This window comes from Nocardioides secundeburneus (assembly GCF_039939255.1).
Taxonomy (GTDB): domain Bacteria; phylum Actinomycetota; class Actinomycetes; order Propionibacteriales; family Nocardioidaceae; genus Nocardioides.
In genome coordinates this window covers 1-114,888 of the sequence record NZ_JBDUUE010000009.1, presented here as the reverse complement: position 1 = coordinate 114,888, position 114,888 = coordinate 1, and the positions used below count along the sequence as shown (strand labels likewise).

General features: G+C 73.6%; 95 protein-coding genes and 4 tRNA genes. 45 read left to right on the top strand and 54 right to left on the bottom strand.

Annotation, left to right across the window (positions count from 1 at the left end):
* Nucleotides 1-358: 358 nt before the first annotated feature.
* The 5 genes from metG to ABFT23_RS21995 form a co-directional block, all read right to left on the bottom strand.
* A complete protein-coding gene (metG, locus tag ABFT23_RS22015; RefSeq protein WP_347899152.1) occupies nt 359-2,152 on the bottom strand; it encodes a methionine--tRNA ligase in 1,794 nt (597 codons plus the stop codon).
* Nucleotides 2,153-2,161: 9 nt separating this feature from the next.
* Nucleotides 2,162-3,046, bottom strand: a complete 885-nt coding sequence (locus ABFT23_RS22010; RefSeq protein ID WP_347899150.1) for an MOSC domain-containing protein — start codon at nt 3,044-3,046, stop codon at nt 2,162-2,164.
* Between the two features lie 26 nt (nt 3,047-3,072).
* Nucleotides 3,073-4,194, bottom strand: coding sequence for an N-acetylmuramoyl-L-alanine amidase (locus tag ABFT23_RS22005; protein WP_347899148.1), 1,122 nt, complete (start codon nt 4,192-4,194; stop codon nt 3,073-3,075).
* 68 nt (nt 4,195-4,262) lie between these two features.
* Entirely contained in the window at nt 4,263-4,901 is a 639-nt protein-coding gene (locus ABFT23_RS22000) for a mycothiol-dependent nitroreductase Rv2466c family protein (protein ID WP_347899146.1), read from the bottom strand.
* 59 nt (nt 4,902-4,960) lie between these two features.
* The gene (locus ABFT23_RS21995; protein WP_347899144.1) at nt 4,961-6,622 is read right to left on the bottom strand and encodes a CHAP domain-containing protein; all 1,662 of its coding nucleotides are present in this window, start codon (nt 6,620-6,622) and stop codon (nt 4,961-4,963) included.
* 227 nt (nt 6,623-6,849) lie between these two features.
* Here ABFT23_RS21995 and pepN point away from each other — a divergent pair, with 227 nt between their 5' ends.
* Complete coding sequence (gene pepN / locus ABFT23_RS21990; RefSeq protein WP_347899142.1) at nt 6,850-9,393, top strand: aminopeptidase N; 2,544 nt, start codon at nt 6,850-6,852, stop codon at nt 9,391-9,393.
* A 137-nt stretch (nt 9,394-9,530) separates the two neighbouring features.
* Here pepN and ABFT23_RS21985 read toward each other — a convergent pair whose 3' ends face one another.
* Nucleotides 9,531-9,899 carry a DUF5130 family protein gene (locus ABFT23_RS21985; RefSeq protein WP_347899140.1) on the bottom strand — a complete coding sequence of 123 codons (369 nt, stop codon included), beginning with the start codon at nt 9,897-9,899 and terminating at the stop codon, nt 9,531-9,533.
* Nucleotides 9,886-10,257, bottom strand: coding sequence for a hypothetical protein (locus ABFT23_RS21980; RefSeq protein WP_347899138.1), 372 nt, complete (start codon nt 10,255-10,257; stop codon nt 9,886-9,888). The genes ABFT23_RS21985 and ABFT23_RS21980 overlap by 14 nt, the downstream gene beginning before the upstream one ends.
* A 63-nt stretch (nt 10,258-10,320) precedes the next feature.
* On the opposite strand from ABFT23_RS21980, the gene ABFT23_RS21975 reads away from it, so the two are divergent.
* On the top strand, nt 10,321-11,325 hold the full coding sequence (locus ABFT23_RS21975; RefSeq protein WP_347899136.1) for a mechanosensitive ion channel family protein: 1,005 nt from the start codon (nt 10,321-10,323) through the stop codon (nt 11,323-11,325).
* Nucleotides 11,326-11,350: 25 nt separating this feature from the next.
* The gene (locus ABFT23_RS21970; RefSeq protein WP_457623893.1) at nt 11,351-11,731 is read left to right on the top strand and encodes a globin; all 381 of its coding nucleotides are present in this window, start codon (nt 11,351-11,353) and stop codon (nt 11,729-11,731) included.
* An 86-nt stretch (nt 11,732-11,817) separates the two neighbouring features.
* Here ABFT23_RS21970 and ABFT23_RS21965 read toward each other — a convergent pair whose 3' ends face one another.
* Entirely contained in the window at nt 11,818-12,681 is an 864-nt protein-coding gene (locus tag ABFT23_RS21965; RefSeq protein ID WP_347899133.1) for an acyl-CoA thioesterase, read from the bottom strand.
* A 103-nt stretch (nt 12,682-12,784) separates the two neighbouring features.
* Here ABFT23_RS21965 and ABFT23_RS21960 point away from each other — a divergent pair, with 103 nt between their 5' ends.
* The 3 genes from ABFT23_RS21960 (at nt 12,785) to ABFT23_RS21950 (ending at nt 15,311) form a co-directional block, all read left to right on the top strand.
* Nucleotides 12,785-13,999 (top strand): acetyl-CoA C-acetyltransferase, encoded by a 1,215-nt coding sequence (locus ABFT23_RS21960; RefSeq protein ID WP_347899131.1) that lies wholly within the window; start codon nt 12,785-12,787, stop codon nt 13,997-13,999.
* A gap of 91 nt (nt 14,000-14,090) precedes the next feature.
* Entirely contained in the window at nt 14,091-14,588 is a 498-nt protein-coding gene (locus ABFT23_RS21955; RefSeq protein ID WP_347899129.1) for a MarR family winged helix-turn-helix transcriptional regulator, read from the top strand.
* A gap of 66 nt (nt 14,589-14,654) precedes the next feature.
* Nucleotides 14,655-15,311, top strand: a complete 657-nt coding sequence (locus ABFT23_RS21950; protein WP_347899128.1) for a hypothetical protein — start codon at nt 14,655-14,657, stop codon at nt 15,309-15,311.
* A gap of 18 nt (nt 15,312-15,329) precedes the next feature.
* On the opposite strand, the gene ettA is transcribed toward ABFT23_RS21950, so the two are convergent.
* The 5 genes from ettA to ABFT23_RS21925 all read right to left on the bottom strand — a co-directional run bounded on the left by ettA (nt 15,330) and on the right by ABFT23_RS21925 (nt 22,284).
* Nucleotides 15,330-17,012, bottom strand: coding sequence for an energy-dependent translational throttle protein EttA (gene ettA, locus ABFT23_RS21945; RefSeq protein WP_347899126.1), 1,683 nt, complete (start codon nt 17,010-17,012; stop codon nt 15,330-15,332).
* 67 nt (nt 17,013-17,079) lie between these two features.
* Nucleotides 17,080-17,487, bottom strand: coding sequence for a single-stranded DNA-binding protein (locus ABFT23_RS21940; RefSeq protein ID WP_347899124.1), 408 nt, complete (start codon nt 17,485-17,487; stop codon nt 17,080-17,082).
* Nucleotides 17,488-17,669: 182 nt separating this feature from the next.
* Nucleotides 17,670-19,346, bottom strand: a complete 1,677-nt coding sequence (locus ABFT23_RS21935) for a GTPase (protein ID WP_347899122.1) — start codon at nt 19,344-19,346, stop codon at nt 17,670-17,672.
* On the bottom strand, nt 19,343-21,166 hold the full coding sequence (locus ABFT23_RS21930) for a dynamin family protein (protein WP_347899120.1): 1,824 nt from the start codon (nt 21,164-21,166) through the stop codon (nt 19,343-19,345). The genes ABFT23_RS21935 and ABFT23_RS21930 overlap by 4 nt, the downstream gene beginning before the upstream one ends.
* Nucleotides 21,163-22,284 carry a PrsW family intramembrane metalloprotease gene (locus ABFT23_RS21925; protein ID WP_347899118.1) on the bottom strand — a complete coding sequence of 374 codons (1,122 nt, stop codon included), beginning with the start codon at nt 22,282-22,284 and terminating at the stop codon, nt 21,163-21,165. Before ABFT23_RS21925 ends, ABFT23_RS21930 begins: the two co-directional genes overlap by 4 nt.
* 93 nt (nt 22,285-22,377) lie before the next feature.
* Between ABFT23_RS21925 and ABFT23_RS21920 the strand changes: the two genes are divergently transcribed.
* The 3 genes from ABFT23_RS21920 (at nt 22,378) to ABFT23_RS21910 (ending at nt 24,850) form a co-directional block, all read left to right on the top strand.
* Entirely contained in the window at nt 22,378-23,823 is a 1,446-nt protein-coding gene (locus ABFT23_RS21920) for an aminopeptidase P family protein (protein WP_347899116.1), read from the top strand.
* A 45-nt stretch (nt 23,824-23,868) separates the two neighbouring features.
* On the top strand, nt 23,869-24,687 hold the full coding sequence (locus ABFT23_RS21915) for a hypothetical protein (RefSeq protein ID WP_347899114.1): 819 nt from the start codon (nt 23,869-23,871) through the stop codon (nt 24,685-24,687).
* An 87-nt stretch (nt 24,688-24,774) separates the two neighbouring features.
* A tRNA-Arg gene (locus ABFT23_RS21910) sits at nt 24,775-24,850 on the top strand.
* A 10-nt stretch (nt 24,851-24,860) separates the two neighbouring features.
* On the opposite strand, the gene ABFT23_RS21905 is transcribed toward ABFT23_RS21910, so the two are convergent.
* The 5 genes from ABFT23_RS21905 to ABFT23_RS21885 all read right to left on the bottom strand — a co-directional run bounded on the left by ABFT23_RS21905 (nt 24,861) and on the right by ABFT23_RS21885 (nt 28,636).
* Complete coding sequence (locus tag ABFT23_RS21905) at nt 24,861-25,358, bottom strand: TspO/MBR family protein (protein ID WP_347899112.1); 498 nt, start codon at nt 25,356-25,358, stop codon at nt 24,861-24,863.
* Between the two features lie 138 nt (nt 25,359-25,496).
* Nucleotides 25,497-26,060, bottom strand: a complete 564-nt coding sequence (locus ABFT23_RS21900; protein ID WP_347899110.1) for a manganese efflux pump MntP — start codon at nt 26,058-26,060, stop codon at nt 25,497-25,499.
* A 236-nt stretch (nt 26,061-26,296) separates the two neighbouring features.
* Nucleotides 26,297-27,319, bottom strand: coding sequence for an adenosine deaminase (locus tag ABFT23_RS21895; protein WP_347899108.1), 1,023 nt, complete (start codon nt 27,317-27,319; stop codon nt 26,297-26,299).
* Nucleotides 27,320-27,360: 41 nt separating this feature from the next.
* On the bottom strand, nt 27,361-28,083 hold the full coding sequence (locus tag ABFT23_RS21890) for a DsbA family protein (RefSeq protein WP_347899106.1): 723 nt from the start codon (nt 28,081-28,083) through the stop codon (nt 27,361-27,363).
* Nucleotides 28,084-28,087: 4 nt separating this feature from the next.
* Nucleotides 28,088-28,636 (bottom strand): MauE/DoxX family redox-associated membrane protein, encoded by a 549-nt coding sequence (locus ABFT23_RS21885; RefSeq protein ID WP_347899104.1) that lies wholly within the window; start codon nt 28,634-28,636, stop codon nt 28,088-28,090.
* Nucleotides 28,637-28,726: 90 nt separating this feature from the next.
* Here ABFT23_RS21885 and orn point away from each other — a divergent pair, with 90 nt between their 5' ends.
* Both orn and ABFT23_RS21875 read left to right on the top strand, forming a co-directional pair.
* Nucleotides 28,727-29,353: an oligoribonuclease gene (gene orn / locus ABFT23_RS21880; RefSeq protein ID WP_347899103.1), complete on the top strand. Its 627-nt coding sequence runs from the start codon at nt 28,727-28,729 to the stop codon at nt 29,351-29,353.
* Between the two features lie 91 nt (nt 29,354-29,444).
* A tRNA-His gene (locus tag ABFT23_RS21875) sits at nt 29,445-29,520 on the top strand.
* Between the two features lie 51 nt (nt 29,521-29,571).
* Here ABFT23_RS21875 and ABFT23_RS21870 read toward each other — a convergent pair.
* Both ABFT23_RS21870 and ABFT23_RS21865 read right to left on the bottom strand, forming a co-directional pair.
* Nucleotides 29,572-30,213 carry a response regulator transcription factor gene (locus ABFT23_RS21870; RefSeq protein WP_347899101.1) on the bottom strand — a complete coding sequence of 214 codons (642 nt, stop codon included), beginning with the start codon at nt 30,211-30,213 and terminating at the stop codon, nt 29,572-29,574.
* Nucleotides 30,203-31,603 carry an ATP-binding SpoIIE family protein phosphatase gene (locus ABFT23_RS21865; RefSeq protein WP_347899099.1) on the bottom strand — a complete coding sequence of 467 codons (1,401 nt, stop codon included), beginning with the start codon at nt 31,601-31,603 and terminating at the stop codon, nt 30,203-30,205. The genes ABFT23_RS21870 and ABFT23_RS21865 overlap by 11 nt, the downstream gene beginning before the upstream one ends.
* 157 nt (nt 31,604-31,760) lie before the next feature.
* On the opposite strand from ABFT23_RS21865, the gene ABFT23_RS21860 reads away from it, so the two are divergent.
* The gene (locus ABFT23_RS21860) at nt 31,761-32,069 is read left to right on the top strand and encodes an STAS domain-containing protein (RefSeq protein ID WP_347899097.1); all 309 of its coding nucleotides are present in this window, start codon (nt 31,761-31,763) and stop codon (nt 32,067-32,069) included.
* On the opposite strand, the gene ABFT23_RS21855 is transcribed toward ABFT23_RS21860, so the two are convergent.
* Nucleotides 32,066-33,934, bottom strand: a complete 1,869-nt coding sequence (locus ABFT23_RS21855) for a GAF domain-containing sensor histidine kinase (RefSeq protein ID WP_347899096.1) — start codon at nt 33,932-33,934, stop codon at nt 32,066-32,068. The genes ABFT23_RS21860 and ABFT23_RS21855 overlap by 4 nt on opposite strands.
* Before the next feature lie 147 nt (nt 33,935-34,081).
* Here ABFT23_RS21855 and ABFT23_RS21850 point away from each other — a divergent pair, with 147 nt between their 5' ends.
* Nucleotides 34,082-34,519 (top strand): GNAT family N-acetyltransferase, encoded by a 438-nt coding sequence (locus ABFT23_RS21850; protein ID WP_347899094.1) that lies wholly within the window; start codon nt 34,082-34,084, stop codon nt 34,517-34,519.
* Here ABFT23_RS21850 and ABFT23_RS21845 read toward each other — a convergent pair.
* The 3 genes from ABFT23_RS21845 to ABFT23_RS21835 are packed head-to-tail and all read right to left on the bottom strand — an operon-like array spanning nt 34,483 to nt 37,893.
* On the bottom strand, nt 34,483-35,034 hold the full coding sequence (locus ABFT23_RS21845) for a GNAT family N-acetyltransferase (RefSeq protein ID WP_347899092.1): 552 nt from the start codon (nt 35,032-35,034) through the stop codon (nt 34,483-34,485). The two genes, ABFT23_RS21850 and ABFT23_RS21845, sit on opposite strands and share 37 nt — an antisense overlap.
* Entirely contained in the window at nt 35,031-36,911 is a 1,881-nt protein-coding gene (locus ABFT23_RS21840) for a penicillin acylase family protein (RefSeq protein WP_347899091.1), read from the bottom strand. The genes ABFT23_RS21845 and ABFT23_RS21840 overlap by 4 nt, the downstream gene beginning before the upstream one ends.
* A gap of 31 nt (nt 36,912-36,942) precedes the next feature.
* Complete coding sequence (locus ABFT23_RS21835; protein ID WP_347899090.1) at nt 36,943-37,893, bottom strand: pirin family protein; 951 nt, start codon at nt 37,891-37,893, stop codon at nt 36,943-36,945.
* A 143-nt stretch (nt 37,894-38,036) separates the two neighbouring features.
* On the opposite strand from ABFT23_RS21835, the gene ABFT23_RS21830 reads away from it, so the two are divergent.
* A complete protein-coding gene (locus tag ABFT23_RS21830; RefSeq protein ID WP_347899088.1) occupies nt 38,037-38,879 on the top strand; it encodes a DUF1295 domain-containing protein in 843 nt (280 codons plus the stop codon).
* Nucleotides 38,880-38,889: 10 nt separating this feature from the next.
* Here the strand turns inward: ABFT23_RS21830 and ABFT23_RS21825 are convergent, their stop codons facing one another.
* Both ABFT23_RS21825 and ABFT23_RS21820 read right to left on the bottom strand, forming a co-directional pair.
* Nucleotides 38,890-39,726, bottom strand: a complete 837-nt coding sequence (locus ABFT23_RS21825; RefSeq protein WP_347899086.1) for an ERCC4 domain-containing protein — start codon at nt 39,724-39,726, stop codon at nt 38,890-38,892.
* A gap of 74 nt (nt 39,727-39,800) precedes the next feature.
* Nucleotides 39,801-41,279 carry a sensor histidine kinase gene (locus ABFT23_RS21820; protein WP_347899084.1) on the bottom strand — a complete coding sequence of 493 codons (1,479 nt, stop codon included), beginning with the start codon at nt 41,277-41,279 and terminating at the stop codon, nt 39,801-39,803.
* Between the two features lie 498 nt (nt 41,280-41,777).
* Here ABFT23_RS21820 and ABFT23_RS21815 point away from each other — a divergent pair, with 498 nt between their 5' ends.
* Complete coding sequence (locus ABFT23_RS21815; protein WP_347899082.1) at nt 41,778-42,488, top strand: response regulator transcription factor; 711 nt, start codon at nt 41,778-41,780, stop codon at nt 42,486-42,488.
* 143 nt (nt 42,489-42,631) lie between these two features.
* A complete protein-coding gene (locus tag ABFT23_RS21810; RefSeq protein ID WP_347899080.1) occupies nt 42,632-43,387 on the top strand; it encodes an AfsR/SARP family transcriptional regulator in 756 nt (251 codons plus the stop codon).
* A gap of 25 nt (nt 43,388-43,412) precedes the next feature.
* Here ABFT23_RS21810 and ABFT23_RS21805 read toward each other — a convergent pair whose 3' ends face one another.
* Nucleotides 43,413-48,911: a PKD domain-containing protein gene (locus ABFT23_RS21805; RefSeq protein ID WP_347899078.1), complete on the bottom strand. Its 5,499-nt coding sequence runs from the start codon at nt 48,909-48,911 to the stop codon at nt 43,413-43,415.
* A gap of 261 nt (nt 48,912-49,172) precedes the next feature.
* On the opposite strand from ABFT23_RS21805, the gene ABFT23_RS21800 reads away from it, so the two are divergent.
* The 6 genes from ABFT23_RS21800 (at nt 49,173) to ABFT23_RS21775 (ending at nt 54,829) form a co-directional block, all read left to right on the top strand.
* A complete protein-coding gene (locus ABFT23_RS21800; protein WP_347899076.1) occupies nt 49,173-49,508 on the top strand; it encodes a hypothetical protein in 336 nt (111 codons plus the stop codon).
* Nucleotides 49,505-51,487, top strand: a complete 1,983-nt coding sequence (locus tag ABFT23_RS21795) for a hypothetical protein (protein ID WP_347899074.1) — start codon at nt 49,505-49,507, stop codon at nt 51,485-51,487. The genes ABFT23_RS21800 and ABFT23_RS21795 overlap by 4 nt, the downstream gene beginning before the upstream one ends.
* 106 nt (nt 51,488-51,593) lie before the next feature.
* Nucleotides 51,594-52,286: a response regulator transcription factor gene (locus tag ABFT23_RS21790; RefSeq protein WP_347899072.1), complete on the top strand. Its 693-nt coding sequence runs from the start codon at nt 51,594-51,596 to the stop codon at nt 52,284-52,286.
* A gap of 149 nt (nt 52,287-52,435) precedes the next feature.
* Nucleotides 52,436-52,837 (top strand): UDP-N-acetylglucosamine--LPS N-acetylglucosamine transferase, encoded by a 402-nt coding sequence (locus ABFT23_RS21785; RefSeq protein ID WP_347899071.1) that lies wholly within the window; start codon nt 52,436-52,438, stop codon nt 52,835-52,837.
* Nucleotides 52,834-53,334 carry a glycosyltransferase gene (locus ABFT23_RS21780; protein WP_347899069.1) on the top strand — a complete coding sequence of 167 codons (501 nt, stop codon included), beginning with the start codon at nt 52,834-52,836 and terminating at the stop codon, nt 53,332-53,334. Before ABFT23_RS21785 ends, ABFT23_RS21780 begins: the two co-directional genes overlap by 4 nt.
* Nucleotides 53,335-53,341: 7 nt before the next feature.
* Nucleotides 53,342-54,829 (top strand): exopolysaccharide biosynthesis polyprenyl glycosylphosphotransferase, encoded by a 1,488-nt coding sequence (locus tag ABFT23_RS21775; protein ID WP_347899067.1) that lies wholly within the window; start codon nt 53,342-53,344, stop codon nt 54,827-54,829.
* 268 nt (nt 54,830-55,097) lie between these two features.
* Here the strand turns inward: ABFT23_RS21775 and ABFT23_RS21770 are convergent, their stop codons facing one another.
* Both ABFT23_RS21770 and ABFT23_RS21765 read right to left on the bottom strand, forming a co-directional pair.
* A complete protein-coding gene (locus tag ABFT23_RS21770) occupies nt 55,098-55,793 on the bottom strand; it encodes a LuxR C-terminal-related transcriptional regulator (protein WP_347899065.1) in 696 nt (231 codons plus the stop codon).
* 91 nt (nt 55,794-55,884) lie between these two features.
* Nucleotides 55,885-59,265, bottom strand: coding sequence for a PKD domain-containing protein (locus ABFT23_RS21765; protein ID WP_347899064.1), 3,381 nt, complete (start codon nt 59,263-59,265; stop codon nt 55,885-55,887).
* A 147-nt stretch (nt 59,266-59,412) separates the two neighbouring features.
* Between ABFT23_RS21765 and ABFT23_RS21760 the strand changes: the two genes are divergently transcribed.
* From ABFT23_RS21760 to ABFT23_RS21750, 3 genes are all read left to right on the top strand, one after another.
* Nucleotides 59,413-61,527 carry a hypothetical protein gene (locus ABFT23_RS21760; protein ID WP_347899062.1) on the top strand — a complete coding sequence of 705 codons (2,115 nt, stop codon included), beginning with the start codon at nt 59,413-59,415 and terminating at the stop codon, nt 61,525-61,527.
* Entirely contained in the window at nt 61,524-62,453 is a 930-nt protein-coding gene (locus tag ABFT23_RS21755) for a glycosyltransferase family 2 protein (RefSeq protein WP_347899060.1), read from the top strand. The genes ABFT23_RS21760 and ABFT23_RS21755 overlap by 4 nt, the downstream gene beginning before the upstream one ends.
* Nucleotides 62,454-62,564: 111 nt before the next feature.
* On the top strand, nt 62,565-63,617 hold the full coding sequence (locus ABFT23_RS21750) for a hypothetical protein (RefSeq protein ID WP_347899058.1): 1,053 nt from the start codon (nt 62,565-62,567) through the stop codon (nt 63,615-63,617).
* On the opposite strand, the gene ABFT23_RS21745 is transcribed toward ABFT23_RS21750, so the two are convergent.
* The 5 genes from ABFT23_RS21745 to ABFT23_RS21725 are packed head-to-tail and all read right to left on the bottom strand — an operon-like array spanning nt 63,607 to nt 70,282.
* Entirely contained in the window at nt 63,607-64,815 is a 1,209-nt protein-coding gene (locus tag ABFT23_RS21745; protein WP_347899056.1) for a hypothetical protein, read from the bottom strand. The two genes, ABFT23_RS21750 and ABFT23_RS21745, sit on opposite strands and share 11 nt — an antisense overlap.
* A complete protein-coding gene (locus ABFT23_RS21740; protein WP_347899054.1) occupies nt 64,812-66,116 on the bottom strand; it encodes a class I SAM-dependent methyltransferase in 1,305 nt (434 codons plus the stop codon). Before ABFT23_RS21740 ends, ABFT23_RS21745 begins: the two co-directional genes overlap by 4 nt.
* Nucleotides 66,113-67,009, bottom strand: a complete 897-nt coding sequence (locus ABFT23_RS21735) for a sulfotransferase family protein (RefSeq protein WP_347899052.1) — start codon at nt 67,007-67,009, stop codon at nt 66,113-66,115. The genes ABFT23_RS21740 and ABFT23_RS21735 overlap by 4 nt, the downstream gene beginning before the upstream one ends.
* Complete coding sequence (locus ABFT23_RS21730) at nt 66,967-68,613, bottom strand: lipopolysaccharide biosynthesis protein (protein WP_347899050.1); 1,647 nt, start codon at nt 68,611-68,613, stop codon at nt 66,967-66,969. Before ABFT23_RS21730 ends, ABFT23_RS21735 begins: the two co-directional genes overlap by 43 nt.
* Nucleotides 68,606-70,282 carry a hypothetical protein gene (locus tag ABFT23_RS21725; RefSeq protein ID WP_347899048.1) on the bottom strand — a complete coding sequence of 559 codons (1,677 nt, stop codon included), beginning with the start codon at nt 70,280-70,282 and terminating at the stop codon, nt 68,606-68,608. The genes ABFT23_RS21730 and ABFT23_RS21725 overlap by 8 nt, the downstream gene beginning before the upstream one ends.
* Before the next feature lie 340 nt (nt 70,283-70,622).
* On the opposite strand from ABFT23_RS21725, the gene ABFT23_RS21720 reads away from it, so the two are divergent.
* The 4 genes from ABFT23_RS21720 (at nt 70,623) to ABFT23_RS21705 (ending at nt 74,045) form a co-directional block, all read left to right on the top strand.
* Nucleotides 70,623-72,221, top strand: coding sequence for a phytoene desaturase family protein (locus ABFT23_RS21720; protein WP_347899046.1), 1,599 nt, complete (start codon nt 70,623-70,625; stop codon nt 72,219-72,221).
* A 71-nt stretch (nt 72,222-72,292) separates the two neighbouring features.
* Nucleotides 72,293-72,364, top strand: a tRNA-Lys gene (locus ABFT23_RS21715).
* 158 nt (nt 72,365-72,522) lie between these two features.
* The gene (locus ABFT23_RS21710; RefSeq protein ID WP_347899044.1) at nt 72,523-73,485 is read left to right on the top strand and encodes an aldose epimerase family protein; all 963 of its coding nucleotides are present in this window, start codon (nt 72,523-72,525) and stop codon (nt 73,483-73,485) included.
* Nucleotides 73,486-73,568: 83 nt separating this feature from the next.
* On the top strand, nt 73,569-74,045 hold the full coding sequence (locus ABFT23_RS21705) for a hypothetical protein (RefSeq protein WP_347899042.1): 477 nt from the start codon (nt 73,569-73,571) through the stop codon (nt 74,043-74,045).
* Nucleotides 74,046-74,053: 8 nt separating this feature from the next.
* On the opposite strand, the gene ABFT23_RS21700 is transcribed toward ABFT23_RS21705, so the two are convergent.
* Both ABFT23_RS21700 and ABFT23_RS21695 read right to left on the bottom strand, forming a co-directional pair.
* Nucleotides 74,054-74,335 (bottom strand): hypothetical protein, encoded by a 282-nt coding sequence (locus ABFT23_RS21700; RefSeq protein WP_347899040.1) that lies wholly within the window; start codon nt 74,333-74,335, stop codon nt 74,054-74,056.
* A 110-nt stretch (nt 74,336-74,445) separates the two neighbouring features.
* A complete protein-coding gene (locus ABFT23_RS21695; protein ID WP_347899038.1) occupies nt 74,446-76,881 on the bottom strand; it encodes a penicillin acylase family protein in 2,436 nt (811 codons plus the stop codon).
* A 68-nt stretch (nt 76,882-76,949) separates the two neighbouring features.
* On the opposite strand from ABFT23_RS21695, the gene ABFT23_RS21690 reads away from it, so the two are divergent.
* Nucleotides 76,950-77,771: an SDR family oxidoreductase gene (locus ABFT23_RS21690; RefSeq protein ID WP_347899036.1), complete on the top strand. Its 822-nt coding sequence runs from the start codon at nt 76,950-76,952 to the stop codon at nt 77,769-77,771.
* Nucleotides 77,772-77,778: 7 nt separating this feature from the next.
* Here the strand turns inward: ABFT23_RS21690 and lexA are convergent, their stop codons facing one another.
* The gene (gene lexA, locus ABFT23_RS21685) at nt 77,779-78,528 is read right to left on the bottom strand and encodes a transcriptional repressor LexA (RefSeq protein WP_347899034.1); all 750 of its coding nucleotides are present in this window, start codon (nt 78,526-78,528) and stop codon (nt 77,779-77,781) included.
* Between the two features lie 143 nt (nt 78,529-78,671).
* On the opposite strand from lexA, the gene ABFT23_RS21680 reads away from it, so the two are divergent.
* The 4 genes from ABFT23_RS21680 (at nt 78,672) to ABFT23_RS21665 (ending at nt 85,190) form a co-directional block, all read left to right on the top strand.
* Nucleotides 78,672-80,444, top strand: coding sequence for an alkaline phosphatase D family protein (locus tag ABFT23_RS21680; protein WP_347899032.1), 1,773 nt, complete (start codon nt 78,672-78,674; stop codon nt 80,442-80,444).
* Nucleotides 80,444-81,763 carry an alkaline phosphatase family protein gene (locus tag ABFT23_RS21675; protein ID WP_347899030.1) on the top strand — a complete coding sequence of 440 codons (1,320 nt, stop codon included), beginning with the start codon at nt 80,444-80,446 and terminating at the stop codon, nt 81,761-81,763. The genes ABFT23_RS21680 and ABFT23_RS21675 overlap by 1 nt, the downstream gene beginning before the upstream one ends.
* An 82-nt stretch (nt 81,764-81,845) precedes the next feature.
* Nucleotides 81,846-83,441 (top strand): MXAN_6640 family putative metalloprotease, encoded by a 1,596-nt coding sequence (locus ABFT23_RS21670; protein WP_347899028.1) that lies wholly within the window; start codon nt 81,846-81,848, stop codon nt 83,439-83,441.
* Between the two features lie 165 nt (nt 83,442-83,606).
* Complete coding sequence (locus ABFT23_RS21665; protein WP_347899026.1) at nt 83,607-85,190, top strand: MXAN_6640 family putative metalloprotease; 1,584 nt, start codon at nt 83,607-83,609, stop codon at nt 85,188-85,190.
* Between the two features lie 3 nt (nt 85,191-85,193).
* Here ABFT23_RS21665 and ABFT23_RS21660 read toward each other — a convergent pair whose 3' ends face one another.
* Complete coding sequence (locus tag ABFT23_RS21660; protein WP_457623898.1) at nt 85,194-87,191, bottom strand: ATP-dependent DNA helicase; 1,998 nt, start codon at nt 87,189-87,191, stop codon at nt 85,194-85,196.
* A gap of 122 nt (nt 87,192-87,313) precedes the next feature.
* Between ABFT23_RS21660 and ABFT23_RS21655 the strand changes: the two genes are divergently transcribed.
* Together ABFT23_RS21655 and ABFT23_RS21650 are read left to right on the top strand one after the other, a co-directional pair.
* Nucleotides 87,314-89,275, top strand: a complete 1,962-nt coding sequence (locus ABFT23_RS21655) for a vWA domain-containing protein (protein WP_347899022.1) — start codon at nt 87,314-87,316, stop codon at nt 89,273-89,275.
* Between the two features lie 95 nt (nt 89,276-89,370).
* A complete protein-coding gene (locus ABFT23_RS21650) occupies nt 89,371-89,565 on the top strand; it encodes a DUF3040 domain-containing protein (protein WP_347899020.1) in 195 nt (64 codons plus the stop codon).
* A 119-nt stretch (nt 89,566-89,684) separates the two neighbouring features.
* Here ABFT23_RS21650 and ABFT23_RS21645 read toward each other — a convergent pair.
* Both ABFT23_RS21645 and ABFT23_RS21640 read right to left on the bottom strand, forming a co-directional pair.
* A tRNA-Gln gene (locus ABFT23_RS21645) sits at nt 89,685-89,763 on the bottom strand.
* Nucleotides 89,764-89,827: 64 nt separating this feature from the next.
* Nucleotides 89,828-90,601 carry a sulfite exporter TauE/SafE family protein gene (locus ABFT23_RS21640; RefSeq protein ID WP_347899019.1) on the bottom strand — a complete coding sequence of 258 codons (774 nt, stop codon included), beginning with the start codon at nt 90,599-90,601 and terminating at the stop codon, nt 89,828-89,830.
* 132 nt (nt 90,602-90,733) lie between these two features.
* On the opposite strand from ABFT23_RS21640, the gene ABFT23_RS21635 reads away from it, so the two are divergent.
* From ABFT23_RS21635 to ABFT23_RS21610, 6 genes are read left to right on the top strand one after another with little or no spacing between them, the layout of a single operon-like run.
* Nucleotides 90,734-91,825, top strand: coding sequence for an ATP-dependent DNA ligase (locus ABFT23_RS21635; protein WP_347899017.1), 1,092 nt, complete (start codon nt 90,734-90,736; stop codon nt 91,823-91,825).
* Nucleotides 91,825-92,364 carry a hypothetical protein gene (locus ABFT23_RS21630; protein ID WP_347899016.1) on the top strand — a complete coding sequence of 180 codons (540 nt, stop codon included), beginning with the start codon at nt 91,825-91,827 and terminating at the stop codon, nt 92,362-92,364. Before ABFT23_RS21635 ends, ABFT23_RS21630 begins: the two co-directional genes overlap by 1 nt.
* A gap of 15 nt (nt 92,365-92,379) precedes the next feature.
* Nucleotides 92,380-93,114, top strand: coding sequence for a hypothetical protein (locus ABFT23_RS21625; protein WP_347899014.1), 735 nt, complete (start codon nt 92,380-92,382; stop codon nt 93,112-93,114).
* Nucleotides 93,111-95,864 carry a stealth conserved region 3 domain-containing protein gene (locus ABFT23_RS21620; RefSeq protein WP_347899012.1) on the top strand — a complete coding sequence of 918 codons (2,754 nt, stop codon included), beginning with the start codon at nt 93,111-93,113 and terminating at the stop codon, nt 95,862-95,864. The genes ABFT23_RS21625 and ABFT23_RS21620 overlap by 4 nt, the downstream gene beginning before the upstream one ends.
* Nucleotides 95,865-96,608: a hypothetical protein gene (locus ABFT23_RS21615; protein WP_347899010.1), complete on the top strand. Its 744-nt coding sequence runs from the start codon at nt 95,865-95,867 to the stop codon at nt 96,606-96,608. It begins immediately after the preceding gene.
* Nucleotides 96,605-99,337: a stealth conserved region 3 domain-containing protein gene (locus tag ABFT23_RS21610; RefSeq protein ID WP_347899008.1), complete on the top strand. Its 2,733-nt coding sequence runs from the start codon at nt 96,605-96,607 to the stop codon at nt 99,335-99,337. The genes ABFT23_RS21615 and ABFT23_RS21610 overlap by 4 nt, the downstream gene beginning before the upstream one ends.
* A gap of 19 nt (nt 99,338-99,356) precedes the next feature.
* Here ABFT23_RS21610 and ABFT23_RS21605 read toward each other — a convergent pair whose 3' ends face one another.
* From ABFT23_RS21605 to ABFT23_RS21580, 6 genes are all read right to left on the bottom strand, one after another.
* A complete protein-coding gene (locus ABFT23_RS21605) occupies nt 99,357-100,409 on the bottom strand; it encodes a sulfotransferase family protein (RefSeq protein ID WP_347899006.1) in 1,053 nt (350 codons plus the stop codon).
* Nucleotides 100,406-101,404 carry a hypothetical protein gene (locus tag ABFT23_RS21600; RefSeq protein ID WP_347899004.1) on the bottom strand — a complete coding sequence of 333 codons (999 nt, stop codon included), beginning with the start codon at nt 101,402-101,404 and terminating at the stop codon, nt 100,406-100,408. The genes ABFT23_RS21605 and ABFT23_RS21600 overlap by 4 nt, the downstream gene beginning before the upstream one ends.
* Before the next feature lie 29 nt (nt 101,405-101,433).
* Nucleotides 101,434-101,754: a hypothetical protein gene (locus ABFT23_RS21595; RefSeq protein ID WP_347899003.1), complete on the bottom strand. Its 321-nt coding sequence runs from the start codon at nt 101,752-101,754 to the stop codon at nt 101,434-101,436.
* Complete coding sequence (locus tag ABFT23_RS21590) at nt 101,751-102,974, bottom strand: fatty acid desaturase family protein (RefSeq protein WP_347899001.1); 1,224 nt, start codon at nt 102,972-102,974, stop codon at nt 101,751-101,753. Before ABFT23_RS21590 ends, ABFT23_RS21595 begins: the two co-directional genes overlap by 4 nt.
* 13 nt (nt 102,975-102,987) lie before the next feature.
* Nucleotides 102,988-104,082: a ferredoxin reductase gene (locus tag ABFT23_RS21585; RefSeq protein ID WP_347898999.1), complete on the bottom strand. Its 1,095-nt coding sequence runs from the start codon at nt 104,080-104,082 to the stop codon at nt 102,988-102,990.
* A 165-nt stretch (nt 104,083-104,247) separates the two neighbouring features.
* Entirely contained in the window at nt 104,248-105,333 is a 1,086-nt protein-coding gene (locus tag ABFT23_RS21580) for a DNA polymerase domain-containing protein (RefSeq protein ID WP_347898997.1), read from the bottom strand.
* Between the two features lie 106 nt (nt 105,334-105,439).
* On the opposite strand from ABFT23_RS21580, the gene msrB reads away from it, so the two are divergent.
* Nucleotides 105,440-105,841: a peptide-methionine (R)-S-oxide reductase MsrB gene (msrB, locus tag ABFT23_RS21575; protein ID WP_347898996.1), complete on the top strand. Its 402-nt coding sequence runs from the start codon at nt 105,440-105,442 to the stop codon at nt 105,839-105,841.
* Nucleotide 105,842: 1 nt separating this feature from the next.
* On the opposite strand, the gene ABFT23_RS21570 is transcribed toward msrB, so the two are convergent.
* The 7 genes from ABFT23_RS21570 to sfnG all read right to left on the bottom strand — a co-directional run bounded on the left by ABFT23_RS21570 (nt 105,843) and on the right by sfnG (nt 112,071).
* A complete protein-coding gene (locus ABFT23_RS21570) occupies nt 105,843-106,499 on the bottom strand; it encodes a hypothetical protein (protein ID WP_347898994.1) in 657 nt (218 codons plus the stop codon).
* Nucleotides 106,500-106,557: 58 nt separating this feature from the next.
* Nucleotides 106,558-107,277, bottom strand: a complete 720-nt coding sequence (gene hemQ / locus ABFT23_RS21565) for a hydrogen peroxide-dependent heme synthase (protein WP_347898992.1) — start codon at nt 107,275-107,277, stop codon at nt 106,558-106,560.
* Between the two features lie 71 nt (nt 107,278-107,348).
* Nucleotides 107,349-108,689, bottom strand: coding sequence for a protoporphyrinogen/coproporphyrinogen oxidase (locus tag ABFT23_RS21560; RefSeq protein ID WP_347898990.1), 1,341 nt, complete (start codon nt 108,687-108,689; stop codon nt 107,349-107,351).
* Between the two features lie 58 nt (nt 108,690-108,747).
* On the bottom strand, nt 108,748-109,263 hold the full coding sequence (locus tag ABFT23_RS21555; RefSeq protein ID WP_347898989.1) for a flavin reductase family protein: 516 nt from the start codon (nt 109,261-109,263) through the stop codon (nt 108,748-108,750).
* Nucleotides 109,260-109,802, bottom strand: a complete 543-nt coding sequence (locus tag ABFT23_RS21550) for an NAD(P)H-dependent oxidoreductase (RefSeq protein ID WP_347898987.1) — start codon at nt 109,800-109,802, stop codon at nt 109,260-109,262. Before ABFT23_RS21550 ends, ABFT23_RS21555 begins: the two co-directional genes overlap by 4 nt.
* A complete protein-coding gene (locus ABFT23_RS21545; RefSeq protein ID WP_347898985.1) occupies nt 109,799-110,962 on the bottom strand; it encodes an LLM class flavin-dependent oxidoreductase in 1,164 nt (387 codons plus the stop codon). The genes ABFT23_RS21550 and ABFT23_RS21545 overlap by 4 nt, the downstream gene beginning before the upstream one ends.
* Complete coding sequence (gene sfnG / locus ABFT23_RS21540) at nt 110,959-112,071, bottom strand: dimethylsulfone monooxygenase SfnG (RefSeq protein ID WP_347898983.1); 1,113 nt, start codon at nt 112,069-112,071, stop codon at nt 110,959-110,961. Before sfnG ends, ABFT23_RS21545 begins: the two co-directional genes overlap by 4 nt.
* A gap of 55 nt (nt 112,072-112,126) precedes the next feature.
* Between sfnG and ABFT23_RS21535 the strand changes: the two genes are divergently transcribed.
* Nucleotides 112,127-113,155 carry a LysR family transcriptional regulator gene (locus ABFT23_RS21535; RefSeq protein ID WP_347898981.1) on the top strand — a complete coding sequence of 343 codons (1,029 nt, stop codon included), beginning with the start codon at nt 112,127-112,129 and terminating at the stop codon, nt 113,153-113,155.
* A 78-nt stretch (nt 113,156-113,233) separates the two neighbouring features.
* Nucleotides 113,234-114,040, top strand: coding sequence for a lysophospholipid acyltransferase family protein (locus ABFT23_RS21530; RefSeq protein ID WP_347898979.1), 807 nt, complete (start codon nt 113,234-113,236; stop codon nt 114,038-114,040).
* Nucleotides 114,041-114,047: 7 nt separating this feature from the next.
* On the opposite strand, the gene ABFT23_RS21525 is transcribed toward ABFT23_RS21530, so the two are convergent.
* Complete coding sequence (locus tag ABFT23_RS21525) at nt 114,048-114,692, bottom strand: TetR/AcrR family transcriptional regulator (protein ID WP_347898977.1); 645 nt, start codon at nt 114,690-114,692, stop codon at nt 114,048-114,050.
* Between the last annotated feature and the right edge of the window lie 196 nt (nt 114,693-114,888).

Sequence of the window (114,888 nt, the reverse complement as noted above, 5' to 3'; positions counted from 1 at the left end):
AGACCTGCCCGATACGCCCTCTCGATCACTCGCCGCTGCTCCAACGTCAACCTCGTACCAGGCATGAACCGCAACCTCTCACCCATCACCCACCACTTGGTGCAGCAACCGCCGGAATTCGGCACTCCCTCCCCTGGGCCGCGCTGTGGCGGGCGGTGCGCCGGAGCTTGCGGAGGCGCCACCGCACGCGCCGGACCAGCACGCCGCACGAGGCTCGGGGTCAAGGACCAATCCCCGAAACCGTGTGACGGCTCACCGTGGGGATTGGTCCTTGAGGCCGAGACGCGGCGTGCTACCGCGCGCGGCCAACCCGACCACGCACATGAAGCATCGAGACGGCAAGCAAGCAGGACTCGCCTCACGCCTCCAGCCGAGCCAGCTCCTCCTCGACGAGCGCGGTGTCGAGCTTGGTGAACACCGGGGTCGGCTTCTCGACCGGGGTGCCCGGCACGATCGGACGACGCTCCCACCGGGGCACGGCGGTGTAGTCGCCGGTGATGATCGGGTAGCCGGCGCCGCCGTCGAGGTCGTCGGCCTCCTCGATGCGCGGCATCGGGGCGACGTCGCCGGCGCCGCCGAACGCGGCGTCGACGGCGTTGGCCGAGAACGGCAGGAACGGCGAGAGCACGAGATTGAGGTCGGCGACGCACTGCGCGACGACGTGGAGCACGGTGCCGAGGCGCTCGCGCTGGTCGTCGCCCTTGAGCTTCCAGGGCTCGGTGTCGGAGACGTACTTGTTGACCTCCCCGACCGCGCGCATGGCCTCGCCGATCGCGGCCTTCTGGCGGTGACGCCCGACGAGGTCGCCGACGACGCCGAAGGCCTGCTCGGCGACGGCGAGCACGGCCTCGTCGTCGTCGGTGAGCACCCCGGCGGCGGGGATCTCGCCGAAGTTCTTGGCGATGAGGGTGGCCGTGCGGTTGACCAGGTTGCCCCACCCGGCGACGAGCTCGTCGTTGGTGCGGCGCACGAACTCGGCCCAGGTGAAGTCGCTGTCCTGGGCCTCGGGGCCCGCGGCGGCGACGAAGTAGCGGAACGCGTCGGGCTGGTAGCGCTCGAGCAGGTCGCGCACGTAGATGACGACGCGCTTGGACGACGAGAACTTCTTGCCCTCCATCGTCAGGAACTCCGACGAGACGACCTCGGTGGGCAGGTTGAGCACGCCGTAGCCGTGCTCGGTGCCGCCCTTGCTGCCCCGACCGTTGTAGGCGAGCAGCTCGGCCGGCCAGATCTGGCTGTGGAAGGTGATGTTGTCCTTGCCCATGAAGTAGTACGAGAGCGCGTCGGGCGAGTTCCACCACCGGCGCCAGGCGTCGGGGTCGCCGGTGCGGCGGGCCCACTCGATGGAGGCCGACAGGTAGCCGATGACGGCGTCGAACCAGACGTAGAGCTTCTTGGTCGGGTTGTCACGCCAGCCGTCGAGCGGGACGGCGATGCCCCAGTCGATGTCGCGCGTCATGGCCCGCGGACGGATCTCCTTGAGGATGTTCTGGCTGAACCGGATGACGTTGGGCCGCCACAGACCGGTCGCCTCGCGGCCGTCGAGCCACTCCCCCAGCGCCTCGGCGAGCGCGGGCAGGTCGAGGAAGAAGTGCTGGGTCTCGATGAACTCCGGCGTCTCGCCGTTGATGCGCGAGACGGGGTCGATGAGGTCGGCCGGGTCGAGCTGGTTGCCGCAGGTGTCGCACTGGTCGCCGCGCGCGCCGGGCGACTTGCAGATCGGGCACGTGCCCTCGATGTAGCGGTCGGGCAGCGTGCGGCCGGTGGACGGCGAGATCGCGCCCTTGGTGGTCTGCTCGACGAAGTAGCCGTTGTCGTAGACGCCCTGGAACAGCTCCTGCACGACCGCGTGGTGGTTGCGGGTGGTGGTGCGCGTGTAGAGGTCGTAGCTGAGGCCGAGCGAGACGAGGTCCTCGGCGATCAGGCGGTGGTTCTGATCGGCGAGGGCCTGGGGCGACAGGCCGGCCTCGTCGGCGGCGATGAGGATCGGGGTGCCGTGCTCGTCGGAGCCCGAGACCATGAGCACGTCGTGTCCGGCCATGCGCGAGTAGCGGCTGAAGACGTCGGAGGGCACGCCGAAACCAGCGACGTGGCCGATGTGGCGCGGGCCGTTGGCGTAGGGCCAGGCGACGGCGGACAGGACGTGGGTCATGCCCCCAGGCTAGTGAGCGCTCGCCACCGGATTGTTCGTGGGCACCCGCAGCGGGCCCGAGCCGGGCTCGACGGCGTCGAGCACCTCGACGTCGTCGCCGACGCGGATCGTGACGCCCGGGGTGTCGGGCACCAGGTTGACGCCGAACCAGGTCTTGCCGTCGTAGCGGTGCACCCGGGCGAGCGAGCGGATCGGCTCCCTCTCGCGCTCGCCGGTGTCGGGATCGATGGTGGTGAGCACGCAGCGCGCGCACCCCTTGACGGCGCGGAACACCGCGTCGCCGATGCGCACGACGCGCCAGTCGTCCTCGCTCCACGCCGGCACGCCGCGCACGACCACGTTGGGCCGGAACCGGCTCATCGGCAGCGGCTCGCGACCGGTCGGCGCGGCGGCGAGCACCTCGTCGTTCAGCGCGGCCAGCGAGTCCTCGGTGGTCACCAGCAGCGGGTAGCCGTCGGCCATCGAGACGACGTCGCCGGCGTCGCCGTAGTCGGGGCTGGTCGGACGGCGCACCGGGTCGTCGAGGTGCACGAGGTGCAGGTCGGCGACGTCGAGCGCGGCCCCGAACCAGGCGTCGGCCTCGGCGCCGGCCGGGGCGGCGGTGAACGACGACGACCACATCCCGACCGGCACCTGCCGGGTCGGGTCGGGGGTGACGACGTCGAGCGGCTCGACGCCGGGGGCGCTCAGGCGCAGCCCGGTCGCGGTGATCTCGGGGTGCACGAGCACGAGGCGGTTGACCTCGCGCGCGGTCACCGCCCGGCCCCCGCCGTCGACGAGCATCCAGCGGCGGTCGCCGGCGAGACCCTGCGGCTCGACGACGGCCTGCTCGAGCGACTCGCCCCGGCAGGACTTCACGGGGTAGCGGTGGATCGCGGTGAGCCTCGGGGACACCGCGCCGATCCTACGGCGTGCGGACCTCAGCGGTGGCGGGCGATCCACGAGGCCGCGCGACGCCGGACGTCGGGCAAGCGCTCGTAGAGCAGGGCGCCGGGGCAGGCGGTCTCGTTGGTGTCGCGGTGACCGTCGATGACGGGCAGCACGACCTTGCGTCCGCGACCGAAGCGGTCGGAGCCGGCGGAGGTCACCCTGATGCGGGCCTGCGGGTCGCGACGGTAGCCGTGCAGCTTCCAGCCCGACAGGCGGGCGAGCGCCCCGACCACGGCCTTCGACGGCCTCGTCGTCTCGAAGTTGCCGATGACCGCGACCCCGGTCGAGGTGCCGTTGAAGCCGAGGGTGTGGGCGCCCTGCACGGGCTTGCGGGCGCCGCCGCCGCGGCCGACCCAGGTGCGCCCGAAGCGGTCGACGAGGAAGTTGTAGCCGATGTCGGACCAGCCGAGGTTGTGGGTGTGGTAGCGGTAGATGCCCCGTAGCAGGCCCGGCACGTCGCCGCGGGAGTAGCTGTTGCTGTTGACCGTGTGGTGCACGTGCACCTGCTTGATCGTGTGGTTGTAGCGCGCCGGCATCTCGCGCCACCGCGGGTTCGCGCCCCACGACGCGCGGCTGCGCAGTCGCGGCTTCAGTCCACGCGCTGCCGTCCTCACCGCCGGTTCGACGGCGCGGGCGGCGACGTCGGCCGGCAGGCCGGTCGGGTCGAGCAGCGTGAGCGTGAGCCCGGACGGCGCGGGTCCGTCGAGGTCGACCCGGACGGCGTCGGCCTCACCCACCCAGGCCAGGTCGGTGCCGGTCACACCCCGGGGGCTCCGGTCGGGCCCGTCGCGGAGCAGCTCGAGGTCGCGCCACCCCGACCAGCGGCCGTCGTGCCGGGTACGGATGCGGACCTCGCGAGGCGTGCCGCGCCACGTGAGGCCGACCATCGCGAAGTCGTCGACGGCCTCGACCGTGCGGGCGGCGCCGCTCAGGGCCACGTCGGCGGCACGCAGGCCGCCGCCGGCATCGGCGAGACGGGCGGGGCCGGGCTCGCGCGCCGCAGCCGGCTGAGCCGCGACCGGGCCGGCGTCGGGGGCGAGCAGACCCGCACCGGTGACGACCACGACCAGCGCGGCCGCCCGGCGTCCCCATGGTCGACCCGAGAGCGGCATTCCACCCAGCATGTCACACCAGCCCCACCCGCCCCAGTGCTTGCAGGCTGGTCGAGGGGCACGAGCTCCTAGGAGAAGTCGAGGTCGCCCGTGCGCGAGCGCTTCAGCTCGTAGAAGTAGGGCACCTTGGCGACCGCGACGCAGCCGTCCCACAGCAGGCCGGCGTCGTCGCCGCGCGGGATCTTCGACAGGACGGGACCGAAGAAGGCGGCACCCTCGAAGGCGATGGTGGGCGTGCCGACGTCGTCGCCGACCTGGTCCATGCCCCGGTGGTGGCTCTCGGCGACGGCGTCGTCGTAGGAGGCGTCGTCCATCGCCTCCACCAGCTCGGGCTCGAGGCCGGCCTCGGCGAGCGCCTCGGAGATGAGCGCACGCCCGGCGTCGGGCTGCTCGTGCAGCGTGCGGCCCTCGAGGTGGATGCGGTTGCCCAGCGCGGTGTAGAGCGGCAGCAGCACCTCTTGGCCGTGCTTCCGCTCGGCGGCGATGCACACCCGCACCGGACCCCAGGCCGGCTTCAGGATGGCGCGGTAATCGTCGGGGATGTCCTTGTCCTGGTTGAGGTAGGCCAGGCTCATGACGTGCCACGTGACGCTGATGTCGCGGACCTGCTCGACCTCGAGGATCCATCGCGAGGTGATCCAGGCGAACGGGCACAAGGGGTCGAACCAGAAGTCGGCGTTGGTCTTCTCAGAGCTGATCGCGGTCATGTCAGCACCCAACCACGGCGCGCCGACATCCCTTCCCCGGACACCGGCACGCACCGGGCCTACCGCTTCTTGCGCGGCTTCGGCTTGACGATGACCTTGACGGTCTGGCGCGCCTCCTCGACGACGCCGTTGCCGGCGTAGAGCACGAACATCGACTTGGTGCCGGCCCTGAGGTTCGCGATCTTGAGCTTGGCGACGCCGTTGGTCACCGTGCCGCGCGCGACCTTGCCGTTGACGCGTGCCCAGATGGTGCCGGACGGCGCCGCGACGCCGGGTGCGGCGATCCGGACGTCGACCACGGCGTAGCCCTTGCGACCGCCGGGCCGGGCGGCCATGCGCGACGGCGTGGTGACGACGCCGAAGTCGGCGGAGGTGGCGGCGTCCCTGAACCGGGGACGGCGGACGACGGCGCCGACGGTGATGCGGCGCCCGGCGTCGGCGGGGGTGACGGCGTAGGTGGACCCCGTCGCCCCGGGAACGGCGACGTCGTCGCGGTACCACTGCGTGCTCGCGGTGGCGTCGGACGGCGCCCACGTGCCGGGGGTGAAGGCCAGGGTGGAGCCGACCCGGGCGGTGCCGCCGGGCTGGAAGGGCGTCGCGAGCTCGACCGCGCCGTCGACGACCGGCTCGGTGTCGGCCGACGCGTTGCCGATGCTCGGGTAGCCGGGGCGACGTGCGACCTCGACCACGGAGATGCGCTTGCCCCGCAGGTCGGCGGTGACGGTGAGCGTGGGGCCGTTGCGGCCCTCGAGCCACACGCCGTCGGCGCGCCAGCGGTAGACCACCGAGGCGGGAGCCGGGCGCCAGCTGCCGGCGACGGCGGTCAGCACCTGCCCGAGCTCGGGCGATCCCGAGACCGCCGGCTTGGCCACCCGCGCGAACGCGGCCGGCACGACGGCCGCCGTGGGAGCGGAGTAGGCGGCGCCGTCGGTGAAGCCGGCGCGGGTGCCGATGTCGCGCAGCACGACCGTCTTGCCCACGTCCTTGGCGGTAGGGGTGTAGGTCAGGCCGGTGGCACCGGGCACGTCGACGCCGTTGACCCGCCACTGGAGGCGGTGGGTCACACCGGCCTGGCGGAAGGTCGCGGCCGTGCCCTGCAACGGGACGCCGACCTGCGGCGTGCCCACGACGGTCGGCGGCGCCGTCGCCGCGATGGCGGGCAGGGTCGGCGGGGGCGGCGGCGTGGGCGCCGACGACGTGGTGAAGTGGATGAAGCCCGAGGGCCAGGTGTTGGTGCCCTTGCGCAGGGTGCGCCAGCTGAAGTCACCGCCCCAGGAGTCCTCGGAGATGACGATCTCGCTGGCCGAGACGACCCGCTCGACGTAGGCGACGTGCCCGCTCGAGCCGACGCCGCCCTGGCCGCGGTCGAACCAGGCGACCGCGCCGACCTTCGGCGTCTGGTTGGTCACCCGCGACATCGCGCGGCCCCAGTTGTAGGCCATGCCCGAGCCGGACCACGGCCGATTGGTCGACATGCCGTTCTTGATCATCCGGTAGGCCACGTAGTTGGTGCAGTTGTGACCCGAGTACATGCGCCAGTACATCGTGCGGTTGCGCGCGCCGTAGCCGGCGTCGCTGTAACCGGCCTTGGTGCACCCGGCATAGCCCTTGCACAGGTAGACCCAGGCGGCCTCGGACGGCGCGGGCGCCGACGTGGGCACCGCGACGAGCGTCGCTCCGGCCAGGAGCAGCGTCAGCGAGCGCGCCACGCGCTGGCGCACGCGGGGTCGGGAGGTCGGGCGTTCGGAGGGGGATGCGACAACCACGGGGACCACTGTCAAGCACATCCGTGGCGTTTCGCAACACAAACCCCATAATTCACAGCAGCAACATTTCTGCGCATTTCGAACTACAGGCGTGTCGTTCGCGGGCCGGACGACGGCGACACGCGTGGCCCCGTACCGACGCGGCTGGGGCTGCCCGGCGTCGGGGTGCCAGTATGACCGCCATGCCCGGAACCAACCTGACCCGCGACGAGGCCGCTACCCGCGCCTCCCTCGTCGAGGTCGCCACCTATGCCGTCGACCTCGACCTCACCACGGGCGAGGAGACCTTCGCGTCCACCACCACGCTCCGGTTCACCTGCCGCGAGCCCGGTGCCTCGACCTTCGTCGACCTCGTCGACGCGACCATCCACGAGATCACCCTCAACGGCACGGCCCTCGACGTCGCCTCCTACGCCGACAGCCGCATCCCGCTGCCCGACCTCCAGGCCGACAACACCCTCGTCGTCCGCGCCGACCTGCCCTACTCGCACACCGGCGAGGGCCTGCACCGCTTCGTCGACCCGGCCGACGACCGGGTCTACCTCTACTCGCAGTTCGAGGTGCCCGACGCCCGCCGCGTCTTCGCGACGTTCGAGCAGCCCGACCTCAAGGGCCGGTTCACGTTCCGCGTCACCGCGCCCGAGCACTGGGTCGTCGTGTCCAACGCCCCCACGCCCGAGCCGACGCCGGTCGCGGCCGGCACGGCCCGCTGGGACTTCCCCGAGACCAAGCCGATGTCGACCTACGTCACGGCCGTGGTCGCCGGCGAGTACCACGCGGTCTTCGACACCTACCGCGGCTCCTACGACGACATCCCGCTCGGCCTCTACTGCCGCCAGTCGATCGTCGAGCACCTCGACCGCGACGAGCTGGTGAAGATCACCTCGCAGAGCTTCGCGTTCTTCGAGGAGAAGTTCGCGATGGCCTACCCGTTCGAGAAGTACGACCAGCTCTTCGTGCCCGAGTACAACATGGGCGCGATGGAGAACGCCGGGTGCGTGACGCTCCGCGACGAGTACCTACCGCGCTCGCGTCAGCCCCGCTCGTTCTACGAGTTCCGCTGCTCGGTCATCACCCACGAGATGGCGCACATGTGGTTCGGCGACCTCGTGACCATGAAGTGGTGGGACGACCTGTGGCTCAACGAGTCGTTCGCCGAGTGGGCCTGCTACTGGTGCGAGGCCGAGGCCACCGACTTCACCGACGCCTGGACCGGCTTCGCCAACGCCCGCAAGCAGACCGGATACCGCGCCGACCAGCTGCCGAGCACGCACCCGATCGCAGCCGACAACGTCGACCTCGAGGCGGTCGAGGTCAACTTCGACATGATCACCTACGCCAAGGGCGCCTCGGTGCTCAAGCAGCTCGTCGCCTGGGTGGGCCTCGAGCCCTTCGTCGCCGGCCTGCGGCAGTACTTCACCGACCACGCCTACGGCAACACCGAGTTCACCGACCTGCTCGCCGCGCTCGAGCGCTCCTCGGGCCGCGAGCTCGCCAGCTGGGCCGAGGAGTGGTTGCAGACCGCCGGCGTCAACACGCTCGCCCCCGAGTTCGAGCTCGACGACGACGGCGCCTACCGCCGGCTCGTCGTCCGCCAGACCGCGCACCCCGACCACCCGACGCTGCGTCGCCACCGCCTCGGCATCGGGCTCTACGACGAGGTCGAGGGCCGCCTGGTGCGCCGCGACTACATCGAGGTCGACGTCGAGGGCACCACGACCGAGATCAAGGAGGCCGTCGGGCAGCGCCAGCCCGACCTGCTGCTGCTCAACGACGGCGACCTCGCCTACGCCAAGATCCGCCTCGACCAGCGCTCGCTCGACACCGTCATCGCCGGGCTGTCGCGCCTCGACGACTCGCTCGCCCGCGCGCTGGTCTGGGGCGCCGCCTGGGACATGTGCCGCGACGCCGAGCTGCCGGCGCGCGACTTCGTCGCGCTCGTGCTCGGCAACATCGGCGACGAGACCGACGCCTGGGGCGTCACCCGCATCCCGGCGTCGGCGGCCCTCGCCGTCAACCTCTACTCCGACCCCGCCCGCCGCGACGAGCTGCGCCACACCTGGGAGCGCGGCCTGCGCTCGCTGCTCGACGCCGCCGAGCCCGGCAGCGACCAGCAGCTCACCTTCGCCCGCAGCTACGCCGCCGCGGCCCGCAGCGACGAGGCCCTCGCCGACCTCGAGGCCCTGCTCGACGGCTCGCAGACGGTCGAGGGACTCGACGTCGACACCGACCTGCGGTGGTCGCTCGTCGGCGCGCTCGCGGCCCGCGGCCGGGCCGACGACGCCCGCATCGACGCCGAGCTGGCCGACGACAACACCATCTCCGGGCAGGAGCGGGCGGCCGCCGCGCGCGCGGCGATGCCGACCGCCGAGGCCAAGGAACGCGCCTGGCAGCAGGCCGTGCTCGACCCGAAGACGCCCAACGAGACCGCACGCAGCGTGGCCGTCGCCTTCAACGTGAGCGGCCAGGACGCCGTCCTCGAGCCCTTCCTCGAGCGCTACCTCGGCGAGGTCGAGCACGTGTGGGAGCGCCTCGGCGCGCACAAGGCCGCCGTCGTGCTGCAGTACGTCTTCCCGACCGTGCTGGCCACGCAGGCCACGCTCGACCGCGTCGACGCCTACCTCGCCTCGGCCGAAGCCAACCCGGGTGCGTTGCGCTACGTGCGTGAGGGGCGTGCCGAGGTGGCTCGGGCGCTGGCCGCGCAAGCGGCCGACACTGCTAGCTGATCGTCTGCACGAGACCGCCGTCGCCCGGGTTCGGCCCTGGCGGCGGTGGTCTCGAGGCGCTGACGCGGGTCCGTTCCTCACCCGCGTCGCTTGCTCGACCTGCGGACGCGACGTAGCCCCGCTCGTTCCTCGCGGTGCTACTGCGTCCTGGCGTGCTCGGCCAGCTGTTGGATGCCGTGGGTCAGCCCGCCGACGAGGTCGCCGCCCCGCAGGATCTCGACCATGGGCTCGAGGGCGTGCTGGGCCTGGGCGTCGCTGAGCCGGCTGCGCACCCGCTCGCCGGTGACCACCTCGGCGCGCTGCGCCGTGGGGTCGACCATGACCAGGATGGTGCGGTCGGGCAGCACGAGCATGCGGTGCAGCCCGAGGGCGAAGCGGCGGGCGTCGTCGCCCTGCACGCGGCCCACGAAGACGGAGAACTCGGCGCGGCACAGCTGCTCGGCCTTGCGGATCGTGACGTCGAGCGCGGCCAGGTCGGCCGGGCTCAGGTATTCACCAGCGGGCACTGGCTCCACCCTCCGCGGGCGCATCGCCGTCGGCCGTGCCGAGCTCGATCTCGCCCGCGCTGCGGCGTCCGCCCAGCCACTGGTCCTCGGGGGTGTTGGCCCCGGGGCCGACGCGCTCGCCGCGGATCATCCCCGGCAGGTAGACCAGGAGGGCGATCACGGCGAACAGCAGGACCGGCCCGCCGATCATCACGCCGAGGATGAAACCGGCGGAGACCTGGTCGGTGGCCGGCCACCCCTGCGGCACGGCGGCCGAGGCCGGCCGCGCGAGCAGCGTCGACCCCGCCAGCACGGCGGCGGTCGCGCCGACGACGGTCAGTACACGGCGGCCAGCGGCAAGGGTCCCAGTCCCAGTCACGGGGCACAGCCTATCGTCGCGCTCGGTTCGATCGACGACGGCGTACCTGTTATGCATGCAGGCATGCCTGTTGCTCTCCTCGCCTCGTCCGAGACCCCCGCCGACAGCGGGACGGCGAGCACGGTCGGCAACCCCTGCGAGGCCGGCGAGACGATCTGCAACTTCGTGTGGGACCGCACGGGCGACGAGACGCTCGCCGACTACTCCGACGTGCTCATCGGCAAGCCGATCGCCCTCATCGGGCTGTTCGCGCTCGCGTTCGTCATCCGCTGGGTGGCGCACAAGGCGATCACCCGCGTGGCCCACCGCGCGGCCCGGGGCGTGCTGCCCGACCGGGTCAACCTCGTCGCCACCGAGCGTCGCCGCCAGCGCGCCGAGGCGATGGCGAGCCTCTTCAAGAGCATCGTGACCGGCCTCATCACGGCCGTGTTCGGCACGATGATGCTGAGCGAGATCGGCGTCGACATCGCCCCGATCATCGCCAGCGCCGGCATCGTCGGCCTGGCTCTCGGCTTCGGCGCCCAGTCGCTGGTCAAGGACTTCCTGTCCGGGGTGTTCATGATCATCGAGGACCAGTACGGCGTCGGCGACCAGGTCGACCTCGGCGAGGCCATCGGCACCGTCGAGGCCGTCACCCTGCGCATCACCCGCGTGCGCGACGTCAACGGCACGGTCTGGTACGTCCCCAACGGCCAGATCATGCGGGTCGGCAACCAGAGCCAGAACTGGGCGCGCACCGTGCTCGACATCAGCGTCGCCTACAGCGAGGACCTCACCCGCGTGAAGCGCGTGCTCGGCGAGGTCGCCCACGACCTGTGGGAGGACGAGGACTTCAAGAGCCAGGTCATCGAGGAGCCCTCGGTCTGGGGCGTGCAGGACCTCGCCGTCGACGGTGTGACCGTGCGCGTCGTCCTCAAGACCACGCCCGGCGAGCAGTGGGCCGTCGCGCGCGAGATGCGCCAGCGCATCAAGGCGCGCTTCGACCACGAGGGCATCGAGATCCCGTACCCGCAGCGCGTCGTGTGGAACCGCCACGAGCCGGCCCCGGACGCCGACACCTCGGCCTGACATGCGCCTTGAGAGAATGGGCGACGTGGAGACGACGTTCTACGAGCAGATCGGCGGGTTCGAGACGATGCAGCGCATCGTCCACCGCTTCTACGAGGGCGTCGCCGCCGACGAGGTGCTCCGACCGATGTACCCCGAGGCCGACCTCGCACCGGCCGAGGAGCGGTTCCTGCTGTTCCTCGTGCAGTACTGGGGCGGCCCGACGACCTACTCCGAGCAGCGCGGCCACCCGCGCCTGCGCATGCGGCACGCGCCGTTCGCGGTCAACCCGGAGGCCAAGGAGCACTGGCTGCGGCACTTCCGCGACGCCCTCGACTCCGTCGAGCTCGCGCCCGAGCACGACGCGAAGTTCTGGGACTACGTCACCCACGCCGCCCAGTTCATGGTGAACACGTTCGACTCTTGATGGCGTCTTGCGATCGCGCGCGCCCTGTGGTCCGTTGTTGCTGTGGTCGGGGCGCCTCCGGGCGGTACCGGCCGGGGCGGTTGCAGCTACCCGAGCAGGACGTCGCGCAGGGCGGCCGGCGGCTCGGTGGAGCGCTGGGCGGCGCCGTCCCAGAAGACGACGGTGACCCGGGAGCGCGACAGGGCCTCGTCGCCGTCGGCGATCTCGGCCTCGATGGTCATCGAGCGCGTGCCGAGCCGCGCGACGCGGCTCCGCACGACGTAAGCCTCGGGGCGCAGGAGGATCGGGCGGCGGTAGTCGACGTCGGTCTGGGCGACGACGATCTGCGGCATGGTGACGCCGGTGTCGCGGGTGGCCTCGGCGATCATCCGGATCCGCGCCTCCTGGAAGTACTCGAAGTACTTGACGTTGTTCACGTGGCGGTAGAGGTCGACGTCGGAGAACCGCACGTGCAGGTCGAAGTGGTGTGCGCCGTCGCGGTCGACGGAGGCGATGCGCGGCGTCCGCTCCCCCGCCGCCGGCTCGAGGTAGGGCGCCAGCGCCTCCTGCTCGCGCGGCGTCAGCCGGCGCGGACGCTCGGCCGCGAACACGAACGGCGACAGCACCGTCGTGGCCCGCACGTAGACCTCGCGACCGCCGTCCTCGGTGTCGTGGAAGACCTCGTAGGCCATGGTGAACGACGCCGCACGCACCTCGGTGATCCAGCACTCGATGCTCACGGGGCGGAACCGCAGGGTCAGCGGCGCGAGGTAGGTGACCTCGTGGCGGACGACGACGACGCCGTCGGCCATGTCCTGGCCCGGGTCGCCGTGTGCCGTCCGGCTGAGGCCGACGGCGCGCATGAGGTCGACGCGTGCCTCCTGCAGGTAGTCGACGTAGACCACGTTGTTCACGTGGCCCTGGAGGTCGAGGTCGGCCCAGCGCAGCGGGCAGCGGTAGACGTGACGCACGCCATGATCCTGGCAGTCTCCGGCCGTAGTACCTGTTCTAGTCTGCGAGGAGTACGTCACACGCCCGCCCGACCCGTCCCCGTCCAGAACCGGAGCCACCCGCATGCCCGAAGCAGTCATCGTCTCCGCCGCCCGGTCCCCGATCGGTCGCGCCAACAAGGGCTCGCTCAAGGACCTGCGTCCCGACGACCTGACCGCCACGATCGTCAGGACCGCGCTCGAGAAGATCCCGGCGCTCGACCCGCACACCGTCGACGACCTCTACCTCGGCTGCGGCCTGCCGGGCGGTGAGTCGGGCAACAACATGGGCCGCGTCGTCAACGTGCTCAACGGCATGGACGACGTCCCCGGCGCGACGATCACCCGCTACTGCGCGTCGTCGGTGCAGACCACCCGCATGGGCTTCCACGCCATCAAGGCCGGCGAGGCCGACGTCATCATCTCGGCCGGCGTCGAGATGGTCTCCCGCTTCGCCAAGGGCACCTCCGACCACTGGCCCGACACGAAGAACCCGCTCTTCGCCGACGGCGAGGCGCGCACCGCCTCCTACGCCGAGGGCGGCCAGGACTGGCACGACCCGCGCGAGGACGGTCTGCTCCCCGACGTCTACATCGCCATGGGCCAGACCGCCGAGAACGTCGCGCGCCTGCGCGGGCTGTCGCGCCGAGAGCTCGACGAGTTCGGCGTCCGCTCCCAGAACCTCGCCGAGAAGGCGATCGCCGACGGCTTCTGGGCCCGCGAGATCACCCCGGTCACCACGCCCGACGGCACCGTCGTCACCGCCGACGACGGCCCGCGGGCCGGCGTCACCATCGAGGCCGCCTCGCAGCTGCAGCCCGTCTTCCGCCCTGACGGCGTCGTCACCGCCGGCAACTGCTGCCCGCTCAACGACGGCGCCGCGGCCGTCGTCCTGATGTCGGACACGAAGGCCGCCGAGCTCGGCCTGAAGCCGCTCGCGCGCATCGTCTCCACCGGCGTCTCCGGTCTGTCCCCCGAGATCATGGGCCTCGGCCCCGTCGAGGCCACGCGGCGCGCCCTCGCCCACGCCGGCATGAGCATCGGCGACATCGACCTCGTCGAGATCAACGAGGCGTTCGCCGCCCAGGTCGTGCCGTCCTACCAGGACCTCGGCATCGACCTCGACCGGCTCAACGTCAACGGCGGCGCCATCGCCGTCGGCCACCCGTTCGGCATGACCGGTGCGCGCCTGCAGAACACGATGCTCAACTCGCTCGACTGGCACGACAAGACCACCGGGCTCATCACCATGTGCGTCGGCGGCGGGCAGGGCATGGCCCTCATCATCGAGCGGCTGTGACAGGTCTCGAGGCTCGTCGCTAGCGCTCCTCGCACCTCGACCATCGTCGGTCGACGCTGTCGCCCGCGCTCCTCGCACCTAGGGTGGGCGGGTGGCAGCCCGATTCCCGACCCGTCCCGAGCCCCGGTGGCTCGACGAGGACCAGCAGGTCGCCTGGCGCGCGCTCGTGCTCGGCTCGACCCTCCTGTTCGACCGGCTCGACGACGACCTGCGACGTCGCCACGGCATCTCGCTCGTCGAGTACGAGATCCTGGTCCGGCTCTCCGAGCGCGAGGGCCGGATGCGCATGGCGCAGCTGGCCGACTCGCTCGCCCACAGCCGCAGCCGCGTCACGCACACGATCAAGCGCATGGAGGACGCCGGCCTCGTGGTGCGCGAGATCTCGCAGGACGACGGGCGCGGCATCGTCGCCGTCATGACCGACAAGGGCCAGCTCCTCCTCGAGAACGTCGCGCCCACCCACGTCGACGGCGTGCGCGACCACCTCGTCGACCTCGTCTCACCCGACGACTTCGCCGCGCTCGGCCGCGTGATGAACGCCGTCTCGGACCACCTGATCGCCGGCCACCCCGACCGCGAGATGCGGTAGGCCACGCTGCGCGATCTAGTCGTTCCGGGCCTGCCCGGGGTCGGTCGCGCGCCCTAGGTTGTCGCCGTGAGCGGCGACCAGCAGTGGCAGCGCTACCGGCCCGGCGCCACCACGCCCGAGCCCACGCCGCGGCCGACCAAGCGGGCGACGTCGCGCACCGGGACGGCCATCGGGTTGGCGATCGGCGCGGTCGCGGTGGTGGCCGCCGTCGGGACCGTCGGCGCGGTCGTCGTCGCCGAGGTCCGAGACGCCGTCGCCCCACCGGATGCGTTGTCGGCCGAGGGACTCGACGACCTGCGCGCCGACGTCGAGGCGGCCTCCGGCGGCACCGAGGTCTTCCGTGCGGTCGTCTACCCCGAGTACGCCTCGCTCGACGTGCCCGTCGACGGTGACTCGCAGCGCTACCGCTCGATGCACTGGGACGGCGACCTCGACGAGTTCGGCGGCAAGGGCACCTCGAGCTACACCCGGGTCGACCTCGCCGACGTCGACCCCGCCCTCGTGACGCGGGCCGTGGCCGAGGTGAGGCCCCTCGTCGAGGACGCGACGTCGTGGTACGTGATCATCGACGGGCCGATGACGGGCATCCCCGGCGAGGACGCCGCGACGCTGAGCGCCTACGCCAGCAACGAGTACAGCGAGACGGCCTACGTCGAGTACACCCTCGAGGGCATCGAGGTGCGCCGCTACGTCGACGGCGAGGTCGTCACGCCGTCGACGTAGCCGGGCAGGCCGGGCAGGTCAGTCGCGGGTGAGGCGACGGTGGGTGACCCGGTGCGGCCGGGCGGCCTCGATGCCGAGGCGAGCGATCTTGTTCTCCTCGTAGGCGGCGAAGTTGCCCTCGAACCAGTACCAGCTGGCGGGGTCCTCCTCGGTGCCCTCCCACGCGAGGATGTGGGTGGCCACGCGGTCGAGGAACCACCGGTCGTGCGAGGTGACGACCGCGCAGCCCGGGAAGTCGAGCAGGGCGTCCTCGAGCGAGCTCAGCGTCTCGACGTCGAGGTCGTTGGTGGGCTCGTCGAGCAGCAGCAGGTTGCCGCCCATCTTCAAGGTGAGCGCCAGGTTGAGCCGGTTGCGCTCACCGCCGGACAGGACGCCGGCCTTCTTCTGCTGGTCGGGGCCCTTGAAGCCGAACGAGGCGACGTAGGCGCGCGAGTTCATCTCGAAGTTGGCGACCTTGATGAAGTCGAGCCCGTCGGAGACGACCTCCCAGACGTTCTTCTGCGGGTCGATGCCGCCGCGGCTCTGGTCGACGTAGGACAGCTTGACCGTCTGCCCGACGGTGAGCGAGCCCTTGTCGGGGTCTTCGGAGCCGGTGATCATCCGGAACAACGTGGTCTTGCCGACGCCGTTGGGACCGATCACGCCGACGATGCCGGCCCGCGGCAGCGTGAAGCTGAGGTCGTCGATGAGGGTGCGACCCTCGAACCCCTTGCCGAGGTGCTCGGCCTCGAGCACGACGTCGCCGAGGCGCGGACCCGCCGGGATGTTGATCTCGGAGGTGTCGATCTTGCGCATGCGGTCGGCCTCGGCCGCCATCTCCTCGTAGCGCGCGAGACGGGACTTGCTCTTGGTCTGGCGGGCCTTGGCGTTGGAGCGCACCCACTCCAGCTCCTTCTCGAGCATCTTGGCGCGCTTGGCGTCCTTCTGCCCCTCGATCTTGAGCCGGTCCTTCTTGGTCTCGAGGTAGGTGGAGTAGTTGCCCTCGTAGGGGTGCGTCTTGCCGCGGTCGAGCTCGAGGATCCACTCGGCGACGTTGTCGAGGAAGTAGCGATCGTGGGTGATGGCCAGGACGGCGCCCGGGTAGGAGGCGAGGTGGCCCTCGAGCCACTGCACCGACTCGGCGTCGAGGTGGTTGGTGGGCTCGTCGAGCAGCAGCAGGCTCGGCTGCTGCAGGAGCAGCTTGCACAGCGCGACGCGACGACGCTCACCACCGGAGAGGTGGTCGACGATGGCGTCGGACGGCGGGCAGCGCAGCGCGTCCATCGCCTGCTCGAGCCGGCTGTCGATGTCCCAGGCGTTGGCGTTGTCGAGCTCGGTCTGCAGGTCGCCGGTCTCCTGCATGAGCGCGTCCTGGTCGGCGTCGGGGTCGCCCATCTCCATGTAGGCGTCCTCGAGGCGCTTCATCTTCGCCTTGATGTCGCCGACGGCCTCCTCGACGTTCTCCAGGACCGTCTTGCCCTCGGTGAGCGGCGGCTCCTGCTGGAGCATGCCCACCGTGGCGTCGGGGTCGAGGATCGCGTCGCCGTTGTTGGCGTGGTCGAGCCCGGCCATGATGCGCAGCAGGGACGACTTGCCGGTGCCGTTGGGACCGACGACGCCGATCTTGGCGCCGTGGAGGAAGGAGAGCGTGACGTTGTCGAGGACGACCTTGTCACCGTGGGCCTTGCGCACGTTGCGCAGCGTGAAGACATAGTCCGCCATGGTCAGCGAGCCTAGACGCCCCGCCCTGCCGGGCGTGAGGGCGGGGGCCGCGCCCGCCCTCTGCTGCTCACGCCGCGGACGCCTCGGCCTGCTGGGCCGGCGCGGCGGCCGGGGCCTGCGCGCGCTGGAAGGACGACGTGCCCCGGCTCAGGTCGTGCCCGACGACGGTCGCCTCGACGCACAGGTCGAGCACCTCGACGCCGCCCTTGTTGACGTAGGTGCGGTGGTCGAGGCGGCCGTGGACGAGGACGGCGTCGCCGCGGTGGAGCGACACGGCGCAGTGCTCGGCCAGCCACCGCCAGGCGGAGACGGAGTACCACTGGGTGGGGCCGTCGACCCAGCCGTCGCCGTCCTTCGCCCGCCGGCGCGGGGTGCAGGCCAGGCGGAAGTTGGCCACGGTCGCGCCGCCCGCCTGCCGCACCGTCAGGTCGCCGCCCACGTAGCCCTGCAGGGTCACCATCGTCTCGTTGTACATCGTGCGTCTCCTCGGTCGTGGCTCGCCCGGTGCGAGCTCTGGACCGAGCCAAGACGCCACCACCGACACCCGGTCAACAGACCGGCACGTGCTGTGGACAACTCCGCGGAATCGTCGCCTGTGGACGGTTCCGGGACGTTTTCACAGCCTGTGGGCCGCGCTCACGCGCACCACCGAAGGGGCTACTTCAGCACGGTCGCGAGGTTGCTGCGCACGGTCGTGTAGGCCGCCAGCTCGGCGGTGACCGGCGCGACCACCAGCTCCTGCGTGACCTGGTGGACGGCGTCGCGCAGCTTGTCGTCGGCGGCTGCGGCCCGCGACCGCGCGGTGCTCGCGACGAGGGCGCGGCACACCAGCGCCAGCAGCACCCCCAGCACGATGCCACCGACCAGCAGGAGCAGCGGCAGCGGCATCCCGGCGACCTGCGGCGCCTCCTCGGACAGGTTGCCCCCGACGACGAGCAGCGCCGTCCAGATGCCGCCGCCGAGCGCGGCCAGGATCAGCACCCACTGCAGCAGCCGGACGACGCCGGCCCACACGGGCAGCCGCTCGACCCCGAGGTCGGTGGCGGCCAGGGACCGGTCGATGCGGTCGGCGACCTCGATCAGGCGCGAGGTGGAGGCACGGCGCACCGACTCGACCCAGGCCGGTGCGAGGCCGGCGGAGGCGTCGTCGGCGAGCGCACGGACCTCGGTGTCGACGCGGGCGCGCTGCACCGGCGTCGTCTCGGGCAGCTTCGGACGCCGGTTGCCCGCCGTGCCGGCCAGCGCCTCGCCGGCGGCGCCGAGGTCGAGCCCGAGCCGCTCGAGCGGGTCGGGTCGCAGGCGGGAGACGAACGACACGACGGGCCAGGTGGTCGCCCGGCCGGCCCGGAGCCGCGTGGAGCGCTCGACGGCGTCGACGACGACGGGCACCCCGGCGGCGTCGGCCAGCGCGCTCTCGAGCTGCTCGACCCGCTGGGCCGAGAGCTCGCGCGTCTTGCCCGAGCCGGTGGCCTCGTCGAGCGCTCCGGCCGCCGCCCGCAGGTCGGCGTCGAGGCGCTCGCGGGTGAGTCGCTTGGCCGCGACCCGCTTCGCGATCTCGCCGCGCAGGTCGTCGACGCCGATGTCCTCGCGCGCGCTGATGGGAAACACCGGCACCGACTGCAGGCCGTCGAGGTCGAGCAGCCGGCGCACGTCGTCGACCATCGCCTGGCGACGCTCGGGCGCGACGGTGTCGATGTGGTTGAGCACCACCACCATCACCCCGGCGTGCGTGGCGAGGGGGGCCAGGTAGCGGTCGTGGATCGCGGCGTCGGCGTACTTCTGCGGGTCGAGCACCCACACGAGCAGGTCGGCCAGGACGACGAGCCGGTCGACCTCGAGGTGGTGGCTGACCTCGGTGGAGTCGTGGTCGGGAAGGTCCATGAGCACGACTCCGTCGAGCTCGCGGTCGGCACGGCCGGCGGTCGAGGAGTCGTTCGCGGAGTCGAGCAGCGAGTCGCGCATGGTCTGGTGCCGCGGCGGGATCCCGAGCCACTCCAGGACCTCCTCGGCGCCGGTCTTGCCCCACACGCACGCCGTGGCCCACGACGTGGTCGGACGGCGCACGCCGGTGGAGGACAGGTCGAGGCCGGTCAGGGCGTTGAAGGTCGACGACTTGCCCGAGCCGGTGGCGCCGGCGATCGCGACGACGGTGTGGTCGGCCGAGAGGCGCAGGCGCGCGGCGGCACGGCTCGAGATCGTCTCGGCCTCGTCGACGGCGGCGTCGTCGACGCGGCCGCGGGCGGCCGCCGCAGCGGCCTCGAGGGCCTCGATGCGGGCGCCGAGGTCGGTGCCGCGCGTGATGAGCTTGCGGGCGCCTTCGAGGAGGGCGGTCATGGGGTGTCGTCTCCGGCGTTGGGGGCGTCGTTGCCTGCGACCTCGGCGGTGCCGGGCTTGGCCTTGCCGGCCTGGTAGCGCAGGTCGTCGACGCGGCGCGCCGCCTCGCGCAGCCCCTCGGCGGCGGTCGGACGCAGCGCGAGCCCGTCGACCCGGGAAAGATAGCGGGCGCGCTCGACGACGAGGACGGCGGTGATGCGTTGCTCGAGCGAGCGGCGGGCCCGCTCGGTCATCGTGCGCACCGCCTGGTCGCCGAACACGGCCTCGAGGAGCTTCTGGCCGAGCACCGCGGAGCCACCGGCGATGCCGGCCTCGGCGCCCGTGACGCCCGCGGTGTGCGAGAACACCACGATCATCAGCGCCACCGAGAGCCCGTTGACGCCGAACGCCAGGAACCGGGCGGTGGTGCGCTTGTCGGCCCCCTCGCTGCGGATCATGTCGAGGACGTCGTCCTGCCACTCGCGGATCATCCGCTCGGTGCGGCGGCGCAGGTCGCGTGAGGCGCGGCCCAGGTCGCCCGGCGCCCCGGCCAGCAGCCCGACGCCGGCCGGCTGCTGGCGCCACGCGTCGTGGGCCCGCTCGGCGGCTGCCTCGGCGTGCTCGAGCACGAGCGTCTCGAGGCCGGACTCGACCGCGACGGTGACCCGCTCGGCCTGCTGCGGCTTGCCCTTGATCGCGTTGACGAGCCGGTCGCGCAGGCCGCCGACGCGGGTCTCGAGCGAGCGCAGCAGCTCGCCGGTGCCGACGAACTCCTGCCAACGGGCGAGCACCTCACCGCGCAGGAGCGTGCCGTCGGCGGTGGCCGTGACGACGTCGGCGATCGCACGGTCGTAGGCCCGGTCGACGTCGGCCTTGAGCCGCAGCGCGATCTCGGTCTGCTCGGCGCACGCGTCGGCGACCGGGTAGGCCTGCCGGGTGATCGTGCGGACGGCGCCGTCGAGGGTCTGGCGGACGACGGCGGTGCGCGCGTCGACGTCGTCGGCGAGGGTCTCGAGCCAGGCCCGCACCTCGGCGACGTGGTGGGCCGGCAGCAGCCCGTCGTCGCCGATGACGCCCTCGGTGACGACGAACAGCGGCGAGTCACGCAGGCCGCGGCTGGCCAGCATGCGCGCCAGGTGGGTGGAGACGGTCTGGATGGCCTCGTCGGCGGTGCGGTCGAGGATGATCGCGACGGCCGTGGACCGCTCGGCGGCCTGCTTGAGGAAGCCCCACGGCACCTGGTCGGCGTAGCGCGCCGCGGAGGTGACGAACAGCCACAGGTCGGCCGCGGCGAGCAGCTGGGCGGCGAGCACCCGGTTGCGCTCCTCGACCGAGTCGACGTCGGGGGCGTCGAGCACCGCCAGGCCCGGCGGGATCGCGGACGACGCCACGAGCTGCAGCGAGTCGGGGTCGTCGGTGGTGTGCGCGACCCGCACGAGGTCGGGCAGCAGCCGGTCCTGGCCGAACCAGTGGGCGTCGTCGGGGTGGTGGACGAGGACGGGCGAGCGCGTGGTCGGGCGCAGCACGCCGGACGTCGTGACCCGCTCGCCGACGAGCGAGTTGACCAAGGTCGACTTGCCGGCGCCGGTGGAGCCGCCGACGACGGCGAGCAGCGGCGCCTCGAGCGTCATCAGGCGCGGGATGACGTAGTCCTCGAGCTGGTCGACGACCGCCGAGCGCTGCTCGCGCAGCTCGGTGGTGCCGGGCAGGTCGAGCGGGAGCTCGGCGTCGACGAGGGCCTGGCGCAGCCGCACGAGGGCGGTGACCATCCGGCCGTCGGCAGCGGTGCCGGACGAGCTGCTCGACGTCGGCTGCGGCGAGGAGGGGGGTGCGTGGCTCATGCGGTGGGGACCACCTGTCCGGGGAAGGCGACGTGGGGCCGGGCCTGGCGGATGCGCTCGACGTGGGCGGCGCCGCGCGCCTGCCAGTCGTCGGGTGCGGTGCCGCGCAGGAGCCGGTGGTGGAGGAACCCGAGCTCGATGAGGGCCTGCTGGTAGTCGGCGACGGCGCGGGCGGCCGCCTTGCCGCCGGTGCGCTCGGCGTGCGCCCGGGCCGCGCGCCGCGAGCGCAGGTCGACGACCCAGCCGATGTCGGTGGCCGGGATCATGCCGCGGCGGGCGGCGTCCTGCAGCGAGGCGGTGAGCATGGTGGCCTCGGCGCGGCGCGCCCACAGGGCGAGGGCGGTGACCGCGCCGACGGCGGGCAGCATGAGCACGGCGTAGACGACGGCGAAGCCACCGGTGCCGAAGATGGTGGAGGCGTTCCAGATGCCGTGGGCGATCACGGCGAGGGCGTATCCGGCCACGGGGGCGAGCATGCGCACCCAGCGACTGCGGGAGGCGACCGCGATGCCGATGCCGATGCCGATGCCGGTGGTGAACAAGGGGTGGGCGAACGGGCTGAAGACGCAGCGCACGAGGAACGTGGTGGTGATGCCCTCGACGCCGCCGGGCCCCATGCCGTCGGTGCCGTTGTAGGCGGCCGAGAGGTAGAGGATGTTCTCGGTGAACGCGAACCCGATGCCGAGCAGGCCGGCGTAGACGATGCCGTCGAGCACGCCGTCGAGCTCGTGGCGGCGCCACCAGAGCAGGAGCAGGAGGAACAGGCCCTTGGCCGCCTCCTCGGTGACGGGAGCGACGATGGCGAGCGAGACGTGCCCGGTGACCGGCACGAAGATGCCGCCGAGCCCGCCGACGACGATCGCCATCGCCGTGGCCGCGAAGGCGCCCCACAGCAGGGCGTGGACGAGCAGCCCGGTCGGTTCGGGCTCGTAGCGGTCGAGCCAGAGGTAGGCGACCACGAGCGGCACCACGGGCACGGCCGCGAGCAGCGTGGCGACGAATGTCACGCGCGGTGCTCCCGCGAGCGCGAGGACGGCCAGCATGACGAGGGCGCCGACGACCACCGTCACGGTCACGACGACCGTGAACGTGAGGCTGTCGAGGCGCCGTCCGGACATGTCCAGAGCCTATCTGCAGCGGGCTGCCGCTCGTGGCGTCACCGTCCCGATCGCGATCGATCGCGGCGAGAGCGCGGGCGTAAGGTGGCAAACGTGACTGAGAAGGTGACCGACGAGACCGTGCCCGCCGAGGTCCAGACGCCCTCCACGGGGCTCAAGGTCGAGGGCCACGACCCCGCCGTCCCGGCGGCCTACTCGGCGTTCATGCGCGACGGGTGGGACGACGCCCCGACCGCCGTCCCGCGCGCCGACGTCGCCGACCTGACCGCGGCCCGCCGGGCCCGGCTGGCCGCGCTGTTCCCGGGCGAGCGGCTCGTGCTGCCGGGCGGCGAGCCGAAGGTGCGCTCCTACGACACCCACTACCGGTTCCGCGTCGACACCGCGCACGCCTACTTCTGCGGCAACCAGACCAGCGACGCCACGCTCGTCATCGACGACGGCGAGGCCGTGCTCTACGCCCGCCCCCGCTCGGGCCGCGACACCGACGAGTTCTTCCGCGACCGCGACTACGGCCAGCTGTGGGTGGGCAAGCGGCCCTCGCTCGACGAGCTGTCCGACCGCCTCGGCCTGCCGGTACGCCACGTCGACCGGCTGAGCGACGCGCTGTCGGGCTCGCGCAAGACCCGGGTGCACCGCGGCGTCTCGCTCGGCGTCGACCGCCAGGTGGCCGGCGACCGCACCACCGACGACGACTTCGCGCGCGTCATCTCCGAGATGCGCCTCGTCAAGGACGACTGGGAGGTCGACCAGCTGCAGGAGGCGTGCGACATCACCACCCTCGGGTTCTCCGACTCCGTCGCCGAGTGGGACCGCGTGCTGCAGTACGGCGAACGGTGGATCGAGGGCACCTTCTTCCGTCGCGCCCGCGCGATGGGCAACGACATCGGCTACGACTCCATCGTCGGCGGCGGCAGCCACGCCACCACGCTGCACTGGATCGACAACGACGGACCGATCACGCCGGGCACGCTCGTGCTGCTCGACATGGGCGTCGAGGGCCGCAACCTCTACACCGCCGACGTCACCCGCACCCTGCCGGTCGACGGCCGCTTCACCGCGCTGCAGCGCGACCTCTACCAGCTCGTGCTCGATGCCCAGGACGCCGGATTCGCCGTCGCCCGGCCCGGGCAGCCGTTCATCGGCATCCACGAGGCGGCGATGTCCGTGCTCGCCCACGGCCTCGACGACCTCGGTCTGCTGCCGGTGCCGGCCGAGCAGGCGCTCGACCCCGCGTCGAAGGTCTACAGCCGCTGGACGCTGCACGGCACCAGCCACATGCTCGGCCTCGACGTCCACGACTGCGGCCAGGCGGCCCCGGAGAACTACAAGGAGGCGACCCTCGAGCCGGGCATGGTGCTCACCATCGAGCCCGGCCTCTACTTCCAGGACGACGACCTGCTCGTGCCCGAGGGCCTGCGCGGCACCGGCATCCGCATCGAGGACGACGTCCTGATCACCGGCGACGGCCACCGCAACCTCTCCGCCGCGCTCCCCCGCGGGGTCGAGGAGATCGAGTCGTGGATGGACGGGCTCCGCTAGCCGCCCGCAAGGGCACTGCAAGCAGCGCCGACTAACCTCCGAGGCGTGAACTCCCGCCTCCGCACCCGTGCCCTGGGCCGCCGTACGACGGCCGCCTCCGCCGCCCTGCTCCTCGGGCTGAGCCTCGCCGCCTGCGGCAGCGACGACTCCGACTCGAGCGACGACGCCGACGACGACCGCTCCTCCCAGTCGGCCGATCCCTCCGACTCCCCCGACGAGACCGACGACGCCGACGAGACCGACGACGCCGACGCAGGTTCGTCCGACGGGCCGTCCGACGACGACCTGGCCGCCGCGCTGATCACCAGCAGCGAGGTCCCGCCCGGTTTCGAGCAGCAGCCCGCCGACGAGGAGGACGACGAGGAGAACAACACCTTCGCCGGCACCTGCTTCGAGTCGCTCGGCAAGTTCAGCGACGCGCTCGGCGTCGACGACGTCGCCGAGGCCGAGACGGAGTTCCTGCAGGAGAGCCAGACCGCGCAGGCCGGCGTCAGCGGTGAGCTGCACTTCTACGGCACCGACGCCGACGTCGCCGGCACGTTCGCCGACTTCACCGACCAGCTGCGCCAGTGCACCGAGGTCTCCACCGCCCTCGACGACGGCACCCAGGTCGACCTCGCCATCACCTACGACGACGGCGCGGGCGTCACCGGGGCCGACGACGAGCTCGGCTTCACGATGAGCGGCACCATCGCCGCCGGCGGGCAGAGCTTCCCGGTCGCCTACCGCTTCGAGGTGGCGCTGCTCGGCGACATCGTCTCGCTGATCAGCACCTACACGCTCGGCGCCGCCGACCCGGCCGTGCTCGACAGCGCGCCCCAGCTCGCGACGCTCCAGGGCGAGCGGGTCGCCCAGCTCGGCTGACACCGGTGTGGTCGTCGTCCGGCCCGGCGCGCGTCACCCACGTCGCGTCGGAGCCGGGCGACCGTCCGCCTAGACTGGCGTGCCGTTGCCCCCGTGGCGCAACGGATAGCGCAGCGGCCTTCTAATCCGCGGGTTGCAGGTTCGAGTCCTGCCGGGGGCGCCAGATCCGCTCGTCAGTTCATCGACCAGATCGCGGCATTGAGCGCGGTGGCGAAGCCGACCCACGCCAGGTAGGGCACCAGCAGGAGCGCCGCGACCCGTCGGCGCGTCCAGAAGAGCGCGATGGTCACGCCGACGGCTCCCAGCAGCACCACGATCTCGACGAGCGCGAGCCCGTAGCGGTCGGCGCCGAAGAACAGCGGCGTCCAGGCCGCGTTGAGCACGAGCTGGACCGCCCACGCGGTGAGCGAGCGATCCCAGCCGACGACCCGCCAGGTCAACCAGGCGGCGACGGCGATCAGCACGTAGAGCACCGTCCAGACCGGGCCGAACACGCCGCTGGGCGGCGCCCACGACGGCTGCTCCAGCGCGGCGTAGGTCGAGCCGGCGGACGACGCCGCGAGGCCGCCGAGACCGGCCGCGGCGAGGACGGCGAGCCCGAAGCCGAGCGGGGCCAGCCAGGTGCGGGGGCTGGGGCCCGAGGAGGAGACGTGCGGCGAGGCGGCGGACATGTCTCCAGGGTGCCCCGGCACACCCGGCGCGCCTCCACCGCGGGGGGGTGGGCGTCGCGTCACAGTGGGACCGGCCCCGTCGAGTATGAGTCGACGGGGCCTCGTACGTCCCGGCCCGGCCCCGCCCGGCGTCCCGGCTCAGAGCACGCCGGTGTGCTCGAGCAGGATCTTGACGCCGATGCCGATGAGCACGAGCCCGCCCACGACCTCGGCCGGGCCGCGGAAGCGCACCCCCGCCCGGTGACCGAGCACGACGCCGACGGCGGTGAGGCAGAACGTCGTCACGCCGATGAGCACGGCGGCGCCGGCCACGGAGACGTCGAGGAACGCGAACGAGATGCCGACCGCGAGGGCGTCGATGCTGGTCGCGACGCCGAGCACCATCAGCTCGCCGAACGGGACCGTGCCGTCGCCCTCCTCCTCGTCGTCGTCGGCGAACGCCTCCCAGATCATCTTGCCGCCGATCGCGGCGAGCAGGACGAAGGCGATCCAGTGGTCGACCGCGGTGACGTAGTCGGCGAACCCGGTCGCGAGGGCCCAGCCGAGCACGGGCATCAGGCCCTGGAAGAGGCCGAAGCACAGGGCGAGCGCCAGGATGCCGCGGCCGGCGAGCCGCTTCATCTGCAGGCCCTTGCCGAGGGCGACGGCGAAGGCGTCGGCCGAGAGGCCGACGGCGATCAGGAACAGGGTGAGGAACGACATCGGGTGCTTTCCGGTTCGGGTGCCGGAGGAACCTGGGGTCGCTTCGGCACGGTGACAGTGCCGAAGGTCTCGTTCACCCGACCAGCCGAGCCGGTCGGGCGGCACGCCGGGTGGCCGTGGCCACCAGTATGTCGACGTACCTCCGCGCCCCGCGAACGGAGCGATGGACGGGAACTACTCCCCTTCGATGGATCCACTGTCCCAGACGACCGGGGCGCGAGGCCAGTCGACGTGGGCTACGACACGCCACCGGCGTGCTCGGCGATCTCGTCGTACAGGCGCGTCTTGACCTCGTCGGGGGCGAACGAGGCCGCGACGCCCGAGCGGGCGAGGTCGGCGAGGCCGTGCTCGTCGAGGCCCAGCAGGTCGGCGGCGATCTCGTACTCGCGGTTGAGCGTGGTGCCGAACATCGGCGGGTCGTCGGAGTTGACGGTGACGACGACGCCGGCCTCGACGAACCGGGCGAGCGGGTGCTCCTCCAGGCTCGCGACGGCTCGCGTGGCGATGTTGGACGACGGGCACACCTCGAGCGGGATCGCCCGCTCGGCGAGGTGGGTCAGCAGGGCGGGGTCGGCGGCGGCCGACGTCCCGTGGCCGATGCGCTCGGCGCCGAGCAGGCGCAGGGAGTCCCAGATCGTGTCGGGCCCGGTCGTCTCGCCCGCGTGCGGCACCGAGTGCAGCCCGGCGGCGACGGCCTGCTCGAAGTGCGGCTGGAACTGCCCGCGTGGCACGCCGATCTCCGGCCCGCCGAGACCGAACGCGACCAGCGAACCGGGCCCGTGGTCGAGGGCGTAGGACAGCGTCGCGTCGGCCGCCGGGACGCCGCTCTCGCCCGGGATGTCGTAGATCCAGCGGAGCACCAGGCCGAAGTCGCGCTCGGCGGCGACCCGGGCGTCCTCGATGGCCTCGGTGTAGGCCTCGATCGCGATGCCGCTCTGCACCGAGGTGTACGGCGTGCAGGTCAGCTCGGCGTAGCGCACGTGCTGCTCGGTCGCCAGCTCCCGGGCGACCTCGTAGGTCAGGTAGCGCACGTCCTCGCCGGTGCGGATCAGCCCGACGACGGCGAGGTAGACCTCGATGAAGTGGGCGAAGTCGCGGAACTCGTAGAACGCTCGCAGGGCGTCGGGCTCCGACGGCACGGTGCCCGGGTGACGCTCGGCGAGCTCGGCGACGATGCGCATCGAGGCCGACCCGACGTGGTGCACGTGCAGCTCGGCCTTGGGCAGCCCGGCGATGAACTCGGCGTGGGTGTGGGTCACCCGCCGGATGCTGCCAGCGGGTGACCCACGGTGCCTAGTCGTCAGCTCTCGAGCTCGTCGAGCAGCGTGTTCCAGTTGGTCAGGGGCTTGCCGTCGACGATCACGGTCGGCGTGCCGGTGATGCCGTTGTCGACGGCCTCCGCGGTCGCCCCGCGGGCGAAGTCGTTCTCCCCCGCCTCGATCAGCGGGCGGATCGTCGCCTCGTCGGCACCGGCCTCGACGGCCTTCTGGACGAACCAGTCGGTGTCGGGGTACTGGGCGGTGTCACCCTCGGCGGGCTGGTCGGCGAAGAGCTCGTCGTGGAACTTCTTGGCGACCTCCGGTCCGGACTCCTGCAGGACGGCGCCGAACGCGCTCACCGACTCGATCGAGTACGGGTCGCCCTCGAACAGGTTGAAGGGGCGGTAGTCGACGTAGACGTCGCCGGCCTCGGCCATGTCGGCGAGCTGCTGGTTGGTGTCGGCCTCGAGCTGACCGCAGATCGGACAGAGGAAGTCCTCGTAGATGACGACCTGGCGCGGGGCGTCGGGATCGCCGATCGTCAGGCCGTAGTCGCTGTCGCCGGCCTGGATGCCGTCGGCGACGTCGCTGCCACGGGTGACGGCGAAGGCGATCGCGGCCGCGACGAGCACCAGGACGACGCCGACCACACCGCCGACCATGAGGTTGCGCTTACGCTCCTGCGCCTTCTTCTGCTTCTCGAGCTCGGCGAGACGGGCGGCGCGCTCGGCGGCCTTCGTCTCGGCCTTGGACTTGCTGGCCACGGGGCTAGACCTCTCCTGTACGGCGATCGGGGCGATGATCGGGGTGACGGTCGTGCGCGACGTCGTCGTCGACGTCGGCACTCACGGTAGAGCGGCGGAACAACAGCGAGTCGAGGGCGAGCCGCCCGGCTCCGACCCTCACGACGAACAGCGACGCCGCCAGCAGCGCGACGTCGCGGGCGATCTCCCACGGGTAGCTCGAGCTCGCGTCGGGGTCGTAGCCCCCGCCGCCGAAGCAGCCGCAGTCGATCTCGAGGCCGCGGGCCCAGGCCGTGGAGATGCCGATGACGAAGGCGAGGAACAGCAACGCCGCGAGCACCGCCGCCCCGCGCGTCATGATCCCGAGCACGAGGGCGGCGCCGGCGACGATCTCGACGGCCGGCAGCCCGTAGCCGATCGGCTCGACGAGCGAGCCGGGCAGCAGGTCGTAGGCGTTGACCGCCGCGACGCTGCCGAGCGGGTCGGCCACCTTGGCCAGGCCCGCCCAGACCAGGACGACGCCGACGACGACGCGCGCGAGCAGCGCGAGCCAGTGGCGCAGGGTCGTCGTCATATCCGCCGACGGTATCCGCCCGGTCTGAGCCCGGCCTGAGAGCCGGCTCGACGGGGCGGACGGCGCCGGGAGGCCGTAGGGTGACCGACCGTGAGTGCCGCCAACGAACGCCTGGTCTGGATCGACTGCGAGATGACCGGTCTCGACCTCGGGGCCGACGCGCTGGTCGAGGTCGCCGCCCTCGTGACCGACTTCGACCTCACCGTGCTCGGCGACGGCGTCGACATCATCGTCAAGCCGCCGGCCGAGGCGCTCGACCAGATGGTGCCGTTCGTGCGCTCGATGCACGAGACCTCCGGCCTGCTCGACCAGCTCGAGCACGGCGTCTCCCTCGCCGAGGCCGAGGAGCAGGTGATGACCTACCTGCGCGCCCACTGCCCCGCCGACAGCCGTCCGCCGCTGGCCGGCAACACCGTCGCGACCGATCGCTCGTTCCTGGCCCGCGACATGCACGACCTCGACGCGTTCCTGCACTACCGCATCGTCGACGTCTCCTCGATCAAGGAGCTCGCGCGACGGTGGTTCCCCCGGGCCTACTTCGCGGCCCCCACCAAGCGCGGCAACCACCGGGCCCTGGCCGACATCCAGGAGAGCATCGAGGAGCTGCGCTACTACCGCGACACCGTCTTCGTGCCCTCCCCCGGCCCCGAGTCGGCGGCCGCCAAGGAGTCGGCCCAGCGTCACGGCGGGTCGCTCACCGGCCTCGGTCCCGCCTGATCGCGGGCCGGGTCCGCAGATTCGGCACCGGAGGCGTCGAAGCACTACACTCCTCGGAGTCCGCCGGTGGCCTGCCGCCGAGCGGGTCCTGGTGGGTATAGCTCAGTTGGTAGAGCGCCGCCTTGTGGTGGCGGATGTCGCGGGTTCAAGTCCCGTTACTCACCCCAGGAAGAGCCCGGTCGAGACTCAGGTCCGACCGGGCTCTTGCCCTGTACGGCTCAGCCTCGCCCGTGCGGTGCCGCTGCCGGGTCGTGACCGGCGAGGCCCTGCTGCACCCCCCACAGCACGGCTTGGGGCCGACGCGTGACGCCGATCTTGCGGTAGGCGGTGCGGATGTAGGTCTTGACCGAGTTGATGCTCAGGTAGAGGTTGCGAGCGATCTCCTCGTTGCTGAGCCCGGAGGTGATCAGCTCGACGACCTGCAGCTCGCGCGCGGTCAGCCCTTCGGGCCGCACCTCGTCGGCGGCCTCGTGCTGGACGTGGTCGCTGACCACGAACCCGGTGAGCCGACCGAGGTGCACCCGCTCGATCGCCTCGACGATCCGCGGCGCCGGCAGGTCCTTGGAGAGCAGGGCCCGAGCGCCGTCGGTGCGGGCCTGCTCCTGGGTGCGTGGGTCGACCGTCCAGCTGAAGCCGATGAGCACCGGCCACCCGGGCCCGGTGCCGGGCCGCAGCCAGTCGGGCAGACCACGGGTCGGGTCGTAGAGCACGACGTCGACGCTCGGCAGCGCCGCGCGCTCGGAGGGCAGCTGCGCCGGGACGACGCGCGCGCCGACCGAGACGATCAGCGTGGCGAGCCCGGCCACCACCAGGGGGGCGTCGGGCGCCATCGCCACCCGCACGGGCCCCTCAGGAGGCATCGTGCGCGATCCCGGCTCGGGTGAGCTCGCGTTGCGCGACCGACCCCTGCCGGGCGCGCAGCTCGACCCTCGTCGGGCCGTGGTCGGTGGCGACGAGGTCGCCCAGGAGCCGTAGTGCCCCGGCCGAGACGGCCACCAGGTCGGACAGGTCGAGGACGACGGGACGCGTGCCGCCACGGGTGGCCAGGCCGAGCTCGTGCCCGACCCGTTCGACCTCGTCGTGCCCGAAGTCACCGGTCAGCCGCAGGCGGTCGGGAGCGTCTCGGTGGATGTCGACCACGGCCTCCGGGGGGTGGACGACGGGGTGCCGGCGCACCGCGACAGGTCGCCCCAGCGGCTGGGACACGCGGCCGCGGGTGCCGTCGGGACCGGTGACGACCTCGAGCCCGGAGACGAGGCCGGCCGCCATGGCCAGCCCTCGGCCGCGTCCGGCCTCGTCGGTCTCCCGGCGCCAGTGGCCGTGGTCGACGACCTCGACGACCACCTCGCCGCTCGGGCGGTGGCAGGCCCGGAGCTCGACCACGGCGTCGACGTCGCGCGCGGGATAGGCGTGCTCGAGGGCGTTGGCGATCAGCTCTCCGGTGGCCTGCACCACCGAGAGGGAGTCCATCGCCGTCGCACCGCAACGCTCGAGCCACTCGCCGAGCTCGTGCCGCGCACGGCGCGAGGCGAGCTCGTCGTGCGGGAGGCGCACCATCAGGTCGGCGGTGCGTCGTCCGGGGAGGCCGGCCGCGACCACCGCGACGACGCCCCTCTCGGCGACGGTCATCACCTGCTCGGACACGGCGTCGCAGGTCGCCTCGAGGCTCTCGGCGCGGTGGTGGTCGAGCTGCGCCGGCAGGTCGGTGACGCCGAGCTCGAGCGCCACGACGTCGCCGTCGGCGAGGGTCTCGAGCGCGACCGACGGCACGACGCCGTGACCGAGCGCGGGGCCGTGGACGCCGAGTCGGCGACCGGCACCCCCGCGCGGCGAGACGACAGGCCCGTCGTGCCCGGCCACCGCGTAGGTCACGACCCGGTCGTGCGGATCGACCGTCGCCACCGCGAGCACGGTGCCCCGGGCATCGGGAGTCATCGCGGCATGGGTCTCGAGGAGCGAGAGCGCCGTGGCGAGGTCGCCGCTGTGCCGCAGCGAGGCGCGGAGGACGGCGGCCGCCGCGGACGCCGCCGCGACGGCGACCATGCCGCTGCCGGGCACCTGCCCGAGCACGAGCGTGAGGCGGCCGTCGTCGGCGGGCAGGACGTCGAACCAGGCGCCGGACGACTCGCCGACGTCGGCTGCGATCGAGAACCGGGCCGCGGTCTCGAAGTCGGGGACCACCGGGACACCAGCCGGCAGGACGACGTCCTGCAGCACCGAGAGGATCTCCTCCATCGGATCGTCGATCACGTGACCTTCTCGCCGCAGTTCGGTAGGGATGTCGGTAGGGGTGGAGGCGGGTCAGGGCGTCCGCCACCGACGATGATCGCCGAGTCCACAGGCTCTCAGAACCCCCACTAGGGGGTCTCACCCCCACGGACGAACACCGTGGCCCTATTCTTCGTGCGTGCCCGACGTCGACTTCGCCACGCACCTCGATTCGGAGCGGTCCTGCCTGACCGTGAGCGGTGAGGTCGACGAGACGATGGCCGACGTCCTGCTCGAGAGCCTCCGGAGTGCGAGCGACGACTTCACGAAACCGCTGACGATCGACCTGAGCGCGGTGACCTACCTGCCGAGCGCGGCGGTCGGCGTGCTCGTGACGTCGGAGCAGAAGGCGCGCTCGCACGGCAACCAGCTCGACCTGGTCGCGGCCCGGGGCACGATCGCCCAGCGCGTGCTCGAGGTCTGCGCCCTGCCGCACCGCACCGACTAGTCCATCCGATCCGTTCGACCGACCGGCAGCCGCACCGTGAAGGTGCTGCCCTCGCCGGGCTCGGAGACGACCTGGATCGAGCCGCCGTGGCGTTGCACGATCGCGCGCACGATGCTCAGCCCGAGACCGGTGCCCGGCAGCGCCAGGGCCGCGGGGTTGGTGGAACGGAAGAACTCCGCGAACAGCCGCGACTGGTCGTCGCGGCTGATGCCGAGGCCGGTGTCGCTCACGACGACGTCGACGACGCGCTCGTCGCGCACCAGGCCGACCGCGACCCGGCCGCCGGCCGGGGTGTACTTGATCGCGTTGGCGACCAGGTTGAGCACGACGCGCTCGAGCTCGTCGGGACGGCCGCGCACGACGAGCGGCTGCTGCGGCGCCGGCTCGACGTCGAGCCGCACCTGAGCCGCCCCCGCGCGCTGGGCCAGCGAACCGACGACGCCGCGCACGACGTCGACGAGGTCGACGTCGAGGCCCGGCTCGTCGAGGTCGTCGGCCTCCCCCGGGCCGCCGGCACCGAGCCGCTTGAGGAGCAGCAGCTCGTCGGTCAGGGTCAGCATGCGCCGCAGGTTGCGCTGCACGACCTCGCGGTAGACGTGCTGCTGGTGCTCCTGCGGCGTGGCGTCCTCGATGAGCTCGAGGTAGCCCATGACGGAGGCGAGCGGCGTCCGGAGCTCGTGCGAGACGGTCGAGACGAGGTCGTGGCGGTACCGGTCGAGCGACTCGAGCCGGGCGATCAGGTCGCGCTCGCGGACGGCGAGACGGGCGCTGACCACCGACTGCCCGAGGTGCCGGGCGATGCGCAACGCCGCCTCGATCTCCTCGCCGGCCCACGTCTCGCCGTCGGTGCGGCCGGTGACGAAGTAGCCGAGGCACTCCTCCCCCGAGCCGATCGGGCACAGCAGCACCTGCTGCACGCCCTGCGGCTCGAGGAACGACATGGCCCCCCGCGCTCCGGCGAGCTGGTCGACGGCGGCCGGTGCGCCGCGCACCCAGCCGGCCCGTCCGTCGGCGACGGGGACGCGCGCGCCGCGACCGGTCCAGTCGGACGACGTGCGCTCCCAGGTGCCGTCGCGGTAGGTGGCGAGCACCGCGTGACCGCGTCGCCAGGCCTCCTGCGCGTCGTCCCGCGCCTGGCGGACGACGGCCTGCGGCGCCGGCGGGGTCTCGAGGGTGCCGACGACGGCGACCGCGCCCTGCTGCCCGACCTCCGCGGAGCCGAGGACGCGCATCCAGAGGAACTCCGCCCCGAGGGCGTCGGCCGTGCGGCGGGCGCTCGCGTCGAGGAGGTCCTGCAGGCCGAGGAACCCGACCCCGGTCGCGATGGCGTGCTGGGTGTCGGCGTCGAGCCGGACCCGGCGCTCGAGCGCCTGGGCCCGTCGGGCGGCACCGAGGGCCAGCCCGGCCAGGTCGGCGTACATCTCGAGCAGCTCGCACGTCGCGCGGTTCGGACGGAGACCGTCGCGGGGCAGGTCGACGGCCAGGATGCCGAGCAGCTCGCCCTCGGGCGAGCGCAGCGGTGCCCGGAGGGTGTCCTCGGGCTGCCACGACCCCGCGGACACCCCGGCCGGGCGGTCGGGCACCCATCCGTCGTCGGCACCCGCCAGGCGGCCGGCGGGGAGAAACAGCAGCGAGCCCCACGACTCGGAGGCCTCGAGCTCGACCTCGATCTCGCTCATCGGGACCCGGGTGCCGAGCAGGGAGTCGCGGGCGTCGTCGTTGCCGGCGACCGAGACCACCTCGAGGTCGTGGCCGCCCGTCAGCCAGCGGATCGCGGCCACCTCGAACCCGACGGCGTCGACCACACCCTGAGTGACCGCGTCGAGCGCCTCGACGAGGTCGGCGCCACTGTTGATCAGACGCATGATCCGATGGATCGGTCGTACGACGCCGATCCGGTGGCCGTCAGGAGCCACGACGCCTCCTGGGGTGCCGGTGGGTTCAGGCGTCAGCGTATGGGACTCCGGCGACCCGTGTGCGCTCGACGTCCGCGGCTCACTACCGTGGACGACGTGCACGACGAGTTCATCGAGGTCGACCCGGCCGGCGCCGTGGCGACCGAGGCCATGGGCCACTACGTCGCCGAGCTCGACGCCCTGTTCCCGTCGGGCTTCGACCCCGGCACCCCGGCGCCGCTCGAGGTGGTCACGGTCGCGCTCCGCGACGGGCGACCGGTGGCGTGCGGCGGCCTCCAGCGCATCGCGCCCGGCGTCGACGAGGTCAAGCGCATGTGGGTCGACGGCTCCTGCCGCGGCACCGGTCTCGGTGGCCGGCTGCTGCGCCACCTCGAGACGCTGGCGGCCGAGCGCGGCAGCACCGCCGTCCGGCTCGACACCAACGGCGGGCTGACCGCCGCCATCGCGATGTACGACAAGGCCGGCTACCGGCGGGTGGAGCGCTACAACAACAACCCCTACGCCGAGCTGTTCTTCGAGAAGACGCTCTCGTAGACGTCGCGGGTCAGGAACCCGAGGCTCGCCGGCTTGGTCGACAGCTCGACCACCTTCTCCATCGTGAAACCCAGCGCTTGCGCGCGCCCGACGGCCTTGGCGTTGCGCGCGTCGGGCTCGACGACCAGGCGGTGCACCCCGGGGTCGCCGAACACGGCGTCGCCGACCAGCGCCGCGACGTCCCAGGTGAAGCCGGGCCGCACCTCGACGGCGGGGGCGAGCATGAGGTGGATGCCGACGTCGCCGTCGCGCACCTCGTAGTGCTCGCCGATCTCCTCGGCCCGCGGGTCGTAGGTCTGGAACAGCCCTCGGCGCTCGTCGCCCTCGCGGACGAGGTAGGCGGCGTGGGTGGGCTGGTCGGTGATCCACCGGTAGATGTCGCGGACCTCGTCGAGCGTGTGGTCCCGCATCATCCAGAACTGCGCGCGGTCCTCGACGACCCACGCGTGCACGGCCTCGACGTCGCCCGAGCCCGGCGTGGGGTCGAGCGGGGTGAGTCGCAGTCGGTCGGTCATGATGTCTCCTCGACGAGCTCGGTCCAGTCGGTGACGATCGGGGCGAGTCGCGCCTCGGCCCACAGCGGCAGCTGGTCGATGTGGTGCTCGTGGCCGGGCAGGCCGGAGGCCCCCATGGGCACCACCCATCCCCCGGCGGTGCGGTCGGCGAGGTCCCAGACGTAGCGGGCCACCGAACCGCGGTAGGCGCCCTCGAAGACGCCGGGCAGCCCGCCCGTGCACCGCACGCAGTCCTGGTCGCCGCTCACGGGCGTGCGCGGCACGGTCGGTGCGTCGAGGTGGGCCACCCCGTCGAAGGCGTGGGTCGGGTCGAAGACGTGGACGTCGCCCCACGGCGCCGGCTCGAGGTCGGCGACGTCGTCGTCGGCCAGCCGGGCCAGCACGGCCAGGTCGATGCCGAGCGGCGTCGTCGCGGCGGCCAGGGCGGGAAGCGCGTGCCCGACCGCGACCGCGACGTCGAACCAGGGCGCGACGACCGGGTCGGGCGCCGGCGCCCGGAGGCCGTCGAAGGCGGGGTGCGCGGCGACGCGGCGCACGAAGGCGGCCCGCCAGGCCGCGAAGGCGCCGGCCGCGAGCGAGTCGGCCCGCATGACGCCGTCGAAGTCGCGCAGGCGCTCGGGCAGCAGGTGCCGCAGCTCGTCGAGCCCGCCGAGCAGCGCGTCGTCGTGGATGGCGGCGAAGTCGTCGGCCACCAGGCCGGTGCGGTCGGCGAGCAGGGCCACGATGCGCTCGCGACGGTGCGGTGGCGAGAACTCCGCACCGAGCTCGGCGCTCTCGGGGCCGCGACGGTCGTTGGCCGTGACGAGCCGGCCGTCGGGGCCGACGTCGACGCGGTGCGGGTCGTCGCGCCAGCCGGTCCAGGCGCCGCCGGCGTCGCGCACGGGCACCCGGCCCGCCCAGCGGTAGCGCACCGTGCCGTGCACGTCGGCCATGACGAGGTTGTTGACCGGCTCGACCCAGGCGTCGAAGGCCGCGTCGACGTCGTCGACGGTGCGCGCCCGCAGCAGCGGCAGCAGCGCCTCGGCGCCGAGGTCGGCGAGCTCGGTCGACGGGCCGCGGAACCCGACCCCCGGCATCACCGTCGGGCCGTCGTGGTCGGGGCCGACGTCGTCGAGGTCCTGGTAGTCGGCCATCGCGTTGGTGATCGCCCAGGCGACGTCGCCGGCGTGGGCGAAGTGCTGCACGCCCGGCAGACCGACGAAGGTGAACCCCACGACGTCGAACCGGTCGCGCTCGTCGTCGGGGTCGTCGCAGGCGAGCCGCACCTGCTGGTAGACGCCGGGCGACTCGAACGTGCGGTGCGGGTCGCCACCGATCATCGGCGCCCCGGACGCCGTGCGCGCGCCACCGACCGCCCAGGCGTTGCTGCCGGCCGGCAACGGACCCTCGTGGCGCAGCAGGTGGGCGTCGTCACCGAGCACCTCCTCGAGCCGGCGCTGCCACAGGACGGGGCCGATGTCGGCGAACATCACCTGCTGGGCGTGGAAGGTCGCGAGCGGCATCCAGGCCGGCCACTCCTGCGCGACGACGCCGGTCGTCGCGAGCTCGGGCACGAGCGTGGCCCGGTCGGCGGTGGTCGGCAGGGCGGCGTTGAGCCCGTCGACGTAGGCGGCGAGGAAGGCCTGCGTCTCGGCGCCGAGCCGGGCGAACGCGCGCTGCGCGGTGTCGACCAGCCGCATGCTGACCGCGAACCGGTCCCAGGCCTCGCCCGTGGTGCCGACGGTGCTCGCCGTCGTCCCGGTGGCCCGTTGGCGAAGCCGCTCGAGCTGCCACGCCCGGTCACGCGCCGTCACCAGCCCCTGCCCGTGCGCGACGTCGGCGACCGAGGCGCCCCGCACGTGCGGGACGCCGCACGCGTCGCGGTAGATCCGAGCCATGTGAGGTGACCCTAAGCCACCTCGGTCGGCCTCAGCCAGGCTGTCCGAAGTCGCCGCGCTGGAAGGACTGGTAGGCCTCGAGCACCTCGGCCTTGGTGTTCATCACGAACGGCCCGGCCCAGGCCAGCGGCTCCCGGAGGGGGCGGCCGCCGACGACGACCACGTCGAGGGACGGCGAGCGCGACTCCTGGGTGCCGTCGGCGGTGACGGTCAGGTAGTCGCCGGCGCCGAGGACGGCGGTCTGACCGGTCCTGACGGGGGCGGCGTCGGGGCCGACGCCGACGGTGCCGTGGCCGTTGAGCACGTAGACGAGGGCGTTGTGCTCGACGGCCCAGGGCAGGTCGAGGCGGGCGCCGGGCTCGACGGTGGCGTGCACGAGCGTCATCGGGGTGTGCGTGGCGCCCGGGCCCTCGTGCCCGTCGACCGAGCCGGCGACCACCCGCACGAGCGCACCGGCGTCGGGGGTGGTGAGCAGGGCGACCTCGCGCGAGCGGATGTCCTGGTACTTCGGGGCGGTCATCTTGGCGTCGCGGGGCAGGTTGACCCACAACTGGATGCCGTGGAACAGCCCGCCCTGCTGCACGAGCCACTCGGGCGGCGTCTCGATGTGCAGGAGTCCGGAGCCGGCCGTCATCCACTGGGTGTCGCCGTTGGTGATCGTGCCGCCGCCCCCGTGGGAGTCGCGGTGCTCGAAGACTCCGTCGATGATGTAGGTGACGGTCTCGAAGCCCCGGTGCGGGTGCCACGGGGTGCCCTTGGGCTCTCCGGGCGCGTACTCCACCTCGCCCATCTGGTCCATCATGATGAACGGGTCGAGGTCCTGGAGGTCGACACCGGCGAAGGCGCGACGCACCGGGAACCCCTCCCCCTCGTAGCCCTGCGGCGCGGTGGTCACCGAGCGCACGGGGCGCGGCTGGTCGCCGAGCCCGGGCGCCGTGACGCGCTCGAGCACGGTGAGGTCGTCGACGGTCTGGGCAGGCATCGTCGGTGCTCCTTCGGCTGGATCCCCGGGGTCCCGATCGGCTCGGGCGGGGTTGCCTCGTCCAACGGTAGTTGAATGTTGCACATTCCCGCCGCCTCCGCCGGGGTGGACCCCGCGGCCGTCGCGGGGACTAGACCGGTCCCATGGCCATCACCGAGTCCCTCGACCGCCGCAACCTGCGCCGGGTCACCGGCGCCTCGGCCGTCGTCGTCGGCCTGCTCCAGGCCGGCACGGCGGCGCTCGCCGTCCGCACCGGACGCCGCGACTACGCCGACGGCGTGTGGGGGCCCGGCCTGGCCGCCGTCGCCCTCACCGGCGCCGCGGTCGGCACCGGCGACCCCTGGCGCCGCTGGGTGCTTGCCGGCGTGACCACCGCGTGGGCGGCCCGGCTCGAGAAGCTCATGCTCGAGCGCTTCGCCGGCACCGACGAGGAGGACGAGCGCTACACCGAGTTCCTCGACGGCGACTCGACGCCGCTCGCCCTGGCCAAGGTCTTCGGCACCCAGGCGCTGGCCCAGCTGCTCGTCTCGGCGCCTCTGCAGGTCGCCGCGGCGAGCTCGCTGCCCCGGGGGCCGCGCCGATGGCTGTTCCCGGCCGGTGTGGCGGTCATGATCGCCGGCGCCGTGACCGAGGCCGTCGCCGACCGCCAGAAGGCGGCGTTCATGGCCGAGAAGTCGCAGGCCAAGGAGCGCGGCGCCGACGACGACGTCCCCGACGAGCTCGAGGTGCTCGACTCCGGGCTGTGGGGCCTGTCGCGCCACCCCAACTACTTCGGCGACTCGGTCGTCTGGGACGGCGCGTGGCTGGCCGCCGCGGCCTCCGCCCCGGCCGCGTGGACCTTCCCCGCGCCCGTCGCGATGTCGTACTTCCTCGTCTACGCGACCGGCGCCAAGCGCACCGAGGACAAGATGGGCGACCGGCCCGCCTACCAGGACTACCAACGTCGCGTCTCGTTCTTCGTCCCGTGGCCCGGCAAGCGCAGCTGAACCCACGACCTCATGCGTGCGTGGCGACGACCTCGCCGGTGAGGACGTCGACGAGCCGGGTGCCCGGCGGTGTCGAGCGCAGCGCCCGCAGCGCGATCGCCCGCCGGTCGAACGACGGCAGCTCGCCCAGGTCGTCGTCCCCGGTGAGCAGCCAGCGCCGTGGCGCCCGAGGCTCCCGGACGGCGCGCTCCGGCTCGGGCTCGCGGTCGGCCGGTGCCACGAAGGTGTGGTGCAGCGCCTCGGTGATGCGGGCCGCGCGCACGCGTCCGATGCCGGGACGGCGGCGCAGGTCGTCGGCGCCGGCGTCGGCGATCGCGCCGAGGCTGCCGTAGGCGGCGAGCAGGCTGCGCGCCATCGTCGTGCTGATGCCGGGCACGACCGACAGCATCGCCTCGGCCTGCGCCGAGGGATGGCGCGGCGACCGCCGCGGCCCCTCGGCCCGGGCGGTGGGTCCCGTCCGGCGGGCGCGCTTGGCCAGCCGGACGAGCCAGGCCGCGCTGTCCTCGGCGTCGAGGCTGTGCAGCACCGTGAACCCGTCCTCGACGAGCCGGCAGACAGCGCCGCGCCAGGCGTCCTCGGCGATGCCGCGCGGCTCGCCCTCGATCAGCAGCACCGCCTGGGCGTAGGTCGACTGCAGGCGCACGGCCTGGTCGAAGATGCGCCCGTCGCGCACGGAGGACCCGAGGTCGTGCGCACCCTTGCGCTCGACGGCGAGACCCGGCCCGAGCACGTAGTCGCCGACGGGCAGGTCGGTCAGCACGACGTCGACGCCGGCCGCGAGCAGGGCGTCGGGGATCGCGCTGTCGCGTTCGCGGTGATCGACCAGCACCGGTCCGACGTCGGGCACGTCGCGACGCTACCCGCGCTCGCGCCCCCGCCGTTCGCCCGATCGGGGGACGACGGGTCGGTCGTCGGCGTCCGTCAGCCGCCGCGGGCGACGGTGGCCGCGCCACCGGTGATCGTGAGGACGAACTCGGTGCCCCGAGGTCCGGTCGAGGCGACGCGGAGCGAGCCGCCGAGGTCGCCGGCGAGCCGGGAGGCGATCTCGAGCCCGATGCCCTCACCCTGCGAGTCCGGGCCCTTGACCCCGCGGCCGAAGAGGTCGCCCGCCACCTCGGGTGCGATGCCCGGGCCTCGGTCGGCGACGACGATCTCGAGCCCGTCGCCGCGTCGGCCAGGTGCCGCCTCGCGGACCGAGACGGTCACCCCGGCGCCGTGCCCGTGCCGCGCCGCGTTGTCGAGCAGGATCTCCACCACCTCGCCCACCTGGCCCCAGTCGCCCCGGGCGAGCGGGCACGTGGTGACCAGCCGGACGTCGCGTCCCTGCAGCGCCTGCGCGCCCACGAGGCGGCCGAGCACGTCGCGCAGGTCGGTGTCGACCGCGTCGGGGGCCCACGTGGTGTCGTCGGTCCGAGGGGCCGCGGCCCGCCCGGAGCCGACCACGCGTCGCAGGCGCTCGATCTCGCCGAGCATCACCAGGCACAGCTCGCGGTCGTCGTCGGCGTCGGCGCCGCTGCGGCCCCGGGCCTGCTCACGTTCGAGGAGCATCTGCGCACCCGCCGCGAGACCGGCGAGCCCGGAGCGGACCTGGTGCAGCTGGTCGCGCCCACGCTCGTGGTCGTCGGCCCGCTGGCCGAGGAACGCGAACGCGTGCTGGTCGGCCGCGATCGTCTCGCCCAGCAGCTTGAGTGCGGTGTCGACCGCGAGCAGCGTGCCCAGGACGAGCGCGGTCAGGGCGGCCAGCGAGAACCAGTCGCCGAGGCGGCCGCCCTCGCCGTAGCCGAGCTGCGTCGTGCCGAAGATCAGGACGGCGATCGCGAGGCGTCGTCCGGCCCACGGCGGGAGCGCACCGAGGCGCAGCACGGTCGCCGCGATCGCCAGGGCGACCACGACCACCGCCGCGACCAGGATCCCCTGCGTGAAACCGTTGGTCGGGAACGGCGGCAGCACGCCGAGCAGCACGACGTCGAGCGAGACCGTGACCAGGCCGGCGATCGCGATGAGCGCGAGCGGCTCCGGGGAGCGCCGGCGGGACTCCGCGAGCCGGGCGAGCACGAGCACCACGCCGCACACGAGGGCGTCCAGCAGCCGCTGCGCCGGCGAGTGCTGCCCGCGCAGGTCCTCGTCGAGGAGCTGGATGCCGCTCACCGTGAGGCCGTGGATGGCCGAGACGGCCAGAGCGACGCTGATCCATCCCGCCACGGCCGCCCGGGTCATCCACCAGTGCAGGTAGACCAGCAGCGCGGCGATGAGGATGAGCCGGTAGGCGGTCAGTCCCACCACCGGCCACAGCCGGGCAGGATCGAGACCCCCCGGCTCGAACTGGACCGCGGTCAGGACCGGGACGGCCACGCCCGCCATCGCACCGACGACCCGGATCCCGTCCAGGCCCGTAGGCATCCGCAACACTCAAAGCCCCCCTTCGAGTCCCGACGCCGCCGGTGGTACCGGAGGAGTCGGCCAGGCGGTGCCCGTCGGGGCGCCGTCCTGGCATCACACGTGATCAGGATGGCTCCGCGCAGGGGGTTCGGGGCAGTTACCCAGTTTTGGTGACGCGCGGCACTGGCGCCTCCGCTCCCCCCGCCGGCGCCTCCGAAGGCGGCACGCGACGCCGTCTGCCCGATGCTGACCGCGGTCCGCACGGGGCGGGCGCGCGGGAGCCGCGATCGATGACAACTCATGCGGTCAACCTGCGTCCGCCTGTGCCGCAGATTGTCCGACCATCTTTCACGCTCTGTTCACATCGGCGTGGAGCATGGGTTCGTTTCCGGGGGGAAAGAGGAACTGTCATGGGGGTCGCATCCGCGTCCACGCACCACCAGCACGTGCAGCACACAACACCACACACCACACCACACCCAGGACCACTCGCTGGCCCAGCACGCCGAGGAGGTCGTCGTGCCACGCGCCGGTGACCTGATGCGGCTGGTGGTCGTCGAGGACCACGTGCTCTTCGCCGAGTCGCTCGAGACCGCGCTGACCCTGGAGGGTCACCACGTCGACCGCGTCGAGGTCGCCGCCCACGCCACGACCACCGGGCTCGTCGCCGCGGCCCTGCGCAGCCGGCCGCAGGTGGCGTTGCTCGACCTCGACCTCGGCGCCCAGACGGGGCTCCGCCTCGTCGCGCCGCTGACCCAGGCCGGCGTGGCCGTCGTGGTGGTCACCGGCGAGGTCGACGAGGCGCGGTGGGGCGAGTGCCTGCGCAGCGGCGCGCGGGCGGTGCTGTCGAAGACCGGCTCGCTCAACTCGATCCTGGCCGCGATCCGGCGGATCGGCGAGGGTCGCGCCGTGATGACCCACGACGAGCGCCGCCGCCTGCTCGAGGCGTTCCACGTCGAGTCGTCGTCGTCCCGGCTGGTCCGGGGCAACCTCGACAAGCTGACCCGGCGCGAGCAGGTCGTGCTGGGCCACCTCATGGACGGCCGACCGGTGCGCGAGATCGCGCGCGCGGCCTTCGTCTCCGAGGCGACGGTGCGCACCCAGGTCAAGTCGATCCTGGCGAAGCTGCAGGTCACCTCGCAGCTGGCCGCCGTGGGCGCGGCCCACTCGGTGCGCTGGCACCCGACGACCGGGAGCGACCTCGAGCACGGCAGCAACGTCGCGCAGTAGCGCGATCCGGCGGACCGCAGCACACCGGCCCGCCGGTCGGCGACACGCAGTATGGCCAAAGCCGCCCCGGTCACCCGCGCGCGAACTAGCGTGGCCGGTGCGTCCCCAGGTCGAGGCCGCGTGCACCGAGGGGCAGGTCGTCGATGGGCGGACTTCGGATCCACGTCCTGGGCCCGCTGCGCGTCGTGCGGGCCGACGGGAGCGTGGTCGAGCCGCACGAGTGGCGCACGGCCAAGACGATGGACCTGGTCCGCATCCTCGCGCTCGCCGACGGCCAGCCCACGAGCGTGACCACGCTGGTCGAGCGGCTGTGGCCCGACGTGCCCTACGACCGCGCCCGCGTCAGCCTGCGCACCGCGGCGAGCCAGGCACGCCGCACGATCGGCGTCCCCTGCGTCCGCCGCCACCACGACGGCCTGGCGCTCGAGGACGCCTGGGTCGACGTCCGCGAGTTCCGCCGGGCCTGCCGCGCCGTGCGCTCGGCCTGGGAGACCGGCGACGCCGACCGCGCGCTGGCCGCGGCCGAGGTCGCCCAGGACCTGTGGCGCGGCTCGTTCGTGGCCTCCGACCAGGACAGCGGGTGGGCGACCAGCGAGCGCGAGGCCCTCGACACGGAGCGGCGCCGCATGCTCTGCGAGGCGGCCGAGTGCGCCGAGTCGGTCGCCCGCTACGACCTGGCCGTCGAGCTGGCCCGCCACGCGCTGGTCATGGACGCCTCGGCCGAGCGCGCCTACCGCACCATCATGCGCGCGCACGCGGCCCTCGGCGAGGTCGGGACGGCGCTGCTCGTCTTCGAGCGGTGCCGGCACTACCTCACCGAGAACCTCGGGGCGACGCCCTCGCCGCAGACCCGCATGCTTCACCTGCAGCTGCTGCGCCACGGGGCCGCCGAGTCGTGACGCCTGACGGGTGCGGGACGGCGCCTCACGGCGTCGTCACCGTGACCTGCCGCGTGGTGACGCCGACCCGGCCCCAGCCGTCGGTGACGGTCAGCGTGACGGTGTAGGTGCCGGCGGCCGGGAAGGTGTGCGACATCGCCGAGGCGGTGCTCGTCGGCGTCCCGTCGCCGAAGCCCCACAGGTAGGTGACGGTGTCGCCGACGTCGGGGTCGGCCGAGCCCACGCCGGAGATGTTGCAGACCAGCCCGGTGCACGACGGCGGGTTGACCACGGCGGTCGGCGCCCGGTTGGTCGTCGGCTCGGTGATGGTCACCGTGCCGGTCGAGGTGGCGGTCAGGCCCCACTCGTCGCGCACGGTGAGCGTCACGGTGAACGTGCCGGGCGCGGCGTAGGTGCGGCTCGGCAGCGGTCCGGTGCCGGTGCCGTTGCCGAACACCCAGGCGTAGGTCAGCGTCGGGGCGTTCTCGTCGGTCGAGCTCCGCGCGTCGAAGGTGCACACGTTCTGCACGCACGAGGTGGTGAACGCGGCCACGGGCGCGAGGTTGCCGGGCGGGTGCGTCACCGTGACGTGCCGCTCGGCCGGCACGGCGGTCACCTGGTCGTGCTGGTCGACCCCGCGCACGCGCACGGTGTAGGCGTCCGGCGGGACGACGGGCGTGGTGTAGGAGAAGTTCGACCCGGGGGTGCCGGGGCTGGTCAGGAACGCCGTGCGCCAGCTCGCAGTGGTGCTGGTGAACGTGCCCGTGGAGGACAGGTAGCGCCCGGCGGAGTCGATGATCGCCACCTCGACGCGCTGCATGGCCTGGTCGTCCTCGGCACGGCCGCTGACGAAGATCTTGCCGTCGGCGAACGTCGTGCCCTCGGTCGGGTTGAGCAGCGCGTCGGTCAGGGTCGGCGGCACGTCGCCGGGGTAGATCCGGTAGCGCGCGGTCGCCCCCACCGTCGAGGTGTCCTGCTGCCCGGCGGTGTCGGTGGCCAGGGCGCCGACCGCCCAGTCACCCTGCACCGGCAGCGTCCGCGAGAGCGACCACGTCGTGCTCGTCCCGCCGGGGTTGGCGAGAGTCGCCGGCAGCGTCGCGAAGGCTGCCGCGAGGCTGCCGTCGGGCTGCAGGTAGCGGCTGGAGTCCTGCTCGAGCAGGGCCACCCGGACGGCGGCGACCCCGCGGTCGTCGGTCGCGGTGCCGGTCAGGGCGAGGTCGAGCGACTGCCCGCCGGTGATGGTGCCGGTGACGTCGAGACGCCCGTCGGGCGGGGCGTCGCCGGCGACCTGGGCGTTGATCGTGAGCCGGCCCTGGTTCGTCGTCGACGTCGTCAGGCCGAGCCGGTCGGTGGCCCGCACCGAGAACGAGTAGCTGCCCGGGCTGAGCGTGAAGGGCGTCGTCCAGGACCAGTCGAGGGCGGCGGTGGAGAGGTTCAGCGGCGTCACGCGGTGCCAGCCGGCGATCTTGTCGGTGCCCCACGTGCCGTCGGCGGCGAGGTTCTCGCGCGTGGTGGTGTTGCGCAGGCTGATCTCGACCGTGTCGAGCGACTGGTCGTCGGTCGCGGAGCCGGCGAAGGTGAGCGGCGAGCCGGGCTCGACGACGAGCGTGGGCACCGACGTCGGCGGGGTCATGACCCGCGGCGAGGTGAGGGCCACGGACGGCGCGATGCCGGTCTCGCTGACGATCCAGGTCCGGTCGGCGGTGTCGAGGTCGGGCTGCCCGGCGGTGTCGCTGGCGCGCGCCTGCGCCTGCCACTCCCCCTCGTAGGGCAGCGTCACCTCGTAGGTCCAGGTCGTGCTGGTCGCGCCGACGACGTCCGGGGTGATCCGGAACGAGCTGTAGGTCGGGCTGGTGGTGCCGTCGGCCTGCAGGTAGCGGTTGGCGGCGTCGCGGACGGTGAGGCTGACCGAGTTCACGCCGCTGTCGTCGGTCGCGGTCCCGGTGATGACGAAGGTGAACGAGCGCACCGGGCTGGCCGGTCCGGTCACGGTGGTGTTCGGCGGCTGGTCGTCGAGACCGAAGGTCTCGAACTTGCGCGTCGCCTTGGAGTTGTCGGCCGCGCCGGTGGCGGTCACGGTGCGGGCGAGAAGCTGCATCTTGCGGTTGCCCGCGATGGTCAGCGGCAGCGACCAGTCGGCCGTGCGCGCCCCGGTCGGGGTCAGGACCGCGTCGATGGTGTTGTTCGCGGTCTGCCACGTCGTCAGGTCGTCGGCGAGCCAGCGGTCGCGGTCGAGGTCGTGCACCTCGAGCTCGACCCGACCGACCGAGCCGGTGGTCACCGACGCGGTGCCGCTGACCGTGAACGACTCGTCGGCGGTCTTCACGCGACCTTCGATCGGGTCGGCGATGGTCGTCTCGATGCCGTTCGAGGCCGGCACGGTGCCGAGGTCGTAGTAGGCGATCCGGCCGCCGTTGTAGCCGCCCTGCGTCGTGGCGTCGCCGCCGGTGAGCAGGCCGCGCGGGGTCAGCTCCATGGCCTTGTTGCCCTCGAACGAGTTCGAGCCCGGGTTCCAGTCGAGTGCGGTGCCGTCGACCGGGTTGAGCGCGCCGATGTGCTCGCGGTTGACCACGGCGTCGCCGAGACCGTAGCCGGACAGGCCCTGGCCGGTGCCGTAGCCGACGTCGTCCAGGCCCGGCCACGGCTGCGGCGAGGTCGGCGACTCGTTCCAGGCGAAGTGGCCGCCGACGTAGATGGCCTTCTCGGAGATCGCGACCGAGTAGACGCTGTCGAAGAGCCGCGAGATCCACAGCGGCTGGGTGCCGGCGCCGCCGTCCATCGGGAAGGCGATGACGGTGTCGTTGATCGGCGGGCGGTCGCCGCCGGAGCCGCTGGTGACGACGAAGTAGCTGCCGTCGGGCGAGATCGCGGCACCGTAGATGCGCTGGATGCCGCCGACGAACTGCAGGTTGTCCTGCCAGATCGGGCTGCTGAACGGCAGCACCTTCGCGGTGCGGGTGTTGACCAGGAAGGCGCCGTAGTGGTCGACCCCGTTGACCTGCCGGCCGGTGTGGACGACGAGCAGGCGGCTCTGGTCGCGCGAGAGCACCAGCCGCTGCACGGTGAGCTCGCCGTTGGTGCCGATGCCGCCGGTGATGTCGTTGACGAAGCCCGGCAGGACGTCGCCCGTCGCGCCGTCGACGGCGGCCAGCGCGCGGCGCGGCACGTTGCCCACCAGGTCGAAGCGGCCGCCGGCGTAGACGGTGGTGTTGGTGGCCGCGAGCTCGGCGACCTTGCCGTTGGTGTTGGCCGTGAACGACTCGACAGGGGCGCCGGTGGTCAGGTCGAGGCGGGCGATCCCCTTGCGGCTCACGCCGTTGACGGTGCCGAAGTTGCCGCCGACGTAGAGCCGCGTGCCGTCAGGCGAGGCCTCGACCGCCTCCACGCCGCCCAGGCCGAACGTCGGACGGAACGCCGCGTCGACCAGGCCGGTCTGGAGGTCGAAGGAGGCCAGTCCGGCCTGCTGGTACAGGGTGTTGTTGCCGGTGACGCGGTTGCGGATCGAGGTGAAGTTGCCGGCCACGAAGACCCGGTTGCCGACGACCTCGATGTCCCAGATCTCGCCGTCGCTGATGAGCGGGGTGTTGGTGCGGGGCACGTCGGGCACCAGTCGCGTGTGGCCCGGCGCCGGCTCCGGCGCCGACAGGGTCACCGACCGGGCCGCCGTGTCGGAGAGCGTGCCGTCGGAGACGGTCAACGTCACGGTGCGCGAGCCGGCCGCGGCGTAGGTGTGGCTCGCGGTCACGCCCGACGACGTCGCGCCGTCGCCCCACGTCCAGGAATAGGTGAGCGGGTCGTCGTCGGGGTCCGAGGACGACGACGCGTCGGCGTCGCAGCCGAGGGCGGCGCACGAGACGGTGAACGCCGCGTCCGGCGGCTCGTCGCCGACGTCGACGCCGCCGCGGACCACGACCGAGAACATCAGGCTGCGGTTGACGGCCACGCTCGTGGTCGCCGTCCGGCCGGCGGCGGTGCCGGCGGGCACGACACCTCCGGAGTCGCCGACGACCATGCTCACCTTGCCGCTGCCCGTCGTGAGGGCCGCGCCACGCTGGGTCACGCCGCCCGGCAGCGCCCACGTCGTCGCGGTCGAGGACTTCTCGCTCCAGTAGCTCACCAGCCAGGCGTTGGCGTCGGTGACCGGTACCGCCGGCGTGGTGTGGCTGCTCTGGGTCGTGGCGACCGTCGAGGACGCCGACGCGACCGCCGCAGCGCCGTCGCTGCGGTACGCGACGACGCTCATCACCGACTTCACGAACCCGCTCGAGGTGGTCGAGACGTCGCTGCCGGCGTCGGTGGGCCCGGCCTCCTTCGTCCAGACCCGGCCTCGGACGCCGTTGCCCTCACGGCTCTGCAGCAGCGTCCAGCCCGGCACCTGCTCGGGCAGGGTGCCGGTCGTGTCGTTGGTGGTCAGGAACAGCAGCAGGGTGTCGCGGGTGCGCACGGAGGCCGGCACGCGCACGGTGTGCGTGCTGCGGTTGCCGCCGGTGCTCGCGGCGTCGACGTAGGTCAACGCGCCCTCGGTCTGGGTGGGCGTGGTCGTCACCGCCCGGCTGGTGGTCGTGGTCGTCGAGCCGTCGCCCACGGTGAGCGTGACGGTACGGGTGCCGCCCGTGGCGAAGGTGCGCGACGGCGCCGGGCCGGTCGCCGTGCCGCCGTCGCCGAAGGCCCACGTGAACGTGAGCGCGTCGCCGTCGGGGTCGCTGGACGACGCGGCGTCGAAGGAGCAGACCAGGCCGGTGCAGGCGGTGGTGAAGGCCGCGACGGGCGGGCGGTTGAGGTCGGGCCCCGGGCTGACGACGAACGACATCGTGAGGCTGCGGCTGGTCGCGACATCGGTCGTGGCGGATCGGAACGGCGCGGTGCCCCCCAGCACCGCGCCGCCCGAGTCGGTGAGGAGGGCGCTGGTGCGGCCCGTCCCGGTGGTGGCGGCCGTGCCCCGGGCGACGGCGTTCGCCGGCGGCGTCCAGGTGGTCGTCACCGACGACTTCTCGCTGTACCAGTCCACGACCCACGAGCCCGGGTCGGCGACGTCCAGGGCCGCGCCGGCGTGCGTCGTGCCGGAGGTGTTGACGACCTGGCTGCCCACGGCGGTGACCGACGGCGTGCTCGACGAGCTGCGGTAGGCGCTCACGCCGACGACCGACTTCACCGCGGTCGCCGTCGTGGCCGTCACCGTGGCGCCGGCGTCCGCAGCCGTCGCGAGCCGGGTCCAGGCGCGACCGCGGATGCCCGAGCCGTCGACGGCGCGGACCTCGGTCCACCCGGTCGGGGCCGTGACGGCCACGGTGGTGTCGTTGCCGGTGAGGGTGAGCAGCAGCAGGTCGCCGGCGGCGACGCCCGCCGGCACCCGCACGGCGTGCGCGGTGCGGTTGCCCGCCGTGAGGGCGGACCCGACCTGGGTCAGCGTCGGCGCGGCCGCGCTCGCGGTCGGGGCCGACAGCATCGGGACGGCGAGGGTGGCGAGCACCAGCAGCAGGGCGGACAGCAGCGTCCGGCGCCGAGGGCGCGAGAGTCGATGCCGGGCCGAGGGGCACGTGTTCATGGGTTTCCGATCTCGCCATCCGCCCCGGTCTCGCCGGGCTGACGCGGTTGATGCTGGCATCGCCGTGCCGGCTGGGCATGCCGCAATTCGGGTAGTTCGTGCCGTCGTCCGACGCCGTGGCCACGGCCGCGGGTGGCCCGTCTCCCCAAATGTGGGGACCTGCTCCCAACACCGTCAGGGGCCCACGCTCGCGCACCTAGGGTGACGCCGTTCCCGTGCAGACGAGGTCGTCGGCACGGATCACCGGACGAGGGGGCTCTCATGGTGAACGACGTCGGCTTCTCCTGCACCGCCGAGCACCTCACGCTGCACCGGCCGGTGGGCTCGCTGTCGCCCGCGCACCGGTCCATGGTGTGCGGCTGGCTCGCCGCCCACGGGCTCGACCCCGACGTGCTCGCCGTCGACCACCCGGTGCGGCGCGACGTCCGCTACCGCGTGCTGCGCTGGAGCGAGGTGCAGGACGGCGGCAGCGTCGACCGGGTCCGCCACGTCGGCCGCACCGCGGTCCGGGGGCTCTGGCCCCGCCCGTTCCCCGTCGACCTGCGCGGGCCCTCGGCCTTCGTCGACGCCGACGGCTACACCCTCACGCCGCGATGAGCCGACCCGCCCGCGTCCGGCGTCGCCGTCCGGGACCCCTGGTCTCGGTCGTCGCCGGGCTGACCGTCGTCGTCGGGCTGCTCGTGGCCGCGGCCCCGGCGGCCCCCGCGGCCCCGACCGCCGGCGCGGCCGGGTCCGGTGACGCCCCCGGCGGCCGGCTCGTCGCCACCGTGGCGGCACCGCGCACGCCCCAGGTCCTCGACGGACGGGTCTACTCGGTGACGCAGGTCGGCCGCACCGTCGTCCTCGGCGGGTCGTTCACCCGCGTCCGCGAGGACCGTTCGAACCGTCGGTTCGTCCGCCGCGGCCTCGTGGCCTTCGACGCCGTCACCGGGCGGATCAAGCAGCGCTTCCACCCCGACCCCGTGGGCGATGTCCGCGTCGTCCGCCCCGCCCCCGACGGCCGCTCGGTCTACGTGGGCGGGGAGTTCACCTCCATCGCCGGGACGCCGCGGGCGAAGCTGGCCCGCATCCGCGTGCGGGACGGCGGCGTCGTCCGCTCGTTCCGGCCCGGGCGGGTGACCGGCACGGTCAAGGACCTGGTCGTGACGCGCGGGCGGCTGTGGATCGCCGGCGCGTTCACCCACGTCGGCGGCCGGCCCCACCGCGCGCTGGCGACCCTGCGCCCCGACACGGGCCGCGCGACGGGGTTCATGAGCCTGGTGCTCGCCGGCCACCACCGCCGCGGCGCGACCCAGGTCCTCAAGGTCGCCGCGACGCCGGACGGCGGGCGGCTCGTGGCGGTGGGCAACTTCGCCACGGTCGGCGGAGCGGTACGCCGCGAGCTCGTCGTCCTCGACGTCGGCGGGCGGCGCGCGCAGGTCGCCCGCTTCCGTACCGACTTCTACTCCTCGGCGTGCGCGCGCCGCTTCGACACCACCATGCGCGACGTCGACGTCTCCCCCGACGGCACCTACCTCGTCGTCGCGACCACGGGTGGCTACGGCGGTCCACGCGGCTCGTGCGACACCGTGGCCCGCTTCGAGCTCGCGGCCACCGGGGCCGACGCGGTGCCCTCATGGGTCGACTACACCGGCGGCGACACGACCTACAGCGTCGAGGTGACCGGGCCGGCCGTGTACGTCGGCGGCCACGCCCGCTGGTTCAACAACCCCTACGCCAGCAACGCGGCCGGCCCCGGAGCCGTCGCCCGGCGCGGCATCGCCGCGCTCGACCCCCTCAACGGGCTGCCGTTGTCGTGGAACCCCGGGCGCGACCGGGGAGTCGGCGTCTTCGACTTCCTGCTCACCCGGCAGGGGTTGTGGGTGGCCTCCGACACCACGCGCATCGGGCGTGACCAGCTGCGCTCGCGCATCGCGCTCCTGCCGGCGCGGGGCCTCCCGGTGGCACCGACCCGCGCCGTCCGACTGCCGGCCTCGGTCTACCTGGGCGGCCCCGACGGTCTCAGTCGTCGCCGGTTCGACGGCCGGCACGCCGGTGCGCCGCAGGCCGCTCCCGACGGCGGTCTCCGCTGGGGCCACGTGCACGGCGCGTTCGTGGTCGGGCCGAGGCTCTACGTCGCGCACGCCGACGGGCGCCTCACCGTCCGGTCCTTCGACGGCACCACCTACGGGCCGGCGTCGACGGTCTACACCGCCGACGCGCTCGTGCCCCTCCGGGGCTGGGTGGACGACGTCCGCCAGGCCACCGGGATGTTCTTCGACTCCGGCCGGGTCTACTTCACCCGCACCGGGTCCGACCGCCTCTACTATCGCTACTTCAGCCCTCAGAGCGGTGTCGTCGGCGCGGAGCGGCTCGTCGCGCCGGCAGTGCCGGCCGGCGTGGACCTCCGCCAGGTACGCGGGATGTTCGTGGCCTCGGGCCGCTTCTTCTGGGCGACACCGGACGGCGTGCTGCACGCGGCCGGCTGGCAGCGCGGCGCCGTCTCGGGGTCGGTCGTCGGCCCGTCGAGCCCCGCCTCGGCTCCGGACGGTGGCGGCACGTGGAACGGCCGGACGCTGTTCGTCGCACCGACATGACCCCGAACCACAGCCCACTCAGGGCTCCACGCCGCCGATCGGACGCGCGGCCCACCACAACCATCCAGTTCGAGTACGAACCATCTACCGAGAGGCGGTGGTCGAGTTGACCAGGCAGCTGGGACTCACCCGCATCGTGATCGTCGAGGACCACACCCTGTTCGCGGAGTCCCTCGACATCGCGCTCACGCTCGAGGGGCACGACGTCCGACGGGTCTCACCCGGCGAGGGTGGGCCGACGACGTCCATGACGATCCTCGCGGCCACCCTGCACCACCGCCCTCGCGTGGCGCTGATCGACCTCGCTCTCGGGGCGACCGCCAGCGGCGTGCGGCTCATCGAGCCGCTGCAGCGCGCCGGGGTCTCCGTCGTGGTCATCACCGGGTGCGCCGACCGGCTCGTCTGGGGCGAGTGCCTCCGGGCCGGAGCCAGTGCGGTGCTGTCGAAGTCGGAGCCGCTCAACGTGACCCTGGCCGCCATCCGCCACCTGCGGGAGGGCCGCTGCGTGATGTCCCGCGAGGAGCGGGAGCGACTCATGAGCGCCTCGGCCCAGGACCGCTCCGAGCTGCACGAGGTGCGCCACCGGCTCGCCTCGCTCACGCCCCGCGAACGACAGGTGCTCGTCCACCTGATGCACGGGCGGTCCGTGCGCGAGATCGCCGGTACCAGCGTGGTCTCCGAGGCGACGGTGCGCACCCAGGTGAAGTCCATCCTGGCCAAGCTGCACGTCTCGTCGCAGCTGGCCGCCGTGAGCCTGGCGCACCGCGGCGGGCTGCCCGTCATCGAGGTCGTCGCCTGACGCAGGCGGTTCACCAAATTGAGGCATGCCAGACAGGCGTGCGATTTCTAGGTTGAGTTCAGCGGACACCACGTCCGCGCAGACTTCCGGGGGGAATGTCAGTGAAGGTTCTCTTGGTGTGTTCCTCGGGTGGACACCTCGCTCAGCTCATGTGTCTCGAGCCCTGGTGGTCCGAGCACGACCGGGCCTGGGTCACCTTCGACACCGACGACGCCGTGGCACGGCTCGACGGCGAGTCGGTGACCTGGGCCCACCACCCCACGACACGCAACGCCAAGAACCTGCTGCGCAACACCCTGCTGGCCTGGCGCACCATGCGGTCGTTCCGGCCGGACCTCGTGGTGACCACCGGTGCCGCCGTGGCGGTCCCGTTCTTCTGGATGCACCGGTTCTTCGGCGCCCGCACCGTCTACCTCGAGGTCTACGACCGGATCGAGACCCGCACGCTCACCGGGCGCCTGTGCCGACCCGTGACCGACCTGTTCCTCGTCCAGTGGCCGGAGCAGCAGCCGCTCTACCGTCGCAGCGTCGTGCTCGGAGGGGTGTGGTGACCGGCGTGCCGCTCGTCGCGGTGCTGCTGGGCACCGACCACCACCCCTTCGACCGGCTCGTTCGCTGGGTCGACGAGCTCGACGCCTCGATGCCGGCCGACTGGTTCGTGCAGCACGGCGCGACCGTGCTGCCGAGTCGGCTGGCCGGCGAGCCGATGCTGACGCCGTCGGCGCTGCACGACCTCATGGTCCGCGCCGACGCGGTCGTCTGTCACGGCGGGCCCGGCCTCATCATCGAGGCCCGGGCCGCCGGGCACGACCCCGTCGTCGTGCCGCGCGACCCCGGCCGGGGCGAGCACGTCGACGACCACCAGCAGCGCTTCGTCGGGTTCCTCTCCCGACAGGGGCAGGTGACCACCGCGTCGTCCGCGGCCGGCCTCGCCACAGCGGTCGAGCACGCGGTCGGCGCCGCGGAGCGCCACCTCGGCACCGGTCCGGGGTCCACGACCTCGCTGCGCTTCGGCAGCCTCGTCGACTCGCTGCTCCAGCGGACCTGACCCGTCGATGGCCACCACCACCCCGACGACCGTCCCGCGCCGGTCGGTGCTGACCCGCACCCTGCCCGCCCCGCTCCCGCCGTCGGTCACGCTGCCGGCGGCCGCGCGCACCCCGCTCGCCCGGCCCCCCTCGGCGCGCCCGCTCACGCGGACCCTCGTCGACCTGACGGCGGCCGGCGTCCTGTCCGCCCTGCTCCTGGCGTCGTGGCCGACCGTGGCGCCCTCGCCGCTCGAGCACGCGCTCGTGGCGGTGGTGTGGGTGCTGCTGCTCTCCGGGGCGCGGTGCAACGCCCCGGGGCCGCTGCCGGGAGGCAGCGGCGGGACGCGCCGCGTGCTGCGGGCCTCGACGGCGCTCGTCGCCGTGCTCGCCCTCGCTCCCGCCGTGGTCCCCGGCCTGGTGCCCGACGCCCCGGCCCCCCTGCCGCTGCTGCTCCTCGCCGCCGCGGTCTCCGCGGTGGCGATCGCGCAGCGCAGCCACCTCGCATCGCGACGACCGGGCCGGTCGTCGCGCACCAGGTCGACGACCGCCGTCGTCGCCGGCCACGCCCGCGACGTCGCCCGCGTCGTCTCCGAGCTGGGCAGCGACCGACGGCGCTCGATCGACGTCGCCGCGGTGTGCGTGCCCGCCACGGCCAAGCACGCCTTCGACGTGCCGGCCGTGCGCGGCTTCGACCTGCTCGTCTCGGCCGTCGAGGCCCACGGCGCCGAGGTCGCGATCGTGCTGCCGTGCCACCACTTCGACCCGTTGACCCTGCGCCGCCTCGGCTGGCAGCTCGAGGCGGCCGGCGTCCACCTGGTGGTGGGGTCCGGGTTGATCGACGTCGACCGTTCCCGGGCCCGCACGATGCGGGCCGGGGGCCTCGACCTCGTCCACGTGCGTCACGCCGAGCTCACGGGCGGGCGTCGTCTCCTCAAGCAGCTGTGGGAGCGACCGGCGGCCGCCCTCGCCCTGCTCCTCGTGAGCCCGCTGCTCGCCGTCGTCGCACTCGCGATCCGGCTCGAGTCACCCGGCCCCGCGATCTTCCGTCAGGTGCGCATCGGCAAGGACGGCGAGCCGTTCACGATGCTCAAGCTTCGCACCATGGGCGTGGACGCCGAGGACCGACGGGCCGGCCTGACCGAGCACGACGGCTCCGGTCCGCTGTTCAAGGTCCGCGCCGACCCGCGCGTGACCCGCATCGGCCGCATCCTGCGGCGCTACTCGGTCGACGAGCTGCCCCAGCTGGTCAACGTCGCCCGCGGCGAGATGTCGCTCGTGGGCCCGCGTCCGCCCCTGCCCGACGAGGTGCTCGGCTACGACGGCGACACCCTGCGCCGCCTGGCCGTGCGGCCCGGCATGACCGGTCTGTGGCAGGTCTCCGGGCGCTCCGACCTGCCCTGGGACGAGACCGTCCGGCTCGACCTGCGCTACGTCGACAACTGGTCGCTCGTCCTCGACGCCGTCATCATCGTCCGCACCCTGCAGGCCGTCGTCGGCCACCGCGGCGCCTACTGACGCGGTCTCCACCGATCGTCGAGCTCTTGACAGGCCCGACCGCCGGCCACCGGCGGTCGGGCCGTTCGTCGTTGCGTCTTCCGGGACCGACGTGTCGCCGGTGCCCACGGTCGCGCCCCTCGTGCCTTCGTGATCCGCCGGACATGATGTCCCACGAACAACGAACGCCCACGGGCCTGGGGCCGGTGGGCGTTCGGTGCGTCTGTGTGGCCCCTGCGTCTTGCACGACCCCTGCATGGCTGTGCCCGGCGGACGAGAGGTCCGGCCGTCACCAGCCCCGCACGAGGGCGACGGCGGCCAGCTGGGACTGGACCTCGAGCTTGCGCAGCACGGCCTTGACCTGGGTGCGCACCGTGGCCTCCGAGACCCCGTTGCCGAACGCGATCTCCTTGACCGACAGCCCGCGGGCCAGCTGGTCGAGCACCTCCGCCTCGCGCGGCGTGAGCCGGGCGAGCCGGGCGGCCAGGTGGTCGGCCTGCTGCTGACGGGCGCGCCACTCCCGGACCATCTGCTCGCGCTGGCGCGGCGGCATCAGGTCCGCCCCGGCCATCAGGTGCGCCAGGCTGACCGACAGGTCGTCCAGCGAGATCGAGGTCGGCAGCAGCGTGGCGCCCTCGGCCACGAGGTCGCCCCAGGAGGCGTCGTCGTGGTGGCTCACCACGAGCACCCAGCGCAGCGGCACCGTCGCCACGAGCATCCGCGCGCTCGCGCGGTGCTGGGGGTCCTCGAGGTCGCCGAAGACGATGCCGGCGCGCGGGCGCAGCGCGGCCAGTGCGCGCCGCACGACCGGGCTCGGACGACGTCCGTCGGGCCAGTCGACGGCGATCACGTCGAGGTAGCGGCTGGTCAGTGCGGTGCGGACGGCATCGCCGACGAGCCGCTGCTCGGACAGCAGGACGACGCGGGCACGACGCCCGCCCTCCGCCCCGGTCCGGCGCGGCACGCCGGCCCCGGCGACACTCATCGTGGGCTCCCGGTGGCTCGGTCGGTCAGACTGCGCGTCCGGCCGACGAGGGGCGTGGCCACGATCCACGCCCCTCGTCGCCGTCGAGTGCTCATCCCGGGCTGAGCACCGTCGTGAACATGACGCTGCGGCCCGCGGCGGAGTCGGTGGTCGCCGTCTCGCCCGCGACGGTCCCCGCCGGCCGGGCGGCGCCCGAGTCGGCGACGAGGGCGACCAGCCGGCCGCCGCCCGACCCGCTGAAGGAGGTGCGCGGCACGACGGAGGCCGGGCCCGTCAGGGTGGTGTCGACCGAGGACTTCGAGGTCCAGGAGGTCACCACCCAGCTCGAGGCGCCCGCGACCGTCACCGACGGCGCGGTGTGGGTGGTCCCGGTCGTGAGGTCGAGGCTCGCCGCGTGGGCGCCGACGACCGTCGAGCCGGAGGCGGAGCGGTAGGCCGAGACCGCCAGGACGCCCTTGGCGATCGCCGACGTGGCGACCGACACGGTCGAGCCGGCGTCGGCCGCGGTGGCGACCTTGGTCCAGCTCCGGCCGAGCACGCCCGACGCGCCCGCCGAGTCGAGCAGCGTCCACCCGGCAGGGCCGGTCGGCGTCACCGTGTCGTCGTTCAGCGTCAGGTGGAGCAGCAGGCGGTCACCGGGGGCCACGCCGGCAGGCACGGTGACCCGTTGCGTCGAGGAGTTGGTCCCGGCCGACGCGCTGCCGACGTGGGTGAGCAGCTGGGCGGCCTCGGTGACCGTGACGGTGTGGGACGCCGTCGAGGTCGCACCGGTCGCGGTGCGTGCCTCGAGCACGACCGAGTAGGTGCCCGGTCCGGGGTAGGTGTGCTGGGGCTGGGCGCCCGTGCCGCTCGTGCCGTCGCCGAAGTCCCAGGCGTAGGAGGCGATGGCGCTGCCGGTCGAGGTGCTGGACGAGGCGTCGAAGGAGCACGCGGTGCCGGCGCACGAGCTGGTGAAGCCCGCCGTGACGCTGACCCCCTGACCGTCGGCGCCCTGGTAGGCGAAGAGGGAGTGGGCCGACCAGTCGGCACCGTCGATGCCTGGACCGGACACGGTGTCCGACGAACCGGGGACCGGTGCACCCGACGCTCCCGACTGCGACCAGCCGATGCGGTGCAGGCTGCCGTCGGCCTCGGCCCAGTAGAGCTGGGTCGGCGTCACGAACATGCCGCGCACCGAGCTGAAGGCGATCCCGGCGACGCTGCCCGAGGCCACGAGGCGCTTGGCGCCGACCGCGCCGCTCTGCGGGGAGAAGTAGCGGTAGTACAGGTCGTTGGAGCCCGCTCGCGTGAAGTAGACACGGCCGCGGTCGAAGAACATCCCTGTGCTGTTGCGGATGTCGTCTGCCCAGTCGGCCAGCGGCACGATGGCGTCCGAGGTGTTGACCGCGGACGGCGCCCCGTAGGTCGCGCCGTCGAAGGTGCGTCGCGTCAGCGTGCCGTCGGCCTGGGCGAGGTAGAGGTTGCCGTTGACCATGAAGGCACCGCGGGTCTGCGACCAGTCGATGCCACCCGCGGGAGCCTGCGTGGTCGGACCGGTCGTCGTCCCGTCGAAGCCACGACGGCGCAGCCCGTCAGCCGGCGCAGGCGCGGCGGCGTCGGTGCGAATGATCTCGATCCCGTTCAGGAGCGGGTTCTCGACCACGTGGCCGAGCGCGATGTCGACGGAGCCGTCGCTGGTGATCGGGAACGAGCGCATCGTGCCGACCCCGTGGCCGACCTGGGAGACCAGGTCGAGCTGCGGGAGGACCCGCGTGCCGTCGATGTCGACGTCGAAGACGCGCTGGCCGGGACCGGCGGTGCAGTCGCAGCGGTTGGCGAAGTAGAGGCGCACCTCGAGCGGCGTCCCGGCCGGGACCGGGAACGCCCAGGCCTGCTCGGGGTCGCCCCACGGGTCCCACAGCTCGCTGTCGAACAGGGCGGACGGCGTCCCGGCGGGCACGGTCGCGTCGACGGCGCCGACCGGCGACCAGCCGGCCCGGTTGCAGCAGGCGTTGTGCAGCGGGGACGGGGCGGCGTCGGTGTCGGCCGCCCAGTCCGGCCCGCTGGCGGCCGCCAGCTGCGGCCCACCGGCGTTGACGCGGTAGAGCACGCCCGGGGCGGTGGCGGCACCCACGGGCCCGCCCACGAAGACGTCGTCGGGCAGCGTGGGCGTGCGAACGGCCGGGAACGCGGCGCCCTGCGTGTTGAACCGGGCGATACGGCTCTTGAGCTGGAAGTTGCCGATGCGGTCGGTGTCGGAGGCGACCCACAGCCCCTGGTCGGTGAGCAGGAAGTCGAAGACGCCGACCCCCTTGGCCCGCCCCGGGTTCCAGGTCAGCGGCAGGCCGTTGACCGGGTCGAGCGCGGCGATGCCCTCGCGCGAGATCGCGCCGGGACCGGCCTGGTCGCCGGCGTAGGGGTTGTTCCACCAGCGCTGGTGCCCGCCGACGTAGACCACGCCCGGCGTGGCCTCGACGGCGTAGGTCGTGTCGCCGCCGGTGTAGTCGACCCACGACGGCTGGGCGTCGGTGCCGGCGTCGAGCTCGAACCGCGCGACGCTGTCGCAGGCGGCGTCCGGGCCGCCGTAGGCACCGGTGGTGCCGACGACGAACCACCGGCCGTCGGGCGAGATGTCGACGTCGCGCATGTAGGAGTCGAAGACCCCCGCGCAGGGCGAGGTGTAGAACGAGGAGCGGAAGCCGCTGGGCGCGGCGCTCGCGCCGGTCAGGTCGAGCACGAGCAGCTGGTGGTTGGTGACCCCGGCCAGGGTGTCGAAGTTGCCGATGGCCACCAGCCGCGACCCGTCGGGGGTCAGGTCCATCTTGAGCACCTGCGTGGCGCCCTCGTTGTGGTAGCCGGCGATCGGCAGCGACATGTAGGGCGTGACGGCGCCGGTGGTCGGGTTGACCGTCGCGAGGGCCGGGTGCGAGACACCGCCGACGTGGGTGAAGGCACCGCCGAGCCAGAGCCGGCCGTTGCGCAGCGAGAGGTCCTTGACCTCACCGGTCACCGCCCCGACGTTGAAGGTGCTGATCAGGGCGCCGTCCGAGACCCGGACCCGGGCGACCCGTTGGCGGCTCGCGCCCGCGATCGAGGTGAACGAGCCACCGACGTAGACCGAGGTGCCGTCGCCGCTGGGCAGCACGACGCGCACGCCCCCGTTGGGGTTCGGCGCGAACGCGGGGTTGATCCGCCCGGTCACGGCGTCGAAGGCGACGAGACCGTTGCGCGTCTGCTCGGTCGTCTCGTTGTCGTTGCGGACCCGGGTGAAGGTGCCACCGAGGATGATCGTGCCGCCGACCTGGACGACGGAGTAGACCCGCCCGTCGAGCACGTGCGGGGTGTTCGGGGCCGCGACGTCGGAGACGAGGCGGCCGGCGGGTTGGTCGGTGTCGGCGGCGCGGGCCGGCACGACGGTGGCCGAGGTGCCGATGAGTGCGGCGACGACAGCGAGGAGGACGGCCACGACCCGGGCCGGGGATGAAGGACGCATGCGGGGACCACCAGAACGGCTCGGAGAACAGCCTCACGGCTCGTGGTGGGAACCGTAGGATCCGCGGACGCCCCGGCCGGCCCGCACGGGGACGAGATACCCCGATTTGATGACGGCGTGGCCCGCGCCAGCGGGTTGGCTGGGACCATGCCCGTGCTGGCCCCCGATCCGGTGGCGACGACGACGGCGTCACCACCACCGGTCGGCGCCGCACGTCGTCCGTGGCCGGCCGACTGGCCACTGCTCGTGCTGCTGCTCGGCTACCCGGTGTGGTGGCTGCTCGGGGTCGACTCGCTGCTGCCGCTGGCGCTCGCCGTCCCGATGGTCGTGCAGCTGCGGCGGCAGCACCGGCTGGGTCGGCTCCACCTCCCGGCCGGCACCACGTGGTGGTTGCTCTTCCTGGTCTGGGTGGCCATCGGCGCGACGATGCTGTGGGTCGACGCCCCGGACGCCGTCCCCGGCGGCGGGCCCTCCCGGTTGCTGGTGTTCGGCTTCCGGTGGTGCTGGTACGCCGCCAGCGGGGTCGTGCTGCTGTGGGTGGCCAACCTCCCGCAAGCGATCTCCGACCGCAGGGTCCGCGCGCTGCTGGGCTCGCTGTTCGTGGTGTGCGTCGCCGGCGGCTACCTCGGCCTGTTCGCGCCCGCGTTCGAGCTCCGGTCGGCGACCGAGCTCCTCCTGCCCCGCAGCATCCGCGCCAACGAGTTCGTGCTCTCCCTCGTGCACCCGCAGGCGGCCGACGTCCAGACCCTGCTCGGGCGCCCGGAGACGCGGCCGAAGGCACCGTTCCCCTTCACCAACACCTGGGGCAGCTGCCTGTCCATCACCCTGGTGTTCTTCGTCGCGGCGCTGCGCGAGAGCCGACCCCGGGTGCGTGCGGCGGGGCTCGTGGTGCTGGTGCTCGCCGCGGTGCCCGTCGTCTACTCCCTCAACCGCGGCCTGTGGGCCTCGGTCGCCCTCGGCGTCGTCGGCCTCGTCGTGCTGGCCCTGCGCCGCGGCAGCCGCGCCACGTTCGCCGCCGTCGTCGTCTCGGTCGTGCTCGCGGTCCTGCTGCTGCTGGCCAGCCCGCTCGGCGCGCTCTACCAGGACCGGCTCGACCACCAGCACAGCAACGACCGCCGGGGCCAGCTCCTCGAGGCGACGGTCGACTCGGTCACCCACGGCTCACCGGTTCTCGGCTTCGGCACGACGCGCGACGTCCAGGGCAGCTTCGCCTCGATCACGGGCGCGGCCACGCCGCAGTGCCCCGCCTGCGGCGTGCCGCCGCTCGGCACCCAGGGCCAGCTGTGGCTGGTGGTGTTCTCGCAGGGCTGGGTCGGCCTGGCCCTGTTCCTCGGGTTCCTGGCCCGCGCCCTGGCCCGCTCCTGGCGCTGCCGGACGCCGGGCGAGGCCGTCGCGACGGCCGTGCTCGCCTTCTTCGTGCTGCAGCTGCCGATCTACGACACCCTCGGCATGCCGCTCTACCTGGTGATGATCGCCGTCGGGCTCGTCGCGCGGCAGCAGCGGCCCGCCCACGAGCCGGCGCGGCGTCCGGCACGACGTCGCGCGACCGTGGCGCTCGCGCTGCTGCTCCCCGCGGCGGTCGGCGTCGGCGGCGGCCTCGTCGTCGCCCGGGCGGAGCGGACCACCGACTTCGCCAGCCGGGTCTCGGTGCTCATCACCCCCGCGCCGGTCTACCTCGACACGGGCACCACCGCCGACGGACGACGCCTCGACGGCGCAGCACCGCCACGCGAGATCACCGTCGACACCGAGGCGGCCCTGCTGACCTCGCAGGCCGCGCTGACCCGGGCCTCCCGCGCCTCGGGGAGCACGACCGAGCAGCTGCGGGCCGGCGTCACCGTGACCGCTCCCCCGAGCTCGCAGGTGCTCGACGTCACCGTGCGCTCGGCCACCTCGTCGTCGTCACAGCGCGCGGCGACGGCCGTGGCCGACGCCTACCTCGACGTGCGCCGGGAGTACCTCGAGAACCGGCGCGACGAGACGCTGCGCGGCTTGCGCGAGCAGCTGCGCTCGATCGCCCCCGAGGCCGGCAACGACGACCTCGAGCGCGACCTCACCACCGCGATCGCCCACCTGCGCGTCGGACGACCGACGATCGGCCGCGTCATCCGCCAGGAGCCGGCCGTCGCGGTCGGCTCGCAGCCGGTCGTGCCGATCGCCTCCGGCGCCGCACTCGGCCTGCTCGCCGGCGTCCTGTGGCTGCGGCGCCGCCCCACCGACCCCGACCTACGACGCCCGACCATCCCGAGGAGCCGACCATGACCGAGCCGCACCCGCACCGCGCCGTCGACCCCGACGTCGACGTCGTCATCGCGACCCGGCACCGCCCCGAGATGGTGCGCGAGGCGATCGCCGCGGTGGCCGCCCAGGACCACCCGGGCACCGTGCGCTGCCTCGTCGTCCACGACGGCACCGAGCCGGACCGCTCGTTGGTCAGCCAGGACCCGCACCGGCCGGTGCAGGTGCTGTGCAACACCCGGACGCCGGGCCTGGCCGGCTCGCGCAACACCGGTGTCGGCGCGGGCTCGGCCCCCTACGTCGCCTTCTGCGACGACGACGACGTCTGGCGGACCGACAAGGTCACGCGCCAGGTGGCCCGGCTCGAGCAGGACGGGTCGCGCACGGTCGTGACCGGCGTGACCATCCACTACCGCGACCGGGTCGTCGAGCGGGTGCCGCACCCCGACGAGCTCACGGCCGAGACCCTGGCCCGCCACCGCGTCATGGCCGCCCACCCGTCGACGGTGCTCGTGCGCCGCTCCGCCCTGGTCGGCGACATCGGCCCGTTCGACGAGGACATCCCGGGCAGCTACGGCGAGGACTACGACTGGATGCTGCGGGCGGTGGCCGCCGGACCGGTCGGTGTCGTGCCCGCGGCCCTGGTCGACGTCCGGTGGGGCTCGTCGCAGTTCACCCGGCAGTGGCAGACGATCGTCGACGCGCTCGACTACCTGATCGACAAGCACCCCGTCTTCCGGGCCGACCGGCACGCCCTCGGCCGGCTGCGGGGCCAGCAGGCGTTCGCCACCGCCGCCCTCGGACCGCACGGCTCGGCGGCCGCGATCGGCCGTGCGCTGCGCGGCTCGCCCACCGAGCCGCGCGCCTACCTCGCCGCGGCCGTCGCGACCCGCATGGTGAGCGCCGACCGGGTCCTCGACCTGCTCAACCGGCGCGGGCGCGGGATCTGAGACATACCCGAAATGGGGTACGCGCGACGTCGACCCGATCGGCTACGTCGCTACGTTCCGTCGAGCCGCCACCCCCGGGCGTCACCCCCTCACGGCCCGACGGAGCCCCCCATGCCGCTCGCCCCTCGTCTGACCGCGCTCGTCGTCTCCCTGCTGCGAGGGCCGCGCCCACGACTCGCCCTGGTGCTCGTCGTGCTGCTGGCGCTGAGCGGCTCGGGCCTGGCGCTCGGCGTGGCACGGGTCGCGCCCGCGGCCTCGGGCGGGACGCCGGCAGACCCGGCCGTGGCCAAGGTCCCGACCGGCCCGGGGTCGACCTGCGTCGTGACCGGACGCGTCCCACAGGGCTGCCGTCCGCTGGTCGGCGCGGCCCACGGCGCCAACACCGAGCCGGTGCAGCTCGAGGGCCCGGCCGGACGCCGGCTCGGCGTCCGGCGCACCTACTGGACCGGCACCCAGGTCGACTCGGCCGTGCGCACGGCACGCTCCGACACCGCCCACGGACGGATCCCGTGGATCAGCTTCAAGCTGCCGATGTCGTGGGCCGACATGGCCGCCGGGCGGGGCGACGCCTGGGCCCTCGACCTGGCCCACCGGCTCTCGCGCGTCGACGGCCCGGTCTGGGTCGCGTTCCACCACGAGCCCGAGGGCGACGGCGACCTCGCCGACTGGCGCGCGATGCAGGAGCGGCTCGCGCCGCTCGTGCGCCGCGCCGCCCCCAACGTGGCCTACTCGGTGATCCTCACCGGCTGGAACCAGCTCTACGGCGACCGTGCCTACCGCTTCGACCGGATCTGGCCGCGGGGCGTGAAGATCGACATCGCCGGCTTCGACCTCTACAACGAGTACGGCGTGACCAAGAACGGCCGCTACGACACCCGGTGGCCCTGCATGGCCTGCCAGTTCTACCGGCCCCTGCAGCGCTGGGCGCGCTCGCAGGGCGTCGCCTGGGGCATCGCGGAGTTCGGGTGGACCGACGACGCCGCGCGCCGTCGTCCGCACTGGTTGCGCACCACCTACCGCGAGGTGCGCAAGGCCGGCGGCATCGCCTTCACCTACTTCGACACCCCCTACAACAGCATCGCCTCGTGGGACCTCAGCGAGCCCGGCAAGCAGCGGCTCTTCACGCACCTGGTGCGGCGCGGGCCGCGGCCCGTCACGCGCTGATCTTCCGCACGTCAAGCCGGGCGGCCAGCGCGGCCGCCATCACCCGCGCCGACGGCGCGACGTCGTCGCCGAGCTCGGCGCCCAGGAGCGAGGCGTAGCGGGCCCCGATCGTCAGCAGGTAGACGTCGGCGAGCAGCGCGGCGTACGGCGACGCGCCGGCGAGGCGGTCGACGACGCCGCCGACCACCGCCGGGTCGAGGCCGTGCGCCCGCACCGCGGCCTGCACCTCGAAGTGCGTGGCGTCGAGGCCCAGTGGCACGCCCTCCTCGAAGCGCTCCCAGTCCCACACGAGCGTGCGCGACCGCGCGTGCGCCATGTTCCACGGCGTCCAGTCGCCGTGCCAGGCCCCGACCCCGACCACGCGGTGGCCGTGGCGCTCGGTGGCGGCGTCCCACCCGTGACGCAGCGTGGTGCGCAGCGCCTCGTCGGGGACCCCCTCGATGGTCGCGTGCAGGTGGCGCCACCAGGTCAGCTCGGCCAGCCGGGACGGCGGCCGTTGCAGCACCCGGGCCAGCTCGCGCATCGCCGGCAGCGGCGGGCCCGTGCGGTGCCGCACCGGCGGTCGCGGCCGCAGGGCCGACATCGCGAGCACGAGCATCCCGTTCCACTCCGAGACGTCGAGCACGCGCGGCACGACGAGCCGCTCGAAGCGGTGCTCGTGCAGGCGCCGCAGCGCCGCGGCCTCGGCCCCGACGTCGGCCCGGGCCTGCGCGGAGTCGCCGAGCTTGACGAACGCCGCGACGTGACCGCGCTCGTCGAAGACCTGCAGCACCGGCTTGCGGTTGACCCGCGCCGGGCCGACGCCGAGAGCGAAGGTGACCGGGCCACCCAGGCGCCTCGCGAGGTGGTCGGCCAGGGCGTCGGCGTCCGGCACCGGGTGGACGACGACGCGGTCGCGCAGCACCCGGCCCCGGGTGAGCCGGGTGGCGGCGTCGGCGGCGAGCCGGGTGACCACCTCGCGGTGGCCGCTCGCCGCGCTGAGCCGGCACACCGCCGCGCCCGCGGCGGCCGGCGAGCCGAGCGGCACCAGCAGCCGGGCGTGGGCGAGGTCGGGCACCGCCGCGAACAGCTGCGCCCGGCCGGCGTCCGGCGCCCGGCCGCGACCGCCGGCGCTGACCGTGGCCCCGGGCCACAGCGAGCGCGCGGTGGCCAGCAGTGCGTCGGGTCCCTCGCCGGCGGGCCGGGGACGGCGGGTCACCGGGGGTCTCGCACGCAGGCGAACAGGTGTCGCCCGTAGTTGTCGGCGTAGGGCGGCACGGCGTCGCCGTCGGGACCGAGGTCGATGACCCGGTCGAACGTGGTGTGCTGCTCGAGGAAGTCGTGCACGTAGGCGGTGTCCCACTCGGGCAGCGAGTCGGCGAACCACGCCTCGTGCGCCTGGCCGGTGTCGAGGAACAGCACCCGGCCGGTGACCCGGTCGAGCAGCCGGGCCAGGGTGGGCGCGTCGACCGAGGCCCGACCGAGCGCGAAGTGGTGCAGCAGGCTGAAGCAGCTGACGACGTCGGCGGGCTCCTGCGGCGCGCGCAGGAGGTCGACGGCGTCGCCGGTCGCGACCCGGGCAGGGTCGAGGCCGTAGACCGCAGCGCCCAGGCCGGGCGCGAGCGGGTCGCGCTCGATGCCCCGCACGTCGTGGCCGGCGTCGGCCATCACGGCCAGGAACCAGCCGTAGCAGCTGGCCACGTCGAGGTAGGTCCCCGCGGTGATCCCGAGCTCGTCGAGGACGGCGGTCATCGCCTCGAACCGGTCGGTGCAGCGGCGCACGGTGGTCCACGACGTCGCCAACTCGGGGGCGTCGATCGGCTGATAGAGCTCGCGCTCGCCCCCGATCCACGACATCCGGTCCAGCACGTCCTGCAACGGCGTGGTGACCGGACGGCGGCGCACGCGCACCTCGACCTGCTCGACGCCGGCGACGGCGAGCCGGGCGACGCGGTGGTGCCCGTCGACGACCTGGAAGCAGTGCGAACCGGCCACCGGCGTCACGAGCACCGGCGCGCCGGGCGCGCTGCGCGCCATGGCGTGCAGGGCCTCCACCGAGCCCGGGCGCAGGAACGAGCGCGCCGCGCGCAGGATCCCGGCGTCGTCGCGCGCGCCGAAGTAGTGCCCGGCGACCTCGATGCTGCGGCGCGCCATCGCGGCGTAGTCGCTGGCCAGCAGGGTGGCGTCGTCGAGCGGGCCGCGGGCGGCGTCCTCGCGCAGCAGGGCGGCGTGAGGCCCGTCGGCCACGCGGGTCGAGGTCCACGTCAGGTCGCCGGTCGCGTGGGCGAACTCGGCCCCGGTGGAGCCGTTCTGGCCGCCGAGCAGCAGGGCGGAGACCGGCACGAGACGGGTGTCGCGCTCCCACACCAGCGGGTCGGCGATCCGGGTGCGCACGGGGTCGGGGATCGGGACCTGACGCGCGTAGCGGGTCCCGGTCACCATGCCCCGCCGGACGGCGCCGGCGCCTCGACGTCGCGCCCGACGGATCCGCAGCCGGGTCCCGGCCGGCACGCCGATCACGAGTGCGCTCCGACCCGGCGCCAGGACGGCGTCCAGCCGAGCAGGTCGGCCAGCTCGGCGTCGTGCGGCTCGAAGTGCTCGGCGAGCCGTCGGTGGCGGGCGTCGTCCAGCGGCGGGCCGGGGCGGGCGTTCCAGGCGTCGACGCGCGGTGGTGCCCACGCGGTCAGGCCGAGGTCGCGCTGGAGCTCGAGGAAGCGACGGCGGGGGTCGGCGAAGAAGTCGTCGGCGTCGAGCACGTGCACGCGGTCGGGCCCGAGCGCGTCGTGGAAGCGGCGGACCTGGTGGGCGTACCCGCCGCGCCCGAGGTAGGCGTGGTGGCGGTGCGCGAAGCTGCGGTAGCCGGGCTCGTGCTCGAGCCGGTCGGCCTCCCCCGCCGTCCGGGTGCTCTCGGCGGCGAGGGCGTCGTCGAGGTCGAGGTGCTCGAAGCCGCGGGCGACCTCGTGCCGGTGGGCCGAGACGGCGCGGGCGACGGGGTCGCGCACGAGGACGACGACGTGGGCGTCCGGCAGCTCGGCGGCGATGCGGCGCGCGGCGAGCGGGTGGAAGAGGTAGTAGCCGCTGCACTCGAACGTGGCGCGCGCGGTCTCGCTCCGTCCGGGGGCAGGACGGCGCAGCGGGAAGTGCCCGGCGTACCAGTCGGGTCCGCGACCGTGCTCGTCGTCGAAGTACCCGGTGCCCTTGCTCAGGGTCGGTCGGACGAGGTCGGGATGGGCCTCCAGGAGCCGGAACATCGTGGTCGTGCCGCAGCGCTGCGCGCCGATCACCACGATCGAGGGGCTCATCCGGGCGGCCCGGGTCGCCCGTCCCCACGTCAGCGCCATCGCGCGGGCGTGGCGGGTGGCGGTGGGGCTCAGGTGGTCGCCGACGGTGCGTACGACGTCGCGAGTCCGCATGCGGGGTCACTCTCCTCAGGTGGTTCCGGCTGGTCCGGAGTGGTGGGTGTCGAGCAGGTCGTGGCGGTGGTGGTAGGGGTCGGCGCCGGACGTCGTCGCGGCAGCACGAGGTCGAGGTGGAGGTCGTCGCGGCGCCCGACGAGGCCGACGAGGCAGGCGAGGTAGGCGAGGGTCGCGACGAGGCCGGAGAGCAGCCAGACGAGGAGCGTCGGGCCGGGCGACCGGGTGCCGAGAGCCAGCACCGGCACGAAGCAGGCCAGCGGCAGCAGGGCGACCCGGGCCAGGTACCGGCCGGGGGCGACGCCCAGCTCGGCACGCACCTGCCAGGTGGCCAGCAGGCACCGCGTCACCACGGCGACGGCCCAGGCGCACGCCGCGCCGGTGATGCCCCAGCGCGGCACGAGCAGCAGGCACAGCCCGAGGTCGAGGGCGAGGGCGGCGAGCGCGTTGGCCATGCTCAGCCCGCTGCGACCGGCCATCAGGAGCAGGGTGTCGACCGGCCCGGTGGCCACCGCGACCAGCATCGCCGCGCACATGACGACCACGACCGGGACGGCGTCGTCGTAGCCATCGCCGAAGAGGGCGAGGTACGACGCCGGCGCGGCCGCGACGACGAGGTAGAGCGGCCAGGCCAGGAGCACGCTCCAGGCCGTGGTGACGCGGAAGACCTCGGCCAGCGTGCGGTGGTCGTCGGTGAGCAGGATCGTGGTGAAGCGCGGCTGCAGCACCTGCTGCAGGGCCTGCACCGCCATCTGGCCCACCGGCACGAACCGGGTCGCGGCGGCGTAGAGCGCGGCGTCGACGGGGCGCAGCAGCACCGCCACGAGCACGATGTCGCTCTTCTGGATGCCCATCTGGGCCAGCGACCCCACGCCTCGCGGAGCCGTGAACGACCAGAACCGGGCGCCGACTCCCCGTCCGCCGGTGCCCGGCGTGGGGGTCCCGCGGCCCGGCGACCGTGTCGCCAGCGACCGCGCAACGACGAGCAGGGCGAGCGAGGCCGAGACGGCGTAGGCGGCGGCCCAGCCGACGACCACGCCGAGGAGCCCGCCGCCGAGCGCGAGCACCACGAGCGGGACGGCGACCTGCACCCCCGACCGCACGACGCGGTCGACCACGACCGTCGGTCCGATCCGGCCGAACCCGCGGGTCGAGGCGAGCAGCACGTCGGCGGCCACCGCCGCGGGCAGCGCGAGCGCGAGCCACCGCAGGGCCGGCACCCCGGCGTCGCCGAGGCCGAGCCACCCGGCGACCGTCCCGGCCTGCCACGCGAGAGCGGCGCCCAGGACCGTGGCCACGGTCAGCGTCGGCGCGACGGCCCAGGCCAGGGCCCGGTCGACGTCGCGGTGGTCGCCGGTGGCGGCGAGGCGCTGCAGGAACCGGGCGAGCCCGGCCTCGGTGCCGAAGGACGACGCCGCGACCAGCAGCGCCAGCGCCGAGGTGACGGCGAAGAAGCGGCCGGCGTCGTCGGCGTTCAGGCCGCGGGTGACCACGACGGCGAGCCCGAAGCCGCTGGCGGCCGCGAACGCCGACCCAGCGAGCCCGAGCGAGGCTCCCCGGGCGACGTGCCGCAGCTGGTCGGTGGCGGCGTGCTGCTCACTCACCGGCGCTCCACCGCCGCTCGGTGCGGCTCAGGACGGGCACGGCCGCCGGTCGCGGCGCGCGCCCGGCCAGGCGCCCGAACGGCCGGACGGCGCGCCGGTGCAGCTCCACGAGCCGGCGCCGGCCCTGGCGCGTGCGGGCGGGCGGCCCGACGAGGACGATGCCGACCCGCGCGGCGCCGGCCGCGGTCAGGTCGGTCAGCGACTGCTCGACGCCGCGCAGGGCGGCGGCGCCGCTGGCGACCTCGAGCAGGACGAGGTCGGCGTGGGCGGCCAGGGCCTGGGTCCGTGGCGACGTCGGCGAGCCGGCGAGGAGCACCACGGCCTCCGCGGGCGCCGCGTCGCCGGTCCGACGGGTGACCAGGCCGGTCAGCAGCGTCGCCATGGCCGACGATGCGGTGAGGTCGTCGAGGTCGTGCTGGCGGCGGCCCCGGTGCACGAGCCCGAGGTCGCCCGACCACCGCAGCCCGCGAGCCACCGGGACCTCGTCGCGGAGCACGTCGGCCAGCCCCGGGGCGACGGTGTCCCAGCCGAGGTCGCCACCCAGGTCGCCACCGAGGTCCCGGCCGAGGCCGCTGCCCCGGTCGCCGCCGAGCCCACCGTCGTGCTCACCGGGCTCGGCGACCTCGACCATGACCGTGCGGCACCGGGCGGCGGCCAGCGAGCGCGCCAGCGCCGGGGCAGCGACCAGCAGTGCGCCGCGCGCGCCGTCGTGACAGGCGAGCACCACGAGCGGCGAGGCGGGGTGGGCGGCGCGGACGGCGGCGCGCAGGCGGGCAGCGGCGAGCGGACGACGCGCGACGTCCCCGGGCACCGTGCCCCACACCGGGGCGGCCAGGCCGACCAGGTCGGCCGTGCCGCGCACCCGGCGTCCGCGACCGGCACGCATGGCCGCGAGCGCACCCAGCGCTGCTCCGAGCAGGGCCCCGACGGCACCCGGCACCAGCGGTCCCGCCGGCAGCAGGCCGCCGGCGTCCGGGTGGGCCGGCGTCACGACCTGGCCCGGGTCGAGCGAGACCGACCCGACCTCGCCCAGCTGCGAGCGCAGGTCGCTGATCCGGGTCACCGTGGCCAGGATCTGCTGGGTGAGCAGGGTGGTGCCCTGGGCACCCTGGGGCAGCGCGTCGAAGCGCTCGAGCAGGGCCGCCCGCTCGTCGGTCTGCTGCTGGATCTGGTCGTCGATGTTCTCGCGCTGCCCGTCGAGGGCGCCCTCGGTGCGCGAGCGCCGGAACGACAGGTAGCCGGTGGCGAGCTCCTGCGTGGCCCGCAGCGCCTCGTCCTCGGTCGGCCCGGTCACGGTGATGGACAGCAGCTGGGTGTTGGTGGGCACCGAGACCGACACCTGGGTCGAGGAGACGGCGGGCGCGCCGGGCAGCGCCTCGTCGAGCCGCTCGAGCACGGCGTCGGAGGTGACGAGCTGGGCCTCGGTCTCGAGGTTGACGAGGTCGTCGCCGCGGGCGTCGGGACTGAACGGGTTGCCCTGGAGCGGGTTGAGCAGGATCACCGCCGTCGCCGAGCTGACCTCGTCGCGGCGTCCGCCCCACCACGCGCCCAGCAGCCCGCAGACGACCCCGACGACGACCGCGGCCACCAGCGCGCGGAGCACGAGGTGGTCGGCTCGGAGCCCGCCGCGCTCGTCCCGCGTGGTCCTGCCTGCTGATCGTGCGCGCACCCTGCTCCCCTTCGTCCGGTCGTCCGGTCGTCCGATGAACCGCATCGTGGACCGGGGCGGGCGGCGCGGCGGGGTAACCCGAGGCGGCTTCCTCACAATTGGGGATGCCCGGCACCGGCGGCGATGACGATGCTGGGACGGTCGCGCGTCCCCCGCGTGACGTAGGAAGCCCCGCCAGCCGGTCCCACCGTCGAGTGGGCCGCCGGTCCCGCCGTCCCCATGTCCGGACCCGCGGCGAGCACCGGCTGGAGGGGCTTCCGTCCCCCGCCGGCGGGCCTCTGACCCACGCGTGCGGCGGGGCACGGCGAGCGGGACGAGGCCGGTGGATACGGTCGATGCCATGAACCCCGGCAGCAGCCAGAGCCGCTACGACGTCGTGGTCGTCGGCGGCGGGCACAACGGACTCGTCGCGGCTGCCTACCTCGCCCGCGAGGGCCTGTCGGTGCTCGTGCTCGAGCGGCTCGACCACACCGGCGGCGCGGCCGTGTCGGCGACGGCGTTCGCCGGCCTGCCGACCCGGTTGTCGCGCTACTCCTACCTGGTCTCCCTGATGCCCGAGCCGCTCATGGCCGACCTGCAGCTCGACATCACGCTCTCCTCTCGCCGCTACGCCTCGTTCACCCCGACGCTGCGCGACGGCCGGGCCGGTGGACTGCTCGTCGAGCGCCACGAGCGCGAGGCCACCCGGGCCTCGTTCGCCGAGCTGACCGGGTCCGACGACGAGTACGAGGCCTGGCGCGAGTTCTACGCCGACGTGGCCGAGCTGTCCCACGTCGTCGCACCGACGCTGCTGCAGCCGCTGCCCACCGACCGCGAGCTGCGCGCCCGCATCGACCCCGGCATCTGGCGCGACCTCGTCGAGCGCCCGCTCGGCGAGGCCGTCGAGCGACGCTTCCGCGACGACACGGTGCGCGGCGTCGTCGCCACCGACGGCCTCATCGGCACGTTCGCCTCGATGCACGACCCGTCGCTCGCCCAGAACCGGTGCTTCCTCTACCACCTCCTCGGCAACGGCACGGGCGAGTGGCGCGTGCCGGTCGGCGGCATGGGCTCGGTCACCGGGGTGCTCGAGAAGGCCGCCCTGACCGCCGGCGCCGAGATCCTCACCGAGGCCGGCGTGAGCGCCATCCGCTCCGACCCCTCCGGCGCTGCCGGTGGGGGCCCCGCCGAGGTCGACTGGACGTCGTCCGACGGGTCGCGGCACACGGTCGAGGCCGGCACCGTGCTGGCCAACGTGGCCCCGTGGGTGCTGCGCATCCTGCTCGGCGACGACGCCGACCCCGAGACCAAGCCCGTCGGCGCGCAGCTCAAGATCAACCTGCTCCTCGACCGGCTCCCCCGGCTGCGCTCCGGCGTCGATCCGGCCGTGGCGTTCGCCGGCACGCTCCACCTCGGCGAGGACTACTCACAGCTCGAGGCCGCGCACGCCGACGCCGCCGATGGGCGCGTGCCGGGCACGATGCCGGGCGAGGTCTACTGCCACTCGCTCACCGACCCGAGCATCCTCGGCGACGTGCCCGCGGGCACGCACACCCTCACCTACTTCGGGCTGCACACGCCGGCCACGCTGTTCGACGCCGATCCCGAGGGCGCCAAGGCCCTCGCCGTCGAGCGTGCCATCGCCTCGCTCGACCAGCACCTGGTCGAGCCGCTCGCTTCCTGCATCGCCCGCGACGCCGACGGCAACCCCTGCGTCGAGGCGAAGATCCCGCAGGACGTCGAGCGCGACCTCGCCATGCCCGGCGGCCACATCTTCCACGGCGACCTCGACTGGCCGTGGGCGTCGTCCCGCGCCCGGCTCGAGACGCCCGCCCAGCGCTGGGGCGTGCAGACCGACCGCGACGGCGTCCTGCTGTGCGGCTCGGGGGCGCGCCGTGGCGGCGCGGTGTCGGGGCTCGGCGGCCACAACGCCGCGCAGGCCGTGCTCGAGGCCCGCTGACGGCGCCGAGGCATTCTCGATTTCACGGCGGGGCCGGGCGCTGGTAGCGTCTCCTCTTGCGTTCGCGCGATGCGCCAGTAGCTCAATGGTAGAGCAGCTGACTCTTAATCAGCGGGTTCGGGGTTCGAGTCCCTGCTGGCGTACCGATACAGCCGCCGTCCTGGTCCTCCAGGCCGGCGGCTGTCGTCGTCCTACGCCCGTGCGCGGCGACCGCCGCGGGCGACTACGGTGTCGTCGTGCCGACGACCTCGACGACCCTGCGGGCCACCGATCGGCGGGCGACGGTCCGGGTCGTGCCGCGATGAGCGACGTCGTCACCCTCGGCTCGGCGCCCGGCCCGGTCGTGCGGCTCCTCCCGTTCGGCGCGACCGTGCAGAGCCTCGTCGTCACCGGGGGCGACGGCGTGCGGCGCGACGTCGTCCTCGGGCACCCCTCGCCGACCGACTACCGAGGCGCCCCGGGCTACGTCGGGGCCACCATCGGCCGCTACGCCAACCGGATCGCCGGCGGCCGGTTCGAGCTCGACGGCCGCGAGGTCGTCGTCGCGGCGCACGACCACGGCCACAGCCTGCACGCCGGCCCGGACGGCTTCGACCAGCAGGAGTGGGTCGTCGTCCACCACGACCCGCACTCGGCCTCGCTCCGCCTGGTCAGCCCGGACGGCGACCGCGGCTTCCCCGGCGAGGTCGTCGCGACCGCGCACGTCGCGGTGAGCGAGCACGCACTCGCCATCACCTACGAGGCGACGACCGACGCCCCCACCGTCGTCGCGATGACCCATCACGGCTACGCCAACCTCGGCGACGGGGAGACGATCGACGACCACCTGCTCACCGTGCCCGCCGCGAGCTACACCCCCGCCGACGCCGACGGCATCCCCACCGGACGCCTCGAGCCGGTCGCCGGCACGGCGTACGACCTCCGCACGCCTCGCGGGCTCGGCGAGCTGCGCGACCTCGACCACAACTTCGTCGTCGACGGCACGGGACTGCGCGACGTGGCCGTGCTCGACTGCCCGGCCACCCGCACGCGGCTGACGGTGGCCTCCGACCAGCCCGGGCTCCAGGTCTTCACCGCCGGCACGTTCGACGGGTCCGGTCCCCCGGGCCTCGGTCGTGGGGCCGGCGTCGCGCTCGAGCCCCAGCTCTTCCCCGACAGTCCCCACCACGTCGGCGACCCCGACTGGACCGACGCCACGCTCCGGCCCGGGCAGACCTTCCACGCACGCATCGTGTGGACGTTCTCCGAGCTCGCGGCACGCTGACGCCGCTCCGCGGCTCCGGGTTCCTCCGCCCGCGCCGAGAGTCGGTCGCGATCCTCGCGGCCCGACCCGCAAGGATGTGTCCCGTGAGTCGGCAGTGGTTCGGTCGGTGGCGGGCGGTCGCGCTCGCCGGCCTCGCCGTGCTGCTGGTCGCCACGACGGTCGCGCTGCTCGTCGGCGGCGGTGACGACGACGCAGATCGCGACGGCGGGCCCCCCTCGTCGACGGCGTCGTCCGCGTCGTCGGCGCCGACCACCGAGCCGATCGGGCCCGACGTCGTCGCGCGCGCGGTCATCCAAGCGGTGGCCGACGACGACTGCTCGCCGGTCCGCGACCTGGTCGCCACCGACGCCGTGGTGCCCTCGCCCCTCGCCGCGTGCCTGGCCGGCCGGCCCGCGGGAGCGGTCTTCACCGACATCCGGGTGCTCAGCGCGGCCGTGGTCGACGACACCGCCGACGTGACGGTGGCCGTGACCGGCAACGGCACACCGGCCGACATCACCGTCGAGCTGCACCGCGAGGGTGACGGCTGGGTCGTGCTCGTCGTCCGCCCGACCGCCTGAGCGGTCGCTCAGGGCGCGGTGCTGAGGGGGCCACCCGGCTGCTCGGGCTGGCTCGACACCTTCTCCTTGACCGCCTCGACGGCCTCGCCGGCCTTCTCCCGGGCGACGTCGGCGGCGACGGCGGCGACCTCACCGGCCTTCTCCTTGGCGGCGTCGGTGGCGGACTGGACCCGCGGGTTCTCCGCGACCTTGGCGGCGCTCTTGCGGATCTGCTCGTAGCGCTCGCGGCCGGCCTTGGCGCCGACGACGTAGCCCGCCGCGAAGGCGAGACCGAGGGTGAGCTTCGACATGGCAGGACCTCCTGGAGTGACTGTCCTCCCTGTCTAGCAACCGGTCCCGGCCCTCCGGTTCACGCCGGGGGGTGGGGCCGACGGGCGCGCACGCCGGTACCGCGCCGGCCTCAGCCGCGCACGCGCTGGGTCCGCACGAGCTGGCGCCGGACCTGCGTCGCCGTCCAGGGGAAGCTGACCCACTGCTCCCGGCCGAACATCCGGGTCTGGTCGGACGACCAGCGCGAGCGGGGGTTCTCGACCTGGCTGTAGGTGAGGATGGTGCGCGCCGAGACCTCGCGCCGGCCCACGAACGCGATCGACTGGATGTGCGACGAGCCGTAGGTGATCGGGCGGAACCGCCGACGGTTCTGCACCGGCGTCCGGGACGCGAGCGCGTTGGCGTTGCCGGCCGCGTCGCCGAGCCCGCCGCCCAGCGGGACGGCGGGGGCGCCACGGTCGCCCGCGACCTGCAGCGAGCCCCACGGTGCGTCGAAGGCGACCCCGCGCGAGCGCAAGGAGCTGATGGCCGCGCGCATCGCGGCGACGACGGAGGGGTTGGTCTCGTCGAGGTCACGCGGCGTGCCGAGCGGGTCGGCGGCGTCGAACGGCACCCGCCAGAGTGCGTCCTCGGGGGCGCGGCTCACGAACTCCTCGAAGATGTGGGTTCCAACGGACGTGGTGTCCGATCGACCGTCCCACCGCCTCAGCACGGCACAGGCCTCGGTCTCCCCCGTGGCGGCGCAGAGCCGGTCGAGGTCGCCACCGACGCGCATCACCTCGGCCGCGCGGACCCGGTTGGCGTACTGGTGCGAGGCGAGGGACGCCGGCGTCTCCCGGCGAGCACCCCTCAGCTGGTCGACGACGTACTGGCTGACCATGCGCGTGCGCATCGTGCGCTGGCACCGCTCGCAGCCGAGGATCGTCGAGAAACCCTCGAGCCTCTGGGCCGGGTTGGGCAGCCAGTACGAGTCGTTGGCGTTCATCACCCAGTCGCGGCGCACGGTCGAGGGCAGGTTGCGGGGCCCGAGGATGCCGGGACGCTGCGCGTCGGCGTCGCGGCCCCAGGCGCAGCTCGTGGACGCGGTGGTGCCGTCGAGACCGGGCAGTCCGGCGACCTGGTCGAGCACGAGCCCGACCGGCGTCAGGCACCGCCGCTTCATCGCGTTGGTCACGTGCGGGACGACGGAGTGGTCGGCGTAGAGGACGTCGCCCGCCCGGTCGGCGGCGGTGGTGTTGACCCAGGGCATGCCGCCGCCCCGGTCCTGACGGCGCAGGAGGTCACGGACGCTCAAGGCCTTGCCCATCTCCCAGAAAGTGTCGATGGTGCGCAGGTGCTCGGCGTTGGCGTCGCGGATGGCCCAGACGCTCAGCACGCCCCACGGCATCAGCGTGGCCGGGGAGTCGACGACGTAGCCCTGGTCGGTGCGCCAGAGGTCCTCCCGCACGGTGCCGACGGAGCCGTCGGGCCGCTTCACCTTGATCGTCACGAACCGGTGCTCGAGCTGCCGCGGGCCGCCGTCGGTGAGGTAGGTGGTCGGGCTGCCGAGCAGCCGGTACTCGTAGGGCGTGAAGCGGTAGGCCGTCGAGACCGTGTGGCTCCAGGCGACCGAGGAGTTCCAGCCGATGTTGACGGCGGGCGAGCCGATGAGCGAGGCGCCGGCGACGTCGTAGCGGCCCGGGATGGTCAGGTGCTGCTGGGTGAAGCGGTAGCGGCCCTGCCACGGGAAGTGCGGGTTGCCGAGCAGCATGCCGCGCCGGGTCGAGGTCTCGGCTCCGCCGACGGCCGTGGCGTTGGAGCCGAACGGGCTGGCGGGGTCCTTGCCGAGCGCCGTCAGCAGCGCGTCGCGGTCGACCTGCGAGGCCCGCAGCGGCAGCTCGGGCAGGCCGGGCTCGGTGAGCGACGGCGGGTCGGCGTCGGCGATCTCCTTGACGAACACGCCGGTCGAGGCGAGCAGGTTCGCGAGGTAGACGCCGTACCAGAGGTCGAGGGTGGTGACGTCGGGCCGCAGGTAGCCCGCCCCTCGGCACGCCGGGTCGGTGATCCTGCGGGTGCGCAGCCACCGGTTGATGCCGGCGACGTAGCCGCGCACCAGCGCACGCGGCTCACGACCGGGGCCGGCCCCGCTCGCCAGCAGCCGCTCGACGACGCGCCGGTTGCGCAGGTCGGTGACGAGCGTGTCGACCTGCAGGTTGGTGCCGTTCATCGACACGTGGTCGTCGTAGCGGCCACCCGGGCCGAACCACCGCGATCGGAGCCCGCGACCGGTGACGATCGTGTCGAACAACGTGCAGGCCGAGGCCTCGGTCGCGGCGTAGCCGCTGCCGAAGCCGAGTGAGGCGACGTTCGTCGCGGTGATGTGCGGGATGCCGTGCTTCGTCCACCGGATGCGGGCCTCGTAGCGCGGCCGGCGTGGCTTCGGCTTCGCGGCGGTGCCCGGCTCGGCCCGGTCGGCGGCGGGGGTGCCGGAGATGGCGGCGGGGGCCGCCGGTGCGGGCGAGGTGGGCACGGCGACCAGCAGCGGCAGCAGGAGGCTGGTCGCGATCGCGGCAACGGGACGGCGCATGCCTGGCTAACGCCGCACTGTGACGACGGTTACGCCCGCGGCCGGGCCCGGTGCGGCAGCATGCCCGCATGGGGTCCCGCAGCGCCACCGTGTCCGTGCCCACCAGCGCCGTCGTCACCGGCGCCGCGCGCGGCATCGGACGTGCCGTCGCCGAGCGCCTCGTGGCCACCGGACACCGGGTGGTGGTCACCGACGTCGACGCGGCCGCGGTGGCGGCCACGGCCTCGGAGATCGGCGCGACCGGCGTCGTCCAGGACGTGCGCGACCCGGCGGCGCACCGCGAGGTCGCCGCGGCGGCGTCCGGTCTCGCGCCGCTGGGCGTGTGGGTGAACAACGCCGGCGTCGGCTTCGACGGCGACCTGGTCGACCTCTCCGACGACCAGGTGCGCGGGCTGGTGGAGATCAACGTGCTCGGCGTGCTGTGGGGCATGCGGACCGCGCTCGATGCGTTCGAGGCGACCGGGCGCGGCGGCCAGGTGGTCAACGTGGCGTCGCTGTCGGGCCTCGGCCCGGTGCCCGGGCTGTCAGTCTACGCCGCGACCAAGGCCGCGGTCGTCTCGATCACCTCGTCGACGGCGCTGGAGGCGCCGTCGGGGGTGGGCGTGCACGCGGTGCTGCCCGACGGCGTCGCGACCGCGATGGTCGAGGCGATGGCCGACGGCCGCGGACGGCACCTCGTGCAGTCGGGCGGACGCCTGCTGGGCACCGAGGACATCGCGGACGCCGTCGTCGGCCTGCTCGGCTCGCGTCGCGTGCTGCGCACCGTGCCGGCCTGGCGGGGCGGGTTGATGCGTGGCTCGAGCCTGGCGCCCTCGCTCGCCGCACCGGCGATGGCCCTGTTCGAGAAGCAGGGTCGCCGCCGGACCGCGCCGGGCTCGACGCCGCGCTGATCGAGCCCTAGAGCTTGCGCAGCACCGCCGTGACGACGCCGACGATGGTGGCGTGGGTGCCGTCGATGGGCTCGAAGGCCGGGTTGTGCGGCAGGAGCCAGACCTTGCCGTCCTTGCGCTGCAGGGTCTTGACCGTGGCCTCGCCGTCGATCATCGCGGCCACGATGGTGCCATTGTCGGCCGTCTGCTCCTGCCGGACGACGACGTAGTCGCCGTCGCAGATGGCGGCATCGATCATCGACTCGCCGGAGACCTCGAGGAGGAACAGGGCGCCGTCGCCGACCAGCTGCTGCGGCAGCGGGAACACCGACTCGAGGTTCTCCTCGGCCAGGATGGGTCCGCCGGCGGCGATCCGGCCCAGGAGCGGGACGTTGACCGGGGGGACGGCGACGTCGCCGATGCCGGTCTCGTCGTAGCTGGTCTCGTCGGCCGAGCCGATCGAGCGCCGGGCGGCCATGACCTCGGGCAGGAAGACCTCGAGCGCCCGCGGCCGGTTGGGGTCGCGCTTGAGGAAGCCCTTCTGCTCGAGCACCCGCAGCTGGTGGGCGACGCTCGAGGTGCTGGTGAGGCCGACGGCCTCGCCGATCTCGCGCATGCTCGGCGGGTAGCCGCGCTGCTCGATGCTGTCCTTGATGGTGGACAGCACGCGCTGCTGGCGCGGGGTGAGCCCGGTGGCGTCGGCGGGAGCGTCGGGAAGCTCGTGCACCTTGGTCGCCGAGCGGTTCGCGGAGTCGTCGGACGTGCGGCTGCGAGGCATGACCGCACTGTCCCACCAAAGAGGGCCGAGATCAAACATGTGTTCGAACGGCGTGTCGGCGCCGTCCGCGACGAGGAGGTGAACGTCCGGCGACCAGAGCGTCGGGGCCGTACCCCCGGCCGGGGATCGTCGTTGGACCCGGCGTGACCTCCGAGCTCCCGGTGCGCCGTCGCACCGTGATCGCGACCGGCTCCGCCGGCGCCGCCCTGACCACTTTCGCCGGCGGGGCCGGCACGCTCGGCGCCGCCGCCGACGACTCCGAGTCCCCGCGCCGACGGGCCGGACGCCGCTACTTCGCGCACGGCGTCGCCTCGGGCGACCCGATGCCGCGCCAGGTGGTGATCTGGACGCGCGTGACCCCGACCGCGGCGGCCCGGCCGGGGTCGGGCCGGGGCCCGCAGGTGACGGTGACCTGGGAGGTCTCGACGCGCCGGGACTTCCGCCGCATCCAGCGCCGCGGCGCCGTCGTCACCAGCGCCGCCCGCGACCACACGGTGAAGGTCGACGTCGCCGGCCTGAAGCCGGCCCGGTGGTACTACTACCGCTTCGGCTTCCGGGGCACCCACAGCCGGACGGGCCGGTTCCGCACCGCACCGGCCGCCGGCGCCCGCCCGCGCAACCTGCGGTTCGGGGTGGTCTCGTGCACCAACTGGCAGGCCGGCTGGTTCGCCGCCTACCGCGGGCTCGCCCGGCGCGACGACCTGCACGCCGTCCTGCACCTCGGCGACTACCTCTACGAGTACGGCCCCGGCGAGTACGGCTACGGCAGCACCGACCGCGACATCCGCACGCACGACCCGCGGCACGAGATGGTCTCCCTCTCCGACTACCGGCGACGGCACGCGCAGTACAAGACCGACCCCGACCTGCAGGCCCTGCACGCCAAGTACCCGTGGATCGTCACGTGGGACGACCACGAGGTCACCAACGACCAGTGGCAGGGCGGAGCTGAGAACCACCAGGCCGACGAGGGCGACTACCACCGCCGTCGCGCCCGCGCCCACCGCGCCTACGACGAGTGGATGCCGGTGCGCATGAGCGGCAGCGCCCGTCTCGGAGACGGCACGCGCCTCTACCGGCGCCTGACCTTCGGACGGCTGGCCGAGATCAGCATGCTCGACCTGCGCAGCTACCGCTCGGCACCGGTCGAGACCGCGCTCCCCTCCCCCGTCCCGTCCGCCGACGCCGGGGTCAGCGACCCCCGCCGCACCATCACCAGTGCGGCCCAGCTGCGCTGGCTGAAGGAGTCGTTGACCCGCCCGCAGGCGTTCTGGAAGGTGATCGGCAACCCGGTGATGATCTCGCCGGTCACGTTCGCGCAGCTGCCCGCCGACCTGATCGGCCCGATCAACGACGTCACCGGCCTGCTGCCCGACGACGGCCTGCCCTACAACGTCGACCAGTGGGACGGCTACACCGCCGACCGGCAGCGGATCCTCGCTCACATCAGGGACCACCACGTGCAGAACGCTTTGTTCGTCACCGGCGACATCCACTCCGGCTGGGCGGCCGAGGTGCCCTACGACGTCGGCACCTACCCGCTCAGCGGCGCGGGCGCCGTCGAGTTCGTGTGCACGTCGGTGACCTCGAACAACCTCAAGGACATCACCGGCACGCCCGCCCACACGACCAGCACCGCCGTCGAGGCGACGATCCTGGCCAACAACCGCCACATCAAGTACCTCAACTTCGACGACCACGGCTTCTCGGTGCTCGACCTCGACGCCAAGCGCGCCCAGATGGACTGGTTCGTCATCGGCGACCGGGCCGACCGGCAGACCTCCATCACCTACAGCCGCTCGTTCCTGACGGTCGCGGCGTCGAACCGGGTCGAGGAGACCTTCGTGCCCCTGCACCGGCACAGGCCCGGCCGGAGCTCGGGCGACGCCCGTCCGGTCGACGGCGGTGCGTCCTGATGTGCGGGTGCGGACAGCGGCACGCCGCCGGCGAGCGTACGCCGTTCGACGTCGGACGGGCCGAGCTGACCACTGGGCGCCGCACGCTGCTCAAGGCCGGTGGCGGCGTCGCGATCTCGACGGCGGCACTCGCCGCGGCCGCCGGTCCGGCCGCGGCCGCCCGCGAGCGCCGGCGCGTCTACGTGCTCGTCGTCGACGGCTGCCTGCCGGAGGAGATCAGCGAGGCGCAGACACCGCACCTGTTCGACCTCATGGTCACGGGCAAGCGCTTCGCCAAGGCGCAGTCGATGCCGATCATGGAGACGATCCCCAACCACGTGATGATGATGACCGGCGTGCGCCCCGACCGTTCGGGCGTGCCGGCCAACGCGATCTACGACCGCAGGACCCGGCAGGTCCGCGACCTCGACCGGCCCGCCGACCTCAGGGCCGACACGATCATCCAGCGGCTCAACCGTCGCGGGCTGCGCACCGGCACGGTGCTCAGCAAGGAGTACCTCTACGGCATCTTCGGTGCGCGGGCGACCGCGCGCTGGGAGCCGGCGCCGATCATCCCGGTCTCGGGCCACGCCCCCGACGAGTTCACCATCAGCGCCGCGATGGCGATGGTCGAGGACGTCGACCCGCACCTGATGTTCGTCAACCTCGGCGACATCGACCGCTACGGGCACACCGACCTCACCGGGCCGAGCGGCGTCAAGCTGCTGCGCCGGCTGGCCCTGGCCAAGACCGACGCCTACGTCGGCCGGTTCGTCGAGCTGCTCAAGGCGCGCGGCACCTGGCAGCACTCGATGCTGATCGTGCTCGCCGACCACTCGATGGACTGGTCGCGACCCGAACGGGTCGTGAGCCTCGCCGGGCCGATCGACGACGACCCGTTCCTGCGCGGTCGCGTGCAGATCGCCGACAACGGCGGCGCCGACCTCCTCTACTGGACCGGGCCGACCTCACGCCGTCCGGAGGCCGTGCGGCGGATGGTGCGCATCGCCCAGGGCCAGCCGGGCGTGCTGTCGGCCCACGACCGGCGGGCCAGGTGGCTGCGACTCGGTCCCGAGGCCGGCGACGTCGTCGCGTTCTGCCGGGCCGGATGGCGCTTCAGCGACCCGGACCCGTTGACGAGCAACCCCCTCCCGGGCAACCACGGGCACCCGGCCACCCGGCCCATCCCGTTCTTCGTCTCCGGCGGCCACCCCCGTCTGCAGCGGCGTGCGGCCTCGCCCCTCGTCGCCCAGACCGTCGACGTCGCGCCCACCGTCGCGCGGTTCTTCGACGTCACCGGCCGCCCGCGCGGCGGGTGGGACGGCAGAGCGCGGATCTAGGGGCCTCGACCAGCGCGGGGGATGTCGGCGCCGCGGGTTACGGTGAGGCCCGTTCCCCACACCCCATCACTCCGGAGCAACGATGTCCCTCCGCCCCGTCCGGGCCCTCGTCGCCGCCGCGGCCGTCGCCGCGCTGGTCACGACGCCGCTGACGTCCCCGACAGCGACCGCGGCGACCGCAGCGACGCCCGTGGCTCCCGCCACCGACGGCGGCAAGGCGGACCGCGCGGCGTCACCTGCGGCGCGGCGGGCCGCCGACGCGGTCGCCACCGCGCGGGCCGTCGGCGCCGGGCGCAAGGCCGGCGACCTCACGATGGCGCTGCGCGACGTCGCCAACACCCGCGACGCCCTCACCGGCGCCGACCGCGCGGCCGCCGACCGGCTCCTCATGCGGCCCACCGCCCCGAACGGCGACGGCAACCTCGACTACGACGGCGCCCCGGTCACCCGTACCTGCTCGGCCGTCGCCTGCGTGCACTACGTGACCGGCGCCGGCGACGCCGACGCAGCCAGCCCGGCCTACGCCCAGAACGTGCTCGCCCTGGTCACCCAGACCAGCAACACCTACGTCACCGCCGGCTACCGCCGTCCCAAGGCCGACGGCAATCGCGGCGGCGACGCCCGCATCGACGTCTACCTCGGCGACATCGGCGGGATGGGCCTCTACGGCTACTGCGCCTCCGACGACCCCAGCCGCAGCACCGCCGACTACTCGCGCTGGGCCTACTGCGCGCTCGACAACGACTACAGCCGCGCCGAGTTCCCGACCAACACCCCTCTCGAGAACCTCCAGGTCACCGTCGCGCACGAGTACTTCCACGCCGTGCAGTTCGCCTACGACCGGTTCGAGGACAGCTGGCTCCTCGAGGCCACCGCCACCTGGGTCGAGGACGAGATGTACGACAGCGTCGACGACAACCGGCAGTACCTCCGCTCCAGCCAGCTCCGCCGGCCCGGCACGCCCCTCGACACCTTCGACGCCACCACCGGCTTCCACTACGGCACCTGGTCGTTCTTCCGGTTCCTGAGCGAGAGGTACCCGGCCAGGCGCGGAGTGCTGCCGGCGATCGTGCTGGAGGTCTGGCAGCGTGCCGACGGCAGCCGGGGCGGCCAGCGGGACCTCTACTCCTGGCAGGCCGTCAACGCCGTCCTGAAGCGCCGGGGCACCACCGGCGCGAAGATGCTGGCCTCCTACGCCGCGGCCAACCGACGTCCGGCGGCGAGCTACCGCGAGGGCCGCACCTACCCGCGGGCTCCGCTGGCCGGGCGGGCCTCGATGACGCCGGGCAAGACGGTGCGCGCCGAGAAGCGCATGCGACACCTGACCTCCGCCACCTACCGGTTCACGCCCAAGAACCTGGCGCGCCCGAGCTCGCGGCTGCGCCTCGCCCTCGACATGGCTCCGCGGTTCACCGGGTCCACCGCCCTGGTCACCACGGTGCTCACCAACGGCAAGGTCCGCACGGCCCGCATCTTCTTGACCAAGCGCGGCAACAAGACCAAGACCGTGCCCTTCAGCAGCCGCTCGGTCCGTAGCGTCGAGGTCACGCTCGTCAACGGCAGCGGTCGCTTCGAGTGCTGGCGTCGCCCCTATCCCGAGAACCCGACGTTCTCCTGCTCGGGCATCCCGAAGGACGACCGCGTCGTCAACCGTCTCACCGCGACCGCGGTGCGCTGACACACCCTCGGCCCGCCCCCGACGGCCACGGGCCGGCCCCGACCTCGGCGACACGCCCGGGTCCGTGCCGGCCCGTCGCACGTCTAGACCACTCGCTACGGTGGACGCTCCTTCCCCGACAGGTCCGGAGTCGTCGTGCCCTGCCCTCCCGCCCGGCGTGCTGCCGTGCTCACCACCCTCCCGCTCGCCCTGCTCCTCGCGGGCACCGTGCTGCCCGGCCCCGCGGCGTCGTCCGCCACGGCGAGCGGGCCCGACGACGTCCTGGCGCCCAGCGAGCGGCGCGCGATCGCCGCGACCGAGCGGGCCGAGGTCGTCGCCGAGGGCATCGGCGACCCGGACAGCGCCGCGGGCGGTGGCACGAGCACCGAACGGGCCGACGTCACGATGGCCCTGCGCGAGGTCGCCAACACCCGCGAGGTGCTCAGCGGCGACGAGCGCGAGGCCGCCGACGCCCTCCTGCGCCGTCCGACCGACGGCGCCGGCGACGGGCTGCTCGCCTACGACGTCGTCGAGGCGACGCCGGTGTGCACCGAGCACCTGTGCGTGCACTACGTGGCGACGACCGACGACGCCCCCGCCATGACCGACGGCAACGGCGACGGCGTGCCCGACTACGTGCAGACCACGCTCGACACGCTCACCCGGGTCGCCGACGACTACGTCGCGGCCGGCTACCGGCGTCCCAAGCCCGACGGCGCGCGCGGCGGCGACGCCCGCACCGACGTCTACCTCGGCGACCTCGGGCCCGGCATCTACGGCTACTGCAGCTCCGACGACCCGTCGACGTCGAACAGCCGGGGCGACCGCTGGGCCTACTGCGTGCTCGACAACGACTACGACCCCACCGACTTCCCCTCGAACACGCCCCTGGAGAACCTCCGGGTCACCATCGCCCACGAGTACTTCCACGCCGTGCAGTTCGCCTACGACCGCTACGAGGACGCCTGGCTGCTCGAGGCCACCGCCGCCTGGGTCGAGGACGAGATGTTCGACGACGTCGACGACAACCTGCAGTACCTGCGCAACAGCCCGATGACGCAGCCGAAGGTCTCGCTCGACAAGTTCGGCAACGGCGGCTTCCACTACGGCACCTGGTCGTTCTTCCGCTACCTGACCGAGAGGTTCCGGGCCCGGCAGGGCCGACTTCCCACGCTCGTGCGCGACGTGTGGCGCCTGGCGGACTCGGCCCCCGGCGGGCCCGACCTCTACTCCTGGCAGGCCGTCGAGAAGGCGCTCGCGGCGCGCGGCGTGACGGGCAAGCGGATGCTCGCCGGCTTCGCCGCCGCCAACCGGCGTCCGGCCCGCGCCTACCGCGACGGCGCGGTCAACCGCTACCCGACCGCGCCGGTCGCGGCGTGGCGGACGCTCTCCCCCGGCGCCCGCGGCCAGGCCTACGTCAAGATGAAGCACCTGACCACGGCGACGGTGGTGCTGCGCAAGGACGGGCTGCGCCCGTCGTCGCGGGTCAAGCTGACCTTCGACATGGGGGCCCGCGCGACCAGCCCGGTCGCGCTGACCACGACGTACTTCACCGACGGCACGACCTCGACGACCCGGGTCAGCCTCGGCCCGGCCGGCAAGGGCACGCGCTGGATCCCGGTCGGCCAGGCCCGCATCCAGCGCGTCGAGGTCACCTTGACCAACGGCAGCGCACGGTTCCGCTGCTTCCAGGGCACCACGTTCTCGTGCGGCGGCCGCCCGCTCGACAACGCGGTGCGCAACGGGTTCGGCCTGCAGGTGCTGGGCTGAGGATCACCCGGTGGCGGCGAGCCGGGCCAGGGCCTGTCGCACGACGCGGGGGTCGGTGGTCGACCACATCGGCGGCAGGCTCGCCTTGAGGAAGCTGCCGTAGCGGGCGGTCGCGACCCGGGGGTCGAGGACGGCGACCACGCCCCGGTCGGTCGTGGTGCGGATGAGCCGGCCGGCGCCCTGGGCCATGAGCAGCGCCGCGTGGGTGGCCGAGACCTGCATGAACCCGTTGCCGCCCGCCTTGTCGGCGGCCTGGGCGCGGGCGCTCATCAGGGGGTCGTCGGGGCGCGGGAACGGCACCCGGTCGATGAGCACCAGCTGGCAGGTGTCGCCGGGCACGTCGAGGCCCTGCCAGAGGCTGAGCGTGCCGAACAGGCAGGTGTGCGGGTCGCCGACGAACTGGGCGGCCAGCTCGGGCAGCTGGGCCTCGCCCTGGGCCAGGGTGGTCAGGTGCGGCAGGCGGGTGCGGACCTCCTCGGCGGCGGTCTCGGCCGCCCGGCGGCTCGAGAAGAGGCCGAGGGTGCGACCGTCGGCGGCGTCGACGAGCTCGACGATCTCGTCGAGCTGGGCCTTGCCCAGCCCGTCGCGCCCCGGTGCGGGCAGGTGCCGGGCGATGTAGAGGATGCCCTGGCGGGCGTAGTCGAAGGGCGAGCCGACGTCGAGGCCGGTCCAGGGCAGGACGTCCTCGGACTTCGCCGGCCCCACGCCGTCGAGGACCCGCTCGGTGGGCTTGAGCCCGACGCTGGTCGCGACCGAGGAGAAGTCGCCGCCGAGCATGAGCGTGGCCGACGTCATGACGACGGTCTTGTCGGTGAGCAGCTTGTCGCGCATCTGGCCCCACACCTGCAGGGGCGCGACGTGCAGGCGCGGGGGCAGCCGGTCGCGACCCTCGGAGAGCCACAGGACGTCGGCCTGCGCGCCCGACGCCATGCGGTCGGCGATGGCGAAGACCTCCTGCACCGAGCCCTTGGCCTGCTGGAGCCCGGCGTCGCCCTCGGCGTCCTTGCTCTCGGACGAGCCCCGCGGGTAGGCCGAGATGCAGGCCCGCGCCGCGTCGCGCACCAGCACCAGCGCGTCGGCGAGCGCGACGGGCAGCGACTCGAACCGCCCGGGCGGCGCGTCGGCCATCGCGTCGCGCAGCGTCTCGGCGGCGTCGGCGAGCTCGTCGGCCTGCTCGCCGTCGACGTGGCGCTGCGAGCGGCGCGCGGCCCGCTCGACGTCGGACGGCGACAGCTCGGCCGTGGCGGCCTGGGTGACCCGCTGCACCAGCTCGTGGGCCTCGTCGACGATGGCGACGTCGTAGTCGGGGATCATCGGCACGCCCTCGATGGCGTCGATGGCGAGCAGCGAGTGGTTGGTGACGACCAGGTGCGAGCGGTGGGCCTTCTCGCGGGCCAGCTCGACGAAGCACTCCTGGCCGAACGGGCACTTCGAGGCGCCGAGGCAGTCGCGGTGGCCGACGGAGACCTGGCGCCACTCGCGATCGGTGTGGCGCGGCGCGTTGTCGCGCTCGCCGGAGCCCTTCGTCTCGGCCTCCTTCTCCGCCCACGTGCGCAGCTCGAGCACCTTGCTGGCCATCGAGCCCTGGGGGACGTCGACGAGCACGCCCTGGTCGTCGGGCACGCCCTCGCGGATGCGGTGCAGGCAGGCGTAGTTGGAGCGGCCCTTGAGCACGGCGTAGGACGTGTCGAGGCCCTCGACGTCCTTGACCGCCTCGACCAGGCGCGGCAGGTCGCGCTCGACGAGCTGGTGCTGCAGGGCGAGGGTGGCCGTGGCGATGACGACCCGCTGGTCGTGCACGAGCGCCGGCACCAGGTAGGCCAACGACTTGCCCGTGCCGGTGCCGGCCTGCACGAGCAGGTGCTGCTCGTCGCGCATGGCCTGCGAGACGGCCTCGGCCATCGCCACCTGGCCGGAGCGCTCGCTGCCGCCGAGCGCCGTGACGGCGCGCGCCAGCACGTCGCCGACGGTGGTGGAGGCAGTGGTGGACTCGGGCACCAGCGAACCCTAACGACGTCCACCGACACGCGTGCGACGGCGTGGCCGACCTGTGGAGGAGCGGTCGTGGTCGCGGCGACGACCGCGTGATGATTGAGCCGGCGTCCGCGGGGAAGGGGACGGCGGTGCGCCTGCCCCTGTCGTCCTCCGCCGTGGTGAGCACGCTGCTGGCCCTGCTGCCGGTCGCGAGTCCCGCCGCCTCCTCCGCCACCCCGACACGCCCGCCGGCGAGCGACACCCCCGGCGCGCTCGTGCTCGTGCTGGACGCCTCGGGCTCGATGGCCGAGCCCGCCGGCGGCGGGACGAGCCGCATCGAGGCGGCGCGGACGGCGCTCGGCGAGGTGATCGACGCCCTCCCCGACGACCAGGAGGTCGCCCTGCGGGTCTTCGGCGCCGAGGTCGAGTTCGCCGACCAGCCCGGCGCCTGCCAGGACTCCCAGCGCGTCGTCGACCTCGGCACCGACAACCGCGACGACCTGAGGGCCGCGGTCGATTCCTACCGCCCCTTCGGCGAGACGCCGACCGGGTACGCGCTGCAGCAGGCCGGCGATGACCTCGGCGTCGACGGGCAGCGCAGCATCATCCTGGTCTCCGACGGCGAGCCGACCTGCGCCCCCGACCCCTGCGCCGTCGCCCGGCAGCTTGTGCGGGACGGCGTCGACGTGCGCATCGACGTGGTCGGCCTGTCGGTCTCCGGAGCGGCCCGCGAGCAGCTGCAGTGCGTCGCCGACGCCGGGCGGGGCACCTACTACGACGCCGACGACGCCGACGAGATCGTCAGCGGCCTCACGACGTCGGCGGCCCGGGCGGCGCGTCCCTTCGACCTCACCGGCACCCCGGTGCAGGGCACCGCCGCCGAGGCCGGCGCGCCGACCATCGGGCCCGGACAGTGGCTGGACACCATGCCCGCCGACGGCGGCCGGTTCTACCGGCTGACGCGGAGCGTGCCGGGCTCGACCCTGCACGTGGGCATGGTGACCCGCAGCCGGCCCGACGCGACCACGGCCTCGGCGCGCCTGACCCTCTTGCCCGCGGACGGCGGCACGTCCTGTGCGAGCGAGCCCACCATCGGCGTCGTGCTGGGGATGCGCAACCCGCTCCTGCTCGGCGGCGTCTCCAGTGCCGTCCGCGATCCGGGCGCGGCGTGCAACACCGACCCGACGCTGCTCCTGGAGATCGAGCACGCCACCGGCGCCCCCGAGCCGTTGGCCGGGCAACCGCTCGAGATCGCGGTCTACGAGGAGCCGCCGCTGGCCGACCCGGGCAACCCGCCCGCCGCCGTCGCCCCGCTCGACGACGGGGCCTGGGTGCCCATGACGCCCGAGCCCCGGCCCACCGAGGTCGTGCCCGGAACCAGCCTGGCGAGCGCCCCGGTGATCGGCGAGGGCTCGTGGTCGGCCGACATCCAGCCCGGTGAGGCGCAGGTCTTCGCCGTCCCGGTCGACTGGGGCCAGGACGTGCAGTTCCAGCTCGACACCCGGGTGACGCCGGAGGCGGCTGCGGCCGCGGCGGTCGGCAGCGACCTGGGCCTGACGGTCGTCGGTCCGGTGCGCTCCCGCGACGAGGTGGACTACTACGCCCAGGAGCCCCCGAGCTGGACGACGACCGCCTTCGGCAACATCGCGCCCGGGACGCCCTTCCGCATCGGGGCCCGCTCCCAGCCGGTGGGCTACGACCACCGCTTCGCGCTCGGCGCCGAGGCCGGCAGCTCGGTGGCCGGGCTGCGCTACGTCCAGGTCGCCTACAACGTGCGCGGCGACGACGCCAACCTGCCCTACACGCTCACGGTCCGGGTCAACGGCGAGCCCGGTGCGGGTGCACCCGAGTACGACGAGAGCGCCGGCCTCCCCGTGCCCGCCGCCGACTCGCCGCTGGTCGGCGACGCAGTGGCGGACGACGACTCCGGGGCCGTCGAACCTCGGGAAGACGACGCCGGGGCCGACGACGCCGGAAGCGACGCCTCGGGGACCGTGCGGGACGAGGGGTCCGGTACCTGGACCCTCGTCGCCGGCGGTGCCGGAGCGCTGTTCGTGCTCGCCCTCGTGGCCGTCGTGGTCCGCCGCCGCCGCACCGCACCGCCCGGGTAGGAGTCGGACCCGCGTCGCCGGTCCTGGTCGAGGGGCGAGCGCAGTCAACTGTGCCGGATGCCCTTACGTGGCACAGTGCCGACATGGTCGACGAGGTGCGAGACGAACCGGACGCTGCCGACGGCGTCGCCCGCCGACGGTTCCGCCCGAAGGTGGTGGTGCCGCTGGCCATGCTCGTCGTCAGCCTGGGGCTGATGACGGTGGGCCTCAGCACCGACCGGATCGGCCTGGCGATCGCCGGCTTCGTGCTCCTCTTCGCACTGGCCTCGTTCTACGGCCTCACGTTCTAGGTCGTCCGGATCCTGGTGGTCGCCGTTGAGGTCCGGCGCCGAGAGCGACGCCAGGAGGCCGAGCAGGATGGGGCATCCCATGCGTGGGCCCCTCGTCGCCGGCGGTGCCGCACTGCGCGCTCCCCGGGTAGGAGTCGAACCTACGTCGCTAGTCCTGATTCAAAGTCAGGCGGGCCCTGCCGGCAGACCAACCGGGGATAGGTGCCCCAGGGTAGGCGGTGGCGGCGTCCGGGGCACCACGGGATGCCCCGAGCGCCGTCGCTCAGCGCGTCGCCTGCACGACGTACAGCCCGGCGAGCGAGAGGGCGAGGACGCCGAGCAGCACCCGCAGGGCCCGCTCGGGCAGGTGCGGCTGCAGCGTCGCCCCGAGGTAGCCGCCGACGAGGCCACCGAGGCCCGCGCACACGCCGATCGAGACGTCGGGCGACACCGAGCCCGGCGCGTCGAGCGCGAGGACGGCGTAGGCCGCCACCCCGGCGACCGACGTCGTCCAGGTGGCGAGCAGCGCCGCCGGGGCGACGGTCGCGACCGCCATCCCGCAGCCGACCAGCAGCGGCCCGAGCAGCGAGCCGCCACCGACGCCGTACAACCCGCCGGCGATGCCGACCCCGAACGCCAGGAGCCTCACCTGCGACGGCGCCAGCCGGCGCTCGTCACCGGCACCAGCGGGCCGCGGTGGGCGCAGCACGAGCACGCCCACGGGCACGAGCACGGCGGCGGCGACGAGCCGGAACACGTCGGGGTCGGCCGCCACGTGCACGCGCAGGACCGCTCCGACGACGACGCCCGGCACCGACCCGGTGGTCATCTGCGCGGCCAGGGCCCGGTCGATGCGGCCACGGCCGAGGAACCGCAGCACCCCACCGGGTCCGGCGACGACGTTGTAGAGCAGGTTCGTCGGCGTCAGGCGCGGGTTGGGCACGTGCAGCACCGAGAGCTGCACCGGCAGCAGGAAGACGGCGCCCGAGACCCCGACCGGGGTCGTGACCGTGGCGATCACGAACCCGGCGAGGAGGGCCACCACGTCGTCCGGCATCACCGGACACCCTGTCAGGCGAAGCGCTTGTCCCGACGTCCGACGTCCACCGGCGCGCTGGGAGGCGACCCGCCCGGGCACGTCGTCCTCGGTCAGCCGCCGAGGTGGGGGCACCCGTGGTTAGGTGGACTCGTGGACCTGCCCGTCATGCCGCCCGTGCAGCCGATGCTCGCCAAGGCGGTCAAGGGCGTGCCCGACCCGGCCAAGCACGGCGGGCTGAGCTTCGAGCCCAAGTGGGACGGCTTCCGCTGCCTCGTCTTCAAGGACGGCGACGAGGTCGAGCTGACCAGCCGCAACACCAAGCCGCTGACCCGCTACTTCCCCGAGCTCGTCGCCGCCGCCCGCGAGCAGCTGCCCGCGCGGTGCGTGCTCGACGGCGAGGTGTTCGTCGCCGTCGGGGCGCGCCTCGAGTTCGAGGTGCTGCAGGAGCGCATCCACCCGGCCGACTCGCGCGTGCAGATGCTGAGCGAGAAGACGCCCGCCTCGTTCGTCGCCTTCGACCTGCTCGCGCTCGGCGACGAGTCGTTCGTCGACCGGCCGTTCGCCGAGCGCCGGGCGGCCCTGGTCGCCGCGCTCGCCGGGCTCGCCGGCCCCTGCTACCTCACCCGCACCACCGACGACCCCGCCGTCGCCGAGCAGTGGTTCCACCAGTTCGAGGGCGCCGGCCTCGACGGCGTCATCGCCAAACCGCTGGGCGCGCCGTACTCCCCCAACGGCCGGACGATGATGAAGATCAAGCACGAGCGCACCGCCGACGTCGTCGTCGCCGGCTACCGCGAGCACAAGACCTCCACGCCCGAGCGCCCGCTGCTCGGCAGCCTGCTGCTCGGGCTCTACGCCGACGGCGAGCTGCAGCACGTCGGCGTCTCGGCCTCGTTCACCGACAAGCGGCGCGCCGAGCTGATCGAGGAGCTGCAGCCGCTGGTGTGCGAGATCCAGGACCACCCGTGGGGCCGCTGGCAGGAGTTCCTGGTCGGCAACCCCGATCGCGTGCCCGGCACCCAGAGCCGGTGGAGCCAGGGCAAGGACCTCTCGTTCACGCCCCTGCGGCCCGAGCGCGTGCTCGAGGTCAAGTACGACGCCATGGAGGGCCGGCGCTTCCGGCACACCGCGCACTTCAAGCGCTGGCGCGACGACCGCGACCCCGGGTCGTGCGGCTACGACCAGCTGGAGCAACCTGTGAGCTACGACCTCGCCGAGGTCTTGAGTGGAGGACGGAACTGATGGCCGACTACGACGTCGTCCTGCTCGTCGAGCAGGCGCTGACCCCCCAGGACGCCCGGCAGGTGCGCTCGTTGCACGAGGGCATCGACGACCCGGTCACCTACCACGTCCTCCTGCCCCTCGACGACGCCGCGGCACGCGTCGAGGCCTCGCTCGGCTCGCTGTCGGGCAGCGAGCTGCTGGCCGCACCGCACGTGCCGATGGAGACCGTCGACCTCGACGCCGTCCGCGAGGACGCCCGCACGCAGGCCGAGGCCGACCTCGTCGCGACCGTCGCCGCCCTCGAGGCCGCCGGTGCCGCCGTCGCCTCCAGCACGCTCGTCACCGGCAGCCCGATCGACGAGCTGGTCGCCAAGGTGAAGGAGATCGACGGCCGCGAGACGATCGTGCTCACCCAGCCCCACGTCGTCGCCGAGCTGTTCCGCCTCGACTGGGCCTCCAAGGCCCGGCGCGAGCTCGACATCCCGGTGCTGCACCTGCTCGAGCACGAGACCTTCGACGAGCAGGCGGCCGGGCCCGACGGCATCAGCGGTGCCTGACACTACGATCGGCGGGTGAGGTTCCGCCGGCGCGCCGACGACGTCGGGGCCGCCGACCCCGCACGTGGTGCCCTCGCCGTCGACTTCGCCGGCGTGCTCGACGGCCGACGGCTCTGGGTCGCCGTTCCCGCCGCGCGGGGGCGCATCGCGCTCCGCTCGAGCGGCGGCGCGCTGGTCGACCTGCCCGACGAGGGGGCGACCGGCCCGGCGCAGCCGGGCTTCGTCGCGGCCCGGCTCGACCTCGCCCCGCTGCCCCCGACCGAGGCGGCCTACGACGTCGTGCTCGTCGACGGCGACGCCGTGCGGCCGCTGACCGGTGAGGTCGTGCCGACGTGGCGCCGTCCGGACGACGGCCCGGGCCGGCGTCTCGAGACCGACGACGGGGTGCTCCGGCTACGCACCAGCCCGGTCGTCGAGGCCGCCACCCTCGTCTCGGCGAGCCTGCAGCCCGACGGCATCCGGCTCGGGCTCGACCGCCCGGGCCCGGTCGTGCTGGTCGGCGACGACGGCGTGCTCGCCGGCTGGGACGACGGCTGGCTCGACGAGTCGGCCCTCGACGGCGTCGCCCCGCAGGACGCCCGGGTGCTCGTCGGGACGACGCGCCTGCCCGTGTGGCGGCGCGACAACGACCTGCGGGCCGCGCGGCGGGGCGCTCCCCTCCCCTCGACGCCGCGGCTGCGCCTGCACTGGACCGACGCCGGCGTCCTCGCCGCCCGCGTCGGCGCGCCCGCCGGGGAGGTCACCTCGTGAAGGTCGGCTTCCTCGTGTTCAACCTCGACGGCATGGGCGGCACCAGCCGTTCGGTCGTCACCCAGGCGACCGCGCTGCTCGACCGACCCGAGGTCGAGCAGGTCCGCCTCGTCAGCGTCGTCCGGACCTCCGGGCGGCCCCACTACACGCTCGACCGGCGCCTCGGCGTCGACTACCTGGTCGACGTCCGCGCGGCCGACGCACCGGCGCTCGACGGCGTCGCCCCCGAGGTCGCGGCCCGGCTCCACGCCCGCGAGTCGGCCCTCGTGCCGGCCCGGTGGGACGCCCAGTTCACCGCGCTCACCGACGTGGCCGTCGAGGCCGCGCTGCCGGGGCTCGACGTCGACGTGCTGGTGACCGTGACTCCCGGCCTGCTGGCGGCGGCCGTCGCGCTGGTGCCCGACCGGGTCGTGGTCGTGCACCAGGAGCACCGCGCCTCGCACACCCGCGACGGGGGCCTCGAGCCGTTGCTCGCGCTCGCTCCGCGCGCCGACGTCGTCGCCCTGCTCACGCCGACCGTCGAGGAGTGGCTGCGGGACCGTCTCGGCGACCTCGCGCCGGTCACCGTCGTCGTCCCGAACCCGTTGCCGCTCGGCTACCACCCCCGCTCGACGCTGCAGCAGTCGCTCGTCGTCACCGCCGGCCGTCTCGTCGGCGAGAAGCAGTTCCCGCGGCTCGTCGACGCGTTCGCCGAGGTGGCCGCCGACCTGCCCGGCTGGCGGCTGCGCATCTGCGGCGAGGGTCCACAGCGCGGCGAGCTGGTGCGCCAGGTGCGCCGCTACGACCTGTGGGACCGCGTCGAGCTGCCGGGCGCCGTGCCCGACATGCGGGCCGAGTGGGCGCGGGCGTCGGTCGCTGCGCTCAGCTCGCGCACCGAGGGGTACCCGCTCGTGCTGCAGGAGGCCATGGCCGCCGGGGTCCCCGTAGTCTCCTTCGACTGCCCGTCGGGGCCGCGCGAGATCGTCGACCACGACGTCAACGGGCTGCTCGTCGCCCCGCAGGCCACCAGTGGGCTCGCCGCGGCCCTGCGCCGTGTCGCCCTCGACGACGACCTGCGCCACCGCCTGGGCGCGGGCGCCCTCGCCGCCGCCGCGCAGTGGTCGGCCCACGACCTGGCCGAGCGCTGGGTCGGTGTCTTCGGCGACGCCGTGGCGCGACGCGACGGTCGCGGGCCACTCGCGGCGCGGGCGCTCGCCGTGGCGACCGCCGGGCCGACCGCGGCCGCGACAGTTTCGTCGGACACCACGCCTCACGAGATCGTGACTCCGGCGGAGGCACGCCGTACCGCGCTCGCCTGCGCGGTCGAGGCCGCGCGCTCGGCCACCGACACGTGGTGGGTCATGCCGGCCCACGGCGCCGAGTCGCCGACCCCCACGGTGGTCGTGCCGATGGAGGCACGCGACGCCGTGCTGCAGGCCCTCGCCCGCAGCGGCAGCGCCCCCTACCTCTGCCTGCGCGACCCGGCCGAGGCCGGCTGGCCCGAGCGGCGGGGCCACGTCGCCGCACTCGCCACCGACCTCCGCCGCGGACGCACCTCGGTCGTCGGTCTCGAGCCCTGGCCGGGCGGCTCGCCGTCCGGCGGAGGAGCGTCGCTGCTGAGCGGCGTCGGCGGCGTCGAGATCGAGTTCTGGGAGACCGATCCGGCCGGCGACCTCGTCGCGCCGCGCCGCAACCCCTACGCCGACCGGGTGCCGCCCGCCCTGGTCCGCGCCGGGGCGATCGAGGCCGACGTCGACGGCGTCGCCGTCCGGTCGCTGCCCCTGATGCTCGCGCCGACCGTGACCGAGGTCCGGTTCCCGATCGACGTCGTCTACACCTGGGTCGACGGCCACGACCCCGCCTGGGAGGCCTCACGGACCGCGCGGCTCGACGGCCTCGGGGCGACGTCCGGAGACGCACGGACCAGGTCGTCGAGCGGCCGCGCCCGCTACGTCGACCACGGCGAGCTGCGCTACTCGATGCGCTCCCTGCACCTGTTCGCGCCCTGGGTGCGCACGATCCACCTCGTCACCGCCGGGCAGGTGCCGCCGTGGCTCGACGTCGACCACCCGCGCGTCAACGTCGTCGACCACCGCGACATCCTGCCCGCCGATGCCCTGCCCACCTTCAGCTCGCACGCCATCGAGACCGCACTGCACCGCGTGCCCGGCCTCGCCGAGCACTTCGTCTACCTCAACGACGACTTCCTGCTCGGTCGCCCCGTCGCCCCGGAGGCCCTGTTCAGCCCCGCCGGCCTGACGTCGGTCTACTTCTCCCGCCAGAACGTCGGGCTGAGCGACGGCGACGGGTCCTCCCCCGCCTACGTCAAGGCCGCCTGGAACAACCGGCGCCTGCTGCACGAGGCGTTCGGCGCCGTGTCGCTGCGTCACCTCGCCCACGCCCCCTACGCCCACCGAGTCTCGGTGCTCGAGGCCGTCGCCGACCGGTTCCCCGAGGCCCTCGCGGCGACGGCGCGCTCGCCGTTCCGCTCCGACACCGACGTCTCGACGCTGAGCTCGCTCGCCCAGCACTACGGGCTGCTCACCGGCACCGCCTACGTCGCCTCGCTCGAGGAGCACCCGCTCACGTTCGTCAATCTGACCAACGCCGGTGTCGAGGGCCGGTTGCGCCACGCCCTGCGGCGCGAGCAGGACTTCCTGTGCCTCGGCGACCACCACGACCACGCCCTCGACGCCGATCACCTCGACCGCGTGCTCGCCGACTTCTTCGCCGACTACTACCCGGTGCCGGCCCCCTGGGAGAGTGTCTAGATGGTCTTGTTCTCCCGGAGGCGCGGACGTGTCTCCGCGGTGCACGCGCGCATCGCCGACGGCGAGCACCTCTGGCTCGCCGTGCGCGGGGCCGAGAGCCTGTGCCTGGTCCGCGACGGCGGGCCGACGCCCGGGCCCGTCGTCGACGTCGACACCGAGGTCGAGACCCACGACGGCGTCCGGCTCCTCACGGCGGTCGTCACGCTCGCGGCCATCGACGCCGACGACGATGCCGACGACCTCGTCGTCCGCCTGCGCCACGGCGCGCGCCGTCGTCCGGTGGCCCTCGCCCTGGCCGACCGCCCGTCGTCCCCGACCCTCGAGACGCCGCCGACCGCCGACCGCCGCTGGCAGTGGAGCATCCACGACGACCGCGGCCTGGTCCTCCGTCGCACCGCCCGCGAGCCCGGCGTCGGGGTCCTCGGTGTCGCGCGCCTCGACGACACCGTCGTCGTCCGGCTCGAGGGGTCGCCCTCGACGGTCACCGTGCACGGCTCGACGCTCGCCGTCGACGACGGCGTCGTCGTGCTCCCGCCCGTCTCCCGCCTGGGGCTCGACGACCTGCCCGTCGGCACCCCGGCCCTGCTCGAGGCCGACGGCCGGGCCGTCGTCCGCACCCGCAGCGTCACCGACCGCCCCAACTACGCCACACTGCTGCCCTCGACGTCGTCGTCCGACGTCGAGCTGCGCTGGCTGCGCGACGGACGTCTGGCGCTCTACCGGCACGGGGGCACCGACGCATGAGGGTCGCCTTCCTGATCTCGTCGGTGCACGACGCCGGCGGCACGGCCGGCGCCGTCGTCACGCAGGCCAACGCGCTCGCCGCCCACGGTGTCGCCGTGCAGATCCTCAGCGTCCTGCCGCCCGACGGTGGCCACCACTTCCCCCTCGACCCGTCGGTCGTGGTCACCGACCTGGTCGACCACCGCTTCCGCGCGCTCGCCGACCGCTTGCCGCTGCTCATCCCGGACAACGCCGACCCCGGCCTCGACGCCCGCGCCGACGCCGCGCTCGAGCACGCGCTGCCGGCCCTGCAGGCCGACGTGCTCGTCACGGTCACGCCGGCGATGCTCGCCTACGCCGTCCAGCTCGCGCCGCCGGCCACGGTCGTCGTCCACCAGGAGCACCGGTCGTCGCACTCACGCCCCAACAGCCGCCACCTGCTGCTCGACATGGCCCGCCGGGCCGACGTCGTCGCCATGCTCACCGAGCCCATGGCGCACTGGCTGAGGGTCGAGCTCGGCGCCGACGCACCCGAGACCGTCGTGATGCCCAACGCCCTCGCCCCTGGCTACCGGCCACGCTCGCCGCTCACCGAGCCGGTCATCGTGTGCGCCGGGCGCCTGGCCACCGAGAAGCAGTGGCCCGTGCTCGTGCGGGCCTTCGCCGCCGTCGCCGACCAGGTCCCCGAGTGGCGGCTGCGCATCTTCGGCGAGGGGCACGGGCGCTTCGAGATCATGGGCGCCGCCCGCAAGCACGGTCTCTTCGACCGCGTCGAGCTGCCCGGCCCGTCGTCCGACATGCGCTTCGAGTGGGCGCGCGCCGGCATGTCGGCCCTTGCCTCGCAGGCCGGCGAGGGGTTCCCGCTCGTCATCCAGGAGGCGATGGCCGCCGGCGTGCCCGTGGTCGCCTACGACATGCCCACCGGCCCGCGCGACCAGATCGTCCACGACGTCGACGGACTGCTCGTCACCCAGGGCGCCGAGGCCGCCCTGTCCGCGGCCATCCTGCGGCTGGCCACCGACCCGGCCGAGCGGCTCCGGCTCGGCACCGCCGCGCGCGCCAAGGCCGCCACGTGGCACGCCGACGTGATCACCCCCCGCTGGCTCGAGGTCTTCGAGGCCGCGATCGCCCGCCGGACGGCGACGACGGCGTCCACCTCGGTCGGCGGCCGCGCCGCGGCCCTCGCCCGGTCCCGCGGCACCCGGCCGCTGCGCGTCGTCCACCCCGAGCGGGCGCCGGCCGGCCGCGAGGGCGACGACGTGAGCCCGGCGGAGGCGCGCCGCGACATCCTCGCCGCCGCCGTCCGGGTCGCCGACGGCCTCGGCGAGGTCGGCAGCGGCTGGTTCGTCGTCCCGCGCCGCAGCGGCCGGCCCACGACGCTGGTCCTGCCGATGCGGGCGCGTGCGGCGTTCCTCGGCGCGCTCGACGACACGACCCTGCCGCCCTACGTCTCGCTCCACGACCCCGAGCACCGCGGCTGGCCGAGCCGGCGCGGCACGGCGGAGGAGATGCGCGGGCCGCTGCTGCGCGGCCGCTCCGGTCGGGTGCTGCTCGAGCCGTGGCCCGTCGTCGAGACCGGCGACGAGGCCGGCGGCGGGGTGCGCGGCGCGCTGCTCGGGCGCGGGTGCGCCGTCGCGGTCGAGTTCTGGGAGCTCGGCGCCGACGGCGAGCTGCACGGCGTCCCGGGACACGTCACGTGGGCCCCGTCGGTGCCGGTGGGCGCCGCGACGGTGTCGCACACGGTCGACGACGTCGAGGTGCGCACCCTGCCGGTGATGGCGCGGCCGACGGTCTACGACGTCCGGTTCCCGGTCGACGTCGTCTACACGTGGGTCGACGGGTCCGACCCGGCCTGGGAGGAGCGGCGGCAGCGGCGGCTCGAGGAGGTGGCCACGGCGAGCGGCGACGAGACCGTCCTGACCCGTGCCTCCAGCGGCTCGGCCCGCTACGTCGACCGTGGCGAGCTGCGCTACTCGATGCGCTCGCTCCACCTGTTCGCCCCGTGGGTCCGCACCATCCACGTCGTCACCGACGGCCAGGTGCCCGACTGGCTCGACGTCGACCACCCGCAGATCCACCTGGTCGAGCACCGCGACCTGCTCCCGGCCGAGGCGCTGCCGACGTTCAGCTCGCACGCGATCGAGTCCGTCGTGCACCGCATCGACGGCCTGGCCGAGCACTTCGTCTACCTCAACGACGACTTCTTCGTCGGCGCCCCCACGTGGCCCGAGACGTTCTTCTCCAGCGCCGGGCTCCCGGTGGCCTACCGGTCGTCGACGGTCGCCGGCCTGCCCGGTGAGGCGACGCTGCCGTGGGCCGTCGCGGCCGACAACAACCGCGCGCTGCTCGAGTCGGCCTTCGGAGCCACCACGGTCAACACCCTCGTGCACGCCCCCTACGCCCACCGGGTCTCGACGCTGGAGGAGATCGCCGAGCGGTTCGCCGACGTCGTCGACGCCACCACGCGCGCGCCGTTCCGCTCGAGCACCGACGTCTCGATGCTCTCCTCGCTCGCCCAGCACTACGGCCTGCTCACCGGACGCGCGCTGATGGGCACCACCGACTACGCCTACGTCGACATCACCGAGGCCACGGTCCGACGTCGGTTCGTCGACCTGCTCCGTCGTCAACGCGGCGGCTTCTGCCTCGCCGACCACCACGACTTCGGCCGCGACCCGGCCCAGGTCGACGAGCTCGTCGACGAGTTCCTCCGGGCCTACTTCCCCATCGCCGCACCGTGGGAGCGCTGACCCGCGGCAGGGAGGGCACTCAGCGACGGAAGCGGCTGAGGAACCCGCGCCCGCCGGTGTCGAAGTCGTCGGAGGCGTCGTGGTGCGACTCCTCCAGCTGCTTCTCCAGCTCGGCGACCTGCGCCTCGTACTCGGAGCGCACGTTGGCCCGGGTGCGCCGGCGCACGTGCACCTCGCGCGCCTGCGTGTGGTCCAGGGCGACCCCGACCGCGTGGTCGACGAGACGCTCGTAGTCGGCGCGCAGCGCGGCGAGCGCCCCCGGCACGGACTTCTCGGAAGGGTCGTCGACGAGCCGGTTCATCTGCTCCCACGTGCCCTCGGCCACCGCTCGGAGGGTGTCGGGGACGTCGACGAAGTCCCACGTGGTCTCCGAGCGCCGCAGCCCGGGCTCGACGAAGGCGTCGACGGCGGCCGCTCCGGCGTCGAGGTCGAGCGTGAGGCCGAGCCGCTCGGCGATCGACGCGACGACCGGGCGCCACTCGGCGAGCAGGTCGGCGTAGCGCACGAAGGTCCGCGCGTCGGCGCGCGTGACCTCCTCGGTGACCAGGCACGCGTTCACCCATCCGGCGACGTTCGCCGTGGCCCGCTGCCGGCGGAACCCCTCGCCGCGGTCGGTCGGGGTGTAGTGGGTGTCGCGCGACTTGGCGACCTCGGCGGGGTGGCGCAACATCGTGACGACGCCGAGGTCGGCCCCCCGGCGCTCGGCGGCGAAACGCCACAGGTCGTGGAACCAGAGGACCCGCGGGTCCTTGACCAGCACCTGGCCGTGCGGCGCGTCGTCGAGGGCGGCGGCCAACCACCGGTCGAGGTGGGCGGCGTCGTCCGGGGTCGGCAGCTGCAGCGCGAGCCCGGCCGCCTCGGGACGCGAGTCGAGGGTGCGGACCACCGGGTCACGGCGGAGCATCGCCATGTGGAAGTCGACGACCCACTGCGACTCGTAGAAGCCGCGCGGGTTGGTGTCGTCTGCGGGCACCTGCGGCTCGGGCAGGTGCAGCCCCAGATTCGACAACGCCCCGGCGACGGTGCTGGTGCCGCTACGGCCGGCTCCTGCGACGACGACGACGTGGCTCATGGCCGGCTCCCTTCCAGTTCGCGCACGCGCGCCCGCAGACGCTCGAGACGCTCGTTCTTGACGTCGAGGCGCTCCTGGAACCGCAGCCGTTGGGCCCGCAGTGCATTGGTCGTCTCGTCGGAGACGATCGCCTTGGACGCCCGGTAGAGCTCGACGTACTCGGCCTGCAGCCCGTCGAGCAGGGCCATGGCCCCGGCGTCGACGGGGTCGATCACGAGGCGGCGGGCGGCGTCCCAGGTGCGCTCGGCGAGCTCGACCAGGGCCGGCGGCGTCGACAGCCCCGCCCATCCGTCGTCCGAGCGGTTGAGCGACGGGGTCACGAAGTCGTCGACCGGGTGGGGGCGGTCGAGGGAGCCGGGATCGATGCCGAGCTGCGAGCACGCCCGACCGACCGCGGCGCGCCAGTCGGCCAGCAGGTCGAGGTAGGGCACGAAGGCCCGCGGGTTGCCGCGGGTGGCACGCTCGGTGACGAAGACCGAGTTCATCCAGGCCGCGACGTTGCCGGTCTCGCGCTGACGCCGCATCTCGTCGGGCCGCTCGCTGAGATAGGCGGTGTCGCGCGAGCGCACCACCTGCGCCGGATGACGCAGCATCGTCAGGCTGATCAGGTCGCCCCCGGACGCCGGCACGACCCGCTGCCACAGCGGGTACACCAGGTAGGCCCGGGTCTCCTTGACCACGACGACGTCGTCGGCGGGGCGCGACGCGAGCTCGGCGGCGAGCCACGCGGCGAGGGCCTCCTCGCGCTCGGGCGTCAGCGACGCGAGCGCGATCTCGGCCACCGTGGGGCGGGTGTCGATCGTCCGGACAGGGACGGCGTCGAGCCAGCTCTTGTGGAACTCGGCGACCCACTGCGGCTCGTAGTAGCCGAGCGGGTTGCGCTCGTCGGCCTCCACCTCGGGCTGCGGGACGTGGAGACCGAGTCGCTTGAGGGTCCCGGCGATGCTGCTGGTGCCGCTGCGGCCGGAGCCGGTGACGACGAGGACCTTGACCACCCGGCGAGGCTATAGGACGCGCAGGGCCCTCACCCGATCAGGGAGTTGGGCCTGAATCGCGGCTCCTTGTCGAGGTCGTCGGCCGCGGGACGCACGTACTCGAAGCCCGACGTCAGGACGACGTCCCAGCCCGGGTCGAGCCGCCGGCGGACGTCGTCGGCGCAGGTCGCGTGCAGCGGCGGGGCGTGGAACTCGTTGCGGGCGACCTCGGCCGCCGCGCCCACGAACGCGATGGGGCGGCCGAGCGAGGCACCGCACCCACCGCACACGCGCGAGAGTGCGCACTGGGTCACCTTGCGCCGGACCAGGACGCCGTCGTCCCAGGCGAACAGGTCGGCCGTCGTGCTCACCCGCGCAACGCCGCCTTGGTGCGCGACCAGGCGCCGAGCTCGGTGCGGCGCTGCTGGCGCTGCTCGTGGTTCTGTCGCCCGTGCCGCACGGTGACGTCGGTGCCGGTCGGCGGCTTGTCGTCCTGGGTGAAGCGGTTGGGCAGCGTGAGCTTGTGGATCACCCGCAGCACCTGGCCATACTGCCGGTGGAGCGGCCCGGTGGTGTAGGGGATCTCGTACTTGTCGCACAGCGCCCGGATCTCCGGGGCGATCTCGCCGTAGCGGTTGCTCAGCAGGTCGGGGAACAGGTGGTGCTCAATCTGGTAGCCGAGGTTGCCGCTCATGATGTGCAGCAGCTTGCTGCCCTCGAAGTTGGCGGTGCCGAGGATCTGGCGCAGGTACCACTCGGCGCGGGTCTCGTCCTCGAGCTCGTCCTCGGTGAAGTGCAGGGCGCCGTCGGGGAAGTGGCCGCAGAAGATGATCATGTACGCCCACACGTTGCGCATGAAGTTGGCGGCGACGTTGGCCTGGAGCGTCGACTTCCACTCCTTGCCGCTCAGCGCGGGGTAGAGCAGGTAGTCCTTGAAGAACTGGTTGCGGCCCTTCTTGGCGATCTGCAGCAGCTGCTGCCGCATCACCTTCGGGTCCTTCTCGAGCTTGCGGATCGCCTCCAGGTCGAGGTCGTGCAGCGCCACGCCCCACTGGAACAGCATGGCCAGCAGCGCGTTGTAGACCGGCTGGCCGAGGTTGACCGGCGTCCACCGCTGCTCGCGCGCCATCCGCAGGATGCCGTAGCCGATGTCGTTGTCGAAGCCGAGCACGTTGGTGAACTGGTGGTGGATGTAGTTGTGGCTGTGCTTCCACTGCTCGGCCGGCTGGGCGGTGTCCCACTCCCAGGTGCTCGAGTGGATCTCGGGGTCGTTCATCCAGTCCCACTGGCCGTGCATGACGTTGTGGCCGATCTCCATGTTCTCCAGGATCTTGGCCAGGCCGAGCGAGATCGCGCTGGCCGCGAGCACCGGACGCCGATACCTCGGCTCGAGTGGCGAGCTCACGATCATGCCGATACGGGCGCCGGCCGCCAGCCAGCGTTGGGTCTTGATCACGCGGCGGATGTAGGCGGCGTCGGCGGCTCCGCGTGAGGCCTCGACGCGTTCGCGGATCGCGTCGAGCTCGCGCCCGATGGCCTCGACGTCGGCCTCGGTGAGGTGGCAGTACTCCTGGACGTCGGCGATGGCCACGTCGTGTCCTTCCCTAGATGTTGAGGGTGCAGGGGCCGACCGGGACGGTCACGCAGGTCTGCACCTGCTCGTTGGGCTGGTCGTACTCGTCGCCGTTGCGCAGGTCGCGCACGGTGCCGGAGATCTTGGTGACGGTGCAGGTGTGGCAGATGCCCATGCGGCAGCCGTAGGGCATGCCGACGCCGGCGCTCTCACCCGCCTCGAGGACGGTGGTGGCGCCGTCGGACTCCACCTCCTTGCCGGTGTTCTGGAAGGTGATCAGCCCGCCCTCCCCGCCGTCGCCCCCGAGGTCGAGCGAGAAGCGCTCGACGTGCAGGCGGTCGTCGGCGTCGTGACGCTCCCAGTGCTCCTCGACGGCGTCGAGCATCGGCGCGGGGCCGCACGCCCAGGTCTCCCGCTCACGCCAGTCGCCGACGAGGTCGTCGAGGTCGGCCAGGTCGAAGATCCCGCGCTCCTCGGAGAACCACTCGTGCACCGACAGCCCGGGGTGCTTGTCGTGCAGCGACCGCAGCTCGTCGCGGAAGATCATGCGCTCCGGCGTGGTCGAGGCGTAGTGCAGGACGACGTCGCCCATGGTGCCGCGGCGGTCGAGCGTGCGCAGCATCGCCATCACCGGGGTGATACCGCTGCCGCCGACCAGGAACAGCGACCGCTCGGGCGGCGGGTCGGGCAGCACGAAGTCGCCGCTGGGCGTGGCCAGCCGGACGATGGTGCCGGGTTCCAGACCGTTGACGAGGTGCTCGGAGAGGAAACCCTCGGGCATGGCCCGCACGGTGATGGCGAGTGTGCGACCCGACCGCTTCGGCGGTGAGCTGACCGAGTAGCTGCGCCAGTGGAACTTGCCCCCCACCTGCACACCGATGCCGACGTACTGGCCCGGGCGGTGGTCGTAGCGCCAGCCCCAGCCCGGCCGGATGACGAGCGTGGCGGCGTCGTCGGTCTCGCGGACGACCTTCTCGACCCGTCCGCGGAGCTCGCGCGAACTCCACAGCGGGTTGAGCAGCGTCAGGTAGTCGTCGGGCAGGAGCGGTGTGGTGAGCTGGTCGACGCTCTTGCGCACGCGCTCCCACGGGATCTTGCGGACGGCGGGCCGCGTGTCGCTACTCACGAGTTCAGTGAACAACTGTCTACTGGTTTTGGCAACCGTCATCCCGGGTGGTCCAGCCTGTGCAAACGTCCCGCAACCGTCGTGCACACCCATGTCTCCTACGCACCGCCCCCGTTGGTGGGCGGCGACGACGACGCGGCCTGAGCCGCGACGTCCGGGTGCCGATCAGCGCGGGCCGATGTAGGTGCCGTCGTCGTCCCAGTGCTCGGCCACCTTCTTGCTCGGCTGCACCCTGGGTGGCTCACCCGGCATCTTCGGGTAGTCGGGCGGGAAGTTCAGCTCGACGGCGCCCTGCTCCTCCCAGAGGTCCAGCAGCGGCTGGAGGGAGTAGGCGGTGTCGTCGATGGTCTCCCACGGGTCGCCGTCGCGTACGCGGTCGGGGACGGTGAAGAGGTTGAAGACCTTGGGGTCGGTGACCTCGGCCAGCTCGGCCCACGTCACCGGTGTCGACACCGGCGCGCCCGGCTGGGGCCGCAGGGAGTAGGCCGAGGCGATGGTGCGGTCGCGATTGTTCTGGTTGAAGTCGACGAAGATCCGCTGCCCGCGCTCCTCCTTCCACCACTCGACGGTCACGCCCTCGTCGCGCCTGGCGAGCTCGCGTCCGAAACCGATGGCGGCGTGGCGGACGTCGGTGAACTCCCACTCCGGCTTGATGCGCACGTAGACGTGCACGCCCCGGTTGCCACTCGTCTTGGGGAACCCGACCAGGCCGAGCTCACGCAGCAGATCGTCGGCCACGCCCGCCACCCGGACGGCGTCGCCGAACGTGGTGCCGGGTTGCGGGTCGAGGTCGATGCGCAGCTCGTCGGGACGGTCGACGTCGTCGCGGCGCACGGGCCACGGGTGGAAGACCAACGTGCCCATGTGCGCGCACCAGACCGGCACGGCGATCTCAGTGGGGCAGATCTCCTCGGCCGTACGCCCGCTCGGGAACGTGATCTGGACCGACTCGAGGTAGTCGGGAGCGCCCTTCGGCACCCGCTTCTGGTAGAACGCGTCGGCGTCGCGGTCCTGCGGCCCGGTGGCCAGCTTCATGCCCTCGCGGACGCCGGAGGTCCACCGTTCGAGCGCCGTCGGACGGTCGCGCAGGGCGCGCATCAGGCCGTCGTCGACGCTTGCGAAGTACTGCGCCACCATCAGCTTGGTGACCTCAGGCGTGGTGTCGGTGGCCTCGTAGATGACGCGGTCAGGACTCGAGACCCGGACCGAGCGGCCGCCGGCCTCGACCTCGACGGCGGGGGTCTTCGGCATGGTCCGACCCTAACGGCCTGCCTAGGCTGGTGACGTGAACCTCACGTGGCCGTTCGGACGACGGCGCCGACCACAGCAGTGGGCGGAGCGTCGTAGGCTCGAGGGCATGGCATACGACGTGGAGAAGTCCGACGAGCAGTGGCGCGAGGAGCTCTCCCCCGCCGAGTACCAGGTGCTGCGCCAGGCCGGCACCGAACGAGCGTTCACCGGCGAGTACACCGACACCGAGACCACCGGCGTCTACCGCTGCAAGGCCTGCCAGGCCAAGCTGTTCGAGTCCGACACCAAGTTCCACTCGGGGTGTGGGTGGCCGAGCTTCTACCAGCCGATCTCCGACACCATCGAGTACATCGAGGACAACACGCTGGGCATGAAGCGGGTCGAGGTCCGGTGCGCGAGCTGCGGCTCGCACCTGGGTCACGTCTTCCCCGACGGCTACGGCACGCCGACCGGCGATCGCTACTGCATCAACTCGATCAGCCTCACCCTCGAGCCGGCCGAGTCGTAGCTCATCCGTCGACGTCGACCAGTGCGCCGCTGACGACGACCACTCCGTCGCCGTAGGTCTCGTCGACGAGGTCCTGGAGCGAGCCGTCGTCGTACTCGACGTCGACGACCACGTGGCCCGACTGGTCCACGAACGCGCTGAGCAGGCCCGGGAGCGTGGAGTCCAGGCCGTCGACGATCGCATCCAGGTCTGCGTCGTCGTAGTCGCGAGACGGGGCCGGTAGGGCGGGCGCCTCGAACGCAGGGTCGTAGAGCGCCCCGGGCACGGCGTCGGAGACGGTGAACGTCTTGCCGTCCCAGGTGCCGGTGACGGCGTAGGTGCCCCAGCGGACGTCGCCCTGCCGCTCGACGTGCGGCGCGAGGCCGTCCCAGTCCCACCCCATGACGGCGGGGCCGGTGCACTGGGGCGGATAGGACTCGGCGATCGGACCGAGACAGAGCATCGGGGCGCCGTCGCCGACGTCCATCACGGTCGCCGTGGACCGGGAGCGCACCGCAGCGGGCTCTGCCGGGATCTGCGGCGGCGTCACGACCGGGCTCGGCGCCGCTGCGGACGCCGTCCGGCCGGCCGAGCGGTCGGTGGCCTCGTCGTCACCAGCGTCGGTGCCGCAGGCCGAGATCACGAGCACGAGTCCGGCGAGCGCGACGAGCGTCTTCATGGCGTTCCGACGTGCCGGCGAATCCCCCGGTTCCGTCGGGTCCGCGGTCAGGCGCCGGTCACGGCAGGCGGTCGGCCAGCTCGGCGATCGAGGCGACCGACCCGGTGTAGAACGGGATCTCCTCGCGGACGTGGCGGCGGGCGCCGCTGGCCCGCAGGTCGCGCATGAGGTCGACGATGCGGTGCAGGTCGTCGGCCTCGAAGGCCAGGATCCACTCGTAGTCGCCCAGCCCGAACGAGGAGACGGTGTTGGCCCGCACGTCGGGGTAGGGCCGCGCCTGCATGCCGTGCTCGCGCAGCATGTCGCGGCGCTCCTCGTCGGGCAGGAGGTACCACTCGTAGGAGCGCACGAACGGGTAGACGCACACGTGGCGACGGGCCGATTCGCCGTCCATGAACGCCGGCACGTGGCTCTTGTTGAACTCAGCGGGACGGTGCAGGGCGAGCTGCGACCAGACCGGCGCGAAGCGGCTGCCGAAGGCCGTGCGGCGGAAGCGGTGGTAGGCGGCCTGCAGCTGCTCGGAGTCGGCGGCGTGCCACCAGATCATCAGGTCGGCGTCGGCGCGCAGACCGCTCACGTCGTAGGCGCCCCGGACGACGACGTCGGCCTCGGCGAGCTCGGCGAACAGCTTCTCGACCTCGGCCGCCTCCGCCGCGCGATCGGCCGACCCCGGTCCGTCGCCGAGCACCGTGTCGAGCCGGAAGACCGACCACATGGTGTAGCGGATGGAGTCGTTGATCTCGCGCAGCCGCGACGCGTTGGACTGGGTCTCGCTCATGGGTCCATTGTGCCGGTCGCCCGATCGTGGACGACCGGGGCGTGCACCCGGGCCGAGCTGCTCGAGCGGTGCTACCCGGCTGCCGGGTGCAGTACCCGGTGGGCCGCGGCGTGGCCGGAGGCGATGCACGCGGCGACGCCCACTCCGTCGTAGGCGGCGCCGCACACCGCGAGCCCGGGCACGTCGTCGACGTCGGAGCGGATGGCCACGACCCGCTCGACGTGACCGACGGCGTACTGCGGCAGTCCCCCACCCCACCGCTGGACGACGGCGTCGACCGGCACGGCGTCGAGGCCGACGGCGTCGCGCAGGTCGGCGAGCGAGTCGGCCACGAGTGCCTCGTCGGTCCGTTGGAGCGTGACCTCGTCGCCGTGCCGGCCGAGCGAGGTGCGCAGCAGGGCCAGACCGCCGGCGTCCTCCCCCGCCGCGCGCACCCATCCCCACTTCGAGAAGGAGAACGTCGAGGCCTTCACGCGGCGACGGTCGACGGGTGGCACGAGGAAGCCGGACGCCTCGCCGAGGCCCGGCGGCAGGTCGGCGACGCGGAACGCCAGGGTGACGACGGCCATCGAGGCGTACTCGACCGCGGCGAGCCCGGCGGCGGCCCGGGGCGCGAGGTCGGCGAGCAGTCGGGACGACGCGGCGGCCGGCGTCGCGAGCACGACCGCGTTGCAGCGCTCCACCGCCGGAGCCGGGACCGGCCCGGTGACGACGTCGAACCCGGCCGGGGTGCGGCGCAGCTCGCGCGCGGTCGTGCGGGCACGGACGTCGAGACCGGCTGCGAGCCGGTCGACGAGGAGGCCCATCCCGCCCTCGATGCCGGCGAAGACGGGAACACTCGCATCACCTGCGGGCACCGGGCGCCCGGCGGCGAGCGAGATCAGCTGCGGCATCGCGGCGCGGGCCGAGATGGCCCGCGCGTCGCCGGCGTAGACCCCGCCGAGCAATGGCTCGACGATGCGGTCGACGACCTCGTCGCCGAAGCGGGCGGCGCCGCGAGCGCCGACCGAGACGTCGTCGGGTGTGGTCTCGACGTCGACCGGGCGACGGGCCCGCTCGAGTCCCGCCGCGCTGAGGATGCCGGACGACGCCAGCTGGTCGAGGTCGAGCGGCCAGCCCATGAGGGTGCGCGGCAGCGGCCGGAGGGCGCCGCGGGTCCAGATGCGCGACGACGCCGTGGTCGGGTGGACGACGTCGAGCCCGACCGAACGGGCGAGCGCGACGCCTTCGGGGCGACGGTTGACCATGGCCTCGGCGCCGACGTCGACCAGCACGCCTGCGACGGAGGCCCGGCGGATCTTGCCGCCGGGCCGGTCGCCGGCCTCGATGACGACGACGTCGGCGCCGGCGGCGGCGAGGTCGGCCGCCGCCGTCAGCCCGGAGATCCCGGCACCGACGACGACGACCTTCATGCCCCCAGCGTAGAGAGGCTCACCCGGCCGGCGGGCCGCGAGGCCGTCTCGGCCCCGGTCAGCCCGCGAGGCGGCCGAAGCCGCTGCGGTGGAACACGAGCGGCGGGGCCGAGTGGGCGGCGTCCGCGCCGGCGTCGACGGCGTGCAGGAGCAGCAGCACGATCGTGTGGTCGCCGGCCTCGACCTCACGGTGCACCGAGCAGTCGAAGCGCGCGAGCCCCTCGTCGAGGAGCAGGGCGCCGTGCTCGGTGACCGAGGTCGCGACCCCGTCGAACCGCTGCGCGACGGGCCCGGCGAGCTGGCGGCACACGTCGCCGTGGTGGTCGGCGAGGACGGTCACGCCGAGGTGGTCGGCGCGCCGGAGGTCGGGCCAGGTCTTCGACGAGTTGGCGATCGAGAACGACACCAGCGGCGGGTCGAGGCTCACTGAGGTGAAGGACGACGCCGCGAGGCCGGTGCGCACGCCGTCCACCTCGGCGGCGACGGCGACGACGCCGCTCGGGAACACGCCGAACGCCTGGCGCAGCCGGTCGGGGTCGAGGTCCTGGTTGGTCAGCATCTGCAGCGACGTCACGGCGTGCCTCCCGGCGTGGCCGCCCGGGCCGCGAGCAGCGCCGCGACGACCGGTCGCGACGCGGCCAGCCACGAGGCGTAGGCCGCCGGGTCGTCGTGCGCGGCGTCGACGACGTACAGGCCGCGCACGGGCACGACCGCGCCGATCTCGGTCAGGACCGGGCGCAGGGTCAGCTCGGGCGCCAGCGAGTGCGCCGGGCTGCCGCCGAGCATCAGCGGCACGGCGAGCCCGGTGAGACCGCTGCCGTAGTCGGGCGCGAACCGGTCGAGGAACAGCTTGAGCAGGCCGGTGAAGGTGGCCTTGTAGGTCGGGCACGCCGCGACCACGAGGTCGGCCGCCGCCACTTCCGACACCTTCGCCCCGACGTCGGGATCGCGCGGGTCGAGCAGCCCGGCGCCGACGGTGGCGAGGTCGACGACGACGTCGGGCTCGGCGCCGGTCAGCTCACGGGCGACGTAGGTGGCGGCGTCGAGCGTGCGCGACGCCGGCTTGGGGTTGCCGACGACGACCGCGACCCGCGGCGAGGGCGACGTGCTCATGCCACGGTCCTTCCGGCGCCGCCGAACGGGACGGCGGAGGCTCGCACCGTGGGCGGTGCCGGGTGCTGCCACCGGCCGCGTCGCGCGAGCTCGGGCAGCACGCCCTCGCCGAAGCGGTAGGACTCCTCGAGGTGCGGGTAGCCCGAGAGCACGAACTCCTCGATGCCGACCTCGGCGTACTGCTCGACGAGGTCGGCGATCTCGGCGTGGCTGCCGACCATCGCGGTGCCCGCCCCGCCGCGCACGAGACCGACGCCGGCCCAGAGGTTGGGGTGGATCTCGAGGTCGTCCTTGGTGCCGCCGTTGAGGGCCAGCATGTTCTTCTGCCCGACCGACTCGCTGCGTTGCAGGCCCGACCGCACGCGTCGGATCTCCTCCTCGGAGATGCCGGCGAGCAGGCGGTCGGCCTCGGCCCAGGCCTCCTCGGGGGTGTCGCGGGCGATGGTGTGCAGGCGGATGCCGAAGCGGACCTCGCGACCCTCGTCGGCGGCGAGCTTGCGGATCCAGTCGACCTTGTCTCGGACGGCGGCCGGCGGCTCGCCCCAGGTCAGGTAGACGTCGGCGTGCTTCGCCGCGACGGCGCCCGCGGCCGGCGACGACCCGCCGAAGTAGATCTCGGGCAGCGGGTCGGGGACCTGGGCGAGGACGGCGTCCTCGACGCGGTAGTGCTCGCCGGCGACGTCGACGGTCTCTCCGGTCCAGAGCCGGCGGACGACGTCGAGGAACTCGCCGCAGCGTGCGTAGCGGGCGTCCTTGTCGAGGAAGTCGCCGAACATCCGCTGCTCGTGGCTCTCACCACCGGTGACGACGTTGAGCAGCAGCCGACCACCGGTGAGATTCTGGAAGGTACCGGCCATCTGGGCGGCGAGGAACGGCGAGAGCAGGCCGGGTCGGAACGCGACGAGGAACTTGAGCCGTTCCGAGACCTGGCTGAGCATCGCCGTCGACAGCCAGGCGTCCTCGCACCAGGCGCCGGTCGGCGTCAGGGCGGCCTCGAAGCCGAGCTGCTCGGCGCTGCGGGCGATCTGGCCGAGGTAAGGCACGGACGCCGGCCGCCCCGACGCACCGGGGTCGACGCCGTGACCACCGCCGACGACCTGTCGGCCGTCGCCGCCGTTGGTGGGCAGGAACCAGTGGAACCTGAGCGGGGTCGTGGTCACGCCTTCACCAGCTCCTCGGCCTCGAGCTCGCGCACGATCGGGAGCACGTCGCGTCCGAAGTACTGCACGTCCTCCTGGAAGTGCAGGAAGCCGAGCAGGAACAGGTGGACGCCCTGTCGCTTGAACTCCAGCATGCGGCGGGCGATCTGCTCCGGGGTACCGACGAGACCGGTGCGGAAGCCGTCGTTGTACTGCACGAGGTCCTTGAAGTCGGAGTCCTGCCACATGCCCTTCTTGTCCCCGGTGGACTGCCCCGCCTGCTTGACCGCCGACCCGAACCCCTCGACGGCCTCGACGTCGGCCTTCTCGACGATCTCGTCGAGGACGGCGTGCGCCTGCGCCTCCGTCTCGCGGCCGATCACGAAGCCGTTGACACCGAAGCGCACGTGCCCGGCGCGGCCGTTGACGGCGGCGACGTCGCTGACGTCGCGCACCTGCTCGGCGATGCCCTCGGGCGTGTTGCCGTTCATGAAGTACCAGTCGGTGACGCGACCGCCCATGCCACGGGCGTCGGTGGAGTTGCCGCCCATGAAGATCTCGGGGTGCGGGCGGCCCGGCACCTCGTACGGCTTCGGCTTGAGGTCGAAGTCGCGGAGGCGGTAGAAGTCGCCGGAGAGCTCGGCGTGGTCGGAGGTCCAGATCTCGCGCAGGTAGCGGATGAACTCCTCCGAGCGCCGGTAGCGCTCGCCGTGCTCGAGCCACGGCTCGCCGAGCTTCGTGAACTCGTCCTTGAACCAGCCGCTGACGACGTTCACGGCGAAGCGGCCCTTGGTGTACTGGTCGGAGCTGGCGACGAGCTTGGCCAGCACGCCCGGCTGCCACAGGCCCGGGTGGACGGCGGCGATCACCTTCAGGCGCTCGGTGGCGAGGGCGATCGCGAGGCTGATCGAGGTCGACTCGTGCTGGTAGGCCGCGCCGTAGCCGGCCATGTAGCGCACCTGCGAGAGCGCGTAGTCGAAGCCGTTGGCCTCGGCAAGACGGGCGAGCTCGATGTTGTAGTCGAGGCTCCAGTCGGTGCGCTGCTCGATCGTGCTGACGACGAGGCCGCCGCTGACGTTCGGCACCCAGTAGGCGAACTTCAGCGGCTCGGTGACGGGCTGGACGGTCATACGGGCTCCTCGGGGCGGACGTCGAACGTATGTCGACTGACTTTATCGTGTTAATGTGTCCGCGCAAGGTTCGAGCGGTCACCCCGCCAGCGGCATGCTCGACGGGGTGACAGGCCTGGCCTTCCACCCGCCCAGCGGCAGCACCAGACAGGAGCACCACCCGATGCGCATCGAGCAGCTCGAGTACATCGCCGCCGTCACGCAGCACGGCTCGCTGCGCCGCGCCAGCGAGCGGCTCCACATCTCCCAGCCGGCGCTCAGCGAGGCGGTCAGCAAGCTCGAGCGCGAGCTCGGCGTCCTGCTGCTCAACCGACGGCGCTCGGGCGCGCGGATCTCCCGCGAGGGCCGCGAGCTGCTGCAGCACATGGTCGAGGTTCTCGAGGCCGTCGACCGGCTCAAGGTCGCCGCCGGCGACCGCGGCGCCGAGACCCGCCGGGTGCGGGTCGGCACCGTCAACGCCGCGACCACGACCCTGCTCGTCCCGGCCGTGCACGCCGTCCAGGCCGCGCACCCGGAGACCAACCTCGAGCTGCTCACGATGCAGCAGGCCGACATCGACCAGGGACTGGTCGAGGGCTCGCTCGACCTCGGGCTGGTCAACGTGCTCGGCGGCGACGACCCGCCGGTCGACCTCGTCGGCACCGACCTGCTGCACGGGCGACCCGTCGTCGTCCTGCCGACCGGCCACCCGCTCGCCGAGCAGCAGCTGATCTCGGTCGACGACCTGCGCGCCGAGAGGTTCATCGCGATGCGGGCCGGCTACCTGATGCACCGGTTCGCGCACCGCATCTTCGGTCCGACCATGCCGAGCACCTGCCACAGCACCGACGGCGCCGAGATGGGCAAGACCCTCGTCGCCGAGGGGCTCGGTCTCACGCTCCTGCCCGACTACAGCGTCGTCGGCGACCCGCTCGAACGGGCCGGACTCATCACCACGCGCCCGATCGCCGGCGACCAGACGATCGTCACGCTCGTCCTGCGCCAGCGGGCGTCGGCCGGCCCCCCGGCACCGCTCCAGGTCCGCGAGCTGAGCGCAGCGTTGCTCACCCAGGCCCGCGAGTACGCCGGGTCGCGAGCCTCCTGACCATGCGCGCCGGACGACGCCGAGGTTGAGTACGTCGGCTCAGGCCGGCCCGTCGTCGCGACTCCTACGCTGACCGGCATGCCCGCCCTCCGCGCACCGTTCGGCACCCCGCACCTGAAGCCGTCGCGCCTCGTGCACGGCTTCCTGAGTCGCCTGCTCGGCCGGATCGCCGCCCTGTTCTCCGACGTCGACGCGACCGGTCTGCACCACCTCCCGCGCCGCGGCGGCGCCGTCCTCGTCTGCAACCACCGCAGCCTGTTCGACGCCGTCGCGCTCGGGGCCGCCCTCGACCGCACCGGCCGCGACGTGATGGTGCTGGCCAAGGCCGAGCTGTTCCGGGCCAGGCTCGTCGGCGCCGTGCTGCGCCGCGCGGGCGTCATCCCCGTCCACCGCGGCACGGAGCGAGCCGCCGACGCGCTGGACGCCGCCGTCGAGAGCCTGCGCGGCGGCGAGCTCGTCGCGATCTTCCCCGAGGGCACGATCCCCAAGGACGGCGAGCTGATGCCGTTCAAGACCGGCGCCGCCCGGATGGCGCTGCGGGCCGGCGTCCCGGTGGTGCCGGTGGCGCTCGTCGGCACCGACCACGTCATCGCCAGCAACACCCAGAGGATCAAGCGCACGCTGTGGCGCCGGAGCGCCGACCGCGCCGACATCGACGTCGTCGTCGGCGCCCCGATCCACCTCGACCCCGCCACCGACCCCGCCGACACTGAGGCGGTCGACGCGGCCACCGAGCGCCTGCGCGGCGCGATGCTCGCCCTGCTCGCCGAGCACGACCGACCGCGCCCGGTCCCGCACGGCAAGCGCGACCTGGCCATCGCCGCCCTCGCCACCACGCCGGTGCTCGGCTGGCTCCTGCGCCGGCGTCGTCGTGCCCGCGCCTGACGTCTCGTCAGCGCAGGCCCTGCAGGGCAGAGATCGCCTCGGAGATCGAGACCTCGGCGGGCAGGGCCACCACGACGGCCGGCGACGGGCGGTCGAGGCGCCACAGGTCGAGGACGGCGTCCATCGCCGCGTCGATCTCGACCTGGGGGTCGGGGCACTCCCCGCGCAGCCACCGGCGCAGCACCCGGTTGTGCGCCGCGACGACGGCGGCGGCCATGAGCTCGGCGCGCATCTGTGCGCCGTCGGTGCCGTCTCCCATGTCGGCGATGAAGCGGCGGAACAGGCGCTGGTACTGCGCACTGCCCACGAGCTCGCGGTCGCGCAGCGCCGGCACGGCGGAGGTGAGCCGGTAGCGCTCGCGCGCCCGCTCGCCCTCGGCGACGTAGTGGAAGAGCACGATGCGGACGGCGTCCGAGACGGCGTGGAGCGCGGACTCGGCGGTGGAGGCGAACAGCCGTTCCTCGAGGCGTTGCAGGAGGACGTCGTGCTCGGGGAAGATCACGCCCTCCTTCGAGCCGAACAGGCGGAAGAAGGTGCTGCGGGCGACGCCGGCGGCCCGCACGATCTCGTCGACGGTCGTCACCGCGTAGCCCTGGTCGGCGAACAGGCGGAAGGCGGCGTCGCGGATCGCCTCGCGGGTATCGACCACCATGCGACTCAGTCTCGCATGATCGGACTTAGTCCGATACGTTGCCGGGGAGGTCAACACGACGAGGAGCATTCGATGAGCGCGCAGCCTGGTGAGGGCACCGAGGTCCCCGAGGTGGGGTCGGGGATCGATCTGCACACGACGGCAGGCAAGCTGGCCGATCTGGAGCGGCGTCTGGACGAGGCGGTCCACGCGGGCT

What these genes read in the sequence shown, in the direction of transcription:
- metG (WP_347899152.1), bottom strand. Translation starts at nt 2,152, where the DNA reads ATGACCCACGTCCTGTCCGCCGTCGCCTGGCCCTACGCCAACGGCCCG.
- ABFT23_RS22005 (WP_347899148.1), bottom strand. Translation starts at nt 4,194, where the DNA reads ATGCCGCTCTCGGGTCGACCATGGGGACGCCGGGCGGCCGCGCTGGTC.
- ABFT23_RS22000 (WP_347899146.1), bottom strand. Translation starts at nt 4,901, where the DNA reads ATGACCGCGATCAGCTCTGAGAAGACCAACGCCGACTTCTGGTTCGAC.
- pepN (WP_347899142.1), top strand. Translation starts at nt 6,850, where the DNA reads ATGCCCGGAACCAACCTGACCCGCGACGAGGCCGCTACCCGCGCCTCC.
- ABFT23_RS21975 (WP_347899136.1), top strand. Translation starts at nt 10,321, where the DNA reads ATGCCTGTTGCTCTCCTCGCCTCGTCCGAGACCCCCGCCGACAGCGGG.
- ABFT23_RS21960 (WP_347899131.1), top strand. Translation starts at nt 12,785, where the DNA reads ATGCCCGAAGCAGTCATCGTCTCCGCCGCCCGGTCCCCGATCGGTCGC.
- ettA (WP_347899126.1), bottom strand. Translation starts at nt 17,012, where the DNA reads ATGGCGGACTATGTCTTCACGCTGCGCAACGTGCGCAAGGCCCACGGT.
- ABFT23_RS21940 (WP_347899124.1), bottom strand. Translation starts at nt 17,487, where the DNA reads ATGTACAACGAGACGATGGTGACCCTGCAGGGCTACGTGGGCGGCGAC.
- ABFT23_RS21935 (WP_347899122.1), bottom strand. Translation starts at nt 19,346, where the DNA reads ATGACCGCCCTCCTCGAAGGCGCCCGCAAGCTCATCACGCGCGGCACC.
- ABFT23_RS21930 (WP_347899120.1), bottom strand. Translation starts at nt 21,166, where the DNA reads ATGAGCCACGCACCCCCCTCCTCGCCGCAGCCGACGTCGAGCAGCTCG.
- ABFT23_RS21925 (WP_347899118.1), bottom strand. Translation starts at nt 22,284, where the DNA reads ATGTCCGGACGGCGCCTCGACAGCCTCACGTTCACGGTCGTCGTGACC.
- ABFT23_RS21905 (WP_347899112.1), bottom strand. Translation starts at nt 25,358, where the DNA reads ATGTCCGCCGCCTCGCCGCACGTCTCCTCCTCGGGCCCCAGCCCCCGC.
- ABFT23_RS21900 (WP_347899110.1), bottom strand. Translation starts at nt 26,060, where the DNA reads ATGTCGTTCCTCACCCTGTTCCTGATCGCCGTCGGCCTCTCGGCCGAC.
- ABFT23_RS21885 (WP_347899104.1), bottom strand. Translation starts at nt 28,636, where the DNA reads ATGACGACGACCCTGCGCCACTGGCTCGCGCTGCTCGCGCGCGTCGTC.
- ABFT23_RS21870 (WP_347899101.1), bottom strand. Translation starts at nt 30,213, where the DNA reads ATGCCTCCTGAGGGGCCCGTGCGGGTGGCGATGGCGCCCGACGCCCCC.
- ABFT23_RS21855 (WP_347899096.1), bottom strand. Translation starts at nt 33,934, where the DNA reads ATGCGTCTGATCAACAGTGGCGCCGACCTCGTCGAGGCGCTCGACGCG.
- ABFT23_RS21845 (WP_347899092.1), bottom strand. Translation starts at nt 35,034, where the DNA reads ATGACCGACCGACTGCGACTCACCCCGCTCGACCCCACGCCGGGCTCG.
- ABFT23_RS21840 (WP_347899091.1), bottom strand. Translation starts at nt 36,911, where the DNA reads ATGGCTCGGATCTACCGCGACGCGTGCGGCGTCCCGCACGTGCGGGGC.
- ABFT23_RS21835 (WP_347899090.1), bottom strand. Translation starts at nt 37,893, where the DNA reads ATGCCTGCCCAGACCGTCGACGACCTCACCGTGCTCGAGCGCGTCACG.
- ABFT23_RS21830 (WP_347899088.1), top strand. Translation starts at nt 38,037, where the DNA reads ATGGCCATCACCGAGTCCCTCGACCGCCGCAACCTGCGCCGGGTCACC.
- ABFT23_RS21820 (WP_347899084.1), bottom strand. Translation starts at nt 41,279, where the DNA reads ATGCCTACGGGCCTGGACGGGATCCGGGTCGTCGGTGCGATGGCGGGC.
- ABFT23_RS21810 (WP_347899080.1), top strand. Translation starts at nt 42,632, where the DNA reads ATGGGCGGACTTCGGATCCACGTCCTGGGCCCGCTGCGCGTCGTGCGG.
- ABFT23_RS21805 (WP_347899078.1), bottom strand. Translation starts at nt 48,911, where the DNA reads ATGAACACGTGCCCCTCGGCCCGGCATCGACTCTCGCGCCCTCGGCGC.
- ABFT23_RS21800 (WP_347899076.1), top strand. Translation starts at nt 49,173, where the DNA reads ATGGTGAACGACGTCGGCTTCTCCTGCACCGCCGAGCACCTCACGCTG.
- ABFT23_RS21795 (WP_347899074.1), top strand. Translation starts at nt 49,505, where the DNA reads ATGAGCCGACCCGCCCGCGTCCGGCGTCGCCGTCCGGGACCCCTGGTC.
- ABFT23_RS21785 (WP_347899071.1), top strand. Translation starts at nt 52,436, where the DNA reads ATGTGTCTCGAGCCCTGGTGGTCCGAGCACGACCGGGCCTGGGTCACC.
- ABFT23_RS21775 (WP_347899067.1), top strand. Translation starts at nt 53,342, where the DNA reads ATGGCCACCACCACCCCGACGACCGTCCCGCGCCGGTCGGTGCTGACC.
- ABFT23_RS21770 (WP_347899065.1), bottom strand. Translation starts at nt 55,793, where the DNA reads ATGAGTGTCGCCGGGGCCGGCGTGCCGCGCCGGACCGGGGCGGAGGGC.
- ABFT23_RS21765 (WP_347899064.1), bottom strand. Translation starts at nt 59,265, where the DNA reads ATGCGTCCTTCATCCCCGGCCCGGGTCGTGGCCGTCCTCCTCGCTGTC.
- ABFT23_RS21760 (WP_347899062.1), top strand. Translation starts at nt 59,413, where the DNA reads ATGCCCGTGCTGGCCCCCGATCCGGTGGCGACGACGACGGCGTCACCA.
- ABFT23_RS21755 (WP_347899060.1), top strand. Translation starts at nt 61,524, where the DNA reads ATGACCGAGCCGCACCCGCACCGCGCCGTCGACCCCGACGTCGACGTC.
- ABFT23_RS21750 (WP_347899058.1), top strand. Translation starts at nt 62,565, where the DNA reads ATGCCGCTCGCCCCTCGTCTGACCGCGCTCGTCGTCTCCCTGCTGCGA.
- ABFT23_RS21735 (WP_347899052.1), bottom strand. Translation starts at nt 67,009, where the DNA reads ATGCGGACTCGCGACGTCGTACGCACCGTCGGCGACCACCTGAGCCCC.
- ABFT23_RS21720 (WP_347899046.1), top strand. Translation starts at nt 70,623, where the DNA reads ATGAACCCCGGCAGCAGCCAGAGCCGCTACGACGTCGTGGTCGTCGGC.
- ABFT23_RS21710 (WP_347899044.1), top strand. Translation starts at nt 72,523, where the DNA reads ATGAGCGACGTCGTCACCCTCGGCTCGGCGCCCGGCCCGGTCGTGCGG.
- ABFT23_RS21700 (WP_347899040.1), bottom strand. Translation starts at nt 74,335, where the DNA reads ATGTCGAAGCTCACCCTCGGTCTCGCCTTCGCGGCGGGCTACGTCGTC.
- ABFT23_RS21695 (WP_347899038.1), bottom strand. Translation starts at nt 76,881, where the DNA reads ATGCGCCGTCCCGTTGCCGCGATCGCGACCAGCCTCCTGCTGCCGCTG.
- ABFT23_RS21690 (WP_347899036.1), top strand. Translation starts at nt 76,950, where the DNA reads ATGGGGTCCCGCAGCGCCACCGTGTCCGTGCCCACCAGCGCCGTCGTC.
- lexA (WP_347899034.1), bottom strand. Translation starts at nt 78,528, where the DNA reads ATGCCTCGCAGCCGCACGTCCGACGACTCCGCGAACCGCTCGGCGACC.
- ABFT23_RS21675 (WP_347899030.1), top strand. Translation starts at nt 80,444, where the DNA reads ATGTGCGGGTGCGGACAGCGGCACGCCGCCGGCGAGCGTACGCCGTTC.
- ABFT23_RS21670 (WP_347899028.1), top strand. Translation starts at nt 81,846, where the DNA reads ATGTCCCTCCGCCCCGTCCGGGCCCTCGTCGCCGCCGCGGCCGTCGCC.
- ABFT23_RS21640 (WP_347899019.1), bottom strand. Translation starts at nt 90,601, where the DNA reads ATGCCGGACGACGTGGTGGCCCTCCTCGCCGGGTTCGTGATCGCCACG.
- ABFT23_RS21630 (WP_347899016.1), top strand. Translation starts at nt 91,825, where the DNA reads ATGGCCGACTACGACGTCGTCCTGCTCGTCGAGCAGGCGCTGACCCCC.
- ABFT23_RS21615 (WP_347899010.1), top strand. Translation starts at nt 95,865, where the DNA reads ATGGTCTTGTTCTCCCGGAGGCGCGGACGTGTCTCCGCGGTGCACGCG.
- ABFT23_RS21610 (WP_347899008.1), top strand. Translation starts at nt 96,605, where the DNA reads ATGAGGGTCGCCTTCCTGATCTCGTCGGTGCACGACGCCGGCGGCACG.
- ABFT23_RS21605 (WP_347899006.1), bottom strand. Translation starts at nt 100,409, where the DNA reads ATGAGCCACGTCGTCGTCGTCGCAGGAGCCGGCCGTAGCGGCACCAGC.
- ABFT23_RS21580 (WP_347898997.1), bottom strand. Translation starts at nt 105,333, where the DNA reads ATGCCGAAGACCCCCGCCGTCGAGGTCGAGGCCGGCGGCCGCTCGGTC.
- msrB (WP_347898996.1), top strand. Translation starts at nt 105,440, where the DNA reads ATGGCATACGACGTGGAGAAGTCCGACGAGCAGTGGCGCGAGGAGCTC.
- ABFT23_RS21570 (WP_347898994.1), bottom strand. Translation starts at nt 106,499, where the DNA reads ATGAAGACGCTCGTCGCGCTCGCCGGACTCGTGCTCGTGATCTCGGCC.
- hemQ (WP_347898992.1), bottom strand. Translation starts at nt 107,277, where the DNA reads ATGAGCGAGACCCAGTCCAACGCGTCGCGGCTGCGCGAGATCAACGAC.
- ABFT23_RS21560 (WP_347898990.1), bottom strand. Translation starts at nt 108,689, where the DNA reads ATGAAGGTCGTCGTCGTCGGTGCCGGGATCTCCGGGCTGACGGCGGCG.
- ABFT23_RS21550 (WP_347898987.1), bottom strand. Translation starts at nt 109,802, where the DNA reads ATGAGCACGTCGCCCTCGCCGCGGGTCGCGGTCGTCGTCGGCAACCCC.
- sfnG (WP_347898983.1), bottom strand. Translation starts at nt 112,071, where the DNA reads ATGACCGTCCAGCCCGTCACCGAGCCGCTGAAGTTCGCCTACTGGGTG.
- ABFT23_RS21530 (WP_347898979.1), top strand. Translation starts at nt 113,234, where the DNA reads ATGCCCGCCCTCCGCGCACCGTTCGGCACCCCGCACCTGAAGCCGTCG.
- ABFT23_RS21525 (WP_347898977.1), bottom strand. Translation starts at nt 114,692, where the DNA reads ATGGTGGTCGATACCCGCGAGGCGATCCGCGACGCCGCCTTCCGCCTG.